Here is a 115,343-nt window from a genome sequence, read left to right on the forward strand (position 1 = left end):
TTTTTCATTAAAATTTCTCCTTCCGTAACCCTGTAAGGTTTGATTCAGCTAACAAAAGAATCATATAGAGGGCATTATAAAGCAAAAATTCTCAAAAAGATACCTTAAAGGCATAAATGCAGAATTTGTAATGGGAATGTAATCTAGTTTCCAAGCTGCTAACTTTATAGTTTATGGATGAAATATAGGTATTGACTTTTATGAGAGAAAGAAGTATATTTTATATTGTCCCCAATATAGGGGAATGTTATAACGATTCCGTAGCTCAGCTGGGAGAGCGCTACCTTGACAGGGTAGAGGTCGCTGGTTCGAACCCAGTCGGAATCATACTTAAAGTGTCTGGCCGCTGATAGCCAGGCACTTTTTTGTTTACAGGGATTTTATCTTTTGAACTGGGAACTCCTGCAATGTTTTAACGAAACAGTGATGGGGAATCGTTAAAATATAAAAATTCACAAAATAATTTTTATTAAAAATCTATGCTATAATTTCATTGTGAAATTACAAGAGTTAGGGGATATTTCTATGTTGAAAGATCTGTTTATCGGCCTTTCCCAAAACGAATTTCTGAATAGCGCTGCAAAGAAATATGGGTTGAAATTGGGAGCGCAGAGTGTAGTTGCGGGAACAAATTTAGATGAAGCAATTCAAAGCATAAAAGAGCTTAATGCTCATGGCATCTCTTGTACTGTCGATAACCTCGGGGAATTTGTATATAAAAAGGAAGAGGCGGCAGAAGCGAAAAAACAAATAATTGAAGTGATAGAGGCCATTCATGTAAATCAGGTGGATGCACATATATCTTTAAAGCCTTCCCAATTAGGCCTGGATATCGACTATTCTTTCTGTCTTGAAAATGTTAGGGAGATAGTAGAGAGAGCAAGCCATTATGGTATTTTTGTGAATATGGATATGGAAGACTCTAAGCGTCTGCAGCCTTCCTTTGATTTACTGGATGAATTATCTAAAGAATATAATAACATAGGTTCAGTTATTCAAGCCTATTTTCTGGATGCTGAAGAAGATTTAATGAAATATAAGGATTTCCGCTTGCGAATTGTAAAAGGGGCTTATAAGGAGCCTGAAGAAATTGCTTTTCAGGAAAAAAGTGACATCGATGCTAACTTTATAAAATTAATAGAATGGCATTTGCTGAATGGCAAATTTACATCCATTGCAACACATGACCATAAAGTAATTAATCATGTAAAAGATTTTGTAAGGGCTAACAATATCCCTAAAGAGAAATTTGAATTTCAAATGCTTTATGGCTTCCGCAAGGATATGCAGCTGAAGCTTGCTGGTGAAGGCTATAATTTCTGTACGTATGTACCTTTTGGAAATGACTGGTACGGCTACTTCATGAGGCGCCTGGCTGAAAGGCCGCAGAATTTAAACCTTGTTGCCAAGCAGGTATTTAATAAGAAAACCAATACAGTGATTGGTGTGGCCGCAGGAGCTTTCCTATTAGGCAGATTGACAAAGAAGCAGAAAAAATAATACTGCAAAGTCTCCCTGTTTTATTAAGCAGGGAGGCTTTTTTTATGTTATCTTAAAAGGAATTTTTTGGGGTAATTGCGAATTAAATTTGAGAATGATTAGAGGGGAGATATGGAATGGACATGGACTTGCAGCTGAAACAAGTAACAGAGAAAAATTTTTTTGATCTCATTAATCTGAAATCAGAGGAAGATCAGGAAAAGAAGTTTCAAATTTTCGAAAGATTTGTCGGTTCCAATGCTTTTTTCATTGCACTGGCATCTGTAAATGGCTGGACATGCAAAGCCATATATGACAGGGAAACATTAATTGGCTTTGCAACTCATGGATTGGACAGGGATCATGACCGCTATGAACTTGTTAGCCTGATGCTCGGTCATCAATTTCAGAGGAAAGGGTACGGTATACCGGCTATTAAACTTGTGATAGAGGAAATGAAAGAGATGTATGCTTGTGATGAAATCTACCTATCAGTCATCAAGGAGAATGAGCCGGCTATTCTTTATGAGAAAGTTGGCTTTGAACCAACAGGTGAGATTTTTCAGGCCTTCCATCCTGAACCCATCTACAGGCTAAAAGTGTAAAAAGAAGTCCCTGACTGAATTGTCAGGGACTTTTGCCTATATTTCAATTTCCACACCATAATGATCTGAAATGATGGGCTTGTGTGTGCCGTTAAAGATAACCCGTGAATATTTCGGATGGATAGGCTGAGCCGAAAGAATTAAATCAATCCGCATATCATGGTTATTGTCATCCCAGCCGGCAATCTTTCCTTTAACAGTAACACCCGAATCCTTCCTGGAAGCTAATTCATAAGTGTCGTAGAGCCCATTGCCTGTCAGAAAGTCATAACCTTCATTGCGGACATAAGCCGAGCTGTTGAAATCTCCCATTAAAATGGCGGATTCATCCTTTGGTACTTGTGCAAGAAGAGATTCAACCTGGAATTTATAGGATTCTTCTTCATCGTGCCACCAGCCGAGATGACAAGAATAGAAGGAGATGGGCCTATCTTGATGAACTAATTTAATACCAACTATTTTTCGTGTCTTCCAGTGTTTCTGGTCTTGGTTTTTTGTAATGAAAAATGAATGATTTTCTTCTATTTCATACCTGGTCATGATTGCAAGACCCTCTTCATATATATCATAGCCAATATGTGAGAAATCCCATTTAAATACGTAATCTTCCACACCTATTTTTCTCAATTCTTCAATTAACAGCAATGCATAATTATCTTCTCTGATATGGCCGTCTATCAAAGGGGCATTGATATGCTGGCTGACTTCCTGCAGAGCGATGACATCATAGCGGTTCTCTTTAATAGCCTCAGCAAGAATTTTAATTTTTTCCAGCTGCTGATCTTCCTGCCATGAGTGGCAGTTGAGAGTTAATAATTTCATTTTAAGCTCCCAGCAGGTCTTGTATATCAGATTTAAGGACATCTGCTTTTGGTCCATAAATTGCCTGAACGCCTTTGTCCTTAACGATAAGACCTAAAGCTCCATTCTTCTTCCAGTCCTGTTCACCAGCAACTGATGAAGTGTCCTTTACTGTGACACGCAAGCGGGTCATGCAGGCATCTACATCTTCAATATTTTCTTTTCCGCCTAATAATTCAATTAACACAGGGGCTAGTGAATTTTTCTTGACTGAAGTATCTGAAGATGAAGCAGTATTTTCTTCTTCAATATAGTTTCCATTACGTCCTGGTGTAGGGAAGTTGAATTTTCTGATCATAAAATTGGCAACACCAAAGTTTAATCCGAAGAATATAAGACAGGCAATTAAAAAGTTTACAAGGTCCAGCCATAAGCCAGCTTTTAAAATCATTGGTGTTCTTGTAATCAATTCAATGATGCCAAAAGAATGGACACGGATATTAATGATATCAACTATTGCAAATGCCAGACCTGTCATAACTGCATACACGATATAAAGAAGTGGAGCAGCAAACATGAACATAAATTCGATTGGTTCAGTTACTCCAGTTAAGAATACTGCCAAACCAGCAGAAAAGAACATCGATTTGTATTTCTTCTTTTTCTCAGGATCTACATTGCGGTACATTGCAAGCGCAATTCCCAATAAGGCAGCAGCGGACAGAATCATTTGGCCTACTTTAAAGCGGGCAGGGGTAACGTCATTCAGCAACTGCTTATAGCTTTCTGTATCTCCTGCAGCCAAAAAGTTATTCAGGTCGGCAATCCATGCAAGCCATAGCGGATCTTGTCCAGCGACCGTTGAACCTGCATTTGAGCCTGTCAGGATTTTGTAAGTTCCGCCAAGCTCTGTATAATTAATTGGGACCGTCAGCATATGATGCAGTCCAAATGGAAGAAGCAATCGTTCCAGTGCGCCAAAAACAAATGGAGCAATAACTGGTGCTGTATTTCGTGATGTAGCAATCCATTGTCCGAAATCATTTAATAATCCTTGAATAAATGGCCAAACAATCGATAAGACAAACGCTGCTGCAACAGAGCCGCCAATTACAGTGAAGGGCACAAAGCGCTTTCCATTGAAAAAGGAAAGTGAATTTGGCAATTTATCATAGTTATAATACTTGTTAAATAAATTGGCGCCAAGAAAACCTGAGATAATCCCGACGAATACTCCCATATTCAATGCTGGTGCGCCTAAAACAGAAGTGAAATAGTCCGGGACAATGAGATCTTGTCCAAACAGGGATTTTACCGTGGCCTCAGGGTTACCTAACATGTCGGACTTTACTCCGAATATGGCGCCTGTAATTCTATTAATCAGAATGAAAGCAATAAGAGCTGCAAACGCTCCGCCTGCACGTTCCTTAGCCCAGGAACCGCCAATTGCTACTGCGAATAAGATATGAAGATTTGTAATAATGGCCCATCCGATATCCTCCAGCACTCGTGCAATCGCTTGCACAAATGCTATGTCAGTACCCGTCATGCCAACAAGCTTGCCAAGTGAAATCATAATACCCGCAGCTGGCATTACGGCCACTACAACAAGTAATGCTTTCCCAAACTTTTGCCAGAAATCAAAAGAAAATAATTTTTTCATCGTTCTTCTCTCCCTTATTGTATGGGCTTTCATTAAATGGACTAAAGAAGCATTCCCATAATTTCACGAAAAAAACTTCGATGTATGCATGGATATTTTCTATGAAAATGCTATTTAGCTTTATTATTATCTTAAAATAACACGGGTAAGAAAATGATGCAACCGTTTGCGTACAAATATTCATCCGGAGGTTTAGAAGGTGATAATAGGGAAGATTCTTAAAACAATCGTTCCTTAAATATTATTTCCAAAGTGGAATTGGGGAGAAGGATTATTAAAATGTAGAAAACGGACATTTATATGCCCGTTTTCCAGAGTTATTAAAATGGATAGTGTCTGTCTTTAGTTTGTACCGATACCCATTTGGTGACGGTAAATTCCTCAACAACCCATGGATTTCCAAACCTTCCTAATCCGCTTGCCTTATTTCCTCCAAATGGAATATGGGGTGCGTCATTTACAGTTTGATCATTCACATGAGTCATTCCACTATCAATTTTTAGAGCTAATTCTTCTCCTCGAGCAAGATCGCTTGTAAAGATAGAAGAGCTTAAACCATATTCTGTATCATTGGCCATTTCAATAGCATGTTCGTCTGAATCAGCTTTAATAATGGTGGCAATAGGGGCAAATAATTCAGTCTGTGCCAGTTTGCTGGAATTATCCACATCAGTAAAAACAAAAGGTGTAATAACATTGCCGATCCTCTGGCCTTCTAAAGCTAGTGTCGCGCCTTCTTGCTTTGCTGTTTCAATATACTGAATAGCCTTTTCCAATTGGCGTTCGTTAATAAGAGGACCTATCACAGTATTAGGGTCGCTTGGATCTCCATATGGCAGTGACTTCGCTCGGTCAATAAATTTTTCTGTAAAATCATTGTATATGTCTTTATGGACGATGATCCGGTTTACAATCATACATATTTGGCCCTGGTGGATGAACTTGCCGAATATTGCAGCATTCACTGCCTGATCGACATTTGCGTCGGAAAGGACAATCAGCGGGCTGTTGCCTCCCAGCTCCAAAGCGACTCTTTTCAAATTTCGCCCAGCAATAGCTCCGATATGACGGCCTACAGCAGAGGATCCAGTAAAACTTATTAGTTTTGAATGCGGATTAGTCAGCATACTGTCTCCGATTTCATTAATATCAGTTAAGACGATGTTAAGAACACCTTTTGGCAGCCCCGCGTGTTCAAAAGCTTTGGCTATAATCGAACCGCCAGAAAGGGCAACTTGAACATCAGGCTTATGAACAACACTATTGCCTAGAGCGATGGCAGGTGCAATAGTTCTCATTGAGAGATTCAATGGAAAGTTAAACGGGGAAATTGAGGCAATGACCCCTAATGGTAAGCGATGGATGTGGTTAAGCTTTTCATCTGATCCTGCTACTTCTCTTCCCTTATTAACTTCATCAGCGTATTTAATAGATTCTTCAAGGAACTCGATGGCAAGATGCAATTCAATATGGCTCTTAAGTATAGTACTGCCAGTTTCTCTTTGAATAATTGCCGTAATTTCTTCTCGGTTTTCTTTTAAATAGGCCGCCGCCTTTGAAAGGACCTCTCTTCTTTCCTCAACAGTAGAGGCAGCCCATTTCTTTTGGGCACTGCTGGCAATTTCGAAAGTTTCAGCCAGCTGACCTTTTGTCGCCAGCTTCACGGTGGTGACGACACTGCAGTCATAAGGATTCAAAATTTCATAGATTCTCCCGCTTTTTCCTTCAGTCCATACTCCGTTAATAAAGCTTTTGCTAATCTCTTCACTGATGAGGTTGTTTGCAATACTTTGTGATTGCTGCATTTCATTACCCCCTCCTTAATAATGGTAACGCTTACACGTTTCCTTGCAGTTTAGTATAACAGCATGGATTTTTTGTAAGAATAGCAAAGTTGCGCTATATGAAAATTATTAAAAAATTATTAACCGGGTTAAATGGAACTTGTGATAGGTTCCAGTAAAGATGACGCCCCTTTGGTGTTCTTATAAATTGGAGGGTTTTCACATAAGTCAAAAGGGTAATCTGATCCAGGAACAACTCTATTCTCTCCAACTGTTTTTACCAAGAAATCCAATCCTGCAGGGTTCCACAAAACTGTATCAAACCAAAATCGTTTTATATATTGGGATGGAGGCGCATTCAAGTTTGAGGATACCTGATCCCATTGTTCATAGCCTTTATCAAGCCGTCCAATCTGGTAAGGAAGGAAGCCTCCGCCATGAGCAAACAAAATCTTTATATCAGGATATTTATCAATCATTCCGCTCAGTAAAATATCCGTTGCACAAACGGTTGTTTCCCAAGGAACTCCAATTAAATTTGGCATCATTTTTGTTTTTAGGCGAGGATCTTCACTTAATAGCGGGTGAATAAAGAGAATGGCTTTTTTCCTGTTTGCTGTTTCAAAAAAAGGTTTGAAAAATTCATCTGAAAGCATTCTCCCTGAAAGCCCAGGTCCTATAATTGCACCTTTTAGCCCCAGGTTTATTGCTCTTTCCAATTCATCAGCTGCCATCTCAGGGTTGTTCAGTGGCACTGTTGCAAGAGCAGATGTTTTTTCTGGTGCTGAGGATGCCAAAGTAGCTAATGTTTGATTATATACCTTAGAAATCTCTGCTGTAATTTCTTGAGGAAAGTCATACATAAATAACTGGGGGATGGGGGAAATCATAGAGTGAGTTACACCGGCATTAAATTGATTTTTGCTATATAAATCATAGTGATAAAAAGCGGGCTTTAATTCAAAGCCCCATTTATTATTGACTATTAAAAATTCATCTTTATCAGGTGATTTTTTAACCCACTCTGCTTTTACTGCAGTTTGATTGTCTTTTACCCAGTCAAGCACCTCCTGTGGAATAAAGTGTGTATGAAAATCGTACATATAAATTTCTCCTCTCTTTTTATTAATCTATTATTTCCAATATCCCATTCTGCTCGATATTTCATTGGCAGCATTGATGACCCTTTTTGAATAACTCTTTATCTTGCTCTGCTGAATTCTTTGTTTTGGGCCTACAATCGCTAAAGCCGCAATGACTCTGCCCTTATAATCATAGATTGGTGCTGCTATAGAATTTACTCCTTCAAGATACTCTTCGTTGCTCCAGGAATAACCTTGTTCTCTAATTTGCTTTAAGTGAGATTTAAGCATTTCAGATTCAGTAATGGTAGTTTTAGTATGCTGTTCGAGCCCTTTTTCAAGGACTGCATTGAAAACATCCTCTTTAGCATGGGCAAGCAGTGCCTTCCCTGAGCTTGTGCAATAGAGGGGATTTCTTCTGCCGACATGTGTCAGAAATCTGACTGGGTGATTGCATTCAACCTTTTGCAAATAAATGACTTCATTGTTGTCTAAAACCGAAATATGGGCGGTCTCGCCCAACTCCTGTACGATTTTATTTAAAACAGGCTGGGACTCCCTATAGATATCCATTTGGCTGTTTACGATGCCTCCAAGGGAGAGTATGGAAAGCCCCAAACGGTACCTTTTGCTTTCAGGATCTTTAAAAACGAATCCTTCACTGGCCAATGTAGCCATCGTTCGGCTGACCGTGCTTTTATTTAAGCCAAGTGATGCTGAAATGTCGCTGATTTTTTTTTCTGGTTCGTCCATAGAAAAGCATCTCAATATACGTAATGCATTTTTTACAGACGAAAGATGACTTTCCTCATTTGTCTTTAAAGCCATTTCAAAACCTCCTTTATGTTGCTATATGTTAAACATGGTTGCTTTATAGTGGAAAATATATCAGAGAAATTTATAAAAGAAAAGAGAATGTTTTAAAAATTTTGAAATTTATAAAGCTAGGCAATTGTCATGCCAGGGTTTTAGAGGTTTTTAAAAAGTTTCAAAAATTTACCCCTTGTTGCATATAGAGCAATTACTGTGTTGTGAAGCCTGAAAGTAAGCGTTAACATAAAATTGCGAAAATAAAAAAAGTTATTTAGGAGGCTAACATTTTGCAAACAGAAGCGAAAATTAAAGCTATTAATTGTCAGCATTTTATTAATGGACAGTTTGTCGATTCTAAAAATCAAAAAACATTTGAAAATATTAACCCTGCAACGGAAGAAGTTCTGGGTACAGTCGCAGAAGGCGGTAAGGAAGAAGTGGATTATGCTGTAGCAGCAGCAAGAAGAGCATTAAAAGGCCCTTGGAAAAATACGACTCTGCAAGAGCGTTCAAAAATCCTTCGCCGAATTGGAGATCTGATTCTTGAAAGGCAGGAGGAGCTGGCACATTTGGAATCCCTGGATACGGGAAAACCTTTTTCCCTTGCAAATAGCATTGATATACCAAGGGCAGCTTACAATTTCCATTTTTATGCTGATTATATTACCTCTATCGGAACGGAAGCTTATCAGCAGGATCAGCAGGCACTGCATTATGCGTACCGCCGTCCAGTAGGTGTTGTTGGAATTATTAAGCCATGGAATCTGCCATTATTATTGCTTACCTGGAAATTGGCCCCATGCTTAGGCATGGGAAATACAGCTGTCATAAAGCCTGCAGAGTGGACACCTATGACAGCTACAGTATTAATGGAGATTTGTAAAGAAGCGGGTGTTCCTGATGGAGTGGTTAATCTTGTTCACGGGTTTGGACCTAATTCTGCAGGTGGCGCCATATCTGAACATCCTGATATTGATGCCATTTCTTTTATCGGAGAGCCTGGAACAGGTTCAGCTATTATGAAGTCGGCAGCTGATTCATTGAAAAAACTTTCATATGAGCTTGGCGGCAAAAATCCTAATATCATTTTTGCTGATGCAGACTTGGATGAAGTAATTGAAACGACCATTAAATCCAGCTTTGTTAATCAAGGGGAAGTTTGCCTTTGCGGATCACGTATATACGTAGAACGCCCAATCTATAGTGAATTTGTCAGCAGATTTGCTGAGAGGGTTAAAGCACTCAAAGTTGGCCACCCATTGGATGATGATACAAATGTTGGGGCACTGGTCAGCAAAGAACACTATGATCGTGTCATGGGATATGTTGAAATAGCAAAAAACGATGGGGGAACCATTGTAACAGGTGGTAAGCGTCCAGAAGGGCTTGAAAAAGGATACTATCTTGAGCCTACCATTATTACAGACTTAAGCCGCAATTCCCGCTGTATCCGTGAAGAAATCTTTGGGCCTGTTGTAACAGTCACCCCATTTGATATGGAGGAAGAAGTGGTTATGCAGGCAAATGATACACACTATGGGTTAAGCGCAACGATTTGGACCAGCAATTTAAAGCGTGCCCACCGTGTTTCCCATCAAATTGAAGCAGGAATTATCTGGGTGAACACTTGGTTCCTGCGTGATTTGAGAACCCCATTTGGAGGAATGAAAAATAGCGGTATTGGAAGAACAGGCGGCATGCACAGCATTGATTTCTACTCCGAATTATCCAATATAACCATTAAATTGTAGGAAGGAGAGCATGTTATGGGTGCAAATATAAAACAATATGCTGCTCAGCTTGCAGAGGCAGAGTTTTCCGGTACTGGGGTCTTGCCAATCACTTCCGATAACGCTGGGCTTACTATAGAAGAGGCTTATCAAATTCAACTCGAAAATATTAAGCGTAAAGTTGAGAGCGGCCAAAAAATTGTCGGCAAAAAAATTGGTTTGACTTCCCTTGCTATGCAGCGGCTGCTGGGTGTGGATGAACCCGACTACGGGCATTTGCTTGATAGCATGGTTGTTGAGAATGGTGGAGCAGTTTCAATCGAGAAGGTTCTTCAGCCTAAAGTGGAGGCGGAAATTGCATTTGTATTAAAAAAGGAATTAAAGGGACCAAATGTCACAGCTTTAGATGTAATCCAGGCAACAGATTACGTAGTTCCTGCATTAGAGATTGTTGATAGCAGAATCAAAGATTGGAAGATTAAACTTCCTGACACCATTGCAGATAATGCTTCTTCCGGTTTCTATGTTTTAGGAGGAAAGCCAGCGAGGCTTTCTGTGATAGACCTAAAATTAATCGGAATGGTATTGACGAAAAATGGGGAGGTTGCCAATACAGGTGTTGGTGCGGCGGCATTAGGCAATCCGATCAATTGCGTAGCATGGCTTGCAAATAGATTAGCAGATTTTGATATTTCCCTTAAAAAGGGTGAAGTAATTCTATCAGGTGCCCTTTCTGCAGCTGTTGAAGCTCAGGCAGGAGATTCCTTTACAGCACGGTTTGCTCATATTGGCCAAGTAAGTGTACATTTTTAAAAAATCAGTTATCCTCTTCCGGTAAACGCCCCCGGGAGAGGGCAGTTATGTTTAATTAGCCTGAAAACAATTTCTTTGATAAAGAAAGGGGAGCGTTATGGGAAAGGTTAAAGTTGCTGTATTGGGTTCCGGTAATATAGGGACAGATCTAATGTTAAAGCTCCATCGTTCTGAAGTGCTTGAACTCACGACAGTTATCGGAATTGACCCTGAGTCTGATGGGTTGAAAAAAGCAAGGGAGCTTGGGTATAAAACCATTGATAATGGAATAAAAGGATTCCTTGAAAGACCGGAATTAGCAGACATCGTATTTGATGCCACTTCTGCAAAAGCGCATATCAGACATGCAAAGCTATTAAGAGAAGCTGGGAAGCAGGTTCTGGATTTAACACCGGCGGCAGTCGGCCCATTTGTGGTACCTCCTGTAAACATTTCGGAGCATTTGGACGCAAATAATATCAATCTAATAACATGCGGAGGACAGGCGACAATTCCAATGGTTCATGCCATTAATAGAGTGCAGCCTGTAGAGTATGCAGAAATTGTTGCCACGATCTCTTCAAAAAGTGCAGGTCCCGGAACAAGGGCAAATATCGATGAATTTACACAGACTACTTCCAGAGGAATTGAAAAAATCGGCGGGGCAAAAAAGGGGAAAGCAATTATCATATTAAATCCTGCAGAACCTCCGATTTTAATGAGAGATACCGTTCATGTATTAGTTGATGGAGAAAAAGTTAAAGAAGAAGAGATTATTGCTTCAATTAAAGAAATGGAAAAGCAGGTTCAGTCATATGTTCCAGGTTATCGCTTGAGACAGGAGCCAATTTTTGACGGCAATAAGGTAACCGTTTTTCTGGAGGTGGAAGGCGCAGGGGATTATTTGCCGAAATATTCCGGAAACCTTGATATCATGACAGCTGCATCCGTAAAAGTGGCTGAAGAGTGGGCAAAGAATAAAATCAACAAGGTAACTGTCTAAGATAGGAGATGAGCCGGAAATGACTCTAAACAGAGATATTCTAATAACAGAGGTGGCATTGCGTGACGGGAGCCATGCAGTAGGACACCAATTTACAGTTGAACAAGTAACACAAGTAGCCCGTGGATTGGATGAAGCAAATGTCCCTTACATTGAAGTGACCCATGGCGACGGTTTAGGCGGTTCTTCTTTACAATATGGGTTATCGCTGACGAATGAAATGGAGTTAATTGAAGCGGCTGCAGCTTCGGTAACAAATTCTAAAATAGCTGTATTGCTATTGCCTGGTATTGGTACAATGCCGGAGTTAAAAGAAGCTGCCCGTTTAGGCGCAAAGATGGCCAGAATTGCCACCCATGTTACGGAAGCAGATGTTTCACCGCAGCATATTGCATTGGCAAAAGATTTGGGAATGGAAACGGTAGGATTTTTAATGATGTCCCACATGGCGCCAACAGAAAAGCTGGTTGAACAGGCAAAGCTGATGGAAAGCTATGGAGCAGATACAGTATATGTAGTGGATTCTGCAGGTGCCTTGCTGCCGCATCAAGTGACAGAAAGAATTTCTGCAATGAAAAACAGCCTATCGGTCAATATTGGATTTCACGGCCATAATAACCTGTCTTTAGCAATGGGAAATACTCTTGCTGCTATTGAAGCAGGGGCCACAAGGATAGACGGAAGCATTCGCTGTCTTGGCGCAGGGGCAGGAAATGCCCAGACTGAAGTGCTTGTTGCTGTATTAGACCGTCTTGGAATCAAAACTGGTGTGGATATTTATAAAATGATGGATATTGCAGAAAACTTGGTAGCTCAAATTTTACAAAAACCTCAAGAAATAACAAAGGATAGCCTGGTTCTTGGTTATGCAGGTGTCTATTCCAGCTTTCTGCTGCATGCACAGCGTGCCGCAGCAAGATTTGGAATCGATTCACGAGATATATTAATAGAACTTGGAAAAAGAAATGTTGTTGGTGGCCAGGAAGATATGATTATTGATGTGGCAGCAGAGATATCAAAGAAAAAAATTGGTGCCGGCGCCTGATAAGGAGGAAATTAAATGCCTAATCAAGAATATAAGGAAATTGCTGAATATTTAGTAGCAGCTGAAGTGGAAAAGCGTGAAGTAATTAAGGTTACAGCAGAAATCAAGCCGGATCTAACAGTTGAGGAAGGTTATTTAGTTCAACAGGAGCTGGTAGATATTAAGCTGGCTGAGGGCAGAAGGGTAATTGGCCCAAAAATGGGGCTAACCAGCCAGGCGAAGATGAAACAAATGAAGGTGGATGAGCCGATTTATGGCTATGTATTTGATTATATGCTCATTGAGGATGGAGGAAGTTTACCTTTCCATGAACTGATACATCCTAAAGTGGAAGCTGAGATCGCATTTGTGATTGGTGAAGATATTGAAGGTCCAGGAGTAACCGGTGCTCAAGTACTTGCAAAGACAGAGTATGTGCTGCCGGCTCTAGAAATTATTGATAGCCGTTACGAGAACTTTAATTTTACCCTCCCGGATGTAATTGCTGATAATGCCTCAACATCACGTGTCGTATTTGGTACATCATTAAAGAAACCTGATCAACTGGATCTTGATTTAGTAGGCGCTACACTATCAATCAACGGAGAAATGAAAGATTTGGGAGCAGGTGCAGCAGTTTTGGGGCATCCTGCTAATTCGATTGCCATGCTTGCAAATATGCTTTCAAGAAAAGGCGAAAAAGTGCGAAAAGGTGACGTGATTCTAACTGGAGCACTTACTGGGGCAAGTATGCTGGCAGTAGGTGATTTTGTCAGCGGTAAATTTGATGGTCTTGGCGAAGTGACATTCACAGTAAAAGAGTGAGGAATCCGTCTAACATATAATATAGAAAGTAGATGAGAAGATATGCCAATTATCAATGTTCAAATCATTGAAGGCAGACCGAAGGAAAAGGTTGCCGAAGTGATTCAGAATATTACAAATACAGTTTCAGAAACATTGGATGCCCCTAAAGAAACCGTAAGAGTGATTGTGACAGAAATCCCTAAAACGCACTGGGGAAAAGCAGGGAAGCCAATGTCAGAACAATGAAAGCTCATCGTTTAGTTGTCTTAGAGCGTGAAAAAACTTTTTAAAGGAGGATCAGATGAATGACAATTGAGCTAAGTGTGCTCGTACCCCATGTTCCAAGTATTTGCCATGAAGACCAGGTTCCAGACTTCCAGCAGCCAATGGTAAATGCAATGAAGGAAGTGGCCAAGGATATTGAACAAATTAAACCGGATGCGATTGTGCTTGTTTCATGTCACTGGCCGTCGACATTTTTTCACTATGTTGATGGTACACCAATACATAAAGGGATCTTAACAGCAATAGAAGCACCTGACTTAATTAAAGATGTACCCTACTCCTATCCAGGAGATGAAATGCTGGCGAATGAATTGGTGAGTGCTGGAAAAGATGCCGGCCTGCAAGTGCAATGCGTAAATGATCCATATTATGTATGGGATTATGGAAGTGTGGTACCTTTGAGATACCTTGTTCCAAAAGAGGATATACCTGTCATTAACCTTTCAGTTACATTAGCGGCAAGCATTGAGGAAACCTATCAATGGGGACAGGTTATTGCAAAGGTTCTGCGTGAAAGCCAAAAGCGGATTGTGTTTGTTTCGAGCGGTGCATTATCTCATAATCTGGTTAGGGGCAGGCATAATAAGCCTACTATCGCAGAACATGCCCTTGATAAGCAGTTTGTAGAGTTTGTCATGAATAATGACTACAAATCTGCTTACCAAATGCTTCCTGAATATGCGAGAATGGCGAAGGTTGAATCGGGTGGACGCCATTTGGCGATGCTTTTCAGCATGCTTGAAGATAATTGTACCCCATCCTATTTGGCGGATGGACAATCCTCAGGAAGCTGGAATGCTCTTATTACCTTTGAAAAAGCAAATGTATCATGTAATGGTGAGACCATAGAACGAGAATATGCAAACTAATAAAAAGATAAAGAAGCTGTGTAAATGTAGATTTACACAGCTTCTTAGATGCTTTAATTCAGCTTTAGAATTAGCTCCTTTTTATAATTTATTTTGGATATGATTGCTGTTCTTGTTAAATGTTTCTAGGAAACGTTTGGCTATCTGTGATAAATAGCCGTTTTTCAGCCAAATAGCATAAGTTCCTGTGGTAAGGTGGCAATCATTAATAGAAAGAACTTTAAGATTATCTCGGGAGTAGGATGTCGAAGCTGATGAAGGAAGAATAGCTGCACCGACCCCAGACTCAACTAGTGATAATAGGATGGTGGTATTTGGAGACTCTGCAACAATTTTTGGCTTTAATCCCCTTTTTGTGAATTCTTCAAGAAGCATTTCATAAATACCTTCTCCGTTTACCCGATGCAAAGCTACTAAAGGAAAAACAGAGAGTTCTTCCATAGTCACAGAATTCGTCTTGCTGCCAACTGGCCAGTCTTTAGGAAGTATACAAACAAAAGGTTCTTCTTCGATTGGGATATATGAGAAATTTTTCTTTTCGATGGGGGAACGAACGATTGCCAGCTCAATTTTTCGGTCAAGAATGTAATCAGATAAACGAAAAGGATCGCCTTCCCATATTTTAAAAGTGACGTGAGGATAATGTGCTTGAAAGTGGTGAATTCGTTCCGGAAGATAGCATATACACGAAATGGCTGTCCCGATATTGAGGGTTCCACGCAATCCTCCTCCTGCTTCTTTTACTTCATTGATAATATCATCGAAGTTATATAAATGCTTTTTCCCCTTTGTATATAAAATTTCCCCGGCTTCAGTTAATTCAAGTGATCGGCCATTACGAATAAGCAATTTTGTTCCAAGCTCTTTCTCTAAGTTTATTAACTGCTGGCTCAGGGGAGGCTGCGCCATATTCAACTTTTTCGCTGCAAGGGTAATTTGTCCTTCTTCTACAATGGTGACGAAGTATTTGAGCTGCCTTAAATCCATATAAACCTGCTCCTTGTCTGAGGTATACTTTTTAAGTATATAATTATTAGAAAATTAATATTTTTCATATATTTTACCATGTGATAGGATTTAATTAAACAGAGATGTAAGCGCTTAATAAAGGTTTAAGAAAAAAACGATTATGATAGGAGGAGATAATGTGAGTGTTCAGGAAGTGAACAAAGATTCAAGCAAAGCTTCAAACTATAAGGCAATATATACAACTGCGGACGCCATGCTGGAAACTTTACAGGAAATTGGGGTGAAATATATCTTTGCCAATTTGGGAAGTGACCATCCCGCCATTATTGAAAGCTTTGCCAAAGCTAAATTAGAAGATAAAGATACCCCTCAAGTTATTACTTGTCCTCATGAATTTGTGGCTATGAGTGCTGCACATGGATATGCCATGCTTACAGGAGAGCCGCAGGCTGTTATTGTCCATGTTGACTGTGGGACACAGAATCTAGGCGGGGCTATACATAATGCTGCAAAGGCGAGAATCCCAATTCTGATATTTGCTGGAACTTCACCTGCCACCCAGGAGGGGGAATTAAAGGGAAGCCGAAATGAGTATATTCATTGGCTTCAGGATTCGTTTGATCAGCGGGGAATCGTAAGAGGATATGCAAAATACGACAATGAAATACGAACTGGTAAAAATATCAAACAAATAGTATCACGGGCAATGCAAATTACTAAGAGTGATCCAAAAGGACCAGCATATTTAATGGCTGCACGTGAAGTAATGGAAGATGAAATAGAACCTTATGAAATTGCTCTAAAGAGATGGGGCTGCATATCTCCTGCTGCCATACCAGAAGATAGAATACTAGAAATAGCTGGCCGGTTGCTGAAAGCCGAAAAACCTTTAATTGTTACTTCTTATTTAGGGAGGAACCAGAAAAGTGTCCAGCAATTAGTTAAGTTATCTGAGAGATTGGCAATACCTGTACTTGAATCAGTGCCTAGCTATATGAATTTTCCATCTGATCATCCGATGCATATCGGTTATACATGGAATGAACCACATCAGAATGAACACTTGGAAGAAGCTGACTTTATTCTTGTAGTGGACAGTGATGTCCCATGGATACCGTTTAAAAATAAACCCTCTGAGAATTGCGAAATTATATTAATTGATATGGATCCATTAAAGGAAAATATTCCGCTTTGGTATATTCCAGCTGAAGGATTTTTTAAAGCGGATTCCTATACTGCCCTCTCGCAAATTAATTCCTACTTTAATAAACATCAAAGATTAATAGATGAATCATCCGTTTCAAAAAGATATAAAGCTATATCAAACATTCATAAGGCACAGAGACTGGAATGGAAGGAAATGGAGTATTCAGGAGAGGAATCAGTCATTACTCCTCAAATGCTGACAGGCTGCTTAAGGGAAGTTCTTAATGATGATGACATAGTCATTAGTGAAGCTATAACAAATTTTTCTACAGTTACCATGCACTTGCCAAGGAATAAGCCGGGTACTTACTTTAGCCCGGGAGCAAGTTCCTTGGGATGGAGCGGAGGGGCAGCTTTTGGTGCAAAGTTGGCCGAACCTGATAAGCTGGTTGTTGCTTTGACAGGTGATGGAAGTTTTATGTTCAGTAATCCAACTCCTTTGCACTGGATGTCAAGAAAATATGAAACGCCTTTCTTGACGATTATTTACAATAATGAGGGCTGGACAGCACCTAAATTTTCTACATTGGGAGTGCATCCAAATGGAATCGCCCAACAAACAGATGAATTTTTTGTTAAATTCAACCCAGCGTCTAGATATGCTGATATAGCTGAAGCGGCAGGCGGGGCGTTTGCTTGTATTGTTGGAAGGCCCGAAGAATTAAAAGATACCCTATTAAATGCTATTCATGCCGTCAAACATGAAGGCAAGTCAGCGGTAGTAGATGTCAGGCTGCCACAAGGCTAAATTCAAAGAAGATAGGGTATAAGCAGACTTCCGATAAGGCATCTAAAGAATAGCACGGTCAATCTCAATAGGTGAGACAGGCTTTAACAGGCCATTAAAAAGGGGTGGAATGCAGTGGGAAATAATCAGCAAATGATTAGACGGATTGGTATTTTTGGAGTTGCAAGTGTATTGACCTTTGCATTAACAGCTTGTGGCGGTTCTTCAGAAAAGACAGCAGGGGAAGAAGTAAAACCAGTTGATCTGGCTGTGTCCAGTTTTATGCCAGGCCAGCATCCCCAGCATTCGGATGTTATTGAGCCGTTTTTGAAAGAGGTTGAAAAAGCAACTGAGGGAAGAGTCAAAGGAACTATTTATTCTGGGAGTGCCCTGGGAAAAGCTAATGAACAATATGACTTAGCGGTTACAGGTACGGCAGCTATGTCAATGGCACTGCATGCTAATACTCCAGGGAAGTTCCCCTTAACAAGTGTTACAGAATTGCCGTTTATGGGGAAAAATGCGGAAGACGGTACCCGCATTTTCTGGTCATTGTATGAAAAATTCCCGGAAATAGCTGAAGAGCATGAAGAGACGAAAATCGCCTGGTTATTTAAGAATGATGCAGCCCAAATTTTCACTTCGAAAAAACCTATAATGAAAATGGAAGACTTAAAAGGATTGAAGATTCGAACCCCTTCTCCTGCTGGAACAGCCATTCTTGAGACGTTTGGAGCTACCCCTGTATCCATTCCTATGGATGGTGTATATGAAGCCATGCAGAAAGGAGTCGTTGATGGAGCTTTAGCTCCTGCATCGGTGATAACAAACTTCCAATTGTCTGATGTCACAAAGTATATAACCAAAGGGGATTTCTATACGAGCAGCTTATTCATGGTTATGAACGCCAAAACCTGGGAAAACATATCCCTTGAGGATCAAAAAACTATAGAGAATCTAATGGGGGAATCAGTGGCTATGAAAGCTGGTGCTATCTATGATGAAGACGGTGAGCTGGGCTGGAAGCAAGCGGAGGATGCCGGTATAGAAGTTTATGAGCTATCTGATAATGAAAAAGCAGAATGGGAAAAAGCCCTGCAGCCTGTTTATAGTAAGTGGATTGATGAAATGGAAGCAAAAGGGCTTCCTGGTAAGGAGATCTATGAAGAAGCTGTCCGTTTGAAAAATCAATGATCATATAATAAATGCGCCTGTCCCCAATGGGGCGGGCGCATTTATTGTTTAGTCAAATACATAAGTTGCGATTTTTTATTTTTTCAGAAAGTTCATTTGCAGCCCTCTTTACAATCTTCGCTAGCTCAGGAGCACTTCCTTGATTGATTCTGGAGGAGGGACCTGCAATGCTTATTGAATAAGAGGCTTTTCCTGGTTGAGAAAACACAGGAGAGGCAATAGATGATACACCATTATGCATTTCTTCTCTGCTAAAAGCATAGCCGTTTTTTTTAATCAGAGAAAGTAGGAATTTTAGTTTTTGTGGATTAGTGACCGTGTATGCAGTTAACTTTGGCAGTCCTTTTTCAATTACTCCCTTAATCACTTCCTCAGGCTGGAAAGCTAGTATCGCTTGTCCTGAACTTGTACAGTGGATGTAGTTTTGCTTGCCTGCATGTGAAAGAAGGTGTACATAGTTTACAGCATTAATTTTTTGCAAATAGATGACTCTATTATCTGTCAAGGTAGACAAATGTGCGGTTTCACCTGTCTCTTGGACTAATTTCCTCAGAATTTCAGGTGAATATTTACAGATATCATATTGGGACAGAATTGCCGTCCCTTTAGCTAAAATTGAGGATCCGAGCCGGAAGTTTTTAGACACAGGATCTCTCGCAAGGAAGCCTTCTTGCATTAGTGTAAATGTCAATCGATAAATGGTGCTGTTTCCAAGGCCTAATTTTCCGCTAAGTTCGCTTAAACTTAGTTCTGGCTCCTCCATTGTGAAGAGATTTAATAGCCTTAGTGCATTCCTCAGTGAGGAAACTCTCTCTGTTGGCAGCATCTCCATTTAGTCTCCCCCTTACTTTAAATATCTATAAAAACTGATTCAAGATACCCTAATCTTTTTGAAATAGCCTCTGCTGTTTTGGTGATTTCTAATACGAGTTCCATCATTTTGCTTTCCGAAATTCTTTGTCTTGGACCGGCTGCACTAACTGCAGCAATGACCTTACCGGTATAATCTCGGATAGGTGCAGCAATACTGACTACATCTATATGAAGTACATCAATACAAATGGCAAAACCTTTTTCTTTTATGTATTGAAGCTCTTGTAAAAGTTCTTCCTGGTTAGTAAAACTATTTGGCCCCATTTGCGGAAGCCCCTTGCTAATCACCTCAATAGTCTTTTCCATAGGCTGATGAGCTAACATAATCAGGCCTGAACTAGTGCACACAGCAGGATTGTCTTTACCTATATATGAAAGTAGCCTGACTGGGTGCTTACATTCAGTTTTTAGTAAATAGATGATCCTGTCATCTTCCAATATGGAGATGTGAGCTGTTTCTCCAATTCTATTCACCAGTAAGTTTAATGGCTCGACCGCTTCCCGATGAATTTCCAAATGAGTCGTAAGGACGCCAGCCAAGCATAAAAGGGATAATCCTAGGCGATATTGTCTGACGGATTTTTCCAGGTAACCCTCATCTACCAAATCTGCAACTATGCGGCTAACAGAACTTTTGGGTAAATTTAACTCACGGGAAATCTCTGTTATCCCCCACAAAGGCTTATCCTTTGTAAATAATTTAATAATGGTAAGTCCGTTCTGGACTGATTGCAATAACTTTTTCGATTTACTGGTAGCCAAATAAACCACTCCAAAAAAATTCATAGTTGTTCCATATAGAAGAAAAAGTTTCTTCTATTCAGAATATTCATATTATAACATGAGTATTGAAAGCGTTAACATATAAAATAAAAATAAAGGAGATTGGTAATTTGCGTACACAAGTAGGAATTATTGGAGCAGGACCTGCAGGACTAATGTTATCTCATTTACTCCATCTGCAGGGGATTGAAACGATTGTTATTGAGAAGAAGTCACGGGAAGAAATTGAAGGCACTATTCGTGCAGGTGTGTTGGAACAGGGAACAGTGGATTTGCTGAATGCATCCGGAGTAGGAGAAAGAATGATAAAAGAGGGGCATGTTCATCAGGGCATAGAGCTGCAATTCAATGGAAAAAGGCATCGGCTAAACATGCAAGAATTGACAGACGGCAAAAAGATTACTGTCTATGCCCAGCACGAGGTTATCAAGGATTTAGTTGCTGCAAGGGTGCAGGCTGGCGGGGAAATTATTTTTAATGCTGATCATGTGAGTTTACATGATATCGAAACAGAAGAGCCTAAGATTCGCTTTAAAAAGGAAGGAATGGAGCATGAGATTACATGTGATTTCATAGCTGGCTGTGATGGCTTTCATGGGCCAAGCCGTCAGGCCATTCCAAAGAATCTCCGTACAGAAAAGCAGAAAGTGTATCCTTTTGGATGGCTTGGTATTTTGGCTGAAACCCCGCCGGTAAATCCTGAACTAATTTACACAAACCACGAAAGAGGATTTGCCCTAATTAGTACACGTTCACCCGAAGTCCAGCGCCATTATCTTCAGGTAGATCCAAATGATGATATAAAGAATTGGTCAGACGACCGGATTTGGACGGAACTGCATGCTAGGGTTGATAGTGAAGATGGATTTAAAATGAAGGAAGGTCCAATCATACAAAAAAATATCGTATCGATGCGAAGTTTTGTTTGTGAAACGATGCAGTATGGACGTTTATTTATTGCCGGTGATGCAGCGCATATTGTACCGCCTACAGGGGCCAAGGGATTAAATCTTGCTATCTCGGATGTATATGTCCTGTCAAATGGCCTGCTGCAGTTCTATCAATCAGGCAAAAAAGAGATCCTTGACCAATATTTTGAAATATGCCTGCGCAGAATCTGGAAGGCACAAAGATTCTCTTATTGGATGACAACCATGCTGCATCGAGATGTCAACCATTCATCCTATGAATATCAAATCCAACTCGCAGAGCTGGATTATGTGACATCCTCAATTGCCGCATCGACTAGCCTGGCTGAGAATTATGTTGGTCTTCCATTTGAAATTCCTGGATATAATTTTAAAATAAATTCTGCCAGTTTGTCAGTTTAATTATTTCTTTGCAGCTCATAATGAGGCGCCTTTAGCACTCATTATGAGTCTTTTATTTTAAGGAAAAAAATAAAAAATTTTTGATATGTTGCACATAGAGCAACTGACCCCTTGTTGCTGAATAAACAATGAAATAACATAAAAATAAGAAAATATAAAAAATTTAATATATTCAAAACGGAAGGGGGTCTATGAAATAGTTCGCTGTTTATACATTTTTAATGATTAAAATGAAAGCGTTTTATTTATACAAATGCCAGAATTTTAATGAAAGATTTAATGGCAGAAAGGAAGAGAAAAGTGAAAAAAACAACAAAGTTTTCATTTGCGATTTTGATGATATTGATGCTGATGGTTTTCACTGCATGTTCAAGCAGTTCTGGCGGTGAGGCTGATGCTGATGGGAAAGCGCTCGAATTTAAAATGGGACATATGAATTCCCCAGATCATGTCCAAGACAAATTAGCTATGGCACCTTTTAGTGAAGAGGTTGCAAAGGTTACAGAAAATAGAGTGAAATTTAAAATATACCCTGGCGGAGCCTTAGGCGGCCCTAAAGATACTTATGACAATATAGTTACAGGGATCATGGATGCAGGTTGGGGACTTCAGGGATACAATGCAGGGAAATTCCCAGTTCATTCTGTTCTGCAGCTTCCCTTTCTTACTGGCGGCAACGGTGCTGAATTAAGTGTTGTAGCTCAAAAACTGTATGACACTTTCCCGGAAATTCAGAAAGAATATGACGATGTAAAGCTGCTTTGGGTACATGCTGCCGATCCTTATGCAATTATTACAAAAGGGAAAGCTGTAAGAAGTTTTGAAGATGCTAAGGGCTTGAAGTTAAGAACACCATCAGTAGAAGCTGGAAAAATGATCGAGTCCTGGGGAGCAACACCTGTTTCACTTCCTGCACCGGAGATTTATGATGCTATGCAAAAGGGAGTGATAGATGGAGGGGTTCTGCCAGTTGCAGCAATCAAAGACTTTAACTTATTTGATGTAGTGGATTATGTTACACTGGGGGATTTTAATACGAGCATTTATTATGTTGCAATGAATAAGAATAGCTGGGACAAGATCCCTAAAGAAGATCAAGAAATGATAAATGAACTAATCGGCGTTCCAATGGCAGAAAAAGCCGGTGCTGCATTCGATAAACAAAAAGAACTTGCAGAGAAAGAAGCAAAAGATGGAGGCACGGAGTTCATTACTTTATCAGATTCAGACTTACAGAAATTTAAAGATGCATCAAAAGGTGTAACGGAAAATTGGTTATCCGAAATGGAGAAAAATGATGTTGATGGCCAAAAAATCTATGATGAAACGGTTAAGTTAATAGAGAGCAAGTAGTAATACACTACGAGGTGATATAAATGGAACAAGAATTACAAAAAAATATATCGTTGGGCAAAGTAATTCCCAGCGAGCTTTCCTTTCTTCAAAAATTGACACTTTTTCTAGAAAAACTAACCCTAACAATAAACAATATCCTGCATAGAGTCTCCAGCATCTTGCTTTTCTTATTAATGTTTCTAACTACCGCAGATGTAATAGGGAGATACTTTTTCAATAATCCGATAACAGGAACATATGAATTAACAGGTCTGGCACTTGCATTGATGATTTTCTTTAGTCTTGGCTCAGGGCAAATCTTCAAAGACCATATTGAGATTGATTTTTTGACAAGTAAAATGCCTATTAAGGTTCAAGCAGTATTGAGTGGAGCGGCCTCTCTTATTTTATTCACTCTAATGTCCCTAACAACCTGGCAATTAATCGAATATACCAAGAGGACCTGGCAGGGAAATGAGTTAAGTGGAGATTTAGGATTACCGCTGTATATTTTTATAGGTTTGACAGTATTTGGTGCTTTTTCTTTTACCCTGACTTTTCTATTAGATGCTTTTCAGTCATTCATAAAGGCGGTGAATAAAAATGAGTCCTGAGGTAATTGGTGTTATTGGCATCTTGTTGTTGCTCACTCTGATCCTCTTAAGGGTATCCGTTGGTCTTTCACTATTCCTGGTTGGTTTTTTAGGTGTTTCATGGCTGTCTGATTGGAGTGTGGGTTTATCCCAATTAGGCTCTTCTGCATTTGGGTCTGCCAATAATTATGGTTTGAGTGTTATTCCCCTCTTTATTTTAATGGGAATGTTTATGTCAAATACAGGTTTAGGCAAAGATCTTTTTGTTGCTGTTGATAAGTGGATTGGCCATTTTCGAGGCGGATTGGCAATTGCAACAGTTGGTGCAGCTTCCATCTTTTCTGCAATTTCAGGCTCATCTAATGCCACAACAGCGACATTATCGAAAATATGCATTCCTGAAATGAATGAATATCAATATAAAAAAACCTTTTCTACTGCAGCAGTAGCAGCTGGCGGTACATTAGGAGTACTGATACCTCCGAGTGTCCTGCTGATAATTTATGGTGCACTTACTTCTGAACCCATTGGACCATTATTAATAGGAGGTCTTGTGCCTGGTATTCTAATGACACTCTTATTTATGCTGATGATTAATATACAAGTCCGATTGAATCCTGAAATCGCTCCAACAAAGCAGGTAGTTTCTACAACGAAAGAAAAATTCTCTTCTTTAAGAGGCATCTGGCCATTTCTGCTAATATTTGCAATAAGTATTGGCGGTATTTATTTTGGTGTATTTACTCCGAGTGAAGCTGGTGGTATTGGTGCAATTGGAGCATTTGTACTTACTGTACTAACTAAACGTTTGAAATTTAAAGGCTTACTATCATCTTTGGATGAGACTTTGAGATTAACAGTTATGTTATTTTTGATTTTAATTGGGGCGGCTTTATTTGGGAAGTTTTTAGCTTTAAGCCAAATTCCAATGTATTTGACTACGCTGGTAGGAGGGCTTGATGTATCTCCATACGTAATATTGGCTTTAATCCTGGTTGTTTATTTCATATTAGGGATGTTTCTTGAAGGTATTGCCATAATGACACTAACACTTCCAATAGTATATCCGATTATTACTCAATTAGGCTTTGATGGTTTATGGTTTGGCATCATAATGATCATGCTTATCAATATTGGTGTATTAACTCCGCCTCTGGGATTAAGTGTTTATATTATTAGCGGGGTAGTGAAAGATGTTCCGATTGAAAAAATCTTTAGAGGAGTAATTCCAGCAATTTGTACAATGGCGGTGTTAACTATCATACTCATTATTTTCCCAGAAATAGTAACATTTCTGCCGAGCATGATTAAGTAAGGCGAGAAAAGGTTATGAATGAATTTTAATATACTCGGAGGGGATCCTGAGACATGATAAAAAAAACATTGGATGAAAAGGCATTTCAGTTATTGAAGGAAAAAATGGAGCAGGGCTTGTTTCCGCAATGGGTGCTTACAGATCCAGATATTTATGAACTGGAAATTGATAAGATATTTGGGCACACTTGGCAGTTTCTTGCTCATGAAACAGAGCTTAAAGATTCAGGCAGTTATGTTACCAGATGGATGGTTAATGACCCGGTCCTTCTTGTGAAGAATAGGAAAGGTGAAATTAAAGGTTATTTAAACTCCTGCACCCATCGGGGGACACAGTTATGCACGGCTGATCATGGAAATAAAAAAAACTTCACTTGCCCTTATCATGGCTGGAGCTATAACTTAGACGGTGAATTGATTGGAATTGTAGCAGGCAATAAGGTTTATGGAGAAGAAATGGATAAATCAGAGTGGGGTTTAAGAGAAATTCCTCAAGTCGCAAGTTATCAGGGAATGATTTTTGGATGCCTGGACCCTGTAGCTATGCCATTGGAAGAATATTTAGGTGATATGAAATGGTATTTTGATATATTGCTTGGCAGGAGTGACGGCGGAATGGAAGTGAGAGGCCTTCCGCAGCGTTGGGTAGCAAAAGCGAATTGGAAGGCAACGGCAGAAAATTTTGCAGCAGATCCTTACCATGTCCAAACAACCCACAGGTCGACAGTCGAGCTTGGAATCAGTCCGGAAGATCCCCTATATGCCGGATATGGGCACCAGATAGTTACCGAAAATGGACATGGCATAAATGTTATCACTTCTAAAACAGGTAAAGCCAGAGTTCCTTATCAAGGCACTCCTGAGTCCATGTGGCCGATGTTTAAGAAGAATCTGACACCGGAACAGGATGAAATCTTATCTGGAGTAACCGTTTTTGTTGGAGGAGTTTATCCTAATCTTTCATTTGTAAGTCCCATTCATGGGACTGAAGGGCATCTGCATAATTATTTGAATTTTAGGATGTGGAGGCCTATAGGACCTGAAAAAGTAGAGGTCTGGTGCTGGTTTCTTATAGACAAGGCAGCCCCGGAAGAGTATAAGGAAGCTGCTTATAGGGGATATTTAGGTTCCTTTGGCCCTACTGGCACTCTTGAACAGGATGATACAGAAACATGGGCAAGGATTGTTGAAGTCAGCAAAGGGCTAATGATGAGGGATAAAGAATTAAATTACAATAATGTCAGCAATTATTTAATGGGTTTTGATAGGGTTGAACCAGATGAATCCTTCCCTGGGCCGGGAATCGCCTATCCGACAACTTATTTAGATGCTATTTCGAGAAGTATGCATGAGAATTGGTTTAAGCTAATTTCAAAAGACCTCTTTGTAAAGGAGGCTGTAAAATGAGTTCATATTTGTCAATTCCAATTACAGCCCACTTGCAAATGGAGATAACTAATCTTCTTAACATGGAGGCTTACTATTTGGATAATGGGAAATATAAAGAGTGGCTTGACCTATTGTCTGACGATCTCACATATAGAATGCCGCTTAGGGAAACACTTGAAGGAGTAGGAGCCAATAATGTATCCAAAGATGCTTCATTCTTTGAGGAAACAAAGAAGTCGTTAACCACACGGGTAAATCGTCTATATACAAAGTCTGCATGGGTAGAGAATCCGGCCACCAGGCAGCGTCACTTTATCTCAAACATCATGGTTGAGAGCACGAAAAATCCGGAAGAATTTAAAGTGAGAAGTTATTTTTTATTCAAAAGAAGCAGAGGATCAACCCATGATATAGAGGAGATGTTTGGCGAGAGAAATGATATCGTAAGGAAAGAGAGTAATCAGTGGAAGATTGCATCAAGAACAATACTCCCAGATCAATCTGTCATTACGACAATGAATATGAGCATGTTTTTATAACACTAAAACCACTAAAGGCTCTCTTTAGTGGTTTTTTCGATTCTATTCAATTTCAGGTGATCACTCCAAATTTCCGGCAGTTTTTAAGGTTTATAGTGCATAAAAATAAATTTATTTTATTAAAAATACATTTTTATCTTGCTAAAGAAGTATTTCATCCTTTAAAATTCTCTTAAAGAAGGATTCCCTTCACGAAAAAAATAGATTTCTAGATAAATATAAATAAAAATAATTTTGAATAGTAGAAAATCTTCTTGTTTGAGAAGCATTTCATGCTTTATACTTTGCATAAGAAGTTTTTCCTTCACTATTCATGAGGAGCCGGCATGGATAAGAAAAGAATGAGCCAGATGATTAAAGAAAGCTATTCCTCACTCTCGCCAGGACAGAGGAAAGCAGCTGAATTTATTATGGAGCATGCTGATGAAGCGGTGTTATTAACAGCATTTCAAGTGGGAAGAAATGCAGGAGTCAGTGAGACAACGGTCATTCGGCTTGCATATGCACTTGGATTCAGCGGTTATTCTCAAATGCAGGATCGAATCAGAAAAGACTGGCTTGCCGGGAAGCAGCAGGATGCCATTGAAAATGATTCTTCCATAGAAAATGCAGCGAAAGAGAACCTGTTTAGGAGAGTCATTGATCAAGAGAGGAAAATACTTCTGCAATTGCTTGAACAGGTTGATGAAAGGGAAATTTGGAAAGCGATTGATGCATTAATCCGCGCAGACAGGGTTTATGTCGGGGGTTTTGGCAGCTCTTTTGCCGCAGCATACTGGTTTTATTACACACTTAAACAAATAAGGGGAAATGTTTATATCTCAAGCCCTAACGGTTTTCTTCCTGAGGATGTGTGTGATTTAACAGAGCAATCGGCCGTTGTCATTTTTTCTTTTCCTCGTTATCGGAAAGAAGCGTTAAGGCTTGCTTCTTTTGCTGAAAGGCAAGATTCCCGGATTATTGCCATAACAGACCGCCAGCTGTCGCCTATCGGGCAGATGGCAGAAGTTACACTTACTACAGATGAGCTAATGGATTCTGGACATCATTCGGTAGCTTCCGTAATTAGTTTACTGGAGGTATTGATTGCAGGTATCGATGAACGGGACCAAGAAAGAATTGCAAAAAGACAGCAGGAACTGGAAGTTTTGTATGCTGAACAAGAGCTGTTTTTTGAATAAGTCTGAACAGCGGGGAGTTAACCAGAAAAATAAAGGGGGCAAAATGAATGAGCAGTCTATCAAAGAAGATGATTCAGCAGGAGGAAAGGGAATCCTACACAGCCGGGGACTATTTAAAATTTCTAATTCCTTCTCTGGTCGGGGTTTTACTATTTATGGTACCGATTCAAGGAGAAGATGGGATTACTATCCCGGTTGCTTATTTAGCAAATCAAATTAATGGATTACTGGGAGATTCCATACCTTCAATTACTGTTTTTATCATGGCTCTTTCAGTAATTGGCTCGCTGATAGCAGTAATTTTTAAGCCGGGCTTTATCTTGAACAGCCCATATCTGAACAAATTACTGAATGTCAGTAAATTTTGGGTGGCAGCCCGTTTGCTTGGAACAGTTTTTGCTATTATTACATTATTTGAGTTTGGTCTGGAACCGGTATATTCAGAGAATACGGGCGCGCTCTTAATCTATGATCTAATTCCTATACTATTTACTACATTTCTCCTGGCGGGTTTATTGCTGCCGCTTCTATTGAATTTCGGTCTACTCGAATTTTTTGGTGCATTATTGATTAAAGTTATGAGGCCTGTTTTTAAGCTGCCGGGACGTTCTTCGCTTGATTGTCTGGCGTCATGGGTAGGTGACGGGACAATTGGCGTTCTGTTAACGACAAAACAATACGAAGAAGGATATTATACAAAGCGGGAGGCAGCGGTTGTAGCAACAACCTTCTCAGTTGTTTCCATTACTTTTACGATTGTAATTATTCAATATTTAAACTTAGAGCAATATTTCGTTCATTACTATTTAACGATTATCCTGGCTGGTCTGGTGGCAGCTATAGTAATGCCTCGAATTCCGCCTTTATCAAGGAAAGCCGATACGGCTTATGAAGGGACAGAGCTCAAGGCGGAAACGAATATCCCTTCTCATACTACACCTATAAAATGGGGATTAAATAATGCCATAAAGAAGGCGCGTACAAATAATAGTGCTGCAGCAGTTGTAAAAGAAGGTTTTGAAAACGTTTTGGACATGTGGATGGGAGTTCTGCCAATTGTTATGGCGATTGGAACGGTTGCACTGGTAATTGCTGAATTCACCCCTGCTTTTACCATTCTTGGCAAGCCGTTTGAACCGGTCCTGGCTTTAATGCAAATACCGGAGGCTGCAGAAGCGGCCCAGACAATGGTGGTTGGATTTGCAGATATGTTCCTTCCAGCTGTCATCGGCAGCGGCATTGAAAGTGAAATGACAAGATTTATTATTGCTTGTGTCTCTGTAACACAGCTGGTATATATGTCTGAAATGGGCGGCCTGCTATTAGGTTCAAATCTGCCTGTCAGCATTAAGGACTTAATTCTTATTTTCCTTCTGCGTACTATTATAACGCTGCCAATTGTAGCAGCTGTGGCTCATATTATATTTTAGAAACTTTATAGCATTCGTAAAAAAGGCAGCATATAGGCCGGCATATATTTTGGTTATCCAGGAAAGGGGAAGGTTATGAAGCAAGAAGCGTTAACATCATTGGTAATTAAAAACCTTCATACAGTTAAGGACCTTGAAGCTGTATACGAACTTGAAACTCGAATATGGAGTGTGGAAGAAGCTGTGCCGGTTAATCATACAGTGGCAACGGTTAAAAATGGCGGGTTTGTGTTAGGAGCGTTCCTGGAAGAGGAACTGATCGGCTTTCAATACAGCTTTCCCGGCTTTAACGGCACAAAGGTATATCTTTGCTCTCACAGCCTTGGCATTCACACAAAGTACCGGGCATTCGGGATTGGGGAAAAGCTGAAAAATGCTCAAAAAAAGACAGCGCTTGAGAAAGGCTATGATCTCATTTCGTGGACATATGACCCTCTTGAAACGGTTAATGCCAATCTCAATCTGCATAAACTCGGGGCAGTATGCACTCAATATATTGAAAATGCTTATGGTGAAATGTCAGACCATATGAATGCAGGCATACCATCTGACCGATTTTTAGTGGAGTGGCGAATTAAAGAGGAATGTCCTGAACGTCAATGGTCTGAAGATGTTCTGCCGCTGGCATTAGAAACAGGTATGACGGATGGTTTTTATGTTCCTGAAAATACAAAGTTGTCCCATGATAATGAAAAAATTCTTATACCGGTTCCTGGGAATTTTCAGGATATTAAAAAGCGGGATTTTGAATTGGCTTTGAAGTGGAGAGAGAGCACGAAAGAAGTATTCGTTCATTATCTCAGTAAAGGCTGGATTGTAACGGATCTGAAAAAGGACGTAACCGCGGAAAACCAATACTTATATCTCTTGGAAAAGGAAAAGGGATACTGCTAGGAGAATGGGAAGATGGAAATTAAAAGCATCGTTTTAAGGCACGTCAAAATGGAGCTGCTGAATCCATTTACTACAAGTGTCGGAACAGAAGTGGATAAGGACTTTATTCTGGTAGAAGTAAAATCAAAAAGCGGAGAGTCAGGCTGGGCTGAATCGGTTTCCATTATAGAGCCAATATACAATGAAGAAACAGTTAAAACAAATTGGCATATAATGAGTGATCATTTAATACCGATCCTTTTTGCATCAGAAATTCGGCACCCTGATGATGTTTCAGAGGCTTTCAGGCCAATCAGGGGGAATTTCAATGCCAAAGCAGCGATCGAGGGTGCTGTCTGGGACCTGTATGCCCGGGAGAAAGGGGTATCTCTGGCAAAAGCTTTAGGCGGAGTAAAGGAAAAAATAGAAGTGGGCGTAAGTGTGGGTATCCAGGAGTCAGAAGTAAAGATGCTCAAGCAAATTGAAGGTTATGTAAATGAAGGATACCGACGGATCAAGGTAAAAATCAAGCCTGGCTGGGATGTGCATATTTTAAAATCCATCCGTGCCCAATTTCCTGAAATACAGCTTATGGCTGATGCCAATTGCGCCTATACACTTAATGATATTGATCACCTTCAAAGGGTGGAGGAGTTTAATCTAATGATGATTGAACAGCCTTTAGATCATGATGATATTATCGACCATGCCAAGCTTCAAAGTCATCTGAAAACGCCAATTTGCCTTGATGAAAGTATACATACCTTTGAGGATGCCAGAAAAGCGATTGAGCTTGGAAGCTGCAGAATCATAAATCTTAAAATCGGCCGGGTTGGCGGACTGACAGAGTCCAGAAAAATTCACGACCTTTGCAAAGATCATAACATTCCAATGTGGTGTGGCGGAATGCTTGAAGCTGGAATAGGCCGTGCGCACAATATTGCCATTACTTCACTGTCCAATTTTACGCTTCCTGGCGATACAGCGCCATCCTCCCACTACTGGAAGGAAGATATCATCGATCCTGAAGTCACTATGGAAGATGGATTTATATTTGTGCCTCAAAGTCCTGGAATAGGCTATGAACCTAATCGTTCCAAAATAGAGGATGTCACTCTTTATAGCCGGACCTTCTCTAAATAATAAGATTTTCTTTATTATCTAAAAAAGTCGGTGCAGTTCACCATTGCGGTGAACTGTTTTTGTTTTTAGAGCTGTCTATAGGCATATTCCAATCCGTGTAGAAACAAGATAATAGCAAGGTAAGCATAAAGGGAGGGTTAATCGTGAAGGAACAAGATAAACAAGACATTGAAGGATTAAATCAGATATTTGAAATTATAAATGCCAAAGGTGATAAGGGAGAAATTAATGAAATTTTGAAAAGGCAAATCAGTAAAATGTGTGAATCAGAAAATGAAAAGTAAAGGATATAGTTTAATTTAAGATCACAAAAAAAGGCAGTCAAGTGACGTGCCTTTTTTTGTGTATGACAGTTTATTTTTTCAGATCTTTTTTTGTAATTTCGCTTCTGATATCTCCCTCTCTTGAGAACTCCGTATCCTGTTTTTTGTTATTAGGATATTTGTTTTTTCTTTCGCGGTTGTCATTTTTGTTGGTCATGGGTATGCCTCCGTTCGGTAAGTCTGCTGTTGAGTGAAACCATTTTTTTAATAACCGGCCCATGGACAGGGCCGGCTAAGTCCAGCAAATAAAACATACTCTAATGATTTTGCTGGTTTTTAAGCTGTTGTTCTGCCATTGCGACAAGGCGCTTTGTCATCTCCCCGCCGACAGAACCGTTTGCTCGTGCGGTCGTATCAGCACCAAGCTGAACTCCAAACTCATTGGCGATTTCCTGTTTCATTTGATCCAATACATTTCCTGCACCGGGTACCAAAAGTTTGTTTCTTGCCATGATACATCACTCCCGACGATTATTTGAGCAAATTAATGCTCGTTGTTAACTTAACCGATTAATGAAAGACAGATGCAACTATAAAATTGCCAATCATTTTAATCCAATTATAAAATTCATGTCAGATTATATAACATAAAAATTATAAATTTTCTAAAAACAGATTGACTTCTATAAAAAATGGAGTAAAATAAGGATTAAATTAAATGATGTTAGATAATATAACATTAAATTTATATTAATTCTTACATCAAAACAATAACAGGGAGGAATTACAATTGGATGCCACTTTTTTAATGAACAGTCTGTGGGTTATGCTGGGAGCAATTTTAGTCATTTTTATGCTTGGCGGTTTTATTATGCTGGAAGCCGGTTCTACCAGGATGAAAAATGCTGGGCATATTGCAGGAAAAACGATCTTTACCTTTGGTTTATCATCATTAGTGTTTTGGGCAGTGGGCTTTGGTTTCATATTTGGCGGTAATGCAAATATCCTCGTTGGGCTTACAAATTTCTTTTACTCAGGTGCTGAACTTGAGGGGATGGGCTTATCTTCTTCGGTATTCTTCGTATTTCAGCTGGCATTTGCCGGTATTGCCATCACGATTGCACTAGGCGGATTTGCTGAACGTGCAAAACTATCCGTTTACCTCATTTTCACCGTATTATTTTCCGCAATTGTTTATCCTGTCGTTGCACATTGGATTTGGGGAGGAGGCTGGCTTGCAGAACACGGCAAGCAGGACTTTGCTGGTTCAACAGTTGTTCACTTAACAGGAGCTATGGCAGCCTTGGCCGCTACTATACTACTTAAGCCCCGAATTGGAAAATTTAACAAAGACGGTTCAGCTAACAATATCTATGGCCATAACCAAGTATATACAGCCCTGGGTGTGCTGATTCTGTGGGTTGGCTGGTTCGGTTTTAACGCTGGGAGTACATTGACTGTGGAAGATGGGTTCTTTGGGTTTGTAGCTCTTAACACCAATCTTGCTGCCGGAGCAGGTGCGGTAGCAGCACTGATTATTTCCTGGGTGGTTATGGGGAAATCCGATGTGCCGACAATGCTTAATGGTGCTCTGGCAGGCCTGGTCGCTATTACAGCTTCCTGTGCATTTGTGGATACATGGGCGGCTGTTGTCATAGGGTTTGTAGCAGGAATCCTTGTATTCTACAGTGTGCGTTTCTTTGAAAAGAGAAAAATCGATGATCCCATCTTTGCACTATCTGTTCACGGTGCAGCTGGGGTTTGGGGAACATTATCCACTGGTTTCTTTGCAACACCTGAATTGGCAGTTGTCGGAAAGCCTGGATTGTTTTATGGGGGAGGTTTTGAACAGCTGGGAGTCCAGTTCATGGGTGTAGCTGTCTCCGGTCTTTATGCTTTTGCTGTATCCTTCATTATTTTGGCAGCTGCCAAGAAAGTATTGGGAGGACTTCGGGTAACAGAAGAAGAAGAAATTATGGGATTAGATTTAAGTGAACATGGAAGCTACGGATATCCGGAAGTCTTCATGGCTGATGAAAACAAAAGTTTAAGCTCGTAACAAAGATTCGAGCTTTCCTTAAAGGAAGTGCCTGGATGGAATTATCATTTAATTCTTATCAATCCCTGAAAAAGTGGAAAGAGGAACAGATAATAAAATATCGTTATGATGCCAGTGCTTTGAATGAATTTCACGACCTTATCATGAAAGCTGTTATTAGCATAGCTTTGGAGCGATTGAAAATAGTAAGATCACCTTCATGGAAGTTTGCCTGGTTTACAATGGGAAGCGGCGGGAGAAAGGAACAGGGCTTTCTGAGTGACCAGGATCATGGATTGGTGTTTGAAGAGGGAGCGGCTGAAGCAGAAGCGTATTTTTTGCAGCTGGGGGAGGAAATTTCAAAAGGTCTGCATGCAGTGGGATATCCATATTGCGAAGGGAATGTGATGTGTTCAAATCCGCTGTGGTGCAAGTCGCTTTCTAAATGGAAAAGGCAGATCCAAACATGGATGCAGGAGGAGAGTCTGCAGACGATAAGAAATCTCCACATTTTCTATGACAGCAGAGTTCTTGCAGGCCAGGAGGATTATATAGCCGAATTGAAGTCCTTAATCCACATGAACATTCAAAGAAGCCCCCATTTGCTGACCAGGATGATGGAGACCAGCATGCATATAAAAAAATCAGTTGGTCCATTTGGCCAGATTCTGACAGAGGAAAAGGGGAGCCATCAAGGAGAGCTGGATCTAAAATATTCCGCATTTATACCTTATGTAAATGCGGTTAGAATTCTTGCTGTCAAAGAAGGGTTATTGGAGACATCCACTATTGCCCGAATGAGTAAGCTCAAAGAAATGAATGGCTATGAGGAGGAAATGGGTAAATATAAAAGTAATTTTGCTGCTTTGTTAAAATGGAGACTTCAGTCATACAGGCAAACAGATACCTATGATGATACCCACTACATTCAGCTGAAATCCTTATCAAAATCTGAAAGAAATGAATTGAAGAATATTTTAAAGGATGGCAAAAAGCTTCATCAGTTTGTGATTCGGGCCATTGAAAAGGGTGCAGGTTAATGGGATTCCATCCTTTTGTCCAATTTGTCAGAGGTATTCAAGGAAAACTTCAAACTAATATGTTCGGTGGGATGAATGGTCAAAATCCGCAGCATATGGCTTTTATAAGGCAAATGCAGAGGGAACTGGAGAATACCGATTCAATGGCTATTCCATTCGGAAATTTGAATGTGGCTGTCTTTGATATTGAAACAACTGGATTTTATCCCGATAAAGGGGATCAGATTATATCGATTGGTGCGGTTAAAATTATTAAAGGGAAAGTCAGTGAAGACAGTTTTTATTCACTTGTCCGATTTGAAAAGCCTCTTTCAAACCAAATAAAGGAGCTGACAGGTTTATCTGAGGGTGATTTAGAAAAAGCTCCTCCCCTCTCGGAGGTATTGATTAGCTTCCTTGAATTTGTGAGGGATATGCCGCTTGTGGCCCATCATGCGAACCACGAGAAAAGCTTTATGCAGCACAGCTGCTGGAAGCTTTTCCGCACGCCATTCAAGTATAGAATATTAGATACCTCCTTCCTTTACAGGATAGCTGATCCTAATAAATCATTCTGGAGATTAGAAGACCTTTGTGAATTTTATAGCATCCCTGTTTATAACCGCCATCACGCCCTGGGGGATGCAAAGCTTACAGCTCTCTTATGGTGCCGCTTGATCGAAGAAGTTCATAAATTAGGATGCTCCAACTTAAAAGATGTTTACGAGCGCCTAGCAAGGTTTAGCTAAAAAAAAATGGCCAAACACTGTCCAGACAGAAATTACAAAGTTTGCGTATAAATCAAAAGATAAATTAAAGCCCCAATCACTATGAGATTGGGGCAAATTTGTTATTCCTAAGGCTCGCAGCACAAAGCACAAACTTCTCGCTTAGAATTCCCCGTCAAATGGAGTAAAAGGGATGTTGAGTCTATTCTCAACTGCTCTTAGCCTTTGGTTCAGCCGATTAAGCCTTCGTGTATGGCGGTCGACGGTCTGGTTCAGCATTCTAACCTGGTCAGTCAAATTTACCAGCTGTCTGTTAAGCCGGGTAATCTCTCTGGATTGCTCCTGATTTTGCCTTTCCAAAGCAGTAACCCTTCTTTCGAGCTGCTGGGGCTGTCTGTCAGAATCATATTGTTCGTACTGCTGATAATCATATTCAGGGGTGAAGTGGGCTGCTGGCTGAGGAAGATAACCTTGATAATAGCCATATGGGTACATTGGGCACTCTCCTTTTATGCAAAAATCCTATAACTCCTTATAATTTATGCATAAATGGGCTGAGAGGCACGGCAAATGCCTATTTTAATTGCCGGCTGCTAATTTGTGATCGGTATCATCTTAGAAGGGAAGGTCTTTAGACAGCCGCATCTGTCTTTACATGAAAGGGGGGACACCTTTGCTGATTTCTGAAACAAGGGAAGTGAGTGATTGCATCTGCTGGTCATCGAGGTCAAAAGCAATTTTAATCTTGTTTTCAAGATCAGCTGTTACTCTTCTCTTGCCTACCTCAACCAGAGCTATTAGAGAGAAGCTGCAGCTGACAACTCTTGCGAAATCACGCTGTGTCATGTTATAGCTTTTTCTGATTAGCTTAATAATTTCTTTGTTCATTCATATTCATCCTTTAAAAATTTACCCTATTTTATCAGGGTAAGATTTTTTAGTCTTATAGCTATTAAATTAGCATTGTGCTATAGGTTTGTCAAAGTAATTTAATTACAATGGAAAAGCAGTTTAATAGATTGGCTGCAGGTATAATTACTAAAATAAGGGGATAAAAAGGAATTAGAAGGGAGCATTGCCTGTTGAATATACTTTGGGATTTTGACGGCACTTTGTTTAATACATACCCAGCCTATACAGCGATTGTCAGGGAAGTAATGGGAGATGAAAAGATTTCAGACGAAGAGATCTTTTGGCAGTTAAAGGTTTCATTCAGCGATGCATTTGAACATTTCGGCTTGAATGACGAACAAATTAAAGCAATCAGGATGATGGCGAGACAGCTGCGGCCTAAAGATTTAACGCCTTTTCCTGAGGTTGAGCATGTATTAAAGCAGGCTGATAAGAATGTTATCATGACTCACAAGGAAAGAGATGATGTTCTATCTATATTAACCTTCCATAAATTGGATGGATACTTTACCGATATGGTAGCAGGAGACGACGGCTATCCCCGCAAGCCTCACACTGCTTCTTATGAATTTCTGCATGGGAAGCATAAGGTTGATTTAGCAATAGGAGACAGGGAAATAGACATTCTGCCGGCAAGGGAACTTGGCATAAGGACCTGCCTCTTTCAGAATAATACTCCAGGAGCAGATTACTATTTGAGTCACTACAAGGATTTTAATAAGATAATTAAATAAATCCTTCATAGAAAATACGCTGCTGGCTAAGATTATGAGAGCATAAAATAAAAGACGCCTGACACTTTATTCGTTGCCAGGCGTCTTGGTTTATAAATCAAGTGTTCTTGGTGAATTTTCCTTTGTATTCATCAGCGTTATTTTATCCGGCTTAATTTCAAGAACAATTAAATTGGAATCGTTCGGACCATCGAACCAAGGTTCCATATTCTTATTCCATAGTTTTTCTTTTAAATCAACCGAATCATTAATAGAAGCTGTTCCTTCAATTTCTACATAGGGATCACCAAACCCTTCACCTTCATATCCTACTAAAACATGTTGGGTTGGCTTTAATTTCATCTGCTTTATCTGTCTGAATGCTGGTGGGTGTAAACAAAGTAAGATTATCGTTAAAGAATGTCATGTAGCGGGAATAGGGTTTGTTGTTTCTTATGGTAGAAAGGGTGCCTATTTTGCTGTTTTTCAGTACATTTATGATTTTTTCCTTTAGGTTATTTTGACTCATTGTATCCTGCTTTTCTTATGTCCTTGTTCCATCGTCATATTTATCGCCAAACAGCTTCTTCTTTTTTATCGTTTCAAAGTCCACTTTGTACTTTTCCTCTGTAGAAGAACTGCTCTTTATCTTTGAGCCGTTTTTTTCTTCTTTTTTTTCTTGTTTTAAGTCTTCCACTGGAATAGGATCTACATTCTTCTCACTTTCATACTTGTCAAATAAACTTTCTTTTTCGGTTTTATATTGCTCGGGGTTATCCATCTTTCCGTTCTGAATGTTTTTGTCAGCCATTTTTAGACATCCTCCTTAATTCCGCTTCTCTTCCTGAGGTTTTTCCGGCTCTCTTTGGGGCTCGATATCTTTGTTGTTTTCTTTCTTTTTTTCTTGTTCTATAGAATTATTTTTGTCTGATTTGTATTTATCTGACATTGTAAAAAACCTCCTTTAACCGTTAGTGTTCATTACCCGCTTCATGAAAAGTAAAACGTAACCGGACAGATATCCAGAGCGCAGGGCAACCGAATAGAAAGACAGACAACAACTAAATCTAAAATAGGGGATTGTGGCCTGAATGATATCAGCCAATAAAAAAATGCACCTTCACTTTGTGAGCGAGGTGCATTTTTACAGTTAAGCCGCTGTTAAGCTGGTACTATTTTTGCCTAGCTGTCTATGTTTTATTATCTGGTAAACATACCACACTGCAATAGCAAGCGTAATGACTGAACCGATGATCATCGATAATTGATAATCCATCCGAAAGCCTTCAGGCGCATAAAAAATATACGTAGATACTACACCTGTCATAAACAATGCAGGCACACCGCAAATCCAGTGAAATTTCTTATTTTTCAAGAGATACATCGTGGCGGTCCAAAGCATGACTGCAGCCGTAACCTGATTTGTCCACCCGACATATCTCCATAAGAAAGAGTAGTCGATTGTAGCAAGGTATAAAGTTGGAAGAGCCACTGGCAAAGTGGTGATGACAACCTTCCATCTGCCATTCATTTTCATAAAAGATGACAGTGATTCAGCCAGCATCATTCTTGAAGAGCGAAGAGCTGTATCACCGGTTGTAATCGGGAGAATAATAACTCCTAAAATAGCAAGTATCCCTCCGAATGTACCAAGGAGGCTGCTCGAAATTTCATTAACGACTCCAGCTGGGCCTCCAGCTGCTAATGCTTCCTGAAGACCTCCTGTTCCGCCGAAAAAGGTCATGCCCGCTGCAGCCCAGATTAAAGCGATTATCCCTTCTCCAATCATTGCTCCATAGAAAACCTTTCTTCCATCGCTTTCCTTTTTCAATGTGCGTGAGACAATCGGACTTTGTGTTGAATGAAAACCAGAAATGGCACCGCAGGAAATGGTGACCATCAGTAAAGGCCAGATAGGAAGGTCTCCGGGATGAAAGTTAGAAAGCGTTACATTCGGTATGGATTTTTCGCTGAAAAGCAAAGCGACTGCAATGGATACAGCCATAAAAATTAAAATAGCTCCAAGAAAAGGATAAATTTTTCCGATAATCCGGTTTACAGGCAACACAGCTGCCAGGATAAAGTAAGCAAAAATAATGATCAATGAAGCCATAAAACTTAATGGTGTGATGCTGGAAATAAGCTGTGCCGGGCCAGCTGTAAATGCAGCGGCAACCAGTACCATTAAGAGGATAGAAAAAATATTAATGGCCGTTTTGGCTGGTTTTCCTAAATATCTGCCAACAATACTGGGAAATTGTTCGCCTTTATGCCTCAGAGAGAGCATCCCTGAAAAATAATCATGAACGGCGCCGGCAAAAATTGAACCGGCCACTATCCAGATAAAAGCAACTGGTCCATATAAAGCCCCCATGATAGCACCGAAAATCGGACCCAGTCCTGCAATATTTAATAATTGGATCAAGCTGCCTTTCCACCAGCTCATTGGAACATAGTCCATTCCGTCATTTTCTGTGTAAGCCGGTGTTGGACTGCTGTCATTTATACCAAAGATTCGCTCTACTACTTTGGAATAAATGGCGTATCCTGCCACCAGCAAAACAATCGATCCTAAAAAAGTCACCATGTAACAAGCCTCCTGTTGCGAATGAATTATTTGATAAAGTCTGAAACTTATGAATATGTGGAATATTGTACAAGCAAAATGGAAGGAAAAGCAAGACTATTTCAGAAAAAAAGATATTTTCCGATAATAAATAACGCTTACATTTTTTAGAGAGTAAAAAAGAGAAGAAAAATTATGAAGGAACCCTCCTGCAAAACAAACCATAAGCTACTATAAGTTCATTTGAAGGGGGGAAGACAATGATTATCCTTTCGAATAATCAAAATAAGCCTGGGGCTTCCAGCTTTTTTGGTGTTCAGCGTGAAATTTATCAGGCCCTGGAGAGCAGTCCGGAGAAGCATCAATATGATTCAATGCATGAACTGCTGTTTGATATCCTTCTAAGGGAGAATATCATCAAAGCAGCCAGGCAGCTTTATGCGAGCCGAGTTGAATTTGCACCCTTTAACACATCACGTTTCAATCCGCGCATATGGAGAAGGACAAGATATGGGTACCTGCTCGATCCATCCGTTTTACCGTCAGATGCGATTATGGATGTGTTTACGAACAGCTGGGAATATGCTTTTGAATGTACAACAGCCATTGTGCTGATTTTTTATAAAGCTGTCTTGGACTCCATCTCTGTCAGCCGCTTCAATACACTATTTCAGGGGCTTCTTGTATGGGACTGGAATTATGATTATGATCTATCGATTGTTACAAAACGAGGCAGGAATTTCATACCTGGTGATGTGGTGTATTTTTATAATCCTGATTATGATCATCCAGTTTGGACAGGTGAGAATTCCGTTTATTTGGGCGGGGGTATGTTCTTTGGGCATGGGGTTGGCATGGAAAGCGAAGCAGGGATGATAAGAGCCCTTAATACGTTAAGAAAACCAGGTGCTACAAGGGATGCTTATCTTATTTCACAGCACAGCCGGTTGAATGTGAAGTATTTATCCCAGTTTGCAAAGCGGCCATTGTCTATAGCCTAAAACGCAAGTAAGCTGGCATTTCAATAGGGTGAATCGCTTATTTTTCAGAAGCCATTCACCCAAATTTATCCTCAATTCTAGTATATTAAGACGATTTTCCCGATCCCCTGTTATTTGTGTCCTTTAGAGGGCATATTTCCTGAAAATGTGGGAAAACAAAAGATAATGAATATAGACATATACACCAAATTACTTGATGTTTAAACATTAAAGGAGACAGAAATATGAAATTATCCCAGGTTATTAATTGCCTAAAGGATAGCGGGGAGATGGATGTATTTACAAACGATCCTGAAATTACAGGGGTTGAAATGGATTCACGCAAAGTGGGGAAAGGAAGCCTTTTTGTTGCGATTAAAGGCTTTCAGGCAGATGGCCATCATTTTATAGGACAAGCTGTTGAAAATGGGGCGGCTGCCGTGGTGGGTGAAGAATCCCTTGAATTGAATGTGCCTTATATAAAAGTAACGGACAGCAGAACCAGTTTGGGGAAACTGGCAAGCTGTTTTTATGATCGTCCATCAAGGAAACATAAAATAATTGGCATAACAGGAACTAATGGGAAAACGACCACTGCCTATATATTAAAGCATATTTTGGAGACTGCAGGCAGGACATGCTCCCTCATGGGAACTGTATCCAACATTATTAATAACAAGGAATATAAGACCAGCAACACTACACCAGATGCTTTACAGATCCAAAAAATGCTGAGTAAAAGCCTTGATGAGTTTGTCGTTATGGAAATTTCTTCTCATGCGCTGGAACAATCCAGAACAGAAGGTCTGGAATTAGACTACGGACTATTTACTAATCTGGCTCATGACCATCTTGATTATCATGAAAATATGGATCAGTATTTTTATGATAAAAAGAAAATCTTCACCTTATTAAAAGACGGCGGTAAAGGAGTCGTAAATCTCTATAATTCATGGGGTGAAAAAATGGCAGAGGATCTGCAAAAAGAAAATCTTCCTTTGATTATGCTTGGTGATGAAAAGTGCTGTTCTATAAAAGACGTTGCTATTAATGGGAGAACAGTATTTATTTTGGAGATGAAAGGTCAGTCTTTTGAAATTGAATTTCCTCTTCCTGGACACCATAATGTTTATAATGCAGCAATGGCTTTTTTGACAGGCGTTGATCTGGGGATAGACCCTGCAGATATAATTAAGTCCCTGGCTGCATTCCCGGGCATACCGGGCCGTTTTGAAACTATTCTCCATCCTGCAGGAGCTAAATTCGTTGTGGATTATGCCCATACAGTGGATGCGTTTGAATATTGTCTGGAAGCAGCGAGAGAACAGGGAGCGGAAAGAATCTTTCAAATCTATGGATTTCGCGGCGGAAGAGATCAATCTAAACGTATGGACATGATTAAGGCATCAGCAAAATACTGCCATAAATTTTATTTGACAGCTGATGATTTAAACGATGAATCTGAGGATGAGATGATTAGCCAATTGCATAGGCTGAATAAAGAATTTGGATGCGGAAAGGGTGAAGTGATTCCCGACCGTACTTTGGCTATCAAGAAAGCATGGCGGGAAGCCGGGGAGAATGACTGGATTTTTATTACCGGGAAGGGGCCTGAAGCTTATCAAAAGCCATTTGCTCTTCCGGCTGAAAGTGATTCGGAAACCCTAAAGCTGCTGCTGGAATCTGGAAGAAAACAGGCGGTGCTATAACAAAAAGGATGCAGACCATTATTGGTCTGCATCCTTTTTGTTATTCAATAAGATCTAAATAATCGGCAACAATCCCATCCAGCGGATAATGCTTCAATTTTTCTGCTTCTTTCCTGGAACGTACAGTCCAGGCTATTGCTTTCATGCCATTCGAATGAATCAGATCGATCACGAGTTTATTAACCACAGTCCATTTAGGGTTCAGGTAACTGGCATATTCGGCAATATTTTTAATCTCAATTTTGTCAGGCGGATAGTTAATTAAGATGGCGACAGGGATTTCCGGCAGCAGTTCATGGAATCTTTTCATTGATTCGGTTTCGAATGACTGAACAATAATATGGTCGTCCCCTTTTGTGTGAAAATTTCTTTTCTTTAGTTCCTCTGCGATCATCTTTTCAATGCCAGGGTATAGGGCTGGTTTTTTTAATTCAATTAAAAGCCCGACACGATCTGCATATTTGTCTAAAACCTCTTCAAATGAAGGGATGCAGGCACCGCGGAATTTTTGGGAAAACCAGCTTCCGGCATCCATCTTTCTAAGCTCATCAAAGGTAAAATCGGACACCTTGCCTTTATGGTCAGTTGTGCGGTCGACAAGTGAATCGTGAATCACGACAATCTTTCCATCCTTGCTTAATTGGACATCAATTTCCAGATAATCTGCTCCCATTTCGATCGCACGGTCATAGGAAGGGAATGTATTTTCAGGACAGTATCCGGCTGCTCCCCGATGTCCGATTCTTTTCATTTTGTGAGTGGTGCTTGTCATTTTTTTTATGCCGAAAAATGAAATAACTGTAGCTAAAGCTGTAAAAAAAACATTTTTCATTACCTTCAAAGTCATTTCTCCTCGCCATTTTTTGCTCATCTTAAAGGATTTGAAAACATTTTGTCAACTGCAGAGGACTTCTTCAAAATAAATATAACTCTGCCCCCGGGATGAGGAGCAGAGTTATTTTATCTCTGTTTATTCCCATTCTTCATAAACAATAGTACCGCCAGTCAAATCCAGAGTATTCCTTTCTCCCTTATAAAAAAGTTTTCCTTCTTCCTTAACAACCAGGTTCTCGTATGTAAATACACTCTTTCCGGAAGGAAGCTGGATAATAATTTTCTCACCTAGTTCTTTTTTGGGGGCTTCTATAGTAATGAGGCTTTGTGAATAAAAATATAATGCTGTAAAGACAGCAGCAAAACAGCCCAATAGGACAATTGACATCAGCATAAATTTGCTCTTTGGCTTCTCCATGTGCAATTCAGATCTTGTCATGTTTCCTATCCCTCCGCTAACTAGATATATTCGTCTATTCCACCAATTTTCGGCATTTAATCCCCATTGGCGATTTTTAATCCCAAAATAAGGTATGCAGAAATAGTGATAAAAATGACAAAAATGGGCTGAAAGTTAGACAAGCTGAACAGATAGAAGTATTAATTTGGAAAAAAGCTGCGAAAAATGAAACAATTATAGGTTTTTGTCCGTATATAAATTAATCCGTTAAGAGAAAAAGGAAAGGAGGCACGGGATACAACAGCTGGACAATAAAAAATGGATAGGGTGCATGTTATGGAACTATTTGGTTTTCCTATTCAGACAATTTATCTCAGCACACTTATTTTTTCGGGCATCTTAATTATTTTGTATATGTTTTTTGGAGATATTGCTGACGGAATTGGGGAGGGAAGCTTTCTAAATCCTGTACTGATTCTTGCATTTATCACTTTTCTTTCCGCTGCAGGCTATATCTTTGAAATGACAACCTCTCTTAATAGCGTGGTTATTCTCTTGATAGGAGCTGGAATTGCAGCACTGCTGGATATACTGCTGAATATCTTTGTTCTTATACCATTATCATCTGCTGAAGAATCTCTCGTTTACACTGATGACTCCCTAAGGGGAAGAGTAGGTACTGTATTAATTCCTATACCGGAGAATGGTTTCGGTGAGGTTTTGATTGAAAATATAAGCGGGAGAATTTCCAAGCCTGCTCTAAGCTATGAAAATACGTTCATAGCAGAAGGCTGCAATGTGCTGATCGTTGAAGTCGAAAATGGAGTTATTGAAGTTATCGATTATAAAGAATTATAGACAGGGGGACATAAAATGCTAATGATTTGGGTGGTAATTGGAATTGCCGCATTTTTGCTGATTGCGCTTCTTGGTGTGTTCGTTACAAAATATCGGACTGCTGGGCCGGATGAAGCCTTAATCGTAACAGGCAGTTATTTGGGCAATAAAAATGTCCATGTAGATGAATCAGGAAATAAGATAAAAATAATCAGAGGCGGAGGAACATTCGTACTGCCGGTCTTTCAGCAGGCAGAGCCATTGAGTCTTCTTTCAAGCAAACTGGAGGTTACCACTCCGGAAGTATATACAGAACAGGGAGTTCCTGTCATGGCAGACGGTACTGCAATCATAAAAATCGGCGGGAGTATTGGAGAAATTGCTACTGCTGCAGAACAATTCCTTGGAAAGTCAAAGGAAGATCGTGAAAATGAAGCGAAAGAAGTTCTTGAGGGGCATTTACGATCAATTCTGGGTTCTATGACGGTCGAAGAAATATACAAAAATAGGGATAAATTCTCTCAGGAGGTTCAAAGGGTTGCTTCACAGGATCTGGCTAAGATGGGCCTGATCATCGTTTCTTTTACAATCAAAGATGTCCGCGACAAAAATGGCTATCTGGATTCACTGGGAAGGCCAAGAATTGCCCAGGTTAAACGGGATGCGGATATTGCCACAGCTGAAGCTGAGAAGGAAACCCGGATTAAACGGGCGGAAGCAGCCAAGGATGCCCAAAAGGCAGAACTTGAAAGAGCGACTGAAATAGCAGAAGCTGAGAAAGAAAATCAAATGAAAATGGCTGACTACAGAAGGGAACAGGATATAGCCAAAGCCCGGGCTGACCAGGCATATGACCTCGAGACAGCCAGAGCAAAGCAAGAAGTTACGGAGCATGAAATGCAGATCAGGATCATTGAACGCCAAAAGCAAATTGAGCTTGAAGAAAAAGAAATCTTAAGAAGAGAACGCCAATATGATTCTGAAGTGAAAAAGAAAGCTGATGCAGACAGGTACGCTGTTGAGCAGGCAGCAGAGGCTGAAAAGAAAAAGCAAATTGCCGAAGCGGATGCAAACCAATATCGGATTGAATCACAGGCACGTGCAGAAGCTGAAAGAGTAAGGGCAGATGGGATGGCGAAGGCTGATTCACAGCGCGCTCAAGGTGAATCTGAAGCCGAAATCATCCGCCTCAAAGGTCTGGCGGAAGCGGAGGCAAAGAGGAAAATTGCCGAGGCGTTTGAACAGTATGGCCAGGCGGCCATGATGGATATGGTCATTAATATGCTTCCAGAATATGCGAAACAGCTTGCAAGCCCATTATCGAATATTGATAAGATTACAGTGGTTGATACAGGAAGTGACAGCAATAATGGCGGGGCCAATAAAGTAACCGGGTATGCCACCAACCTGATGTCTACGATGCAGGAAAGCCTGAAAGCTTCGTCTGGCATAGACGTGAAGGAGCTTCTCCAAAATTTTTCAGGCAAAGGAAACGTCCGGCAAAGCCTGGAACAGCTTACCGAGGAAATTAAAGAAAAAGAACCCGTCCAATCCTCTATAGGAATCCAATCCGCTCAAGCTCATAAAAAATAATGAATTTGCCTATTTTTCTCTAGGAATATTGCCTGGAATCCTGTTATATCAACAAAAATCAGAAGCCTTCACACGGAAGGCTTCTTTTTTGCGATGAAAACTGTGTATTCGTCTATCGCACAAATTGGGTGAATTGAATAGGATATATTGAATCAAACAAAGGAGGTAATTGACTATGTCAGACGGATTCGGACACGGCGGCGGTTTCGCCCTTTTAGTTGTATTGTTTATTTTACTGATTATTATCGGTGCTTCTTGGGGTTACGGTGGATTCTACTAATAAAACATGGAGACAGAGTTTATTAGTAAGGGAGGGGATTCTATAATGTACGGCTACGGATATGGCGGCTGTGGATACGGTGGAGCCGGATACGGCGGCGGTTTTGCGCTAATCGTTGTTCTGTTCATCCTGTTGATCATCGTAGGTGCTTCTTGCTTTAAGTGGTAATATATTAAAAGAAAAGCAGGGGCAACCTGCTTTTCTTTTGTATGCATACATACATTTGGATGTGAGTGCCTAAAACCCCGGTCCATTCCGCGCAGAACAGAAGAACATCCGCGCGTAAAGAATCTGTCTCCGCGTAGAAAGGCGAGAAAAATACGCACAAAATGACGAATACCGCGTACTCAGGCACGTTACGCGCGAAAAGGAATAATATCCACGCGAAAAGAGTCTGTTTCCGCACAAAAATACAAAAAAGCGCGCGCAAAAGGATATACACCGCGCAAAACAGACAAATATCCGCGCCTAAAAATCCGCCTTCGCGCACAAGACCAGAAATCAGCACGCAAACTCGTGTTTCCTAATAAGCCAAATGGGGAAAAGAAGCAGCATAAACGAAATTGGGAGGTTTGCAAAATGGATGAACTTAAAACACAGGATCGGGAAAATACGATGAGGGAAATTTACTCCATATTGGAGGGCGGACTTCAGCGGGAAATGCATAAAGGCGAGTACAAGCTTGTTTCAGAATGGGTAAGCGGTTTTAATTTGGAGGAAAGAGCTACGATATTAAATATGCTTAAGGAGCTTACCAACAAGCATATCCGAATTGATTAATGAAAAGCAGGCAGATGCCTGCATTCAAGCTGCCGAACATTAGCCTATTGACAATTAAAGCCAGAAGCTTATATACTACAATCAAATAGTTTGAAAGGATGATTAAGGGGCATGAAGTTATAATCTTATTTTTTCTGGTATCTTTTTTATATTTAAAAAGTTTAACCCGGAGAACATAGGATTTAGTGTGCCTTTTTTAAATCATCCCTTATCGGAACTGACATCTTTTATATTTGTCTGTAAGCGGATCAAATTTTATTTAGGCGCGCGTTTTTTATGTATTTGCACTATTTCTAATGATGAGTGCACATCCTCTCCGGGTATGGGGAGGTTTTTTTATGTGTGCAAATAAACGTATACTCAACAATCAGAACAATAATAAACTGCCGATTCTCAAGGCCAGGGATCTTCAAAAGTCATTCGGTGATAAAGCGGTGTTTTCTAATTTGGACTTCGATATTTATCAGCAGGACAGCATCGGCCTTGTTGGCTTAAATGGCACAGGTAAAACTACATTGGCCAGTATTTTGTTCGGCAGTATTCAAGCGGATAAAGGCACTATCGAGCGGATGAAGGTGCCATGCAGAATTGGCTATCTGCATCAATCAGCAGATTATTCTGTCAGTGAAATTCATAATTTTAACCAATCTCCCGATGAAGAGATTCTTCAGCGGGCAAGCAAACTAGGCCTTTCAAAACTCCATGAATGGAAGCCGGATAGACTTGATTCTTTGAGCGGCGGCGAAAGACTGAAGCTTGCTTTAGCTAAGGTCTGGTCATCAAAACCGGATATGCTGATTTTGGATGAACCTACTAATCATTTGGACTTACAGGGCATCGAATGGCTTATTAGCGAAATCAGCAATTTCAGCGGCCCGGTCCTGATTATTTCCCATGACCGTCATTTCCTTGATCAGGCTGTCAGAAAAATTTTTGAACTGCAGGAAGGCATCCTCACCATTTATCAGGGGAATTACACAGCCTACCGGGAGCAAAAACAGAAAAACTTTGATGATCAGCTTCATCAATTTAATGTTCAGCAGAAAGAGATCGAACGCATTGAAAATCAGATGTCTAATTTAAAAAAATGGTCTGAAAAAGCTCACAGGGAATCAACTAAAGGCGGAAGTCCTTCTGAGAATAGGCAGATGGGCTTCAAAGAATATCACAGAGTGAAAGCCAAAAAGATGGATCAGCAGATTAAGTCAAAAATGAAAAGGCTTCAGCAGGAGCTGGATAAAAATAAAGTTGAGAAGCCGGAAGAAGAGGCGAAAGTACATTTTCAATTTGATTCGTCAGGCAAAAGAGGGAAGAGAATCATTGAAGCTAAAAACCTCTCAAAAAGCTTTGGCGATCGGACTCTTTTCGAGGGTAGCCAATTTTATATCAAGCATGGTGAAAAAATAGGGATTCTTGGAGCAAACGGGGCAGGCAAGTCTACTTTTATCCGTATGCTTTTGGATGAAGTACCACCTACTGATGGAGAACTTTGGGTCAGCAGTACTTTAAAGATTGCTTATTTAAACCAGGATGTCAATGATTTGCCCTTAACAAAAAATGCCGTAGAGGCACTTGATCTCACCGATCGGGAGCTGATTTTCAAGGCAAGGACCCTGTTAGCGAATTTGGGGATGAAGGAACAGAAGTTAAATCAGCCGATTGAACAGCTTAGCATGGGGGAGCGAATTAGGGTCAAACTTACAGACATGCTTTTAAAGGAATATGACGTGCTTATACTAGATGAACCGACGAATCATTTGGATTTGCCGAGCAGGGAACAATTTGAAAAAACGCTCAATGAATTTTCAGGGACGCTCATCATTATTTCTCATGATTTATACTTTTTGGAGAAGTTAAGCTCAAGATTACTTGTATTTGAAGAAAATAAAATTACCAGATTTGAAATGGACCTGAAGGAATATCAGATGAAATCCAGAACTTCCAAGCAGGAAAAAGATCATGACTCCACGAAAGAGCAAATTATGGTTATTGATAACCGCATCAGTGCGATACTGGGAGAACTCAGTCTGCTTGTTCCGGGTGACGGCAAATATGCGGAATTGGATAAAGAGTTTAATGGCTTAATATCTAAAAAAAGAAATTTATTAAATCAATAAGTGCAAAAAGGCGGGCCCTAATAATAATGGGCCTGCCTTTTCATCTGATTTTTACTACTTTTTAGTGCTGTTATTCTTCTTTTTCGCGTTAATCCACAGTTTGCCTTCTGCTGTCTTGCGAGTTTCATTGCCGTAGTCATCCGTTACCTTCACTTCAATTTCGGCACCAGGTGCCTTTACATTTGAAGTGGCAGTATAGTAGCCGACATAATGGCCCGGGGAAGTTTCCATCATTGGAAGCTCAGTAGCGTTATTCAGCTGTCCGCCGGCATTTGTTAAAGGCATTCTAATGGCAAACGTAGCTTTTAACCCTGGTTCGCTATCAAATTCGATTTTTACCGATTCGCCTTTTTTAAGTTCTTTATCTTCTGCAGGAAGAAGATTTTCTATGGCAGGAGCGGTGTATTTTGCATCGACCGTTATTGTTTTTTCTTCGGTGTTCTTCGCTTTATCCTGTGCTGTTACCGTAATGGTGTTTTCACCTTCATCCAGCAGGATGCGAAGAGAGTATTCACCATCTGTAACCTTTGCTGCCTGGCCGTTTACTTTAACCCAATCAAGGTTATCGTCTGAAACGGTTCCTTTAACAGTGACTGTTTCTTTGTTTGTTTTAGATTTATCTGCAGGACTTGTTATTGCCAATTCCGGCTTAGTTTTGTCATATATTACTTTTACAGGTTCAGAGGCATCAGTAGATCCTGACTCTGTAGCTGCCTTCGCAGTAAGAGTATTTTCCCCTTCGGAAAGTGAAACTTCACTTGAGAATGTACCTTCTTCAGTTGTTTCTGCTGATGCGACTTCCTCTCCATTATTAAATACTTTTACAGTAGTTGTAGGAGCGGAAGTACCTTCAACTGTAACTTTACCTTGGTTTGTGAAGGTTCCGTCAGCTGGAGAAGTGATGACAGGTGCAGTTACTTCATAGTTCACTGTCGCACGGATCATATAGTTTCCTTCATCCTCAGGAGAAGGAGACCATGCTCCGCCAACAAGCTGCCAGCTGCGTCCTGCATTTTCTCCATCCTCATCTGTTCCAAGACCAGGAGCATTTGGATTCGGTGCTGATTGGATATATACCAGATAGAAGTCACCATTAGTAACGATTCCTTCATCACTTAGGTCTATATGTGTCCATTCACCGTTTCTTAAAGCTGTTGCTTCAAATGGTCCAGCCAGCTTTTTACCAGGTGCTCCATCTGGTCCGCTTGCATCGTATACTTCTACTTTGAAGTCTGTTCCGCCAGGAGTCGGCCAGCTGGTATCCCAGAAGCGGAATAAGCCGCCAGTCACCATTGCACTGTCATGGCCGGATGCAAGGGACATTTTAACTGCCCAGCCATTGCCGGCATCGTAGAATGCACGTGCGTTTTCAGCTGTACCATCATCATATCCGATTTCACCCGGGTATCCGATAAATGGCTTTAGCTCAATATTTTGATCTAGTGAAGAGCCGCCTTCGATCGTAATGCTCTGCTCCTTGCTGTAGTAGGAAGGTGCCATAGCTTTTAAAGTGTATGTGCCTTCGTAGGCTGTGATTGTATATTCACCGTTTTCATTAGTTGTTACTGGCTGTACTGCCGCATCTTCTATTAAAAGAAGCGTAGTATTCGCAACAGGCTCTCCAGTTGCTTCATTTGTCACAACACCTGTGACTGTCCCTTTTGGTATTTCCTCAAGGACGAAATTTGCGGTTGCTTCTCCATCCTGCGGGATATTTACGCTTTGCGTTTGAGAACGGTAACCGTAAGCTTCTGCCATTACCGTAAACTCGCCTGAAGCATGTGTCATTTCATAAGAACCATTCTGCGGATTTGTAAATATGGATCTGCCTGATTCCAGCACACTTACTTCGGCAGTAAGCGGAAGCAGCACAGGCGCAGGCTGCTGCTGTTTATCATCATCTTTTGCAGGAGCATTCTTTTTAGGTACAATGCTATCCGGATTTACCTTTTCTTTCTTTAGTTCTGCAGAAGGTTTATCTTTGCTGATGCCCGGCTGAGCTTTACCTGCAGGTTCAACTGGAGTATCAGATAATTGGACATCATCGATATACCAGCCTTGCTTCTGAACAGATCCATCGGTAGTCATATTGAATGCTACATAAATTCTCTGTCCTGCATACGCACTTAAATCCACTTCTGCATTTACCCAGTCTGTTGTATTACCGTTTACGCGAAGAACCTGTTCCCAGTTTTCCATGTCAGTTGAAACGAATACATGGCCGTAATCATAACGGTTTTCAAGCTCGTGCCATTGCTTGAACTGAAGGTAGGCATTGCCTTCCGGCAGGTCAATAGGAGGCATCTGCAGATTCATGTTTGCTCTATTGGCATAGGTGCCGTCCAGATTTGTAGCATATACTTTCTCTCCCGAAGCAGCACTGCCAGGACCTGTTGTTGGGACACCCCACTCCCAGCTGTTTTCCGGTCCATATGAAGTCCAGCCGACAGGCTGTGATTCAAAGTCCTGAGAATAGCCGATGCTGATTCCAGGTCTTACTGCAACTTCATAGGAGTCAGTTTCAGTTAAATTTCCGCCAAAATCATTTACCTTCCATTTATAAGTTACGGAAGGTTCGGCGATGTCTTCTCCAGGAATAACTGCCTGGTAAGTACCATCTTTATAGTTTCCAGCTGTTATTTCGGCCTCAATGACTGCCCAGCTGCCGTCAGCTTTTAAGTATTCAAGATCAACTCTTGTGACGCTTACATTATCTGATGCCGTCAATTCAAGTGCCAGATTCATTCCTGCATATGTTTCCTGAGGTGCTTCGTGATTGGCTGCAGGAGCTTCTGAGTCGTCTCCTTCTTTTGCAACCTGGCCTTTAATTTTTCCAAGACCGGTAAGTACGGAAGAAACCGCATCGAAGGCGTTGACGAGCCCATATCCAAAACCATTATTTGGTGTCTCAGGATAAGTACCATTTGTCAGTGGAGTAGAGGTAGTCAGTAAAATTTCCTCCATCTCTTCAACAGTCAGACTTGAGTCAACCTGGCGGAGCAGCGCGGCAACCGCGGAAACATGCGGGCCAGCCATGGAAGTTCCATTCCAGCCGCCTTCATATCCGCTTCCAGGTACTGAGGAACGAATGTTAACACCGGGTGCAGATACATCAGGCTTAATTTCATCGTATGGTGATGGTCCCAGCAATGAGAAGCTGCCTAAACCATTATTAATATCTGTCGCACCAGTTGCGAATGATTCCGGGTAGTTAGCCGGTGTAGCAACAGAACCGGGTCCGCCAGGATTAAACAAAGTTGTGTTTCCGGCAGAGAACTCTGGGAAAATTTCAGCTGCCCGCCATGCCTGAACCATTGGGCGATACCACTCATCCAGCCCAGGTCCGCCGCCCCATGAATTGTTGACAACATCCGGAGCTTTTTCAGGATGCGGGTTTCCTTCAGCATCCTTTGGAGCTAGAATCCATTCACCGGCTTCAAGCAGATCTACGTCAGTTCCTCCGCTTGCAGTGAAGGCTTTTACTGCAATCCACTTCGCACCAGGTGCAACACCAATCTGATTGGCTCCATTTGGCTCGGATCCAACCATTGTTCCAGTTACGTGGGTCCCATGTCCCTGATCATCATATGGTGCTGTCTGGCCTGCTGTGGCATCAAACCAGCTGAATTCATGTGTTGGAGAATCGGGTTGTGCAGGGTTATAGCCCCGGTATTTTTCTTTTAACGCCGGGTGGTTCCACTGAACACCTGTATCAATGGATGCAACGACAGTACCAGATCCGTCGATTCCCATTTCCCATACAGCAGGAGCGCCGACACGGTCAATATTCCACTCGATTGAACTGGTTTCTGCTTGTGTTTTGAGAGCTTTTTCGGCTTCCTTTACTGGCTTATGAAGCTGTCTAGTTTCGTTTGGAAGGATTTTTTCTACTTCAGGAAACACCGCGATTTGTTCCATAACGTCCTTTGTAGCTGTTACTGCAATGGCATTGACGATGTAGAAGGATTGAACATCTTTTGCCTTGCCGTCTTTTTCCTGCTTTTTAAGGAAATCTGTGACATGGCCTTGAGTTTCAATAGCTGTAGATCTTAGTGAGGATAGGACTGCAGAGCGTTTCATGTACTTGGATTTAGAGGCTGTCAGTTTTTGGGATGCAGCCGCTTTTTCAGCTTTCTTGGCTGCTGCTGAAGTATCAGCTTGTTCTTTAAACTTTATCAGGAATGTTACTTTATCTTCTTTATCAAATTGTTTCAGCAATGAGCTGTTTATTTTGCTTTTTGCTGTCTGAGGTGCAGCTTTCTTAACTGAGGTATGCGGAGAGCTCTTACTTTCGGCTGATCCCATGCCTGGGAACATCAGCGGCAAAATCAGAAAAGCTGTCAGCATCACATAAAGAATGCGATTCAATGATTTTCTTTTTCTTTTCAAAAAATTCCCTCCTTGTTTTGTTTAATTCCTTAAAAAGCGTTTTCTGGCAGAAAGAACTCAATCACCTCCTAAGGGTATTTTCCAAAAATGGAAAACCCTTCCGTTAACAAAAACTTTAGCTGAAGATTCAGTTGGAGATTGTCGAAAAATGAAGTTTGCTGCTGTGGAAAGAATAAAATAGCTAGAAGGTTTTAGAGCATTCATAAGGTTACAGTCTTAAAGATTCAACTTAACCTGGTTATATCTAGATGAAAAGAATCATTTTTACACAGAAAGATTGGAATAGTAATAATTTTTGGAAAAAATAAGAAAAAGGAGGGAGGCAGTATTTTCCCAGAATGATAAAATGAATAAAAAGAGGGGGAGCTTAAAAGATCGCCTTTCATCAATACAATAGGAAAATAGGAAATAAATTATCTGAAAATGGGTATTTTGAAGTGTAACTTTCTCTGTATTTACTTGTTAATTGCAGCTGGAAGAATGGTTACAGTGAAAATAACTCTTTCTTCGGAAATTTTCTAAATTAGTACGATGGAATCAGAACATCTGGCAAAAATAGGATAAATGAACAGGATTTGGATTTTGGTTTACCTGAAAGTTGATTTGAATATTTTACATAAATATTGGAAAAGTGTTTCTTTTCTATTTTTCATTCGTCTAATAATACGCGAGGGGGCGCCACAATGGAGAGAATATCGGCAGAAGCTTTTGAAGATATATACAGCGAATACAGCGATCGAATTTATGGATACATATTTCTTCTCGTGAATGATAAGGAAGTCGCCGAAGATCTGACACAGGACACCTTTATAAAAGCTTATAAATATATGAGCCAATTTAATGGGGAGTCCCAGATCTTTACTTGGCTGGTCCGTATATCAAGAAATGTAGCCATTGATTATTTGCGCAAAAAAAACAGATTCAAATTTTTCTCAATTGAAAAATTCCAGCTCCAATCAGATGAAGATACTCCAACAGAGATTATGATTAAGGGTGAAAAAGTTACACTCTTATATGAAGCAATCCGCCATTTGAAATTAAGCTATCAAGAAGTGCTCATTTTGAGAAAAATAAAGGAGTTTTCCATCAAGGAAACGGCCGAAATCTTGAATTGGAATGAAAACAAAGTAAAAATCACCACTTCCAGGGCACTCGCAGCACTAAAAAAAGAATTGCAGAAAAGGGGGGAAATCCATGAAGAACTCATTCGGATTCGATAATTCTTTTCGTGAATTGGACCGTATTCCGCGATCGCAAAAGCAAAAGCAGGATAGCCTGCAAAAAATATTGAGTGGTATAGAGGATAGGCCTAAAAGAAAGAAAAATATTTTTCCGCGATTTTTATCTGCTGCCGCTGTAATGGCTGCTTGTATCATGTTCGCTTTCATTATTTTTTCTGAGGATTCAATGACAAGGGGCAGCAGCAGTGCAGATATGCTTGGGAATAGTTTTATCAGTCAAACAGCTATTGCTCTATCAGAAACTGAGAATTCCTTCTCTGCTGAAGGAACGTATTCTGCTGAAACTGCGACTGTAAAAGATGAAAAGTGGGAAAAGGCTGCAAGAACTGCCATTAATTCGGCAATGCCTGCAGAGGCCGCAATCGACTCCAAACCACTATATGATATCCAATTTATTATTAAAGGCAAAGACCCACTTAAGGTGAAAGTCTGGAACGAGCATGGTGAGGTATATTTCAAGTCAATGGACAGTGAGATCATGTATGCAGTTCCTTCTGAAGAGGGTGCCATATTCATTGAGTATTTGGAAGCCATTGCGAAAAGCATTCAAAAAAATCTTTAATTCAGACTCCTTTTTAGGGGTCTTTTTTTATTAGGCGAAAAGGCCTGAAAATTTACATATTCCGAGAATTTTTTCAAAATAATGTTTTATCCCCAAATAACAGGGTAGTTCTATCTTAGTTGATAATTAATTTATTTGCTGGCCAGATTTTCCTTTGCGCAGAGGATAGGCATAAGCTTTAAGCTGAAGATTAAATATTATTTAGGGGGAGCATCATGAAAAAAGGATTAATCTTTATCATTTCCGCCATCCTGCTTATTGGCACCTTGGCAGGCTGTTCGGGTGAGGAAAGTGTTCAGGCAGAAAAAACGAAGGATGGAAAAGTCATTGTTGATTTCTGGAGCTTCTGGGGTTCAGAAACGAGGCGTCCAATCATAGAAAAAATCATAGAGGATTTTAACAATTCACAGGATGAGATTTTGGTAAAGCATACATATTTGCCCTGGGGAGATATTTGGACAAAGAACCTGGCATCCGTTGCAGCGGGAAACCCGGCGGATGTTATTATAAACGATATTAATTCAGTCGCCCAGCGCGCTGAAAATGCACAATCCGAAGATTTGAGCAAGTATATCGATGAATCCTTTAAAGATCAATTTTATCCTCATTTATGGGAAACTGTAATGTACGAGGACAAACCTTATGCAGTTCCATTCAATACAGATACAAGATTGCTATTTTACAATAAAGATGCTTTTAAAGAAGCTGGACTTGATCCGGAAAAGCCGCCAGCAACATGGGCGGAGCTGGAGGAGTACGCCGCAAAGCTTGATATAAAGGATGGAGACCGCTATGAGAGAGTTGGCTTTTATCCACTATGGGGAAGCATTGGTGCCGCTAGCTGGATGACAAGCGCTGACGGCGGAAAAGGATTCATTCAAGATGGAGAACTTTATATTAATACACCTAAAAAGCAGGAAGCGCTTCAATGGCTGCTGGGATGGAAAGAGCGTCTTGGTGAGAAGACAGTTCAATCTTTTGAAGCTGAATTTGGCAGTGAGCAGTCAAATCCATTTATTGCAGGCAAAGTGGCAATGTGGGTTGATATCGGCACGTTTTACACACAAATTCGTGACTACGGAGAGAATATGAACTTTGGGGTGGCCCCAATTCCTGCATATGAAAAAGGTTCGGGGAATTGGAGCGATGGCGGCGGTTTCGTAGCTGAAATACCGAAAGGAGCCAAACATCCTGAGGAAGCTATGAAATTTATTAAGTATTTAACTGGCCCCGAGGCACAAAAATACTGGGCAATGAAAAACTATGATAATGTCGCAAATAAAGAAGCTGCAGAAGCAGTTGTTAAAGAGCTAAAGGGCGATGATAAATACGTATATGAAGCTTCGGTGAAGAACCTGGATCAAACGCAATTGTTTCCGGTTCCAGTAAAGTATCCTGATTACCAGAACCGCATCAATCCGCATATAGACAATGTGCTGCTGGGAAAAACAAAGCCAGAAAAAGCGCTGGCAAAAGCAGAGAAAGATGTTGAAAAACTAAAGAGAAAATAGAACAAAGAGAGAAGGATACATCCTTCTCTCTTTATAAATAACTAAAAGAAGGTGTATGGGTTGAAATCATATGATACAACGATTGCGCGCCGGGGAGCGGATCTTGCGGGCAAGAAAGTAAAGACATCACGCAGACGGATGTCCCGCCAAACAAGAGAAAATATCTTTGGCTATCTATTTATCAGCCCGTGGATAATCGGATTTCTGGGATTGACACTTGGTCCTCTTTTATTTTCCCTATTTGCAAGTTTTACAGATTATAATATTACTTCAAGAATGAATTTTATCGGCCTTGATAATTTTAAACGCATGTTTACAATCGATGATCTTTTTAAAACGTCTTTATGGAATACTCTTTATTACGTTTTATTCTCTGTCCCGCTGACTACTGCAGGGGCGATTTTTCTGTCGGTTCTTTTAAATCAGAAAGTAAGAGGCATGAAATTTTTCCGCACACTTTATTATCTGCCTGCTATCCTTTCAGGTGTTGCGGTTTATTTTTTGTGGATGCAGCTGCTAAGTCCTTCAACAGGACTGGTTAATACGTTCCTAGCATGGGTTGGGATTGAAGGGCCAGCATGGCTGTTTGACCCTGAATGGACGAAACCAGCTTTGCTTTTAATGAAAATGTGGAGTGTCGGCGGAGGGATGCTGCTTTACCTTGCAAGTCTGCAGGGAGTTTCAGCTTCTCTGTATGAAGCAGCGGATCTGGATGGGGCAGGTGTTATGCAGAAATTCTTTTATATCACCCTGCCAATGATTTCACCAATCATTTTCTTCGATGTGCTGACCAGTACCATAGGTTCCTTTCAGATCTTTCAAGAAGCATATGTCATGACAGAAAACGGAAGCGGAGGACCAGGAAACTCACTCCTATTCTACAATCTGCATATGTGGAATAATGCGTTTGAAGTGTTTGACATGGGTTATGCATCTGCAATGGCCTGGCTGCTGTTCATTGTCGTAATGATACTGACAATCATTAATATGAAACTCGGCAAAAAATGGGTTCATTATGAGGGGGGAGATAATAAATGAGGACTGCCGCAGCACCGAAGTTTTATGAGACAAAAAAATTCAAAGATAAAGTAAAGCAGACGATTATTTTTATCGTTTTATTAGCAGGAAGTGTACTGGTATTATCTCCTCTGTGGTGGATGGTTTCGACATCATTGAAATCCCCCTCTGAGATTGCCCAATATCCGCCTACCTTTGTGCCAAAAGAATTCCATTTTTCCAATTATGTTGAAGCCTGGAAAACAGCGCCGTTTACACGCTGGGCAATGAATACGTTTTTTATTGCCTTTTGCGGAATGGCTGGAAATGTTCTTGTCAATTCGCTCGTTGCTTATGCATTTGCGAAAATCCGTTTTAAAGGAAGAAATGCTTTGTTTATAGTTGTGTTATCAACCATGCTGATTCCAGGGTTTGTTACGATGGTGCCTCAGTACATTTTATTTTCGAAGCTTGGCTGGGTAAATACGTATCTGCCGCTGATTGTTCCAGCTTTTTTGGGGAGTGCCTTTTTTATCTTCCTTTTGCGCCAGTTTATGATGACCATTCCTAATGAACTGATAGAGGCAGCAGTACTTGATGGTGCGAATCATCTGCAGATCTGGTGGCATATCATGCTGCCGCTGACGAAGCCGGCTCTTATTACAGTGGCCATTTTTTCATTTAATGGGGCATGGAATGATCTTCTCGGACCATTATTGTATATAAATGATGAAAGTCTGTACACACTGCAAATCGGGCTTCAGACCTTCAAGGGAACATTGCAGACACAATGGCATTACCTGATGGCGATGTCAGTCATGGTTCTCCTGCCTGTTGTCCTGCTATTCTTCTTCTTCCAGAAGCACTTTATAGAAGGTTCAAATATCGCATCAGGCACGAAGGGATAACAAAACCGGCTAAGCATCTGCTTAGCCGGTTTTGTTCATTGTATAGGGCAATAGGTTCTCCATTCCCCATCGACACAAACCTTATGGCGGGGAACATAACAGTCAATGACCACTGAATCAGGATTCAGCCCGCTTTCTTCAAGCTGGGATGAAACCGAAACCTCTGATTCAGTGATTGCTGATTTGCAAGGATAACCCCCGCGCCATTCATATTTTGTACAGTAGTAGCATAACTCGCCTGATGCCGTGATTTTATCGGAAGAAACAGCCTTGCTTTTGGTTGCTTCTTTAATCAGCTGCGTTTTCTTCATTTCTACCTCTGTCAAATAATCAGTAAAGGTGCTGTCTTTCGAGATATCTATTGTGGTTTCTTCATCTGACTTCAGGTCTTTTACATAAAAAGCCTGGTCCTCAATAAGCCTGCTGTAATCGACGAGCCGGACTTTTAATCCTTTTCCGTCGGACTCATATGAAAATGAAAGAAGTGACGAGAAATTAACGAGGGCTTTTTTATCTAAGAAAACATTTTTTTCTTTGTATTCAATTTCATATTGAACTGTCCAGCCATATTGTTTTCCTTTTTCATTAACAAGAGCTCTTGGCTTGGCGGCTGCATCTTTTAAAATGGAGGATTTAAATTCCTTAAACTCATCAGCCTTCAATACGGCTTTCATGAAATCTTTCTCAGTCAAATCAGCAGAACGGCTTTTGGGCTCTGCAGACACATTGCCTGAAAAGACTAGTAAAATAGTCAATAACAAGAAAATATATCGTTTCATCACATACCTCCTAAAAGTATTGTCCTATATAAGATTAACCCATATTTCCAAAATTAGGAATGGTGCGAAATGATTATATTTATCTGGTATATTTTATCTAATCTGAATAAAAAAACAGCCTTATGGAAAAAGACCGTAAGGCTGTTTAATCAATCAATATTATAGAAGCTTTTTGTATTATCATATAGCTGCTTAAGAGCGCTGCTGAAAGCTATTTCTTTTAGTTCAGCCAGGGTGCTGATGGAATGGGCCATCATAGCTGGATGGGTAGGCTTGTTTTTAAAAGGGCCTTCGAATTCCCATGGACCATCTGTTTCTGCCATCAATTTATCCAGCGGGTAATCTCGTACAAGGTCCTGTATTTCTTTTTCGTATACGATATCTGGTGTAAAGGAGATATAATAACCATTGGCAATCAGCCTGCTAACAGCTGAGGTGTCGCCTTTAAACCAGTGAAAATGAGCTTTTTTAATCGAATGCTTTTCCAATAAATTGCACACAATCGGTGCGTCATCATAAATAGCATGGAGGGCGATGGGCATATCCCACTTTTTAGCAAGCTTAATGAATTCTTCGAGAAGTTCAATATATCCGCCAAGCTGCTTGCTCCCATCAGACTTTAAATAGTATGGAAGGCCAACTTCTCCAACTGCAGCCATCTGCTCTTTGTAAATCTCTATCCAGCTGAAAAGCTCTGAAATATCATGATCACCAGGCAAATCCTGTTCAGGGTGAAAACCAAAGGCTGGTTTAACAAAGGGATAATTCTCTGCAAGAGCAAGATTTCTTTTGCAGGATGACAAATCGCTTGAAACTGTAATAAGTGAAAGCTGAAACGGCAACTCAAGAAACATTTTCTCTAATTCATTATTGCTGTACTTATCAAGATGAATATGGGCATCAATATACTTATCCACTGCTGTTGCCTCCTATTGATTTTTCAGCGTATGATGGATGCTCCTTTTGCAGGCAAGGAAATTTTCATCGAGAAAAAGTTCCTCCATCCTTGGCCTGTAAAAGGGTACCTTAAATTCTTGAATTACTTCAGCAGGCTTGCTGCTCAATACTAAAATTCGATCAGAGAGGTAAATGGCTTCTTCGATATTGTGTGTTACAAACAGAATTGTCGGCTTATGCACATTCCAAATATCAAGAAGCCATTTTTGCATATCATGGCGGGTAAGCTCATCTAAAGCTGAAAAAGGTTCATCCAGCAATATGATTGGCTGCGGGCTTAATAGTGCCCGGATAAAGGCAGCCCTTTGCTTCATCCCCCCTGATAATTCATGGGGATATGCATTTTCATAGTCGCCGAGACCAGCTTTTTGAAGCATTTTTCTGGCCGTTTCGGAATCGGTTTTTCCCATAATCTCCTGGCCAAGCAGAACGTTTTGGAGAATGGTTCTCCATGGCATCAGGGAAGGTGTCTGAGGCATATAGCTTATTGAACCGCGTTTGCCGTTGATCTTCACATTCCCAAGCGTTATGGAGCCTTCGTCAGGCAGGAGCATCCCGCCAATCAGGTTGAAAATGGTGCTCTTTCCGCTCCCTGATGGACCTAGAATCGAAACAAACTCCCCTTCATTTACATGAAAACTCAAATTGTCTAAAACCTGATTTGAATCAAAACTTTTGGTTAAATGATTAACTGTTAATTGTATCATTTCCTGCCACTCTCCCGTGACTTCCATTTAATAAGCAAACGTTCAGCCAGTAATATTCCTCCAAAAAACAACAAGCTTAACAGCATAATCGCAAAAATGGCAACAAAAACACGGTCTGTCCGAAATGAAGAAGAGGCCAAAGTCATATAAACACCTATTCCTGCTTTAGCTCCGAGCCATTCGGATATTACAGCACCCATCACACTATAGGTTGCGGAGATTTTTAGCCCTGAAAATAAAGAGGGAAGGGAATAGGGAAGCTCCAGCTTCCAAAACAGCTGTCCTTTGCTGGCCCCTGCCATCAGCATATAATGCCTAAGTTCTCCGGGGGTTTGGCGAAAGCCGTCCAATGCAGCAACAGTAATGGGGAAGAAGCAAACCAGCGTGATGACAATCAGCTTTGGAAGTATCCCGAAACCAAACCAAATAACCATCAAAGGAGCCAGAACAATTATAGGCACATTCTGTGAAAGTATGAGGAGAGGGTAAACCGACTCCCTTATAAAAGGCAATAAGTGCAGGATAACAGCTGTGAGTAATCCTATGACGGTGCCAATGAAAAATCCCAATAGGGAAAGAATGACTGTCGATTGAAGATGAAGGCGGAAGCCCTCCCAGCCCGAAATCGCTTCATGAACGATATCTGTCGGCGGAGGCAGGAGCCATGCAGGAACTTCTGCCAGGTTCACTGCCAATTCCCAAAGAATGAATAAAAGGAGGAGAACCGCAGCCGGCCTCCATCCTTTTCTGAACACATTTATCATGGACGGTATTTCTCCGTTAAATCACTCATTTCAATTCCGTCCGGCTGATATAGAATCTTAACCTGTGAGATAACATTGCTGCTTCCTTTTTCAATCATTTTTCTGTTCATATCAGCTATGATTTTCAATAAATGTTCTAAATCGCCTTCCATCGTTGTTTCGAGGGGATGCACTTCGTACTTAACACCGGATTGCTGAATGACACTAATTGCTTCATCGACATAAGGTATAACATTTTCCCCATCTTTTGTTTTCGGTATGATCTGAATACTTACAAGTGTGTTTGCCATATTATGAACTCTCCTTATTCCGGCAGGAAGTCATTTGTAAATGCTTTGCCGGCATTTAATTCTTTATCTAAAAGACCATTTTCATGCATCCAGTCTGCATAGTTTTCCCAGACCGCAAGCTTTTGTTCACCCCATCTTGAAGCATCATCCTGATAGCGGGGGGATAGCCATTCCTGGCTCTTTTTGACCAATTCGCTGTCCAGGTCCGGAGCATTCTTTAACAAAATATCTGCTGCTTCGCCAGGCTGCTCGATTGCAAATTCATAACCTCTGGCTGCTGCTTTTACAAATGCTTTGACAGTATCCGGATCATCTGCAATCATTTTTTCGCTGGTTGCGAGAACGGGCGTGTAGTAATCCAGTTTTTCTGAGTAATCGGTAAGGTAGACCATACTAATCTTTTCCCCCCGAAGTTCTGCTTCTACACCTGTCCATCCGTAATAAATCCATGCGAAGTCAATATCTCTTTTAACAGCTGTAAAAAAGTCCGCATCCCCCATGTTAACAATTGAGACCTTATCTACATTGGCGTCTTCCTCCTTCATTAGGGAGTCTATTACCGATTTTTCTACAGGAGCTCCCCAGCCGCCATAAGTTTTACCTTCGAAATCTTTCGGCGATTTAATGTTTTTTTCAGCAGGGGATGCAAAACCGGACGTATTATGCTGTATAACAGCTGCTATCGATACAAGGGGAACACCCTGTACACGTGCTTCCGTGATGCTTTCCTGATAGCTGACACCGAAATCAGCCTTGCCTGATGCAGTCAATTGATCTGCGCCTGCTTCACCTGGCATCATAATTTCGACATCGAGTCCTTCTTCTTTAAAATATCCTTTGTCCTTTGCGGCATATAAGCCGGTATGATTGGTATTGGGAGTCCAATCTAGTACAACAGTAACTTTTTTCAAATCTTGTTTGCTGTCTGCATCTACGCTTCCAGTCTGATTATCCGCTCCATTACCGGCACAGCCTGAAAGAAGCAGCAGTGTACAGATAGCTGCAATCCACTTTTTCATAAATAATCCTCCTAAAAACCTTTATGTAATAAGGAAAGTTAATGATAGTCTGCCCTGAAAAATAAAAACGCCCCGGTATAAACCAGGGCGCATATAAAAACATTTAGTATGTTTAAGAATATGTTCCCTACGCTGGTATGAGCCAGATCAGGTTCAAAGGGTCAGCATCTTTAATGATGAAGTCTCAACCGGCATACCGGTTCCCCTACATTTCTTGCTATTTAATTTTGACAGGCATAAATACTTTCCATCATTATTATAGCAAATAATATCAAAATGGACAGAAAATAATTATTTCATCTCAATGGTCCTGCTCTCTTTCCAGATTTTGAATTTTTCAAGTTCACCTGTAATTTGGCTAACGGCAAAACCAAGGACTGCTGCATCATCTAAGACTCCCATTCCTATTAAAAAGTCAGGAACAAGGTCTATAGGGGAAACAAAGTATAGTATGGAAGCAATAATAAAGATAATCGACTTTTTTGAAATATGCCGGTAATCACCTTTAGACCATGCCTTAACTAAATCGATCAGAAGCTGAAACTTTTCCCATATATCACTTAATGAAGATTTGTTTTTATCTGCTTTAAGTGTAGCCTTTTTTAGCAGTCCTTTTGTTTTTTCAGGATCGTCCGCATAACGTTTGGCCCTGGAAGAAAATTTTTTATAGCCGTCCTTATAATCTTTCGTTTCTATTTCAGGCATAGCTATCACTCCTATATTTGATAATTCGCATAAACAGTTATAATCTAGTATTTACCGCATACATGACATGACATAAACATTTCACTGGGAGAAATAAATGGAAATCAAATCTAACCTGTGACAAAACTTTATTGGGAGCTGATATCTATGCTTGAGAAATGGCTGAAAGAATCAAATTATACAGTAATATTGACAGGAGCAGGAATGTCGACGGAAAGCGGACTGCCTGATTTCAGATCTGCCAATAATGGATTATGGAATGGGAAAGATCCTGGAAAAATAGCCAGTACAGACGCATTAAATGAAAATGTGAACGAGTTTATAGAGTTTTATCGGCACAGGGTAATCGGGCTTAAGGAGTGCAATCCCCATCAAGGGCACTATATTCTTGCAGATTGGGAAAAGAGAGATATTATTAAGAGCATTATCACCCAGAATGTGGATGGATTTCATGGACTGGCGGGAAGTAAAAAAATATCGAAGCTCCATGGGAATTTGCAGACACTCCATTGCCAGAAATGTAAAAAAGAGTTCCCGAGCGAGGAGTATTTGCATGGACAATTCCAATGTAATTGCGGGGGTGTGCTCCGTCCTTCAGTAGTTCTGTTTGGGGAAATGCTTCCTGAGGAGGCTTTAGATTTCGCAGCAGATGAAACAGAAAAGGCAGAACTTTTTATTGTTCTGGGATCATCCTTGACTGTAACACCTGCAAATCAGTTTCCGCTGATAGCCAAACAAAACGGAGCAAAACTGGTGATTATTAATATGGAACCTGCGGATTTCGACATTTATGCTGATGAAGTGATCCATGAACGCAAAATTGGTGAAGTGCTAGATGAACTTGATAGAGCCTTAAATAGTCAAAAAACGTGAATTCATGAAAATAGCTCTCATGCTATGATTTTTTTAATCAATCCACTATAATGGACAATGAACATGATTACTACTGCCTCAAGCGATATGATATATAAGGAGTGTTCAGCATGTTATCAAACATCGGTATTCCAGGTTTAATTCTCATCCTGGTTCTGGCTCTGATTATTTTTGGCCCTAAGAAACTTCCTGAAATAGGGAGAGCGTTCGGGGAGACATTAAAAGAATTTAAGAAATCTACCCGTGAACTCACAAAAGATGATGACGATGATAAAAGGAAATAACCTATTCAATAGGTTTAGAACCGGCTTTGCAGACAAATTAGTCTCGAAGCCGGTTTTTTTATTTTCTGGCATCCGAAGCGATTGAATGGGTATAGAAAAGAGGGAAAAGAAAAAATGGTTGACTAACATGTATATACAAGATAGAATGAAAGCGTAAACAGTTCATGTATATACAAGTTGGATTGTGTGAATTGGATAGATTTGTAAAGGTCGAGAACAATAAATAAGAACCTTATAACTGTTTTTTTCTTTAATATGAAAACGGTAACAGGAGGAGAGCGAAGAATGGCTACAAATAAAGAGTCAGCAGAGAAAATTGTAGAAGCTATCGGGGGCAAGGATAATATCGCAGCGGCTACTCATTGTGTTACACGGCTGCGTTTTGCGTTAAAAGATGAAGGGAAAGTCAATAAAGAAAAACTCGAAAATATAGATATCGTGAAAGGTTCTTTTTCCACAAATGGACAATTCCAGGTAGTTATTGGACAAGGCCTCGTTGATAAAGTGTATAAAGAAATGACAGAAGCAACAGGAGTTGGCGAATCGTCAAAAGAAGAAACAAAAAATGCTGCTGCTGAAAACTTAAATCCATTGCAGCGCGGCATTAAAACACTTGCAGATATTTTTATTCCAATCCTCCCAGCTATCGTAACAGCTGGTTTGCTGATGGGGATCAATAACATTATGACCGCACCAGATATTTTCTTTGATGATAAATCGTTTGTTGAAGTTTATACCAACTGGGCTGATCTGGCTGGCATCATTAACCTGATTGCCAATACTGCTTTCGTATTCCTTCCCGGTTTGATTGGATGGAGTGCTGTAAACCGGTTTGGCGGAAGTCCTCTTCTTGGTATTGTGCTAGGTTTGATGCTAGTGCACCCGGATCTATTAAATGCATGGGGCTATGGTTCAGCAGAAGAAGTTCCGAAGTGGAATTTATTCGGTCTTGAAATTGAAAAGGTAGGTTACCAGGGGCAAGTATTGCCTGTATTATTTGCTTCATACGTATTGGCTAAGATAGAAGTATTTCTGCGAAAAAGAATTCCTGATGCTTTTCAGCTTCTGACTGTCGCACCGATCGCTTTACTGATCACTGGATTTCTTTCTTTTATTGCCATTGGACCAATTACATTTACGATCGGCAGCTGGATTACAAATGGGGTTGTCGGAATTTTTGAGGCTGTTCCAGCACTTGGAGGCTTGATTTATGGAGGATTATATGCACCTCTCGTTATCACTGGTATGCATCATACTTTCCTGGCAGTTGATCTGCAGTTAATCGGCAGCATTGGCGGCACGTTTTTATGGCCGATGGTTGCACTGTCTAATATTGCACAGGGTTCCGCCGCTTTTGCCATGATGCTGTTAAGCAAAGGGAACGAAAAGCTGAAAGGGCTTGCGCTTACTTCGTCAGTATCAGCGTGGCTTGGCGTAACCGAGCCGGCTATGTTTGGGGTGAATCTTCGCTTTAAGTACCCGTTCTTTGCAGCGATTATTGGGTCAGCAATTGCAGGAATCTTCATCACTATTAATGGAGTTAAGGCACCGTCGATAGGTGTAGGAGGCTTGCCGGCATTCTTCTCCATCTTTGCGGAAAATTGGGGTGCTTTCTTTATCGGAATGGGTATTGCACTTGTCGTACCGTTTGTATTGACTTTAGCTTTCTCGAAATTTAAAAAAGCAGAGCAGAAGGATTGATGCCATGGGGTTCTATGATTCCATGGTATCGCCATTTTATAAGGCTTGCACAAAAATGTAAATATCGGAGGTCGCCGTATGAAGAAGCAATGGTGGAAAGAAAGTGTAGTTTACCAAATATACCCGCGGAGCTTCATGGATAGCAATGGAGATGGTATAGGAGATTTGCAGGGAATCATCTCCAGGCTGGATTATTTGAAAGAGCTTGGGATTGATGTGGTCTGGCTTTCACCGGTTTATAAATCGCCAAATGATGATAATGGCTATGATATCAGCGATTATCAGGATATTATGAGTGAGTTTGGAACAATGAAAGATTGGGAAGAACTTCTCGGAGAGATGCATAAGAGAGAGATTAAACTCATTATGGACCTGGTGGTGAACCATAGTTCAGACGAACATATCTGGTTTGCAGAGTCCAGGAAATCCAAAGACAATCCATTCAGGGATTATTATATATGGCGTGAAGGAAGGAACGGAAAAGAGCCGAATAACTGGAGAAGCAATTTCGGCGGATCAGCCTGGGAGCTTGATGATAAAACAGGAGAATATTATTTGCATCTGTTTTCAAGGAAACAGCCAGATTTAAATTGGGATAATCCGGAACTAAGAAATGAAATATACGACATGATGACTTGGTGGCTCGAAAAAGGCATTGATGGATTCAGAATGGATGTGGTCAACTTTATCTCCAAAGTGGAGGGACTTCCTGATGATGAACCGAAGCCTGGGAAGAAATATGCTTCTGGAAGCAAGTATTATCGAAACGGCCCAAGAATTCATGAATACCTGCGGGAGATGAATGAAAAGGTCTTATCGAAGTATGATGTTATGACTGTTGGCGAAATGCCCGGTGTAACTCCTGGGTGGGCCAGGCAATATACAGGGGAATCACGCAATGAATTAAATATGGTCTTCCAATTTGAACATGTTAGCCTGGATAACGGGCCAAATGGCAAATGGGATCTTAAACCCCTCGATTTGTATGACTTACAAACAAATCTGACAAAATGGCAAAATGAGCTGGATGAAGTTGGCTGGAACAGTCTTTACTTTAATAATCATGACCAGCCGCGCTCTGTTTCAAGATTCGGGAATGAAGGAGAGCATAGGGAAAAGTCAGCTAAGATGCTTGCAACATTGCTTCATATGATGAAGGGAACTCCTTATGTTTATCAGGGCGAAGAAATTGGAATGACGAATGTCCGTTTCTCAAGCATTGAAGAATACAGAGATATAGAAACACTTAATTTTTATAAAGAAGCTCTTAACGATGGCTGGACAGAGGAAATGGCCCTCGAAAGCATCTATGCAAAAGGGCGTGACAACGCCCGGACACCGATGCAATGGGATCCATCAGAACACGGAGGATTTACAGATGGAACCCCATGGATAAAAGTAAATCCTAACTATAATGACATTAATGTGGAAAAGGCCTTGAAAGACCCTGACTCTGTTTTTCATTACTATAAAAAGCTTATTGAACTTAGGAAGGAAAATGAAATTATTGTTTACGGCAGGTATAACCTGATACTTGATCATCATCCCGAAGTGTACGCCTATACAAGAACATTGGGCAATCAGATTCTTCTGGTCTTGTGCAACTTCTATGGAGGAAACCCTGAAGTCGAACTCCCTGCATACATCCAGGAAAAGAAATTTGAGGCGCTGATTGGGAATTATAAAGATATACAAATTAACGGAACCATTAAGCTGCGCCCCTATGAAGCTCAGGTCCTTCTCTTTAACAGCTAAAAAAACTCAATTTCTAAAAAACTAAAACAGGTGTGATTCTAATGAAACAACCATGGTGGAAAAATTCAGTAGTATATCAAATTTATCCGAAAAGCTTTAACGATACGACAGGAAATGGGGTTGGAGACATTCCTGGAATTATTGCCAAGCTTGATTATTTAAAAGAATTAGGTGTGGACGTCGTCTGGCTGACACCAATCTATAAATCTCCGCAGCGCGACAACGGATATGACATTAGTGACTATTTCAGCATTCACGAAGAATACGGAACTTTAGCTGACTTTGAAAAGCTTCTTGAAGAGGCTCATAGCCGGGACATAAAAATCATTATGGATATTGTAGTAAACCATACTTCCACTGAACATCAATGGTTCCAGGAAGCAAAAAAGTCAAAAGACAATCCATACCGTGATTTTTATATCTGGAAAGATCCTAAGGACGATGGAAGCGAACCGACAAACTGGGAATCTAAATTCGGCGGGAATGCATGGCAATATGATGAGGCAACTGGCCAATACTATCTCCATCTTTTTGATGTCACACAGGCGGATCTAAATTGGGAAAATGAAGAGCTTCGCCGAAAAGTATATGACATGATGGAATTCTGGTTTGAAAAAGGTGTAGATGGCTTCAGACTTGATGTAATCAATCTGATTTCTAAAGACCAGCAGTTTCCCGATGATGACGGGTCTGTGCCTCCGGGCGACGGCAGAAAATTCTATACAGACGGACCTCGTGTACACGAATTTTTGCATGAAATGAATGAAAATGTATTTTCAAAATACGATAGTATGACAGTTGGCGAAATGTCCTCCACTTCCATTGATCATTGTATAAATTATTCCAATCCTGAGAGGGAAGAGTTGAGCATGACTTTCAACTTTCATCACTTGAAAGTGGATTACCCTAATGGGGAGAAATGGGCACTCGCTGAATTTGATTTTGGAGCGTTAAAGCAGATTTTATCCAGTTGGCAGACTGAAATGCACAAAGGCGGGGGCTGGAATGCTTTATTCTGGTGCAATCATGATCAGCCCCGTGTTGTTTCAAGATATGGTGATGACAGAAAATATCATCGCGAATCTGCTAAAATGCTGGCGACAGTCATTCATATGATGCAGGGGACCCCTTATATTTATCAGGGTGAAGAGTTTGGCATGACAAACCCGGGCTTTGAAAGCATTGAAGACTACAGAGATGTAGAATCACTGAACGTTTATAAGATCCTTAAGGAAAAGGGAATGACTGAAGAAGAAATCATAAATATTCTCAAAAGCAAATCACGCGACAATTCCCGGACGCCAGTTCAGTGGGATGGTTCTGAAAATGCGGGTTTCACAGATGGAACGCCTTGGATTAATGTAGCATCAAATTACAGTGAAATAAATGCCGAAAGAGCATTGAAGGACGGTAATTCTATTTTTTATCATTATAAAAAGCTGATCCAGCTTCGCAAGCAGTATGATATTATCACATATGGAGACTATGAACTGATTTCTGAGGATCATCCTGATGTGTTTGCTTATGTTCGAAATGGTGATAATGAAAAGCTTCTCGTTGTTAATAATTTCTATGGGAAAGAAACATCATTTATCATTCCTGAACATATTCAAGCAGATGAATATAAAGATGAGATCTTAATATCCAATTACAATCAGTCACCTTCGGCAGCACAGACCATTAATTTAAGGCCATATGAATCCGTTATCTACTATTTAAAGAAATAAAAGTGAAAAATCCTCCCGCTGTTAACGGGAGGATTTTTCAAGTGATTTTTTTAAAACAGCATTCCAGCTATGGCAGCACTTAACATAGATGCTAGGGCACCCGCTGCAACTGCCTTCAGGCCAAGCCGTGCAATGTCCTGCCTGCGGTTTGGTGCCAATCCCCCAAGTCCTCCAAGCAGAATGCCCAATGAAGAAATATTGGCAAATCCGCAAAGGGCGAAGCTGACGATTGCGACCGTTTTATCAGATAAATTTGGAATATCCGGTGCAAAAGCAGAATAAGCAACAAATTCATTCAAAATTAACTTCTGGCCAATATAATTTCCGGCCTGCACAGCTTCTGACCATGGAACGCCAATTGCAAATGCAAGCGGCGAGAAAACATAACCCAGAATGATTTCGAGCGTTAATCCTTCGAGGCCAAATAATCCTCCAACCCATCCAAGAAGACCGTTAATCAATGCAACCAGAGCAATAAAGGCAAGAAGCATCGCTCCGATATTCAAAGCCAGTTCCAGCCCGACACTTGCTCCTTTTGCTGCCGCATCAATGACATTGGCAGAGTCGCTATCCACTTCCATATCAAATTCTTTAGGCTCTTCTTTATCCTCCGTTTCAGGAAGCATGACTTTGGCAAGTATCAAACCTGCGGGTGCAGCCATAAAGCTTGCAGCCAAGAGATATTCGAGAGGCACCCCCAAAAGGGAATATCCGATTAAAACAGATCCTGCCACAGAAGCAAGGCCGCCGGTCATAACCGCAAATAACTCAGATTTTGTCATATTGGCAATATAAGGGCGGACAACAAGCGGAGCCTCTGTTTGGCCCACGAAAATATTTGCTGCTGCCGACATGGACTCAGCTTTTCTGGTTCCGAGAAGCTTTGACAGCCCTCCGCCAAGGATCTTAATGAAAAACTGCATAATCCTTAAATAATAGAGGACAGAAATCAATGATGAAAAAAAGATTACTACAGGCAGAACCTGAAGTGCGAAAACGAAGGTGATTCCCGATTCATCTGTAAAAAGGCCGCCAAATAAAAAATTTATTCCCTGATTGGCGTAATTGATAATATCGTTTACCTTCATTGTGAGCCATTCTAATCCTTTTCTGCCGCCTTCCCACTTTAGAACGAGAAAGGCGAAAATCAGCTGAATGGCAAGCCCTCCCGCAACAGTTCTTAAACTAATTGCCCTTCTATTGCTTGAGAGCAGGAAAGCTATTCCTAAAACGACAATGATACCGAATATTCCCCATATAAAATTCATATTTACACCTCTTAACTATGTAATTTTCCCTTGAAGAAAGCTCGAGGGAGGGTTCTGGCAGTACTCCTATTCCCTAATGAAACTGCTTGTAAAGCTCAATAGTTGTATTATGTGCAAAAGGAATAAATTAATGAAAAATTTCTATACATGCAGGAGGAATGGTGAAAATAGAAAAAGATGAGCAAGATGCTCATCTCAGTTTGTAGACAAAAGGGGTTCGGAATAGTCTCATTCCGAACCCCTTTTTTGATTTTTTATTGGATTTGAAGGGATTTTAGAGAATTCTAGACCTCTCCGAGGTCATCATTTAGGCCATTTCTGGACTTTGCCAAGTCCAGTTGGCCATCTTCTTCAAATTCATGGCAGTGAAAGTAAGCATCGCCTGCATCGACAATTTTTTAAGTCCCCTTAGGGTTGTCCAACGCATGCCATGCTTTTCTTTTGCATCTGCGAATACACGTTCAATTGTTTCTTTGCGTTTCTCATAGATCGGTTTGACGTCTTGATGGTGACGAAGGTGATCTGCTTCTTCCACGTGTTCCTCCCACACATGTCGTTGAATCAGTTTTTGATGTGCTTGACTCTGTGTGCATTGAGACAAGAAAGGGCATCCAGCACAAATTCGCGGATCTGATTTATATTGACGATACCCTTCCTTTGTAGTCGTTGTATATTTTAATATCTCACCAGCTGGGCAAATGTAACAGTCAAAATGCTCTTCATAAACATACTCATGTTTTCTGAAGTAACCCTCTTTGTGCGAGGTCGTGTGTAAGGTAAAGCAGGTGTGATATCGTTTTTCAATAAGTAGCTCGTGATGGCAGGTGTTTTATAAGCGCTCTGCAACAGCTTCTGGTTTACTAACTTTCTCGATGACTTGTTCAACCAATGGCTCTAAAATATGACTATCATGCGTGTTACCCGGGGTTACAATTGTGCCTAGCACGAAGCCGTTGCGGTCTGCGGCCGCATGGAAAGAATAGGCGAACTGTTTTGTACGCTCATCTTTTACATAGTAGCCACTCTCTGGGTCCGTTGTACTCTCCTTAATTTCTTTGTATTCTTCCTTATCAAACTTATCTGGTGGAAACGGCTTTTTTCCATGATCCTCACGGTCTTGGTTAATCTCCTCTTGAAGGCGTTCTTGATAGGCACGTGTTTCTTTTCGAACAACTTTCTTTTCAAATTTGCGCTTATTTGCACTCGCTTTTACATGCGTAGAATCTACAAAAACGTGTTCAGCACTAATTAAATTCTTTTCAGTTGCAGTTTTTAAGATTCGGTAAAATATCTGTTCAAAGAGATCGGTGTTTTTAAATCGGCGCTCATAGTTTTTACCGAAAGTTGAGAAGTGAGGAACTTTATCGTGGAAACCATAGCCTAAAAACCATCGATAAGCCATATTCGTTTTCAATTCTTCAATTGTTTGACGCATGGAGCGAATACCGAAGGTATATTGAATAAATGAGAGTTTAATTAATATTACAGGGTCAATACTTGGGCGCCCTACCTCTGAATACATATCTTTTACCAAGTCATAGATGAATGAGAAATCAATCGCAGCCTCAATTTTGCGAACCAAATGGTCCGCTGGTACAAGTTCGTCTAAAGCAATCATTTCAATTTGATCCCGTTGAATTGGATTATGTTTTGAAAGCATTTTACTCACCTCAAGCATTGTATTACTTCTATTTTAAAATAAAAAAGACTGAAGACAAGCACGATTTTCATCGAGTTTGTCGACAGTCTGAGATGAGCAAGATGCTCATCTTTCTGTATTTTTCTCAATATATTCAAACAAAAAAGACTGACCGTTTCTGTAAAAGCGAGGGTCATAGAGGCCAAGCCTTTCATCATCATCAACCAGAACGACAAATGGGGACCATTCATAAAGGGTTTTAGCTTCAGGACGCTGAGAAAACAATTTATCCAAATCAGCAGTTTCTCTGGATTGAAGCACATATTGGGTTTCCTCTTTCTTAAAAAGGTTATCATTAAAGATGGTTATTTCATCATCTTTTTTGGCAATGACAGAAAAGGTCCATGGAATAAAGTCTGCCGACAGGGCAACTTGATCATATTGATCATTATACTGCTTATAAATAATAAATCCCTGTGTGCTTTGGATCATAACATGAAGAAGCAAAAAGGCCAATGCCATTTTAAAGTAATAAGGGGATTTCAGCTTGTTTCTTCTTGAAAAAATGTAAGCAATTCCCATGATGGTCCAAAACACTAAATCAACAATAGGAATCGTGCCAAAGGTAATCCTCATATTTGAAAATGGCTCCAAATAACCCGTGCCCCATGCATTGAATAAATCGCTTGTATTATGTATGAAAACTGCAAGCCATCCCAGCAGAAAAAGCTTCTTATCCTTTACTTTGAAGAGCAGGAAGGACAGCAGAAAAAACAGCAGAGCCCAGACCGGAGTAAGGAAAACTGAATGGGTAATGCCTCTGTGCCACATCTGATAAAGTCCTTCTGTATCCCATAAGCGGGAGACGACATCAATATCCGGAATTTGGCTAGCACCGACAGCGGTAAGCAAATACGCCCTCTTGGAATTCTTATCCATATCTCGTTTATCGACTGTACCGTAAAGGCTCAAGCCGAATAATGTATGAGTAATTGTGTCCATCATTAACATCCTTTTTTATATTTAGTTTCACTATTATAAGCCTGAAAAAGAATTATAAAAAGAAATATGCAATCTTAAAATGCGTTGCAAACTTTACTTGGGAGCGATAAAATTGAAGGTATTGCAATAATTAAGTGACACATTGATTGCTTGATAAAGTGAAACTTCAATCAGTGGGGGTTCATCCCCCGCTGATTGTAAGTTGAGGCCCGCAGGATGTGGGTCACAAAGACGTTGCCACAGGACAAGGAAAGCTACGGCAGCGATACATCGCACGACCGAAAGCGGTAGCTTTTGGGAGGACGTGGCGTTCTTAGTCTTTGTTCTTCTTTCGGGCCTTTACGGGCAGTTTGACTCCCGCTTACCCTTTTCGGATTGCTATGAGTATTGAAAATGGGAATCTTACTGCCCGTTAGACTGCGATAAACAAATTTTCATATAAGTAAGTGAGGAACGAATATGTCCAAAAATTTTAAAGAAGAAGTTTTATCCCGCCGCACCTTTGCAATCATTTCCCACCCGGATGCCGGTAAAACGACGCTGACTGAAAAACTCCTGTTATTCGGGGGTGCCATTCGTGACGCGGGTACAGTTAAAGGGAAGAAAACAGGCAAGTATGCGACAAGCGACTGGATGGAAATTGAAAAGCAGCGCGGAATTTCTGTTACCTCCAGTGTGATGCAGTTTGAATATGATGGTGCGCGCGTTAATATTCTAGATACTCCTGGTCACCAGGATTTCAGTGAAGACACGTATCGTACGCTGACAGCCGTTGATAGTGCTGTTATGATTATTGACTCAGCGAAAGGCATCGAGGAGCAGACACTTAAATTATTCAAGGTCTGCCGCATGAGAGGAATTCCGATTTTTACTTTTATGAATAAGCTTGATCGCCAGGGGAAGGCACCGCTTGAGCTCCTTGCAGAATTAGAAGAGGTCATGGGAATTGAATCATATCCAATGAACTGGCCAATCGGGATGGGAAAAGAATTCCTCGGAATTTATGATCGGTTTAATAATCGAATTGAGCAATTCAGAGTAGAAGAAGAGGACCGCTTTATTTCCCTGAATGAGGAGGGCGAAATAGAGGGAAACCACTCCATTAAGGATACTGGGCTATATGATCAGACTCTTGAAGAAATTATGCTGTTAAATGAAGCGGGCAATGAGTTTTCAAGAGAGAGAATTGCAAAGGGTGATTTGACTCCTGTGTTTTTTGGAAGCGCGCTGACCAACTTTGGCGTACAGACATTTCTCGAGTCATATCTCCAATTTGCACCGCCGCCGCAGCCGAGGAATTCTACAGCAGGGGAAATTGATCCGCTGTCAGAAGAATTTTCTGGCTTCATATTTAAAATCCAGGCAAATATGAATCCTGCTCATCGCGACCGGATAGCATTTTTAAGAATTTGTTCTGGCCAATTTGAACGTGGCATGGCTGTGAATATACCAAGAATCGGCAAGTCCATCAAGCTTGCGCAGTCCACACAATTCATGGCTGATGACAGAAGTACAGTCGATTCTGCAGTAAGCGGGGATATCATCGGAATTTATGACCCGGGAACTTACCAGATTGGCGATACGTTAACCGCTGGTAAAAATAATTTCCAATATGAACGTCTTCCTCAATTTACACCTGAGCTATTTGTAAAAGTAACTGCCAAAAATGTCATGAAGCAAAAACATTTTCATAAGGGCATCCAGCAGCTGGTGCAGGAAGGAGCCATTCAGCTGTTTAAAACTGTAAAAATGGAAGAATACCTTCTCGGTGCGGTAGGACAGCTGCAATTTGAAGTTTTTGAACACCGCATGAAAAATGAATATAACACAGAAGTTTATATGGAAAGACAAGGCTCAAAAATCGCCCGCTGGGTAGAAGGCGATGAGGTCAACGAAAATCTTTCCAGTGGAAGAAGTCTCCTGGTTAAAGACCGTTACGACAAAAACGTTTTTCTATTTGAAAATGACTTTGCACTCCGATGGTTCCAGGAAAAAAATCCGGATGTAAAACTATATAATCCGATGGACTCAGAATAATCATGCGGCCTCTTTAGGGGCCGTTTTTGCCGTTGGCCCCCGTAAATGACAGAGCCTCTCTTCTCCTGCCTTAATTCCTGTATATTCCTCTGTCAATCCTATTGACATATCCATCAATAGATAATATAGTATTAACACACATACTTTAGTGCTAAAAAGCGTTTAAGTTAAAAAGCAGGAAGTTCAATCTCGATTTAAATATAGACTTTGTCCGCAGAAGAAAGTAGAGCAGTTGCCGGCAGCAGATAGAAACTGGATGGGTGATGAAAATCCAGGCAGCAATTGGTCGAAATACAACTGCATCTCAACAGGACATTCTCTTTAAGCGGGTAAGCAGAAATGGCTTATCAATTAGGGTGGTACCGCGGAGCTCCTTCGTCCCTATAGGCGAGAGGGCTCTTTTTGTTTGCTTCCGAATTTCTGGTATTTTTTAGGAGGAATACATTATGCAACAGGAACATGCAGCATTGAATTTGAAGCCGCTGGAGGCGCTTATTGTAACTTTAATAATCCTTGGCGGGATTAGTTATTCTATTATTTTCGCAGGGGCAGTGCCTCATATTCCCGTTGTTTTCGCGATAATGGGGTTAATTGCTTATGGCTTAATAAAAAAAGTATCCATTGCACAGCTGGAAAAGGGGCTGATTGAAGGTGCGCAGTCCGGATTAGGGGCGATTTTCATTTTCTTTTTAATCGGCATGCTGATAAGCAGCTGGATGGCAAGCGGAACCATTCCTACATTTATTTATATGGCTTTGGAAGCTGTTAATGGAAAGTTCTTTTATGCCATTGTGTTTGTGGTAGCATCTGTGATTGGCATGAGCATTGGAAGCTCGCTTACGACGGCTGCTACATTAGGAGTGGCCTTTATGGGTGTCAGCTCTGCTTTGGGTCTTTCTGATGCGATTACTGCAGGTGCAGTTATATCCGGCGCATTTTTTGGAGATAAAATGTCTCCGTTGTCCGATACAACTAACCTGGCATCATCGACAGTTAAGGTGGATTTATTTGAGCATATTAAGACTATGGCATGGACAACGATTCCTTCGTTTATCATTTCTTTGGCAATCTTTGCTGTGCTGTCACCAGGCGAGGCAGCCTCTGATTTTTCAAAGATTGCCCAGCTGAAAAAAACTCTTCTGGATGAGGGGCTGGTACATTGGTACTCCCTAATTCCATTTGTCATTTTGACTATTATGGCCATTAAAAAAGTATCAGCAATCATCACGCTGTCTGCCGGAATTTTATCGGCATTAATCTTAGCCATTTTTGTCCAAAACAGCTTCGGTTTCGAAAAAGTGATGTCATTGCTGTATTCGGGATATGCCTCAAAAAGTGGTTCAGAGGAAATTGACGCACTATTATCAAGAGGCGGCATGGAAAGCATGATGTTTTCTATTTCTTTGGTATTGCTTGCACTTTCTATGGGTGGTTTATTCTTAAAGCTTGGCATTCTTCCAGCTTTGCTTGAAGGCATCAAAGGAGTATTGAATCGTGTGTCCGCTCTGGTGGCGGCAGCAGCAGGAACAGCAATCGGGATTAACTTCCTGCTTGGTGAACAGTATCTGTCGATTCTCTTAACTGGGAATGCTTTCAGGGAGCCTTTTGAAAAAGCCGGACTGCACCCGAAGAATCTTTCCAGGATTCTTGAGGATGCCGGCACTGTGGTAAATCCGTTAGTCCCGTGGAGTGTTTGCGGAGTTTTTCTAACAGGTGTACTAGGGGTGGAAACAGCAGCTTACCTGCCGTTTGCGTTCTTCTGTATACTAAGTCCGGTTATTACTCTTATCTATGGATTCACTGGTTTAAAAATCGAAAAAATTGAGAAAAAAGCAGCTGTGTAATGCTGCTTTTTTCTGTGGGCAAAGATCCATATTATATCGAATTTTGAATGATAGAACCTCTTTAAAGTCAAATATAATGTTCTTTTTCCCCATTTAACAGCACATTGATTTCTTGCATAGTGATTGCTGCTTTAATATAGTTAAAATGTATTTTAACCAATCATTGCAGCCGTCATATAATTACTGACTTTGAAAGGAGCAGAATGTGTGAGAATAAGTGATTTTTCAATCAAAAGACCAATCTTTACATTGGTTACGATGTTCTTAGTGCTTATTTTAGGGGTTGTCTCCCTCTTGAATATTCCATTAAAACTCATACCCGATCTAAATCCTCCTGTAGGAGTAGTAGTAACTTCATATCCAGGAGCAAGTCCCGATGAAGTTGTGGAAAAAGTAACAAAGCCGCTCGAGGAAAATCTGGCAACATTGCCGGGGATTAAAACCCTAACCTCTACCTCACAAGAGAGCGCAAACTTCATTCTGATGCAATTTTCCTGGACTACAGATATAGATGAAATACAAAGTGAAGTTATTCAAAGGCTGGACCAGACACAGCTTCCTGATGAAGCTGATAAACCTCGCTTTATGAAGTTTGATCCTGCCCAGTTTCCTATCATACAATTATCCCTCAGTGCAGATGAGGAGCCAGAAGCATTAAGAAGGCTTGCAGAACAACTGAATCTGGAGCTGACCAAAGTTGAAGGAGTAGCAAGCGTAAATCTCTCCGGAACAGCCATTAAGGAAGTAAGGGTGGAACTTGATCAGGATAAACTAAGTGATTTCAAACTAAGCCAGGCTGATGTTGTGGATGTAATTGAATCCAATAATATTTCAATGCCAGGTGATCCGGTTTTGACTGAGGGAAAAGAGCTGACAACCAGGATCATTAGTTCCATTGATTCCCTTGATACGCTGAAAAAACTTACCGTAACAGTTGACCCCGCAACTGGCGATAAAGTAAGCCTTGAAGAGATCTCAGAGGTTCAGCTGGCCAGCCAGGATGATCGCACCATCACGCGCACAAACCAATCTCCATCTGTCTTACTGAGTGTCCTGCAGCAATCAGACGCTAATACGGCAGAAGTTTCAAATCAGTTCATACAAAAATTGGATGATCTTCTTGAGAAAGAACAGTTTGAAAATATTGAATCAGAAATTCTTTTTGACCAGGGGGATTACATAAACCTTGCAATAGGGAATATCTCCAATTCACTGATTCTTGGCGGTGCTTTTGCTATGATTGTGCTATTTTTCTTTTTGAAAAATGTTAAAAGCCCGCTTATTATTGGCATCTCTATTCCTTATTCTGTTATTTTTACCTTTGTTTTAATGTATTTTTCAGATTTCACCTTAAATATTATGACACTTGGCGGATTGGCGCTTGGAATTGGGATGCTGGTGGATAATTCCATCGTAGTTATTGAAAATATTTACCGCCATTTATCAATGGGGAAAGATTCTAAAACGGCTGCCAGCGATGGAGCTAAAGAAGTAGGAGGTGCGATTACTGCTTCAACACTGACGACTGTCGCTGTATTCCTCCCTGTAGTATTTATAACTGGAATCATCGGTGAATTGTTTAAGGAGTTTGCCCTGACCATTTCCTTTAGCCTATTTGCATCTCTAGTTGTTGCACTGACAGTTGTGCCAATGCTGGCGAGCAGGCTGCTGAAGTCTCCAAAAACAAACATTGAGACAAAACGGCAGGAATCAGGCTTAATGCGTTCACTTGAAAAATCGATTAAATGGTCTTTGCGGAATCGCGCAGTGGTAATAGCGATTACCATGCTGTTATTGGCAGCGGGCAGCTTTGGAATGACCACAGTAGGCACGCAATTTCTTCCGAATGCAGATGAAGGCTTCTTTACGGTGCGAATGGAGCTTGAAAACGGCACTGCACTTTCAGAAACGGAAAAGGTTATATCTGCTCTAGAGGAAGAATTAAAGGATGAAGAAGAGGTAGATACATATGTAAGCCTCATTGGAACTACACAGGAAGGATCCTTCCGGGGCTCGAAGAATGCCAATATCGCTGAATTGTATATCAAAATGAAAGGGCTTGATCAGCGGGAAAGATCAACATTTGAATTTGCCGATGATGTCAAAAAGGATCTGGAAAATGCTGCATCAAAGGTTAATGAAACTGCCGAACTCTCATTTAACATGCAATCTTCATCCGGTACAGCTCCGAATACACTGACTTTCAGTGTAAGGGATACAGATCCAAACCGCTTAACGGATAATGTAGATAAAATCTATAATGCATTGAAGGACTTGAATGATGTAACAGAATTATCGACTGACCTTATGGATACCGTTGAAGAAATTCAAATTACTGTGGACCGTGAAAAGGCACTTGAGCAAGGCCTGGCTCCAGCCCAGGTAGCCATGGCAGTAAATGATGTAACACGGGGCAATCGGGCAACACAAATGATAGATGAAGAATCGAATATATATGGTGTTTTTGTTGAGTACGATCGGGAAGTCACACAGGATATAGATAATCTAAAAGAATTGCTTATAAAAAAGCCTGATGGAAATTATGCTGCTCTCAGTGACGTAACTAATATAGAACGCGGAGAAGGACCGGTCAATATTCAGCGCATCAATCAGCAGGATGCTGTCCAATTTACTTTAAAGTACAAGTCTTCAACAAACATGGGTGCCATGTCAAAAGAAGTGGATAAAGAAATTGCCGACCTTGATTTACCGGATGGAACGGAGATCGTTTTTAGCGGTGACAGGGAATTGCTGGAATCATCTATCGATGACCTGATTCTGGCCTTTGTTCTGGCAATCATCTTTATTTATCTTGTCATGGCAGCCCAATTTGAGTCGCTGAAGTATCCGCTAGTTATTATGTTTACTGTGCCTCTCATGGTGATAGGTGTTGCAATTGCTCTCACGGCAACCCAAACACCGATTAGCTTAACTGCAATAATCGGGATTATTGTGCTTGCAGGAATTGTAGTTAATAATGCAATAGTCATTGTCGATTATATTAATCAAAAGAAAGGAAATGGCCTTAAGACCTACGATGCCATAATTATTTCAGTTAAGGACCGTGCAAGGCCAATACTTATGACGGCTTTAACAACCATTCTTGGATTAGTTCCTCTTGCACTAGGTATAGGAGAAGGGACAGAAATTAACCAGCCTATGGGAATTGCACTGATAGGCGGGCTGATCAGCAGTACGTTCCTGACACTATTTGTGATACCTGTTGTATATAGTTTCTTTGACAGGGATACAAGGCGGTTAAATAAAATGTATGCAACACCGGATGGCCATTTAGTGCCAGCTTACCTGCTTGAAGAAAGAGTGGATAAAGACTGGAATCACAATAAAGGTGCAGAAGACAAAAAACAGCTTCAAACCTCTGAAGCCAGATCATACAGCAGAGATGATATGGCAGCCATGCTGGAAGAGTTGTTGAAAATTGTAAAAGAAGATAGCAAGGAGAAAAAAGAACGCAACAGGGATGAAAATACCTAATCGTATGCAGGCTCCTTCTATAAGAAGGGGCCTTTTGGCATACTGTTGTCAAAATTGAATTAATTTTTTTAATGGAGTTTCAGGAAAATATCTGGAAAATTCTTTTGATAATTGGCCTATAAACAGAGCACAATAAAAGTATCGACTTGTAGCTGGTGGTAATGAAATGAAAAAACTCAGTAAACTAGAAGCAGTTTTTTGGAGTATTGCATTGCCTGGTTTTAGCCAATTATTAATGGGGCAGCTGTGGAAGGGAACTTTATTTGTCGCGCTTGAATTTATCATTAATGTATACAGCCATTTTAATTCAGCCATCATGCTCAGTTTTATGGGAGAAATTGATAAAGCGGTTCATGTCCTTAATTATCAGTGGCTCATGTTTTACCCCTGTCTTTACATGTTTGCAATGTGGGATGCATATCGTACTGCTATGCCGGAAAATGAAGAATTATCTTTCCTTCCCTTTGTGTTTAGTGCCTATTTTGTGACAGTAGGACTTATGTACTCAACTAAGCTGAAATTATTTGGAATCTTTTTTGGGCCGGTCTTTCTTCCCATGCTCTTTGTTATTCCGGGTGTATTAACCGGTCTTTTGATCAGATGGATCATTTTGAAATGGAGAAGGCACCCGGTGCAAAGTTAAGATGGCACTTGATATCATTAATGAAAAAAGCTTTGGCACACTAATCAATTTAGTGATTGTTAAAGCTTTTTATCTTTCTTAAAAATAAATTCTTTAATTACCCCCAAAAATCCCTTTCATGATTCCGTACAGTTGTAATGAACAAGCGGCCGCTTTAATTAAATTTTGAGGTGAAATCATTGAAATTTTTATCCAGCATAGAAATGAATAAAATGGCAAAGAGCACACTAGCGCTGGTGATTGCAGGAACATTCACATTTTCAGCCGCAACAGCCTTTGCGAGTGAAAACAAGGAAGATGCAGATTTTGAAACAGTTGAAATAAAAAATGACCTGTCAGCGGAAGCAACAGCTGAATCAAATAAAGATGCAGCAGAATCCATTGAAAATGCTAAAGAAAAGCTTGATGAAATTGAATCAGAAACCCCATCTCTATTGCCTGGAAGCTTCTTCTACTTTGCAAAGCTTGCATTGGAAAAAGTGAAGCTTGCTCTAACTTTTGATGACATAAAAGATGCAAAATTGCTTGCCGGTTACGCTGCAGAGCGTATGGCTGAAGCAGAAGCACTTTTTGCTGAAGGAAAGGAAGAAGAAGCTATTGAAGCAATAGAAAAAGCATTGGAACAGATGGAAAACGCTGAAACCATCGTTGATGAAGCTAATGAAGACACAGAAGAATCTAAATCAGATGATGAGTACAACGGTAATCTAATCAGCGAAGACGAATCAGCTGAAGATGAGGCATCTGAAGAGGATGCTCCTGCTGAAGACTCTGCAGACGGTGAAGATTCTTCAGATAATGACACGGCAGACAAGGAAACTGAAGAAGAAGTAAAGGAAATCCTTGCACAGAATATCATTGCCCTCCAGGCAAATCTGGCTAAGTTTTCAGAAAGATTCGATGAAGATCATCCTGCCGTTTTAGCGATGCAAAAAAACATTGCTAAGTTCTCTGAAAAATGGTCTGAACAAGTGATAGATGAAAAAGAATATACTGGAAATGACCAGGCTGGGCAAGCTGCAGAAATGGCGCCTGCACCGATTAAATCTGAAGATGCTTCTTCAGGAACTGAAACAGCAGAAGATCCGGCGAAAGAGATTGATAAATCAGCTCCTGAAGAGAAAACTGTGTTACCTGAAGTTCCCGTGAAGGTATCTAAAGAAGCAAAAGATGCAGCTAAAGCTGAGAAGAAAAAAGCTCATGAAGAGGCAAAAGTTATAGAGGCCCAAAAGAGAGCGGAAGCAAAGGCCGCACGCGAAGCAGCTAAACAAGCTGAAAAAGAAGCACGTGAGGAAGCTATGAAAGCAGCAAAAGAACAGCAGGCAAAGAAAGTTCAAGAAAAGCAGGCAGAGGCAAAGAGCCATGCCGGCAAAGGTAAAGAGAAAGCTGAAGAAGCAAAAGGTCAAGGCAAAGAGAATAAAGGCAACTAATTTTAGCTGGAAAGGAAAGCACTTCGAGGCTTTCTTTTCCTTAGTCAATAAAACCACCCTAAAAAAAATAATCTGGACACCGTATGTTATAATGTGTTTTGAAAAGAGGTGGGGCTATTGCTAAGTTTATTGTTTATGGCGAAGAAGCGTAAAAGAACGCTCGAAGAAACGGTAGAGTTAATACAGCAGGGAGATACAGCATTAAATAATGAGCTAATAGAGTCATATAAGCCGTTTATTGCTAAAACAGTATCATCAGTCTGCAAGAGATACATACATGAATCAGATGATGAATTCAGCATTGGTCTCATCGCTTTTAATGAAGCCATTCAAAAGTACAGTCCTGATAAAGGGAGTTCATTGATCAGTTTTTCGGAAGTGCTGATTAAAAGGCGGGTTATTGACTATATCCGCAAGCAATCCAAATTTCAGAATCTTAGTTTTAATGGAGGCTCTAATCTGGAAGATGATGATACGGGTTCGGCGATTGAAGACGAATTGTCCATTGAAGACTTCAGGAAAAAAACGGATGAAGAACTGAGAAAAGAAGAAATTCTCCAGTTTACACAGATTCTGCAGGAATTCGACCTTACCTTCAGCGATCTGATCGAGCAGTCTCCAAAGCATGCAGATGCACGAAAAAATGCGATGACTGTAGCCAAGATTCTGGTTGAAAATGATGAACTCAAAAACATACTTTATGATAAAAAAAAGCTGCCTATAAAGCAGCTGGAGAGCTATGTTTCCTTAAGCAGAAAAACAATAGAGAGAAATAGGAAATATATAATTGCCATATCACTGATATTAACTGGTGATTATATCTTTCTAAAGGATTATATCAAAGGGGTGTTGGAAACGTGAAGACAGGAATTATCATGGAAATAAATGAACGTTTTTTAACACTATTAACCCCGGAAGGAGAATTTCTGCGGGCCCGAAAACAAGATGGGGCATATGCACTTGGCCAGGAAATTGAATTCTTCCCAATAGAACTGAAAAACGGAAAAAAGTCGTCGCCTTTAACTATTTTTAATCTATTTAGAGGAAAAGGATTAATGGCTGCAGCTTTTGCACTAATGCTCGCAATCGTTTCTTTACTGCCGTTCCTGCAAAACGACGAAGTGTATGCATATATGTCAATAGACGTTAATCCGAGTATTGAATTAGGGGTCAATCAAAAATATCAGGTAGTAGAACTCGTTCCTTATAATGAAGAAGGAGAACTAATTATCCAAAACATCAAGAACTGGAAAAAGAACAGCATTCATGAGGTAGCAGACAAAATTCTTCTTCAGATAAAGAAACAAGGCTATTTTAAGGAAAATAAAGAGGTAGTGATTGCTGCCGTATATACAGAACAGAATAAAGAAGCGGATGAGCGAATTCAGGAGGAGTTGGCAGATATAAAACAGGCTGCACAAAAAGAGCAGCTTGAAGTAACTTTACTGGAAGCTAGTGAAGAGGAAAGAGAAGCTGCTATTGAAAAAGGGCTCTCACCTGGATTATATAAAGAAAATAAATTAAAAGCTGACGCTGACAAGAAAGAAAAACCTGAACCTGCAATTCCGGATAAAGAGACAGATAAAGAATCTCATGCTCCGCAAAAACCGGCAGAAAATACGCAAAGCCAATTAAAAAAGCAGCAGCAAATAGAAGTGAATAAAGAAAAACCTGCTGTTCCAGGGCAAATAAAGAAATCTGAGAAACAGCAAAAACAGCAAAATAACAGCGGTAAAAACAATGGGAATAATTATGAAAAAAGGCACAATAATATAGAAAAGAAAGACCAAGGAAATAATGTAAAAGCCCAAAATCATCCAAGTGAAAAAAAAAATAATAAGGCTAATGAAAACAGAAATAACACCGAGAGAAATCCTAAAGAAATAGAAAATGGGAAAAACAGAAGCGAAAATGGTCCTGAGAGAAACCAAGACAGGGACAATCGCAATAATTCCAGCGGAAATAAGCAAGGTAAACACGATGAAAGAGGAAATCGATAAAAATGAAGTCCGGAGCTCGCTCCGGACTTTTTCCATTTATATGAAGTTGTTATTGATTATTCTGGCCGGACATTTGTGCCTGGGCTTGCTGCACTAATCGCTTAGTAATTTCTCCGCCGACGGATCCGTTAGCCCGGGATACAGTATCAGAGCCTAATTGAACACCAAATTCCTGGGCAATTTCATATTTAACCTGGTCCATGTATTGTTCAATCCCAGGAACTAAAAGCTTATTGCTGCTTCTTGCCATTGTATTCAACTCCTTTTTATTGGTCTTACAGAGTTTATCTTCCCTCTGTATTTGTAGTATGAATTAAAAAGGGGGTTTCATAAGTGGTAATATTTCGGCATAAGCAGTTTCTTTACTTTTCTTTATCAACAGCAGCTTCCAGAAGAATATCTGCAATATGAACGGCCTTTGCGTTTCCGGATAAACCTTCCCGTTCTATCCCCAGCTTCATCTGCAGAAGACAGCCCGGATTCGAGGTCACAATTACTGCTGCATCTGCCGACTTGGCCTGAATCATTTTATGATCAAGTATTTGCATAGACATTTCAGATTCAACAATATTATAAATACCGGCAGAGCCGCAGCATCTGTCTGCATCCTTCATTTCCCTAAATTCGATGCCTTTAATTGAATTCAGAAGGGTACGCGGTGCTGTTGAGGTTTTCATGACATTGCGCAAATGACAGGAATCCTGATAGGTTATGATCTGCCCTGGCAGCTCAAGATTAACTTTTTTGTGAAATTCAAGTTCGTATAGAATTTCGCTGATATCTTTGAGCTTTTGCGAAAACTTTACAGCTCTTTCATGCCATTCCCGGTCATCTTTAAGAAGATGGTCATAGTCAATAAGGAATGCTCCGCATCCACCTGCATTTGTAATGATATAGTCTGCGTCCAGTTTCTCAAAAGCCTCTATGTTCCGCTTTGCCAAGTTTTTGGCCGCTTGTTTTTCACCGCTATGGCCATGAAGAGCGCCGCAGCAGGCTTGATTTTGAGGAATATGGATTTCACATCCTGCAAGCTGCAGAAGTTTTATTGTCGCATTATTGGTTTCCAGGAACATCGTATCCATTAAGCACCCAGTAAAAAAAGCGGCTTTTTTTATAGGTTTATCTGCTGAGAGATAGGATGGCCTATTTTTCATTTCTTTTAATTTTGGTACTTGAGGAAGTACCTTTTCCATGGCCGTGAGGTTTTTTGGAAGCCAATTCAGCATTCCTGTTTTCCTGGCGGCCGATTGCAGACCTGAACGCTGATAAAAGCCTAATAGGCCGGCAGCTGCCCTCATTCTGTTCTGGTGGGGGAAAAGCCCATTAAAGACCAAACTGCGAACAGCTTTGACCGGAAGCGAGTGTTTCTTATTCTGATTAATAATATCTCTCGCTTCTTCCAGCAAGTGTCCATATTTTACTCCTGAAGGACATACAGGCTCGCATGCCCGGCAGCCCAGGCAAAGATCAAGAGATCTCTCTACGTCTTCATCCGGTTCAATCAATCCGTCAGCAACAGCTTTCATTAACGCGATCCTGCCCCTTGGAGAGTGTGTTTCTTTAAAGCCTGACTCGACATAAGTAGGGCAGGAAGGGAGGCAAAAGCCGCAGCGCATGCAATTCAGGAGCTCATCTTCATTCATTCGGTTCTTAAATTCTTCCTGAATGATTGTTTGTTCTTTTAATGTTGTCATTGTGCAACCACCACTCGTTTTCTGTTATCCTTGGCAAAAATTTTGCCGGGATTAAGAATGTTATTGGGGTCTAAAGCAGTCTTAACAGCTTTCATTGCATCAATCCCAGCCTTCCCCAGTTTCAGTTCTAGATAGGGAGCTTTCATGATCCCTACTCCATGTTCGCCTGTTATAGTCCCTCCAAGTTCAATCGCCTTGACAAAAATCTCTTCAAAAGCTTTTTCAACCCGTTCCATTTCATCTTTATCCCGGGCATCTGCGGGGCAGGTCGGATGCAGGTTTCCATCACCGGCATGGCCAAATGTACAAATGAAAAGTCCGTATTTTTTGGAAATTTCATTTATTGCTTTTACCATGTTGGCAATTTCAGATCTTGGCACTGTAGCATCTTCAAGAATGGTCGTCGGCTTTAGGCGTGCGAGAGCCGATAATGCGGCACGCCTAGCAGTCCGCAAGGCTTCTGCTTCCATTTCAGAATTTGCGAGCTGTACAGATACAGCCCCTTGTTTCTTGCAGATTTCAGCCATTTTCTGCATATCCTTTTCCACGACCTCAAGCGGACCATCCTGTTCAATAAGAAGTACAGCTTGGACATCGGTTGGCAATCCAATTTGGGCGAAATCCTCAACTGCTTTTAATGTAGGCTGATCTAAAAATTCAAGGGTGGCGGGTATGATTTTGTCTGCGATGATTTTTGAGACTGATTTTGCAGCTTGTTCAAGATCCTGATATAGAGCGAGCATTGTCTTTTTTGACTCAGGAAGCGGGATTAATTTTAATGTTGCTTCCGTAATAATCCCCAAAGTTCCTTCAGATCCAACCAGCAGTCTGGTAAAATCATATCCTGCCACGTCCTTCGCAAGCTTGCCGCCCGTTCTGATAATGTCTCCGCCCGCAAGTACAGCTTCCAGCCCCATCACATAGTCCCTTGTAACTCCATATTTCAATCCACGCAGTCCGCCTGAATTTTCATTGATGTTTCCTCCGATTGTGCTTATTTTCATCGAACTTGGATCAGGAGGATAAAAAAGCCCTCTTGCTTCAACCTGGTTAATCATGTCAAGCGTGATGACACCGGGCTGTACTGTAACCGTAAGATTTTCTTCATCGATTTCAATGACTTTATTCATATGCTTAAACAGGAGTACAATCCCGCCTTCTGTAGGACAGGTGCCTGCACATAAATTGGTGCCTGATCCCCTTGGTACGATGGGAATTGCTGAGCTGCTGCAAATCTTGAGGATGCTGGAAACTTCCTGAGCATTTCGCGGACTGATCACTGCATCGGGCATCGATTGGAAATTTGGTGTCGCGTCATATGAATAGACGAGGCGCCCTGCTTTGGAGTCATCATAATTATCAGCGCCGACAACGGCAATTAATTCTTCTTTTATTTGAACATCAACCAAATGGATCCTCTCCTTTAATGTAAACTGGCAATATCTATTTCTTTAAGTATAAAAAAAGCAGGGAACACCCTGCTATGGTTAACTATACAAATATTGATGTCTATTTTAATTGTTTTTTGTGCCTTCCTCTAAAAGTTTTACCGCTATAAATAATTTCATTAAATCATTCAAATTAGATGTATATAGCCCGGAAAGATCCGATATTTTTTTGAGTCTGTAATGAAGGGTGTTAATATGTATATGCAAGGCCTCAGCAGTATTTTTCAAGGAATGATTTTGCCTGAACAGTTCCTGAAGAGTTACCATAAGATCCTGTTCATTCATGAATGTGCCGATGGTTCTTTCTATAAAGTCCTTTTTAGTTTCTGGAGATAGATCATCAAATATCATTTCAATGGTCAAATCCTGATCAAATATGATGGTGCCTCGGTCTTTTGCGATTTTTAACGCTCGCTCTGCCTGCATAAATGAGTCGGAAAGGCTGAAGGGAGGCAATGGTTTACCGGTACCAATGCTTACTTCAGCAGCTAGAAGGTTTTCAAGAAAACGATGGAAGCGGGTGACCTTTTCCCCTATACTATTTTCTTTTTTTGCTGAAGAAACCCCGGCTAAAAGCACAATTCGATTGTTGCCCCAGCGAATCAGAATATCATGCGGACCTGCTTCTTTCCAAGATAAAATTCTATTCCAAAGATCCCGATGAAGCAATTGGCTATTTTGCCTGAACTCTGCTATAGAAACCTGTCTGTCAACAGCCAGATTTATTTTCAGCAGATGAGCCCGTTCTTTGAATGCAGGATCCCATTCTTTTTTCTCCAGCCAGTCAAACATAAAACCTTCCAGTGCACGAGCCTGCCAATCGAGCTGCTCTGCAAAGTAACTTTCACTGATAAATAACTCTGTTAGTTTGCGGATGATTTCTGCGAATGGGGAAATTTTATTGGGATTTCCGGTTATGCCAATAACGCCAACTGTTTCCCCTTTAAAAAAGATCGGCAGGTTAATACCCGCTTTTACACCCTGAAGGCGTGACTGATCCTCCCTGGTAATAATCAGCTTTTCCTTATTTTTCATGCTAAGAAGTGCTCCTTCATGAAAACTGCCTATTCTGCCTGCATCTGTACTTGCAATGATCACCCCGCAGGTATTGGCAACTATGATATCTTCCTGAAGAAACTGACGCACTTCAGCTATAATTTTTTCAGCCAGGTCAGGCAACAACATGTCATATCTCCCTTTGATTTTTTGACTTTATTATATATAAATAAAAAACTTCCTGCGAATTTTCTAATATCCCTTTTAAAAACCGGGTATATTCATTATGATAAGGGTTAGAAAAATTTCGAAGGGGACAGGTATGATATGTGGAAAGACGTAAGAAGTTGGCTGGATAAACTAACACCTGCCCAAGTAATATCCGGATATTATTTATTGGCAGTATCTGTATCGGTACTTTTATTAAGAATACCGGCTGTACATAAACCAGGAGTGGCGGTTGCATTTATTGATACGGTTTTCACTGCTGTAAGTGCAGTCAGTGTGACTGGTCTGTCTGTGGTTGATATATCAGAAACATACAGTGTTTTTGGTTATTTTGTCATCATGTTCATCCTTCAGTTTGGCGGAATAGGGATCATGGCGCTGGGCACATTCTTTTGGCTTCTGCTGGGCCGCAAGATTGGATTAAGAGGGCGCCGCCTCATAATGGTCGATCATAATCAATATGCTTTGTCAGGCCTGGTCAATTTAGTAAAAGAAATCATTAAAATTATATTAGTGATTGAAACGCTTGGTGCACTAATATTGGGTTTTCATTTTCTTAAATATTATCCGGCATGGGATGACGCATTCCTGCATGCGCTGTTCGCATCTGTCAGTGCAACAACCAACGGAGGCATGGATATTACAGGAGCCTCTCTTAAACCATATGCCGGCGATTATTTCGTGCAGCTGATCAATATTATTCTGATTACTTTAGGAGCTATAGGTTTTCCTGTTCTTATCGAATTAAAGCAATATTTATTTCGGAATAAATGGGATCAGGAACCATCTTTTCGCTTTTCCTTATTTGCAAAATTGACGACTGTTACGTATGCCGCCCTTCTTGTGTTTGGTACGGTTATATTGCTCATCATGGAATTCAATCAATATTTTAAAGACATGAACTGGCATGAAAGCTTCTTTTATGCATTCTTCCAATCCGCAACCACCCGGAGCGGCGGTTTATCAACCATGGATGTAAATGAGTTTACAATGCCTACTCTCATCATAATGAGTATTTTAATGTTCATCGGGGCATCACCGAGTTCTGTCGGCGGGGGCATCAGGACGACTACCTTTGCTGTGAATATCCTTTTTATATATCACTTTGCCAAAGGAAATCGGGATATAAAAATATTTAAAAGAGAAATTCATGAAGATGATATTCTGAAGTCCCTTGCTATCACATTGCTTGCAATTGGAATGTGTTTTCTCTCTGTTGTCATTCTAAGTATTACAGAAAAGCAGATGGAGCTTATTGAAATAATTTTCGAGGTCTGTTCAGCTTTTGGTACTACAGGTCTATCGTTAGGAATCACACCTGAATTATCAATGATCGGGAAATGTATCATAATGGCCTTAATGTTTATTGGAAGAATTGGATTAACTTCTTTCTTATTTATTATAGGCGGCAAAGAAAAACAGCCGAATTTTCATTATCCTAAAGAGCGAGTTATTATTGGATAAAAAGCAGCCCGGAAGTTAATTCCGGACTGCTTTTTTTGTCTATACCCATCGCCTATGCGCTTGGGCTTTTCTTATTAATCCGTCCCGCGGCTGACATCCTTGGTAGGATGCATGAATGGGTAGCCTTGAGGCGGCTTTTTGCTTTCAAGGAGTTCTTTGTTTTCCGATGTATTCCAGCCGATATCATTTGTCGGATGAATCCATTCCTCACCTGCCATCACTGCAGGATCTGTTTCATCGCTCCAGTTTTCCAGCGGTGAACTGTCCGAAGAATAATAACTGTCCCCAATGGTTACGCCAAAAGAATTCTTGAAAGGCGGCTGAAGTTTCATGCCTGTGTCTTTAAAGCTCGGTGCTTCTATTTGATGTGGAAGTGTCTCATCAATGCCAATGTTTTTGTTATCTTTATTATTTTTATTAGTCATAGCGCTCATTCCTTTTTACTCTATTTTTTGCACCGCAGTAAAATTTATGATTGTAAAATAAGGAAGACTCAGATAGGAATGAAACCGTGTTTTTTACTAAAAATAAAGCTGTGTTAAACCTGAAAATGGATTTAGCACTATGAAATATATTTCAGGAGGAGATTGGGATGGCCAAACGAAAAGCTGAGTATAATGCCGTTGAAAAATACAGCAAAACGCCTAAGAAGAACCTTCAGGAATCAGAGTTTTCAGCAGAATTCAGCCAGGGAGAGAATCCCATGAAAATGGCTAACCGCAATTCCAAGCATGGGAGAGAGGGAAGAGCCTAGTGGATCATAATAAACCACGAAAAAAAGGCCGGCAAAATGGCTCGGCCAATGTAGAATTCGGTATGGAGTTTGGTGATATAAATGCCGGAAAACTTTATGAGCTGCCATTTATGAACCGTGATAAAGATAAAAAAAAAGATCGGGATAAATGCTAAAAAACCGGCAGATTCCTGCCGGTTTTATCATTCATGTATATGGCCAGTAAAGATGGAAACTGTTTCTGTGCTTGAGTCGAAATAGGCAAGCAGAACAGAGTCACTCTTTTCAATTATTCCATCCTTAATATATTGTTCAATATCAAAAGATAATCTTTCACTTAAGGTATGTTTGTATATTTCTTTTTCATTCAGCTGAAGGCTTAAGAAGCTTTCTCCCAGCTGGATTGGATTTTCAAGCAGAGACTGGTAAAGCTTTGATCTTTCGGATTTTTCAAAGCTTGGCTGCCACCAGGGTTTTCTAGGCTTGTATTTTTGTTTTGAAATATAGTCAAACTTCATAAGGCCTTCTGCTATATCCAAATCAGCAATTTCTTTTGATTGCAGGAATTCAAAAAGGCGTTTGAAAAGATCCTCAAGCTGATGGCCAATTCTGGACCATCCTTTTTTCTCCCAATAACTTCCAAATTCCTGGAAGAAATCGAATGGAGTCGGAAATACTTTTGTAACCAAATATTCAACGGTCGCATCCATTCTATGATCATTCCAATATTTCTCTAAAACATCTTCAACTTGTTTAATGCGAATGATGTCATCAAAGGATAAAACATTATTTCCAAGTATTTCATATGGTGAATGGTCCATATAAATATATTGATGATCTTCTGCTCTCAAGCGAAGCCCGGTGCCTCTCAGCATTTTTAAGAAGCCGAGCTGGAGCTCTTCGGGCCGCATTGCAAAAACATCATTGAATGTTCTTTTGAATGAATCATAATCTTCCTCCGGCAGTCCGGCAATTAAGTCAAGATGCTGGTCGATTTTTCCTCCATCCTTTACCATTGTGACCGTGCGGCAAAGTTTGTCAAAGTTCTGCTTCCTCATGACCAATTCATTGGTATAGTCATTAGTCGATTGTACACCAATTTCAAATCGGAATAATCCTGCCGGAGCTTCCTTGTTTAGAAATTCAATTACTTCCGGTCTCATGATATCTGCAGTGATCTCAAATTGAAATACAGTTCCCGGCAGATGTTCATCGATTAAAAATTGGAACATTTCCAAAGCATAACTGCGGCTTATGTTGAAAGTGCGGTCCACAAATTTAAGGGTTTTGGCACCATTCTTCATTAAATATCGGATGTCATCCTTAATTTTTTCCCTGTCAAAGTAGCGCACACCTACTTCAATAGAGGAAAGGCAAAACTGGCAGCTGAAAGGGCATCCCCGGCTGGTTTCTATATAAGTGACCCGTTTAGAAAGGTGGGGAATATCTTCTTCAAAGCGGAATGGTGAGGGCAGCTCGCGCAAATCCAGCTTATTCCGCTGCGGATTAATACGAACCTGGCCATTTTCCCTGAAAGCAAGTCCATGCACATTTTCCATATTCATGGTGCCATTCAGCTCTGTCAGCAGCTGTTTGAATGTTTCCTCACCTTCCCCGATAACAATGTAATCAAATTCTTTTATATTGTTCATCCAATCCGCAACATCATATGTCACTTCAGGTCCTCCGACTGCAATATGAATGGAGGGGTCAATCTTTTTTATCATTTTAATGACCTTAATGGTCTCTTCGATATTCCATATATAACAGCTGAATCCGATCACATCAGGTTTTTTGCGGACCAGATCTGTAACGATATTCATTACCGGATCTTTAATTGTATATTCGGCTAATTCCACATTGAATTCAGGCTGAGCGTATGCCTTTAGATAGCGGATCGCTATATTTGTATGAATGTATTTGGCATTAAGCGTACTGGCGATAACTTTCATTTATTTTTGAACTCCCTTTTTAGCAACTTAAACATCATATAATTGTATCATATTTTTGAATGAAAAAAAGGAAGTAAAACATTGACATATGATAAGGAAAATAAACTATACTAATTATTATAATATTTATAAAAATTCAACAATTTGCATTGAAACTATAGTAAGATAGTTGAAAAATATAATATTTAGCTGGGAGAGGGAATGAATGAAGGTAAGTCTTTTTGCAACATGTCTGGTAGATATGTTTCAGGGAAATGCAGGCAAAGCAGCTGTTGAATTGCTTGAGCGCCTGGGATGTGAAATAGATTTTCCGGAATCACAGGTCTGCTGCGGCCAGCCTGCCTACAACAGCGGCTATGTGAAAGAATCAAAGGAAGCCATGAAAAGGATGATCACAGCATTTGAGCATGCAGAATATGTTGTTTCCCCTTCTGGATCTTGCGCCTATATGTTTCATGAGTATCCGCATGTTTTTAAAGGTGACTCTGTGTGGGAACTCAGAGCAAAAAAGCTTGCAGAAAAAACATACGAACTTACTCAATTTATCGTTGAAGTTCTAAACGTGGACGATGTCGGGGCAAAGTTAAAAGGAAAAGCCACTTATCATACATCCTGCCATATGACCAGGCTTCTTGGTGTAAAAGAAGCACCTGTGAAATTATTAAAAAATGTGAAGGGCCTGGAATTCGAAGAGCTTCCCGGCAAGGAGCAATGCTGCGGTTTTGGCGGTACCTTCTCCGTGAAAATGGCTCAAATATCTGAACAAATGGTAGATGAAAAAGTTGGGCATATAGAGGAGACTGAAGCAGAAATCCTCATTGGAGCTGACGCAGGGTGCCTGATGAATATTGGAGGCAGGATCGGAAGGCAGGGAAAACCAATAAGGGTTATGCATATTGCTGAAGTGTTAAATTGCCGTTAAGCAATTAATGGACATGCTTTCTTGCAAAGCAGGAGAGACAGTTTTGAACGTTGATAATTGTCTAGCGTAAGCAGCCTGCCCCCTTGGGTGTCAGGGGTGGGTTAGGCGCTTGCGCTCTTCTTGAGGGGGAATAAAAATGGCTATGAAAATAGGAACAAACGACTTTAAGGATCGTGTAGATTCCGGAATAAGCAATTCCTTTATGAGAGGCGCAGTTTCAGGTGCTCAGGAAAGGCTTCAGACAAGAAGGCTTGATGCTGCAGCAGAACTTGGAAATTGGGAAGAATGGCGGTCGCTTTCAGAAGAAATTCGCCAGCATGTACTTGAAAATCTTGATTTTTACTTATACCAGCTCAGCGAAAATGTAGCTAAAAGGGGCGGGCACGTTTATTTTGCTGAAACTGCAGAAGAAGCCTCTGCCTATATACGGGAAGTAATTGAAAAGAAGAATGCAAGAAAAGTAGTTAAATCAAAATCGATGGTAACCGAAGAGATTCATTTAAATGCCTCACTGGAAGAGGCTGGATGCCAGGTCATTGAAACTGATTTGGGGGAATACATCCTTCAGGTGGACGACCATGATCCCCCTTCACATATAGTGGCGCCTGCACTTCATAAGAATAAAGAGCAGATTCGGGATGTGTTTGCAGAAAAACTGAACTATCAGAACACAGAAAAGCCGGAAGAACTTGCATGGCATGCGAGAGAAATGCTGCGCCACGAATACTTAACCGCAGATGTTGGCATTACGGGCTGCAACTTCGCTGTTGCTGAAACCGGTTCAATCACCTTAGTGACTAATGAAGGCAATGCAGATCTAGTCACTGCCTTGCCTAAAACGCAAATTACGGTAATGGGCATGGAAAGGCTGGTCCCGACTTACGAGGAAATGGAAGTGCTTGTCAGCATGCTGACAAGGAGCGCTGTTGGACAAAAGCTTACGAGTTATATTACTGTTCTGACTGGTCCAAAAGAAGAACTCGATGTCGATGGTCCTGAAGAATTCCACCTGGTTATAGTGGACAATGGCCGCTCTTCGATTTTAGGAGGGGAGTTTCACTCCATACTCCAATGTATCCGCTGTGCTGCATGTGTAAATGTTTGTCCCGTATATAGGCATGTTGGCGGTCATTCCTACGGATCCATTTATTCAGGCCCGATTGGAGCGGTCCTGTCACCCCTTTTAGGCGGCTATGATGATTATAAGGAATTGCCTTATGCTTCAACACTTTGCGGAGCATGTACGGAAGCCTGTCCAGTCAAAATCCCTCTTCATGAACTTCTTCATAAACACCGGCAGGTAATTGTCGAAAAAGAAGGAAGGGCTCCCGTATCGGAAAAGATGACCATGAAGGCTTTTGGGCTGGGGGCAGCTTCACCGTCCCTTTATAAGCTGGGGTCAAAGCTGGCACCGGCAGCCATGAATCCATTTACCGCAGGCGACAAAATTACAAAGGGACCAGGCCCATTAAAGGCCTGGACAGAAATCAGGGATTTTCCAGCTCCTAATAAAGAAAGATTTCGCGATTGGTTCAAAAACCGGCAAAAAGGAGGCGGAAAGCAGTGAATGGAACAATTCAGAATCGAGATGCTTTTTTAAATAAAATTGCAGGCAGATTGGGCAGGAAAAGAAGAGTTACTGGAGTGGAAAGACCGGAATGGAGCTTTAACCCGCAGGATGCAGTCTTGAAAGAAGCAGATGCTGATGAGCTTCTTGAAGCTTTAAAGACTCAGTGTACGAAAATCCACACTGACCTTGTTGTAACCAGTGCTGCCAATTTGACTGAAACGCTAAAAGAAATTGTAGCCCAATATGGCGGGGGGCCAGTTGTGACCTGGAAGGATGATCGCTATAGACAGTTTGGGCTTACACCTCTATTTAAGGAAATTTGGCCAAAAGCGAAAGTGGAAGTATATGAATGGGATTATTCTGAAAAAGGAAGAAATATTGAATACGCAGAACATGCAAACATCGGCATCACGGTCAGTGAAATAACTCTGGCTGAATCAGGCACAGCAGTCTTGTTCAGCAGCAAGGATCACGGGCGGTCAGTCAGCTTTCTCCCTGCTGCTTCTATCATCCTTATTCCGAAAAGCACCCTGGTCCCGCGCATGACACAGGCAGCAAGGATCATTAGGGAAAGGGTAAACTCAGGGCAGCAGGCACCATCCTGCATTAATTTCATTACTGGACCAAGCAACTCTGCTGATATTGAGATGAACCTCGTTGTTGGTGTACATGGGCCTGTTAAGGCTGCGTATATTGTTATTGAAGATTTATAATGCGTGAGGCACCTGGCATCCGGTTTTTATAAGGACGAGAAAAAACGCCAAACTTTTGTTGGCGTTTTTTCTGAAAGCGTCCCAGGCGAGATTCGAACTCACGACCTACAGCTTAGGAGGCTGTCGCTCTATCCAGCTGAGCTACTGGGACAAAATAATATAACACAGTTACTTATTATAATCCCATAATCAAAAATGGTCAATAGTTCTGCCTAAAGTAAAAACCGGCCAGTAATATATGACCGGTTTCTGTACTAACTTGTAAGTTTTTTACGATAAAATCTGGCATATGCCCTTGATCTATCTTTTAGCTTCTTTAGCTGTGATGTTTTCAGTTCTATAATAGGCTGTGCAAATGAAGTAATCAGTTTGCTTGAGAGAAGCAAAGTCAGCAGCAGCGATATTCCGGCAAGCAGCAGGAAGTTTTCCGGTTTGCTGAAAAAGCCCTGTACATCACTTTCCCTGAATACCCGTACAAAGAATCCGTGAAGCAGATAGACATAAAGTGTATTTTTTCCTAAATCAGTAAAGAAATATTGTTTGCGGGGCACAAAAGCAAAGAAGCTAAATACCATAATTAAACTTAGGACATAAAAGCCCAATCTCGTAAAGACTGCCCCAATCGAAGCTGTCCCCATTTCAGTATATGGCTTTGAACCAAGCAGCCACTTATAATCCACTTCAGGATAGAGATAAAAGCCTATAAAGACTACAGCAAAAATAGCTAATGCACTAATTCTGAACTTTGGCTGGAATAGCGCATAAAAATGCTCTTTTTTTAAATAATACCCCATTAGGAATAAAGGAAAGAACACAAATGTTCTGGATAAACTTAAATAATTTGAAATCCAATCGGCATATCCGACAGCAAGCCCAATGATAAAAGCAGCTGCCAGGGAATAAACAGCTTTATACTTTGCAAAGAATAGAAGCATGATATTCCAGCAGAACATGCTGATCAGGAACCATAAAGACCAATGAGGATTAAAAGGATCCAATTCAAAGGTGCCTTTATTATATAAAAAATAATAGAAAATCGAATAAATAACCTGAAAAATAATATATGGCAGTATGAGCTTTTTTGCAATTTTCTTTATATAGCCTTTTTTATAAAAGCCTTTTGCAAAAAAACCGGATACCAGTATAAATGCTGGCATATGGAACGTGTAGATTACCTTATATAAAGTATAGATTGTTTCATTATCTTCAATAAAAGAGCGGAGTAAATGTCCGAATACGACAAAGAAGATTAAGATAAACTTCGTGTTGTCGAAGTAAAAGTCACGTTGTTTCATAAGTCCTCCTCTATTAAAGACCCCCATAAATACTCTTTCTTTCTTTACCCACTTTAACATGAAGCAAACTTCTTTTCTCGTGTAAATAGAAGGTTTAATTTACAGAAAAAGTAAAAAGTTCGAACTCTGAAATTGCTGTCATACTACTTAGAACTTCCTGTTATACAAAAAATATTTGCTTATTAGCTCATATATTATATGGCTTGAATGGTGTAATGTAAATCTGTTTCAAATTTTATTTGTAGAAATTCATTTTGTCGCAGATAAAAGGGAGTAGTTCGATTAGTATGTCATAGCTGATGATTACGTGAAGCAATCAGGTTTATTAAGAGAAGATTTTAAAGGAAAAAGTACAGGAATGGCTGTATTAAAATGAAAAATTGGAAAAATAATCTTCAAATGTCTTTTTGTTCTATTATAATGAATTGAAAGAATAGTAAAAAAGAATTAGATATATACTAGTTCAATTGTTCGCATCTGGTTAAATCACAAAGGGGGAAGTAATGTTGAAAGGAGTAAGAAAATTTATACCGGGCAAGAAGGAAAGAAAAGAATCGTCGAAGTCAAAAAAGCTTAGCATAGCCAAGTATTTAAATAAAATGGCCAGTACGAAATGGTGGAAGAACCTGAAGCTTGGCCAGAAATACGGGGTTGCGCTTTTTGTGACCATTGGACTATTCACGGTTTCCACCGTTCTAACTTTCTTCTTGCTGACAATTGCCAATTCAAAACTGGAGATTGTTAAGGATTCTGGGGAAAAGGCCATTAAGATTACTGAATCAGCGGCCACTTTTCATCATAAAGGGAGCACGATTGGAAACTTTATCATTGACTCCAATCCCAAACATTTAAAAACATTTGATGAGCTGACAGAGGATTTTAATAAATTGAAAGAGGAAATTTCTCCAGAACTGAGCGATTCAAATTTAAAAGCCCTTTTTAGGCAAATCGATGAAAATGATCAAAAAATCACCAGTTTATTTCATGATGTCATCGAGCCAGAAGTGAAACTGCAGCATGCAAGAGAATATAGGCTGGGAAAATTGCAGGCAGATAATATTATTTCTGAAACGGTTGATAAATTAAATACCCTCAGCAGCATGATGAAAGAGGATCAGCAAAAGGCTGTGACTTCTGCTAAATCTGGTCTTATCCTTACTTTAATAGTACTTGGCATTTCAATCATCATTTCTGCTATCCTGGGAATCGCAAGTATCCTTTTTATAGGACGTATTATTTCTAAAAAACTAACTGCCATTGTCCAATTCTCAAATGATATTGCAGGAGGAAACCTCAATGCAGATTCAGTGGAATATGAGGGTGATGATGAAGTAGCACAGCTTAGCAGAGCCATGAATTCCATGAAAGTAAAACTGCAGACCATGATTCAGGAAATTAATGCGGTTTCTGGGTATGTGACAGAAAGAAGCGGAGAACTGAATATTGCTGCAAATGAAGTGAAAGCAGCCAGTCAGCAGGTTGCTTCAACCATGCAGGAACTATCCGGAGGAGCTGAGGATCAGGCGGGCTCTGCAACACGTTTATCTTTAATGATGGACGAGTACCTGGAAAAAGTGAAAGAAGCTTCATACAGCGGTAATGAAATAAAGAGTGCTTCCACAGAAGTGCTATTGCTTACTGAGAATGGAAACAAGCTAATGAAGGAATCCCAGGAACAAATGGGATTAATTAACCAAATAATGAAGTCATCTGTGGACAAGGTAAATGGACTCGATGATCAGACAAAACAAATCTCCAGATTAGTTAAGGTAATAAAGGAAATTGCAGACCAGACCAACCTCCTGGCATTAAATGCAGCAATTGAAGCAGCCAGAGCCGGTGAGCATGGAAGAGGTTTTGCAGTAGTGGCAGATGAGGTTAGGAAACTGGCTGAGCAGGTATCATACTCGGTTTCAGATATCACTAAGATTGTCGGGGGCATTCAAGCAGAGTCAAACAGTGTGGCCACGGCACTTCAAACAGGCTATGTTCAAGTTGAAAAGGGAACTGAGCAAATTCAATTGACGGGACAAACATTCCAGAAAATTTACGAGGCAGTTAACTCAATGTCAACTAATGTCAGTGACATATCCCGCAGCCTCGAGCAGGTTTCCATAAATTCTTCCCATATGAACCAGTCCATTGGCAGTATTGCCGCAGTGTCCGAGGAATCTGCTGCAGGCATCGAACAAACGAGTGCATCAATGGCTCAGACTAACCATTCAATGGAGGAAATCTCAGACAATGCACAGTCCTTGTCGGAATTGGCAGAACAATTAAATGAGATGATTGCAAAATTCAAATTGTAAAATCAAGGCATACTCTTGACAGGGTATGCCTTTTCTTTTCCCCCAGAACCCTTTGATATGAAAAATTAATAGGACAGTTTTCTCAGAGATTTAAAGGTTTTAGTCTGATTTTGTAGAAATATTTAATTAATTGCATATCCCAATAGGAGGAAATAGAGTGGTCATTATGAATCAGGAAATCAGGAGACTCTATGCCAGGATTGAGACTTTGGAAAAGGAAAATAATATTTTGTCCAATGATAATTCACCTAAATATAATATATTCTCACGCTCAAAAGATGGAATTTTAATTTTTGATAGCCAGGAGAGAATTGTTGATGTCAATCCATCGTTTGCTGAAAGCTTAATGATGGATAAACAGCACCTTATTGGCAGGAACCTGTCTGACATCGTGCCGAAAAATAGGCATTTCAAGCTTGAAAAGCAAAGGGAACTGTTGAAGAGGAAGGAAAGTGTCAGGGGCATTCTGCCAATATATAACGGCAGAACGATAATAGAGTTTGATTTTACTACCAGCATCCTTAATGATGGCGGTCTTTATATGTGCATATTAAGAGATGTAACAAGTAAGCGGCTCCTCGAACGGAAAGTGAAAAAGAATGAAGATCTGTATGCTGACCTATTTATCGAAGCCCTGGATGGAATCATTTTTTGGGGCGGGAATGGAGAAATCATCGATGCGAATGAAGCTGCTTGCCGAATTTTTGAATGTACTCATGATGAGCTTCTCAAGAAAAAGATAAAAGATTTTGTATATGAAAAATCGGAAAGATACAGAAGCATTGTTAAAGAGATGTTCGTTAAGGGAAGCATACGAGATGAGCTTGTTTTTCTTATGCCAAATGGCCAGTTCAAATCTTTGGAGTTTACTGTGAAATTGAACTCCGTTGAAGGCTACCATATGACTATCTTCAGAAATGTCAGTGAGCGTCACGCTATGGAAAAAAGCTTGAGGGAAAGCGAACAAAAATTCCGCATGATATTTGAAGGTGCCCTTGAAGGTATTCTTCTCTGGAACGATCAGTTTGAAATAGTCGATATTAATCAATCAGGTCAGAGAATGCTTCAGATGACAAAAGAGGAGCTTATCGGTTTATCTCTGTATAGTATTTTGAATGACTGTAATATAAGCGATGATGAATTAAAGGAACAGATAAAAAACATACACTCTGCTGGGCAATCAGACGGTAACCTTTCCATTACTCTGAAATCAGGCAGAAAGAAATTTTTTGAGTTTTCCAACAAGCTGAATATTTTTTCTAATATCAGTATGACAACATTTAAAGACATTACTGAGAAGCTGGAAATGGAAGAACAGCTTCGGAAATCAGACACTTTGAATGTCATTGGAGAATTGGCAGCAGGAATTGCCCACGAGATCAGAAACCCGATGACAGCTCTTAAAGGCTTTATACAGCTGCTTGAGGGCAGTGTGAAGGAAGATCATACTATGTATTTCAATGTGATTACCACGGAGCTTAGCAGGATTGATTCAATTATTAATGAATTTCTCATACTCGCTAAGCCTCAAGCTGTCAAATTTGTGGAAAAAGACATATCTCAAATCATGAAGGAAACAGTCGATCTCCTTACTGCTCAGGCTGTGCTGCATAATGTTCAATTCAGGACTTATTATGCAAAGAATTTGCCAAATGTTTTCTGTGAATCCAATCAAATGAAAAAGGTTTTTATCAATATTATAAAAAATGCGATTGAAGTCATGCCTAAGGGTGGATATATTACTGTATCCATTCAGAAAGGGTTTGATCAAAAAGTTCACATATCCATTAGGGACGAAGGAACAGGAATTCCCGCGCATAAAATAAAAAAGCTTGGTGAACCTTTCTATACTACAAAGGAAAGAGGCACTGGACTTGGCTTAATGGTTACATATAAAATTATTGAAGAACATAAGGGAACAATTGAAGCGGAAAGCAAATTGGGGGAAGGAACTGTATTCCATATCTATTTGCCCTATATTTTAAAGGCGGGAATGAAATGACAGTCAGAGTTTATTCTAAAAAAAACACACCGGCAGGAGACATTTACATTGTCATTGAAAATGGGATCCTTTCGGCTTTATACATGGGGGAAGAAGATTTTCTCGAAGGGGAAGAAGTTTTATCATTGCAATTTGATCCCTCCGACTCTTTAATCAAAAAGTGTACAATCCAGCTTGAGGAATACTTTGACGGGCAAAGGAAAGAGTTCGACATCCCTATAGAACCTCATGGCACTGAATTTCAAAAAGCAGTCTGGAAAGAGCTTTGCCTAATCCCATTTGGTGAGACAAGAAGTTATCAGGACATTGCTGTCAAAATAGGAAAAGAAAAAGCAGTGCGGGCCATTGGACAGGCAAACAAGGCCAATCGCCTTCCGATCATTATTCCGTGCCATCGGGTTATCGGAAAAAATAACTCGTTAACCGGGTATGCAGGAACCCGAACTGAAATTAAAGAAGTACTGCTATCCCTCGAGGGGGCTAATTATATTAAATAGCTCTATCTTAAATCACCTCTAAGGTGATTTTTTTATGGGGATATTATATATGTGGTTGACTGGATGATTATAATTCGATTATCATCTAATTAGATGATAATCGAAATGAGGTCGCTGCAATTATGCAATTAAATCGTTTAGTAGCTTTTTATAAGACAATGGGAGACCCAACCAGAATCAGGATTGTTTTTCTTCTTGCCAAAGGGCCTTTGCACGGTCAGGCGATAGCGGGGAAGCTTGGCTTAACCCCGCCAACTATTACCCATCATTTAAATAAACTAAGGGAAATAAACCTCGTTTATCAGAGAAGAGATAAAAATACTGTTTATTTCTATTTAAATGAATCCGTACTGAAACATCAGTCAGGTGTTCTTGCGAAATTGGCAGATAAAGAGGAGGTTAAGAAAATGGAAGAACAAAATATAGAAAGCCAGAAGGTTATTGAAAATTTCTTCACCAGAGATGGAAAGCTTAAGAATATACCTGCACAGAGAAAGAAGAAACTCATGGTTTTTGAGCATCTAATCAAAGGGTTGAAAATGGGAAAAAAATATGAAGAAAAAGAGCTCAACGAATATATTAAACAGTATCATGAAGACTATGCTACGATACGCAGAGAATTTATTATTAATCATTATATGTACAGGGAAAATGGCATTTATGAATTAAATCCTCCAGAAATGTGGGCGAAAATAGAAGGGTAAAGAAGACAGGGCCCTAGTCAGGGCCCTGTATGCTATTAGCGGTAAAAATCCGGTTTGCGGTCAGTAAAAATCGGAATCATGCTGCGGACTTCTTTCACTATATCCAGGTCTATCTCAGCATGCAGGATTTCTTCAGTTTCAGAACCTTCAGCAAGTACTTCTCCCCAGGGATCTATAATCATCGAATGGCCTGCAAAGACATTGTCAGGATCTGAGCCAGAGCGGTTGCATGCAATTACATAGCACTGGTTTTCAATGGCACGTGCAATTAAAAGCGCCCGCCAATGTGCCAGCCGGGCCAATGGCCATTCTGCTACTACAAATAAAGCTTCTGCACCTTCCGCTGTATGGGTCCGCACCCACTCAGGAAAACGGATATCATAACAAATCATCCCTGCAAACTTCCTGTTTTCCAGAGAAAATACTCCCTTGGCTGTCCCTCCTTTCAGATAGAGATGTTCATTCATAAGCTTGAATAAGTGCAGCTTGCTGTATTCATGTATGAAGTCACCATTGTTATCTACAATCAGCAAAGTATTGTAAATGCCTTCGGGTGTTTTCTTTGCAACAGATCCGCCAATCAGATGAACCCGGTTGTTCTGTGCGGCCTCTTTTAAAAAAACTAGTGCTGACCCGGCAGCCTGGTCTGCAATTTCACCCAATCTGGTCAAATCATAGCCTGTAGTCCAAAGTTCCGGCAGTACAATAACATCCGGAGTAGCATTAAGCGCCTTTTTAATCATGGTTTCGGCTGTTTTAAAATTCTCCTCAGGTTTCCCAAATGCAATATCCATTTGCAAACAGGCAATCTTTAATTTCATAAAACTCCCCCGCAATCATCTTATCCTTATGGTAAAATTAGTCCGATAGATGGAAATTTTCAAAATTTTACTTTACAACTTACCATTTACGTTATATCATTTGTGACTATATTTTCAATCTTTTTTTTAAGCAGGTGAACAATTTGGTAAATTATCCGCAATCAGATCTTTTAAAAAGTCTGCCTAAACAGTTTTTTGCATCTTTGACAGCCAAAGTGGGAAAAAAACTCGAACAAGGTTATGATGTCATCAATCTTGGACAGGGAAATCCTGATCTGCCTACCCCAGAGCATATTGTCAAGAGTCTTCAAAGTGCGGCCGTAAATCCGCAAAACCATAAATATTCTCCTTTCCAGGGCTTCCCGTTTTTAAAAAAGGCTGCTGCAGACTTTTATAAAAGGGAATTTGATGTTGAATTGGATCCCGGAACCGAAATAGCCATCCTTTTTGGTGGTAAATCCGGCCTGGTTGAAATCCCTCAATGCCTTTTAAACCCTGGGGACAGCATATTGGTTCCGGACCCGGGATATCCTGATTATTGGTCAGGTGTTGCACTTGCCAAAGCAAAAATGGTGACAATGCCTCTAAGAGAAGAAAATAATTTCTTGCCAGTTTACAGTGAATTGTCAGCAGACCAGCTAAATACAGCCAAACTGATGTTCCTTAATTACCCAAATAATCCGACTGGAGCAGTGGCAAACAAGGATTTTTTTCAGGAAACAGTTGATTTGAGCCGAAGTCATGGCATTTGCATCGTCCATGATTTTGCATATGGCGGTATTGGTTTTGACGGCAAAAAGCCTGAAAGTTTTCTTCAGGCAGAAGGGGCAAAAGAGGTCGGAATTGAAATTTATACTCTTTCAAAAACCTTTAATATGGCAGGCTGGAGAGTTGGATTTGCAGCTGGAAATGCAAGTGTCATCTCAGCACTGAATCTTATGCAGGATCATCTATACGTCAGCTTGTTTGGTGCTGTTCAGGAAGCTGCAGCAGCTGCTCTGTCAGGACCCCAGGATTGTGTTAATGAATTGAATTCCATATACCAATCCAGACGGAATACATTCATCTCTGGCCTGAGGGAAATTGGCTGGGATGTACAAGCTCCTAAAGGCTCCTTTTTTGCATGGCTCAAGGTCCCTGAACAATTTACATCGGAAGAGTTTGCTGACTATCTCTTGGACAAAGCGCATATTGCGGTTGCACCTGGCATCGGATTTGGTGATTTTGGAGAAGGGTATGTGAGAGCTGGTTTGCTGACATCTGAGGATAGACTTAAAGAAGCGGTGGCCCGAATACAAAAATTAGATTTATTTTAATTTTTTTCATAATTCAATTGACAAAAACACGAAGCACTGTCATAATTCTAATTAAATTTTAATTCTAAATTAACTGAATACTCATTTCGTTTTCTTATCAAGAGCAGGCGGAGGGACTAGCCCTATGAAGCCCGGCAACCGACTTATACCTGAGCACGGTGCTAAATCTTGCAGCTTATAGCTGAAAGATAAGAAGATGTTAGATTGCTATGCTAACCTCTTCTTATTTGAAGAGGTTTTTTATTGTTCTCATTCTTTGATTTTTGAAAGGAAGAATATACATGAGTGAAATTATTGCAACGTATCTGATTCATGATGAAAAACATAACCCGGAGAAAAAGGCCGGGGAGATCGCTTTAGGCTTAACGGTCGGGTCATGGACCCATTTGCCCGAACTTGAAAAACAGCAGCTGGAAAAGCATAAAGGCAGGGTCGTTTCTGTTGAAGACCTTATTAAAGATGAAGAAAGAAAGGAAACAGCCGCAGTCATTAAGATTGCCTATCCCACTGTTAATTTCAGTCCGGATTTACCGGCAATATTAACAACAGTCTTTGGAAAACTGTCATTGGACGGAAAGATTAAATTGTTAGATTTACAGTTTTCCAATGAACTTAAAAGCTTTTTCCCCGGGCCTCGATTCGGGATTGACGGACTGAGGGAAAAACTGAATGTATATGACAGACCCCTTCTGATGAGCATCTTCAAAGGGGTGCTCGGCAAAGACATGGATTTTTTAACTTCGCAGCTGAGGGAACAGGCCCTAGGGGGCATCGACCTTGTAAAAGATGATGAAATTCTATTTGAAAACCGCCTTACACCTTTTGAAGCCCGGATAACCGAAGGCAAAGAAGTGCTAAGGCAGGTTTATGAGGAAACAGGCCACCGTACCCTATATGCTGTAAATTTAACAGGCAGGTCTTTTGAATTAAAAGATAAGGCAAGGAAGGCATCCAGACTTGGTGCAGATCTTCTTCTGTTCAATGTATTCTCTTATGGGCTCGATGTTTTGCAGTCATTAAGAGAAGATGATGAGATTGGGCTGCCTATCATGGCACATCCTGCAGTTAGTGGAGCTCTTTCTGCTTCAAGTGTTTATGGGATTTCCTATCCTTTGCTTTTAGGCAAACTCCTCAGGTATGCAGGTGCAGACTTGTCTCTATTCCCTTCCCCTTATGGATCGGTTGCCCTTGAAAAAACTCAGGCATTATCAATTGGGGATGCTCTGACTAAGAATGATTTCTGCAAAAGAACCTTTCCGGTTCCATCAGCCGGCATCCATCCGGGTCTTGTGCCTCTGCTTTTCGAAGACTTCGGAATAGACAGTGTAATCAATGCCGGAGGCGGCGTACATGGGCATCCGGATGGGGCAAGAGGAGGCGGTTTGGCATTCCGCCAGGCAATTGATTTAATTTTAAAGGGGGCTTCTTTGACAGATGCTCCATCAAACTTCCCTGAATTAAAAAAAGCGATTGATCTGTGGGGGTACAAAGAGGTGGCTGTAAAGAATGGCTAAAATAGCGGTTTTTTGTGATTTTGATGGAACTATTACCGAAAATGATAACATCATTCATATCATGAAGCACTTTGCTCCTTCCCAATGGGAAGGGATAAAAAATCAAGTTCTGGGACAGGAAATTTCCATTCAAGAAGGAGTAGGAAAGATGTTTTCCCTTCTCCCAAGCAGTCTGAAAGATGATATCACCGATTTCATCTTGGAAAATGCGAGAGTAAGAGAGGGATTTCAGCCATTTATCGATTATCTGGCAAAAGAAAATATACCGCTTTATATAGTCAGCGGAGGAATAGATTTTTTTGTGGCTCCTGTACTGGATAAGTATGGACCCTTTGAAGAGGTGTTCTGCAATAGTTCTGATTTTAGCGGTGATACAATTAAAATCTTATGGCCCCATAGCTGCGATGAAAATTGCAATAATAATTGCGGCTGCTGCAAGCCTTCCATTATGAGGAAACTAGAAGGTGAGGACACCTTTAAAGTGGTGGTCGGAGATTCAGTAACTGATCTGGAGGCTGCAAAACAGGCAGACTTTGTCATAGCAAGAGACCTGCTCCTGGAGAAAAGCAAAGAGATGAACCTTAATCATTGTGCCTTTGAATCGTTCTATGATTGCATTGAGCTTTTAAAAAGATTAAATGAGGTGAGGGTATGAGCAGACTTGAGGAAAAATGGAATGAGCTTGCAGATATTAAGGATGAGCTCGCAGAAAGGGACTGGTTTATGGGAACGAGCGGAAATCTGGCCATTAAGGTCAGCGGACGTCCCCTTCAATTCCTCGTAACAGCAAGCGGAAAGGATAAAAGGAAACGCACTGATGAAGACTTTCTCCTTGTTGATGAATTCGGACACCCGGCAGGGGAAACACAACTAAAGCCATCCGCTGAAACACTTCTGCATACTGAGATATATAGAAGAACAAAAGCTGAATGCAGTCTTCATGTACATACAGTAGATAATAATGTCATCTCAGAAATTTATGGTGATCAGGAGGCAGTAACATTTAAAGGGCAAGAGCTGATTAAAGCATTTGATAAATGGGAGGAAGATGCTGTTCTTGAGATTCCGATTATTCCGAATCATGCACATATTCCCACGCTGGCTAAGTGTTTTTCTTCCCATATACATGAAGATGCAGGTGCTGTTTTAATAAGAAATCATGGAATTACGGTATGGGGCAAAACCTCCTTTGAGGCTAAAAAGATCCTTGAGGCTTCAGAGTTTCTGTTCCGCTATCAGCTAAGGCTTCTGGAATATAAGCGCAATCAGCTATTTAAAGTAGTCTAATATATTAGCTGCTGTTATTAAACAATGCGGGAGAAAGATTTTAATAGAAAGGAATGATTAGTTTGGCATATATCGTACTGAAAAATTCAAAAAAAGAAATCAGGAATCAGGAAGAGGTTGCAGCTTTTCTGGAAAAGCAGGAGGTTATCTATGAGCAATGGGCAATTGGCAAATTGCCTGAAATTCTGAAGGAAAAATATTTACTTTCCGATGATGAAAAACAAGAAATTCTGGCTGCATTTGCTGAAGAAATTAAGGATATTTCAGAAAGAAGAGGATATAAGGCACAGGATGTAATTTCCCTTTCAGAGAATACGCCAAATTTGGAGCAGCTTCTTCAGAATTTCCAGCAGGAACATCATCATACTGATGATGAGGTGAGATTTATTGTCAGCGGCCATGGAGTTTTTATTATACAAGGAAAAGATGGGGGATTCTTTGAAGTATTCCTGAATCCTGGCGATTTAATATCCGTACCTGAAAACATCCGTCATTATTTTACCCTCCAGGATGATCGAAAAGTAGTAGCCATCCGGATTTTTGTTACCACAGAAGGATGGGTGCCAATTTATGAAAAAAAGGAAGTCCATCAATAATTCGATGACCCATTGCCCCGGCATTGGGTTTTTATTTTCTCACTATAACGATTGGATATTTTTTACATGTTTTAGTCTTGCAAATTTTTTATCAAATCCCGTTGATGCCGCATGTTTAATTTAGCAGAATGTGTCGAAACCCCATGAGGGCGAATTGAAATTGATGTCGATAAAAATAAATTTGGAAAAAGATTGTCTAATATTGCGAATCTATTTACATTTATAGAAATTCTTGTAATAATGCTTCAAGTAGACACATTTATATCGGATAAAGGGATAGGAGTAGGAGGAAGAACGTTGCGCTATAAAAGAATACAGCTGCTGACTGAAATTCAGCAAAAAAGGGAAAAAATGATAGAAACGGCCAAGAAAAATGGAATGGCGAGCCAGGAAACTGTGCGCTGCAGCCAGGAACTTGATCAATTAATTTTTAAATATCAATGCGTCATTAAAAGAGAGAAGGAACAAAAGAAAAGAATGAGGATTTCCTTCCGGGAAATGATTCTCTCATGGAAGAAAGCAGTTGTATAACATTAAAAAGCCGAGCATATATATTGAGCTTATAATAAGGAAGCAAAAAAAGGATCCTTTATGGGTCCTTTTTTTGCAATTGGGAAGCCTGCTTCCTCTTTTCATGATATTGAGCTGCACATTTCTTATTAATTCCTTATTGCAGTACTATGCCTGTATCGAGAATCATATATCGTAATACAAAGCTTTTTTTTATATCTCTTAAAACGAACAATACTTATACAAGCTTTAAGTTAAGAGGAGGGAAAGTAAAAAATGCACATAGTTGTGTGTGTCAAGCAAGTCCCAGATACAAAAATTATTAAAATCAATCCCAAAACCAATACTCTTGACAGGCGCAGTGCTCCTGCCATTTTAAATCCCTATGACGCCCATGCAGTGCAGGAAGCTGTGAAAATAACAAAGTCCATAGGAAAAGGCACCATTTCGGTCTTATCCATGGGACCTCCACAGGCTGTTGCTGTGATTAAGAAAAGTATCGAAATTGGAGCAGACCGCGGTTTTTTAATCTCTGACCGTGCATTTGCCGGCGCAGATACATTGGCAACAAGCTATGCCCTGTCTAAGGCATTAGAACGTATTTCAAAAGATATGCCTGTGGATTTAATCATATGCGGAAAACATGCCATTGATGGAGATACCGGCCAGGTGGGACCAGGAATAGCAAGAAGGCTGGATATTCCGCCTGTTACAAATGTTATAGAGGTATCCGAACTTAATGAAAGTGAAAAAACGATCCTGATCAAAAGGAAAATTACGGACGGATATGAATTAATACAAGCTCAAGTCCCTTGCCTGCTGACCGTTGAAAAGGAGATTAATAGCATAGAATACTCCCCTATGCCTAACATGATAAAAGCTGCCAGGTATGAGCCGGTTATCTGGTCTGTAAATGATCTCGAGGAAGTGGATCGTACACAGCTCGGATTGAAAGGGTCTCCTACGATAGTGGGAAAAATGTTTACCCCTCCCAAGCCGGAAGGCGGAAAGAGGCTTGAAGGGAATGCGGACGAACAGGTTAAGCAGCTGATGGAGCTTCTTAATGATAAGAAAGAGCTGTTTGTAAGCCGATAACAGAAATAATTAGGGGGGATTTACATGATGGATGAGAACCGGGGAGTGTGGGTATTCATAGAACAAAATGATGGGAAAATCGAAGGGGTTTCCCTTGAATTGCTCGGTGCAGGCAGAAAGCTGGCAGATAAGCTGGATGTGCCTCTTTCCGGTGTGCTGCTTGGGTATGAAATAATGTCTTTAAGCCAGGAGGTAATCGCTTATGGAGCTGATCAGGTATATGTAATAGATCATGAAGTAATGAAAGATTACCGCACAGAATCATATATGAAGGCAGTTATAAATCTTGCAGAAAAATATAAACCTGAAATATTTCTCTATGGGGCCACTTCCAATGGTAAAGATTTGGCCAGTGCTGTTGCTACAGATCTTAGCACTGGATTGACTGCGGATACAACCATGCTGGATGTCGAAGTGGATAAGAGGCTTCTTGAAGCAAGCCGCCCGGCGTTTGGGGGAAATATAATGGCAACCATCCTTTGTAAAAAGCACCGGCCGCAGATGGCTACTGTCCGTCCTAAGGTTATGAAAGCCCTGGAGCCAGATCATGATAGGCAGGGAGAGGTTATAGAAGAAGCGATTACCCTAAGCGAAGATGACATGCGCACTAAGGTGATTAAAATTGTGAAAGATGTCACAAAAAAAGTGAATTTAGCAGATGCTCATGTTGTCGTTGCAGGCGGAAAAGGGATGGGTGATTTTCAAAATTTTCAGCTGATCCATGAGCTGGCTGACGCAATTGGAGCAACCGTAGGCGGTACAAGGGATGTAGTGGAGGCAGGATGGCTGCCGCATGAACAGCAGGTAGGGCAGACCGGGGAAACCATTACACCAAAGGTCTATTTTGCTATTGGGATTTCAGGTGCAATTCAGCATGTCGTAGGCATGAAGAATTCAGAGTTCATTATTGCGATTAACAAAGATCCGGACGCACCTATATTTGATGTAGCAACTTACGGAATCGTGGGTGATGCACTTGAAATTGTGCCGAAGCTAATTAAAGAGTTAAAGGAAGCAAGGGAAAGAGGGGGTGAAATGAGTTATGTCTGAAAAGTTTGATGTCATCGTGGTGGGTGCAGGGCCTGCAGGAACTTCCTGTGCTTACACATGCGCCAAAAACGGTCTAAAAGTCCTGCAAATTGAAAGAGGAGAATATCCCGGCAGCAAAAATGTAATGGGCGGAGTATTATACCGTAAGCAAATGGAGGAAATCATTCCGGAGTTTTGGAAAGAAGCACCGCTGGAGCGGCCTGTCATAGAGCAGCGGTTTTGGATGATGGATAAAGAATCAACAGTGAGTTTTGGCTATAAAGGTCTTGAGTGGGGGAAGGAACCATATAATAATTTTACAGTACTCCGGGCGCCATTTGACCAATGGTTTGCAAAAAAAGGGATTGAACAGGGAGTACTTTTAATAAATGAAACAGTCGTGCTTGAGTGTCTGACTGAAAATGGAAAGGTGGTTGGTGTAAGAACTGACCGGCCGGATGGAGAGGTATATGCAGATGTAGTGGTTTTGGCAGATGGTGTAAATTCACTGCTGGCAAAACAGCTGGGCTACCATAAAGAATTTCGCCCTGATGAAGTGGCACTGACTGTAATGGAAGTCATTAATCTTTCAAAAGACAAAATTAATGACCGCTTTAACCTGGAAGACAACCAGGGCTGTACGATTGAAATATTCGGGGACTCCACGAAAGGCAATCTGGGAACTGCCTTTATTTACACTAATAAAGAGAGTATTAATATTGGTGTGGGAACCACGCTGTCAAGCATGATTAAGGCTAAGCTTAAGCCTTATGACCTGCTGGATTATTTAAAAACACACCCTATGGTAAGACCTTTAATAGAAGGGGGAGAATCTGCTGAGTATCTGGCTCACTTGATTCCTGAAGGAGGCTACCATTCAGTGCCTAAAGTGGCCGGGGATGGTGTCCTTCTTGCAGGTGATGCTGCACAGCTGGTTAATGCCATACATCGCGAAGGCTCCAATATGGCAATGGCTTCCGGAACGATGGCTGCAGAAACCATCATTGATGCCAAAAAACGGGGTGATTTTAGCGAAACAAGCTTGAATCAGTACAGGGAAACACTGTATCAAAGCTTTATTATTAAAGACCTGGAAAAATATAAAGATGCAACTCACACGTTTGAACACTACCCGCAGTATTTTAAGGAATATGTTCCAATGCTGAACAGGGCAGCGAGCAAATTCTTTACAGTTGATGGAACTCCTAAGAAAGATAAGCAAAAGGAAATTATGAAGAGCTTCACCAGTGAGCGCGGGACCATTCGTGTGCTTCAAGACATGTACAGGGCATGGAAGGCGGTGAAATAATGTCAACGAAAACGATCGAAGAAAAGCAATATTTAGTTCGTTTTAAGGCAGACACAAAATCACATCTTACCGTATTGGATCATGATATCTGCATGACAAAATGCCCCGATAAAATATGCACTATTTTCTGTCCGGCTGAGGTGTACAAGTGGGAAGGGTTGAGAATGCAGGTGGGTTACGAAGGATGCCATGAGTGCGGCAGCTGCAGGATTGGATGCCCATATCAGAATATTAAATGGGAATACCCTAAAGGCGGTCATGGAATAGTATTCAGGCTTGCATAGGTTAACCCTTCAGGATCTGCAGCTTCCCTATTTCATACAAAAACCGGCCACATTTGGCCGGTTTGAAAAGGGGGGTAATGAAAAAGGTTTTATCTTTCGGTACATTTATATTATAGGTAAGAAATATTAACAAACTGTTAACAATCTATATCAAAACTATTAATCCTGAAGCATACATGTTATTCTGATTTTATTATAAATTACCGCGTTAAAGCTTTTAAGTAATAGTACTTTAGTATCTTAATTTTTTAGGCAGGATTTGTTAAACTAAATGTGGTCGGACTATTATAGTTGACCCCCTATAATCTGGAGAGCTTAGAGAATTCTAGGCTCTTTTTTTATTATGAATTAATAATTCAATTTTTGGGGGATTTTGATTAAAAGTAGAAATTACCTATATGTATGTTATTTCACATTCGAGGGTAAAAAAAGAGTAACGCATAGGGGAATAAATTTTGAGGTTAGCTGATTCTCTCTTGTCTCTTTAAAAAATTGAACTGGGAGTCTTTTACATTGGCTTCAAGCTCTTTAGCATGTTCAAAAGCTTTATGGATGCATTCGTACAGAGTTGAAGAATAAAGCGCCTCATTCCATGAAAAACTTCCTTCTGAATTGGATGGATATAGGGTTACTTTCCAGACGTAAAATTCTTTTTCCTGTTCTTTAAGCTGTCCTTCCAGAGCGATTAGCCAATGGGTTTGCCCAGCCGTAAGGAATGGCTCAGCTGCATTTGCTGGAATAAGGCATTTTTGATAAAAATCAAAGTAGTTTGGCAGGTGCATATTTAATCCCTCCTAACATTTTACAGGGTATTTAGCTGCGCCAAAGAGAGCTAATATCTTACCTTTATTATATGGCAAAAAAGGAGAAGATTGCACACAATTGTTAAAATTTTTAGAAAACTTTTTAAAAAAGAATCTAAATTCCTTTTTAAGAAGGAGGGTTGACCCCTCCTTTTTACCTATTTATTCCATTTTGAAACAGTTTCATCCGGCGGGAGCAATAATGTCAGCAACCCCAGTACGGGAAGAAAGCCGGTTAATATAATCATATTTACCAGACCAACAGTGTCGGCTATATAGCCCAGAGCAATTGAGCCTATTGCCCCCATACCAAAAGCCAGCCCCACTGTAAGTCCCGCCA

The 115,343-nt window shown here is 40.5% G+C and carries 109 protein-coding genes, 2 tRNA genes, 2 pseudogenes and 2 riboswitches (2 of these 115 only partly in view); of the genes and pseudogenes, 72 read left to right on the forward strand and 41 right to left on the reverse strand.

Annotated elements, in window-relative coordinates; genetic code table 11:
- Positions 1-8, reverse strand: the beginning of a protein-coding gene (locus tag IRB79_RS08880) for a SurA N-terminal domain-containing protein (protein WP_243508133.1). 757 nt of this gene lie to the left of the window's left edge; the window shows 8 of its 765 coding nt (coding positions 1-8); the start codon lies at positions 6-8; the stop codon falls past the left edge of the window.
- Between the two features lie 246 nt (positions 9-254).
- Between IRB79_RS08880 and IRB79_RS08885 the strand changes: the two genes are divergently transcribed.
- The 3 genes from IRB79_RS08885 to IRB79_RS08895 all read left to right on the forward strand — a co-directional run bounded on the left by IRB79_RS08885 (position 255) and on the right by IRB79_RS08895 (position 2,084).
- Positions 255-327, forward strand: a tRNA-Val gene (locus IRB79_RS08885).
- A 198-nt stretch (positions 328-525) separates the two neighbouring features.
- Positions 526-1,500, forward strand: coding sequence for a proline dehydrogenase family protein (locus tag IRB79_RS08890; RefSeq protein WP_243508134.1), 975 nt, complete (start codon positions 526-528; stop codon positions 1,498-1,500).
- Between the two features lie 116 nt (positions 1,501-1,616).
- Complete coding sequence (locus IRB79_RS08895) at positions 1,617-2,084, forward strand: GNAT family N-acetyltransferase (protein ID WP_243508135.1); 468 nt, start codon at positions 1,617-1,619, stop codon at positions 2,082-2,084.
- Between the two features lie 36 nt (positions 2,085-2,120).
- Here the strand turns inward: IRB79_RS08895 and IRB79_RS08900 are convergent, their stop codons facing one another.
- The 5 genes from IRB79_RS08900 to IRB79_RS08920 all read right to left on the reverse strand — a co-directional run bounded on the left by IRB79_RS08900 (position 2,121) and on the right by IRB79_RS08920 (position 8,242).
- Complete coding sequence (locus IRB79_RS08900; RefSeq protein ID WP_243508136.1) at positions 2,121-2,906, reverse strand: endonuclease/exonuclease/phosphatase family protein; 786 nt, start codon at positions 2,904-2,906, stop codon at positions 2,121-2,123.
- 1 nt (position 2,907) lies between these two features.
- On the reverse strand, positions 2,908-4,548 hold the full coding sequence (locus IRB79_RS08905) for a PTS transporter subunit IIBC (protein WP_243508137.1): 1,641 nt from the start codon (positions 4,546-4,548) through the stop codon (positions 2,908-2,910).
- Positions 4,549-4,868: 320 nt separating this feature from the next.
- Positions 4,869-6,353, reverse strand: a complete 1,485-nt coding sequence (locus IRB79_RS08910) for an aldehyde dehydrogenase family protein (RefSeq protein ID WP_243508138.1) — start codon at positions 6,351-6,353, stop codon at positions 4,869-4,871.
- A 128-nt stretch (positions 6,354-6,481) separates the two neighbouring features.
- The gene (locus IRB79_RS08915; protein ID WP_243508139.1) at positions 6,482-7,435 is read right to left on the reverse strand and encodes an amidohydrolase family protein; all 954 of its coding nucleotides are present in this window, start codon (positions 7,433-7,435) and stop codon (positions 6,482-6,484) included.
- 30 nt (positions 7,436-7,465) lie between these two features.
- A complete protein-coding gene (locus tag IRB79_RS08920) occupies positions 7,466-8,242 on the reverse strand; it encodes an IclR family transcriptional regulator (RefSeq protein ID WP_243508140.1) in 777 nt (258 codons plus the stop codon).
- 272 nt (positions 8,243-8,514) lie between these two features.
- Here IRB79_RS08920 and IRB79_RS08925 point away from each other — a divergent pair, with 272 nt between their 5' ends.
- From IRB79_RS08925 to IRB79_RS08955, 7 genes are all read left to right on the forward strand, one after another.
- Positions 8,515-9,978 carry an aldehyde dehydrogenase gene (locus IRB79_RS08925; RefSeq protein ID WP_243508141.1) on the forward strand — a complete coding sequence of 488 codons (1,464 nt, stop codon included), beginning with the start codon at positions 8,515-8,517 and terminating at the stop codon, positions 9,976-9,978.
- Between the two features lie 15 nt (positions 9,979-9,993).
- Positions 9,994-10,770: a 2-keto-4-pentenoate hydratase gene (locus IRB79_RS08930; protein ID WP_243508142.1), complete on the forward strand. Its 777-nt coding sequence runs from the start codon at positions 9,994-9,996 to the stop codon at positions 10,768-10,770.
- A gap of 97 nt (positions 10,771-10,867) precedes the next feature.
- Positions 10,868-11,752, forward strand: coding sequence for an acetaldehyde dehydrogenase (acetylating) (locus IRB79_RS08935; protein ID WP_243508143.1), 885 nt, complete (start codon positions 10,868-10,870; stop codon positions 11,750-11,752).
- A gap of 19 nt (positions 11,753-11,771) precedes the next feature.
- Positions 11,772-12,797, forward strand: coding sequence for a 4-hydroxy-2-oxovalerate aldolase (gene dmpG / locus IRB79_RS08940; RefSeq protein WP_243508144.1), 1,026 nt, complete (start codon positions 11,772-11,774; stop codon positions 12,795-12,797).
- A gap of 15 nt (positions 12,798-12,812) precedes the next feature.
- Positions 12,813-13,601 carry a 2-keto-4-pentenoate hydratase gene (locus IRB79_RS08945; protein ID WP_243508145.1) on the forward strand — a complete coding sequence of 263 codons (789 nt, stop codon included), beginning with the start codon at positions 12,813-12,815 and terminating at the stop codon, positions 13,599-13,601.
- 42 nt (positions 13,602-13,643) lie between these two features.
- The gene (locus IRB79_RS08950) at positions 13,644-13,829 is read left to right on the forward strand and encodes a 4-oxalocrotonate tautomerase (protein WP_159344624.1); all 186 of its coding nucleotides are present in this window, start codon (positions 13,644-13,646) and stop codon (positions 13,827-13,829) included.
- 59 nt (positions 13,830-13,888) lie between these two features.
- Positions 13,889-14,737, forward strand: coding sequence for a DODA-type extradiol aromatic ring-opening family dioxygenase (locus tag IRB79_RS08955; protein ID WP_243508146.1), 849 nt, complete (start codon positions 13,889-13,891; stop codon positions 14,735-14,737).
- An 81-nt stretch (positions 14,738-14,818) separates the two neighbouring features.
- Here IRB79_RS08955 and IRB79_RS08960 read toward each other — a convergent pair whose 3' ends face one another.
- Positions 14,819-15,724, reverse strand: a complete 906-nt coding sequence (locus tag IRB79_RS08960; RefSeq protein ID WP_243508147.1) for a LysR family transcriptional regulator — start codon at positions 15,722-15,724, stop codon at positions 14,819-14,821.
- 160 nt (positions 15,725-15,884) lie between these two features.
- On the opposite strand from IRB79_RS08960, the gene IRB79_RS08965 reads away from it, so the two are divergent.
- Together IRB79_RS08965 and IRB79_RS08970 are read left to right on the forward strand one after the other, a co-directional pair.
- Positions 15,885-17,660: a thiamine pyrophosphate-requiring protein gene (locus IRB79_RS08965; protein WP_243508148.1), complete on the forward strand. Its 1,776-nt coding sequence runs from the start codon at positions 15,885-15,887 to the stop codon at positions 17,658-17,660.
- 114 nt (positions 17,661-17,774) lie between these two features.
- On the forward strand, positions 17,775-18,833 hold the full coding sequence (locus tag IRB79_RS08970) for a TRAP transporter substrate-binding protein (protein ID WP_243508149.1): 1,059 nt from the start codon (positions 17,775-17,777) through the stop codon (positions 18,831-18,833).
- 52 nt (positions 18,834-18,885) lie between these two features.
- On the opposite strand, the gene IRB79_RS08975 is transcribed toward IRB79_RS08970, so the two are convergent.
- Positions 18,886-19,665: an IclR family transcriptional regulator gene (locus IRB79_RS08975; protein ID WP_243508150.1), complete on the reverse strand. Its 780-nt coding sequence runs from the start codon at positions 19,663-19,665 to the stop codon at positions 18,886-18,888.
- A 17-nt stretch (positions 19,666-19,682) separates the two neighbouring features.
- On the reverse strand, positions 19,683-20,468 hold the full coding sequence (locus IRB79_RS08980; protein ID WP_243508151.1) for an IclR family transcriptional regulator: 786 nt from the start codon (positions 20,466-20,468) through the stop codon (positions 19,683-19,685).
- Between the two features lie 131 nt (positions 20,469-20,599).
- On the opposite strand from IRB79_RS08980, the gene pobA reads away from it, so the two are divergent.
- The 11 genes from pobA to IRB79_RS09035 all read left to right on the forward strand — a co-directional run bounded on the left by pobA (position 20,600) and on the right by IRB79_RS09035 (position 31,901).
- Complete coding sequence (gene pobA, locus IRB79_RS08985; RefSeq protein WP_243508152.1) at positions 20,600-21,820, forward strand: 4-hydroxybenzoate 3-monooxygenase; 1,221 nt, start codon at positions 20,600-20,602, stop codon at positions 21,818-21,820.
- 300 nt (positions 21,821-22,120) lie between these two features.
- Entirely contained in the window at positions 22,121-23,173 is a 1,053-nt protein-coding gene (locus IRB79_RS08990) for a TRAP transporter substrate-binding protein (RefSeq protein ID WP_243508153.1), read from the forward strand.
- 23 nt (positions 23,174-23,196) lie between these two features.
- The gene (locus IRB79_RS08995) at positions 23,197-23,769 is read left to right on the forward strand and encodes a TRAP transporter small permease (RefSeq protein ID WP_243508154.1); all 573 of its coding nucleotides are present in this window, start codon (positions 23,197-23,199) and stop codon (positions 23,767-23,769) included.
- Entirely contained in the window at positions 23,759-25,063 is a 1,305-nt protein-coding gene (locus IRB79_RS09000) for a TRAP transporter large permease (RefSeq protein WP_243508155.1), read from the forward strand. Before IRB79_RS08995 ends, IRB79_RS09000 begins: the two co-directional genes overlap by 11 nt.
- Before the next feature lie 53 nt (positions 25,064-25,116).
- Complete coding sequence (locus tag IRB79_RS09005) at positions 25,117-26,469, forward strand: aromatic ring-hydroxylating oxygenase subunit alpha (protein WP_243508156.1); 1,353 nt, start codon at positions 25,117-25,119, stop codon at positions 26,467-26,469.
- Complete coding sequence (locus tag IRB79_RS09010) at positions 26,466-26,990, forward strand: 3-phenylpropionate/cinnamic acid dioxygenase subunit beta (RefSeq protein ID WP_243508157.1); 525 nt, start codon at positions 26,466-26,468, stop codon at positions 26,988-26,990. Before IRB79_RS09005 ends, IRB79_RS09010 begins: the two co-directional genes overlap by 4 nt.
- 326 nt (positions 26,991-27,316) lie before the next feature.
- Complete coding sequence (locus IRB79_RS09015) at positions 27,317-28,171, forward strand: MurR/RpiR family transcriptional regulator (protein ID WP_243508158.1); 855 nt, start codon at positions 27,317-27,319, stop codon at positions 28,169-28,171.
- A 47-nt stretch (positions 28,172-28,218) separates the two neighbouring features.
- Positions 28,219-29,601, forward strand: coding sequence for a YjiH family protein (locus tag IRB79_RS09020; RefSeq protein ID WP_243508159.1), 1,383 nt, complete (start codon positions 28,219-28,221; stop codon positions 29,599-29,601).
- Between the two features lie 75 nt (positions 29,602-29,676).
- On the forward strand, positions 29,677-30,495 hold the full coding sequence (locus IRB79_RS09025) for a GNAT family N-acetyltransferase (protein WP_243508160.1): 819 nt from the start codon (positions 29,677-29,679) through the stop codon (positions 30,493-30,495).
- A 12-nt stretch (positions 30,496-30,507) separates the two neighbouring features.
- The gene (gene menC, locus IRB79_RS09030; protein WP_243508161.1) at positions 30,508-31,617 is read left to right on the forward strand and encodes an o-succinylbenzoate synthase; all 1,110 of its coding nucleotides are present in this window, start codon (positions 30,508-30,510) and stop codon (positions 31,615-31,617) included.
- A 143-nt stretch (positions 31,618-31,760) separates the two neighbouring features.
- Positions 31,761-31,901: a hypothetical protein gene (locus IRB79_RS09035; RefSeq protein ID WP_243508162.1), complete on the forward strand. Its 141-nt coding sequence runs from the start codon at positions 31,761-31,763 to the stop codon at positions 31,899-31,901.
- A 70-nt stretch (positions 31,902-31,971) separates the two neighbouring features.
- Here the strand turns inward: IRB79_RS09035 and IRB79_RS28020 are convergent, their stop codons facing one another.
- Together IRB79_RS28020 and IRB79_RS09040 are read right to left on the reverse strand one after the other, a co-directional pair.
- Positions 31,972-32,097 carry a hypothetical protein gene (locus IRB79_RS28020; RefSeq protein ID WP_275723147.1) on the reverse strand — a complete coding sequence of 42 codons (126 nt, stop codon included), beginning with the start codon at positions 32,095-32,097 and terminating at the stop codon, positions 31,972-31,974.
- Between the two features lie 100 nt (positions 32,098-32,197).
- On the reverse strand, positions 32,198-32,392 hold the full coding sequence (locus IRB79_RS09040) for an alpha/beta-type small acid-soluble spore protein (RefSeq protein WP_243508163.1): 195 nt from the start codon (positions 32,390-32,392) through the stop codon (positions 32,198-32,200).
- Positions 32,393-32,670: 278 nt separating this feature from the next.
- Between IRB79_RS09040 and IRB79_RS09045 the strand changes: the two genes are divergently transcribed.
- The 3 genes from IRB79_RS09045 to IRB79_RS09055 are packed head-to-tail and all read left to right on the forward strand — an operon-like array spanning position 32,671 to position 35,686.
- Positions 32,671-33,939, forward strand: coding sequence for an ammonium transporter (locus IRB79_RS09045; RefSeq protein ID WP_243508164.1), 1,269 nt, complete (start codon positions 32,671-32,673; stop codon positions 33,937-33,939).
- A 35-nt stretch (positions 33,940-33,974) separates the two neighbouring features.
- Complete coding sequence (locus IRB79_RS09050) at positions 33,975-34,958, forward strand: DUF294 nucleotidyltransferase-like domain-containing protein (RefSeq protein ID WP_243508165.1); 984 nt, start codon at positions 33,975-33,977, stop codon at positions 34,956-34,958.
- Positions 34,958-35,686: an exonuclease domain-containing protein gene (locus tag IRB79_RS09055; RefSeq protein WP_243508166.1), complete on the forward strand. Its 729-nt coding sequence runs from the start codon at positions 34,958-34,960 to the stop codon at positions 35,684-35,686. The genes IRB79_RS09050 and IRB79_RS09055 overlap by 1 nt, the downstream gene beginning before the upstream one ends.
- Before the next feature lie 141 nt (positions 35,687-35,827).
- On the opposite strand, the gene IRB79_RS09060 is transcribed toward IRB79_RS09055, so the two are convergent.
- Both IRB79_RS09060 and IRB79_RS09065 read right to left on the reverse strand, forming a co-directional pair.
- Complete coding sequence (locus IRB79_RS09060; RefSeq protein WP_221877494.1) at positions 35,828-36,160, reverse strand: hypothetical protein; 333 nt, start codon at positions 36,158-36,160, stop codon at positions 35,828-35,830.
- 156 nt (positions 36,161-36,316) lie between these two features.
- The gene (locus tag IRB79_RS09065) at positions 36,317-36,553 is read right to left on the reverse strand and encodes a helix-turn-helix domain-containing protein (RefSeq protein WP_009331127.1); all 237 of its coding nucleotides are present in this window, start codon (positions 36,551-36,553) and stop codon (positions 36,317-36,319) included.
- A gap of 194 nt (positions 36,554-36,747) precedes the next feature.
- On the opposite strand from IRB79_RS09065, the gene IRB79_RS09070 reads away from it, so the two are divergent.
- The gene (locus IRB79_RS09070) at positions 36,748-37,311 is read left to right on the forward strand and encodes an HAD hydrolase-like protein (RefSeq protein WP_243508167.1); all 564 of its coding nucleotides are present in this window, start codon (positions 36,748-36,750) and stop codon (positions 37,309-37,311) included.
- Between the two features lie 90 nt (positions 37,312-37,401).
- Here IRB79_RS09070 and IRB79_RS09075 read toward each other — a convergent pair.
- The 4 genes and pseudogenes from IRB79_RS09075 to IRB79_RS09090 form a co-directional block, all read right to left on the reverse strand.
- Positions 37,402-37,819 (reverse strand): annotated as a pseudogene (locus IRB79_RS09075) (pyridoxamine 5'-phosphate oxidase family protein).
- A 15-nt stretch (positions 37,820-37,834) separates the two neighbouring features.
- The gene (locus tag IRB79_RS09080; RefSeq protein WP_243508168.1) at positions 37,835-38,101 is read right to left on the reverse strand and encodes a hypothetical protein; all 267 of its coding nucleotides are present in this window, start codon (positions 38,099-38,101) and stop codon (positions 37,835-37,837) included.
- A gap of 15 nt (positions 38,102-38,116) precedes the next feature.
- Positions 38,117-38,239 carry a 3-methyladenine DNA glycosylase gene (locus IRB79_RS09085; protein WP_221877508.1) on the reverse strand — a complete coding sequence of 41 codons (123 nt, stop codon included), beginning with the start codon at positions 38,237-38,239 and terminating at the stop codon, positions 38,117-38,119.
- 201 nt (positions 38,240-38,440) lie between these two features.
- The gene (locus IRB79_RS09090) at positions 38,441-39,877 is read right to left on the reverse strand and encodes a carbon starvation CstA family protein (RefSeq protein WP_243508169.1); all 1,437 of its coding nucleotides are present in this window, start codon (positions 39,875-39,877) and stop codon (positions 38,441-38,443) included.
- Between the two features lie 239 nt (positions 39,878-40,116).
- Between IRB79_RS09090 and IRB79_RS09095 the strand changes: the two genes are divergently transcribed.
- Entirely contained in the window at positions 40,117-40,857 is a 741-nt protein-coding gene (locus tag IRB79_RS09095) for a protein-glutamine gamma-glutamyltransferase (RefSeq protein WP_243508170.1), read from the forward strand.
- A gap of 224 nt (positions 40,858-41,081) precedes the next feature.
- The gene (locus IRB79_RS09100; protein ID WP_243508171.1) at positions 41,082-42,545 is read left to right on the forward strand and encodes a UDP-N-acetylmuramoyl-L-alanyl-D-glutamate--2,6-diaminopimelate ligase; all 1,464 of its coding nucleotides are present in this window, start codon (positions 41,082-41,084) and stop codon (positions 42,543-42,545) included.
- A gap of 40 nt (positions 42,546-42,585) precedes the next feature.
- On the opposite strand, the gene IRB79_RS09105 is transcribed toward IRB79_RS09100, so the two are convergent.
- Together IRB79_RS09105 and IRB79_RS09110 are read right to left on the reverse strand one after the other, a co-directional pair.
- Positions 42,586-43,392: a glycerophosphodiester phosphodiesterase gene (locus IRB79_RS09105; protein ID WP_243508172.1), complete on the reverse strand. Its 807-nt coding sequence runs from the start codon at positions 43,390-43,392 to the stop codon at positions 42,586-42,588.
- A 123-nt stretch (positions 43,393-43,515) separates the two neighbouring features.
- Positions 43,516-43,818 carry a hypothetical protein gene (locus tag IRB79_RS09110; protein WP_243508173.1) on the reverse strand — a complete coding sequence of 101 codons (303 nt, stop codon included), beginning with the start codon at positions 43,816-43,818 and terminating at the stop codon, positions 43,516-43,518.
- A 297-nt stretch (positions 43,819-44,115) separates the two neighbouring features.
- On the opposite strand from IRB79_RS09110, the gene IRB79_RS09115 reads away from it, so the two are divergent.
- The 6 genes from IRB79_RS09115 (at position 44,116) to abc-f (ending at position 49,386) form a co-directional block, all read left to right on the forward strand.
- Entirely contained in the window at positions 44,116-44,637 is a 522-nt protein-coding gene (locus tag IRB79_RS09115) for an NfeD family membrane protein (RefSeq protein ID WP_243508174.1), read from the forward strand.
- Between the two features lie 15 nt (positions 44,638-44,652).
- Entirely contained in the window at positions 44,653-46,209 is a 1,557-nt protein-coding gene (locus tag IRB79_RS09120) for a flotillin lipid rafts scaffold protein FloT (protein WP_243508175.1), read from the forward strand.
- Between the two features lie 175 nt (positions 46,210-46,384).
- Entirely contained in the window at positions 46,385-46,489 is a 105-nt protein-coding gene (locus IRB79_RS09125; RefSeq protein ID WP_163142711.1) for a YjcZ family sporulation protein, read from the forward strand.
- A 45-nt stretch (positions 46,490-46,534) separates the two neighbouring features.
- The gene (locus IRB79_RS09130; RefSeq protein ID WP_076256871.1) at positions 46,535-46,657 is read left to right on the forward strand and encodes a YjcZ family sporulation protein; all 123 of its coding nucleotides are present in this window, start codon (positions 46,535-46,537) and stop codon (positions 46,655-46,657) included.
- 411 nt (positions 46,658-47,068) lie between these two features.
- Positions 47,069-47,269 (forward strand): hypothetical protein, encoded by a 201-nt coding sequence (locus IRB79_RS09135; protein WP_048009110.1) that lies wholly within the window; start codon positions 47,069-47,071, stop codon positions 47,267-47,269.
- A 338-nt stretch (positions 47,270-47,607) separates the two neighbouring features.
- Positions 47,608-49,386: a ribosomal protection-like ABC-F family protein gene (abc-f, locus tag IRB79_RS09140; protein ID WP_243508176.1), complete on the forward strand. Its 1,779-nt coding sequence runs from the start codon at positions 47,608-47,610 to the stop codon at positions 49,384-49,386.
- A 54-nt stretch (positions 49,387-49,440) separates the two neighbouring features.
- Here abc-f and IRB79_RS09145 read toward each other — a convergent pair whose 3' ends face one another.
- Positions 49,441-53,733, reverse strand: a complete 4,293-nt coding sequence (locus IRB79_RS09145; RefSeq protein WP_243509319.1) for a S8 family peptidase — start codon at positions 53,731-53,733, stop codon at positions 49,441-49,443.
- A gap of 725 nt (positions 53,734-54,458) precedes the next feature.
- Here IRB79_RS09145 and IRB79_RS09150 point away from each other — a divergent pair.
- The 5 genes from IRB79_RS09150 to IRB79_RS09170 all read left to right on the forward strand — a co-directional run bounded on the left by IRB79_RS09150 (position 54,459) and on the right by IRB79_RS09170 (position 58,993).
- Entirely contained in the window at positions 54,459-54,995 is a 537-nt protein-coding gene (locus IRB79_RS09150) for an RNA polymerase sigma factor (RefSeq protein WP_243508177.1), read from the forward strand.
- Positions 54,970-55,578 carry a hypothetical protein gene (locus tag IRB79_RS09155; RefSeq protein ID WP_243508178.1) on the forward strand — a complete coding sequence of 203 codons (609 nt, stop codon included), beginning with the start codon at positions 54,970-54,972 and terminating at the stop codon, positions 55,576-55,578. The genes IRB79_RS09150 and IRB79_RS09155 overlap by 26 nt, the downstream gene beginning before the upstream one ends.
- A gap of 215 nt (positions 55,579-55,793) precedes the next feature.
- Positions 55,794-57,089, forward strand: coding sequence for an ABC transporter substrate-binding protein (locus IRB79_RS09160; RefSeq protein ID WP_243508179.1), 1,296 nt, complete (start codon positions 55,794-55,796; stop codon positions 57,087-57,089).
- Positions 57,090-57,149: 60 nt separating this feature from the next.
- On the forward strand, positions 57,150-58,127 hold the full coding sequence (locus tag IRB79_RS09165; protein ID WP_345798930.1) for a carbohydrate ABC transporter permease: 978 nt from the start codon (positions 57,150-57,152) through the stop codon (positions 58,125-58,127).
- Entirely contained in the window at positions 58,124-58,993 is an 870-nt protein-coding gene (locus IRB79_RS09170; protein WP_243508180.1) for a carbohydrate ABC transporter permease, read from the forward strand. Before IRB79_RS09165 ends, IRB79_RS09170 begins: the two co-directional genes overlap by 4 nt.
- Positions 58,994-59,028: 35 nt before the next feature.
- Here IRB79_RS09170 and IRB79_RS09175 read toward each other — a convergent pair whose 3' ends face one another.
- The 7 genes from IRB79_RS09175 to IRB79_RS09205 form a co-directional block, all read right to left on the reverse strand.
- Positions 59,029-59,772: a hypothetical protein gene (locus IRB79_RS09175; protein WP_243508181.1), complete on the reverse strand. Its 744-nt coding sequence runs from the start codon at positions 59,770-59,772 to the stop codon at positions 59,029-59,031.
- A gap of 149 nt (positions 59,773-59,921) precedes the next feature.
- The gene (locus tag IRB79_RS09180; protein WP_243508182.1) at positions 59,922-60,689 is read right to left on the reverse strand and encodes a TatD family hydrolase; all 768 of its coding nucleotides are present in this window, start codon (positions 60,687-60,689) and stop codon (positions 59,922-59,924) included.
- Positions 60,690-60,701: 12 nt separating this feature from the next.
- Positions 60,702-61,436, reverse strand: a complete 735-nt coding sequence (locus tag IRB79_RS09185) for an ABC transporter ATP-binding protein (RefSeq protein WP_243508183.1) — start codon at positions 61,434-61,436, stop codon at positions 60,702-60,704.
- Complete coding sequence (locus IRB79_RS09190) at positions 61,433-62,200, reverse strand: ABC transporter permease (RefSeq protein WP_243508184.1); 768 nt, start codon at positions 62,198-62,200, stop codon at positions 61,433-61,435. The genes IRB79_RS09185 and IRB79_RS09190 overlap by 4 nt, the downstream gene beginning before the upstream one ends.
- Entirely contained in the window at positions 62,197-62,490 is a 294-nt protein-coding gene (locus IRB79_RS09195) for a thiamine-binding protein (protein ID WP_035327424.1), read from the reverse strand. Before IRB79_RS09195 ends, IRB79_RS09190 begins: the two co-directional genes overlap by 4 nt.
- 14 nt (positions 62,491-62,504) lie before the next feature.
- Positions 62,505-63,509: an ABC transporter substrate-binding protein gene (locus IRB79_RS09200; RefSeq protein ID WP_243508185.1), complete on the reverse strand. Its 1,005-nt coding sequence runs from the start codon at positions 63,507-63,509 to the stop codon at positions 62,505-62,507.
- A gap of 107 nt (positions 63,510-63,616) precedes the next feature.
- Positions 63,617-63,726, reverse strand: a riboswitch (TPP riboswitch).
- A 74-nt stretch (positions 63,727-63,800) separates the two neighbouring features.
- Positions 63,801-64,214, reverse strand: coding sequence for a YkvA family protein (locus IRB79_RS09205; RefSeq protein WP_243508186.1), 414 nt, complete (start codon positions 64,212-64,214; stop codon positions 63,801-63,803).
- Positions 64,215-64,361: 147 nt separating this feature from the next.
- On the opposite strand from IRB79_RS09205, the gene IRB79_RS09210 reads away from it, so the two are divergent.
- The 5 genes from IRB79_RS09210 (at position 64,362) to treC (ending at position 70,554) form a co-directional block, all read left to right on the forward strand.
- Complete coding sequence (locus IRB79_RS09210; protein WP_243508187.1) at positions 64,362-65,087, forward strand: NAD-dependent deacylase; 726 nt, start codon at positions 64,362-64,364, stop codon at positions 65,085-65,087.
- Positions 65,088-65,197: 110 nt separating this feature from the next.
- The gene (gene tatA / locus IRB79_RS09215; RefSeq protein ID WP_113883262.1) at positions 65,198-65,371 is read left to right on the forward strand and encodes a twin-arginine translocase TatA/TatE family subunit; all 174 of its coding nucleotides are present in this window, start codon (positions 65,198-65,200) and stop codon (positions 65,369-65,371) included.
- A 285-nt stretch (positions 65,372-65,656) separates the two neighbouring features.
- On the forward strand, positions 65,657-67,072 hold the full coding sequence (gene treP / locus IRB79_RS09220; protein WP_243508188.1) for a PTS system trehalose-specific EIIBC component: 1,416 nt from the start codon (positions 65,657-65,659) through the stop codon (positions 67,070-67,072).
- A 78-nt stretch (positions 67,073-67,150) separates the two neighbouring features.
- Positions 67,151-68,827: a glycoside hydrolase family 13 protein gene (locus IRB79_RS09225; RefSeq protein ID WP_243508189.1), complete on the forward strand. Its 1,677-nt coding sequence runs from the start codon at positions 67,151-67,153 to the stop codon at positions 68,825-68,827.
- Positions 68,828-68,868: 41 nt separating this feature from the next.
- Positions 68,869-70,554: an alpha,alpha-phosphotrehalase gene (gene treC / locus IRB79_RS09230; RefSeq protein ID WP_243508190.1), complete on the forward strand. Its 1,686-nt coding sequence runs from the start codon at positions 68,869-68,871 to the stop codon at positions 70,552-70,554.
- 50 nt (positions 70,555-70,604) lie between these two features.
- On the opposite strand, the gene IRB79_RS09235 is transcribed toward treC, so the two are convergent.
- The 3 genes and pseudogenes from IRB79_RS09235 to IRB79_RS09245 form a co-directional block, all read right to left on the reverse strand.
- Positions 70,605-71,822: a NupC/NupG family nucleoside CNT transporter gene (locus tag IRB79_RS09235; RefSeq protein ID WP_243508191.1), complete on the reverse strand. Its 1,218-nt coding sequence runs from the start codon at positions 71,820-71,822 to the stop codon at positions 70,605-70,607.
- Positions 71,823-72,129: 307 nt separating this feature from the next.
- Positions 72,130-73,482, reverse strand: a pseudogene (locus IRB79_RS09240) (IS1182 family transposase).
- Positions 73,483-73,587: 105 nt separating this feature from the next.
- Positions 73,588-74,463 carry a metal-dependent hydrolase gene (locus IRB79_RS09245; protein WP_243509324.1) on the reverse strand — a complete coding sequence of 292 codons (876 nt, stop codon included), beginning with the start codon at positions 74,461-74,463 and terminating at the stop codon, positions 73,588-73,590.
- Positions 74,464-74,922: 459 nt separating this feature from the next.
- On the opposite strand from IRB79_RS09245, the gene IRB79_RS09250 reads away from it, so the two are divergent.
- The 7 genes from IRB79_RS09250 (at position 74,923) to IRB79_RS09280 (ending at position 85,912) form a co-directional block, all read left to right on the forward strand.
- Positions 74,923-76,500: a peptide chain release factor 3 gene (locus tag IRB79_RS09250; RefSeq protein ID WP_243508192.1), complete on the forward strand. Its 1,578-nt coding sequence runs from the start codon at positions 74,923-74,925 to the stop codon at positions 76,498-76,500.
- A gap of 446 nt (positions 76,501-76,946) precedes the next feature.
- The gene (nhaC, locus tag IRB79_RS09255; RefSeq protein WP_243508193.1) at positions 76,947-78,344 is read left to right on the forward strand and encodes a Na+/H+ antiporter NhaC; all 1,398 of its coding nucleotides are present in this window, start codon (positions 76,947-76,949) and stop codon (positions 78,342-78,344) included.
- A 207-nt stretch (positions 78,345-78,551) separates the two neighbouring features.
- Positions 78,552-81,839: an efflux RND transporter permease subunit gene (locus tag IRB79_RS09260; RefSeq protein WP_243508194.1), complete on the forward strand. Its 3,288-nt coding sequence runs from the start codon at positions 78,552-78,554 to the stop codon at positions 81,837-81,839.
- Positions 81,840-82,005: 166 nt separating this feature from the next.
- Positions 82,006-82,482: a hypothetical protein gene (locus IRB79_RS09265; RefSeq protein ID WP_243508195.1), complete on the forward strand. Its 477-nt coding sequence runs from the start codon at positions 82,006-82,008 to the stop codon at positions 82,480-82,482.
- A 170-nt stretch (positions 82,483-82,652) separates the two neighbouring features.
- Entirely contained in the window at positions 82,653-83,912 is a 1,260-nt protein-coding gene (locus IRB79_RS09270; protein ID WP_243508196.1) for a DUF5667 domain-containing protein, read from the forward strand.
- Positions 83,913-84,029: 117 nt separating this feature from the next.
- Positions 84,030-84,773 carry an RNA polymerase sigma factor SigI gene (gene sigI / locus IRB79_RS09275; protein WP_243508197.1) on the forward strand — a complete coding sequence of 248 codons (744 nt, stop codon included), beginning with the start codon at positions 84,030-84,032 and terminating at the stop codon, positions 84,771-84,773.
- Positions 84,770-85,912 carry an anti-sigma factor domain-containing protein gene (locus IRB79_RS09280; RefSeq protein ID WP_243508198.1) on the forward strand — a complete coding sequence of 381 codons (1,143 nt, stop codon included), beginning with the start codon at positions 84,770-84,772 and terminating at the stop codon, positions 85,910-85,912. Before sigI ends, IRB79_RS09280 begins: the two co-directional genes overlap by 4 nt.
- Before the next feature lie 49 nt (positions 85,913-85,961).
- On the opposite strand, the gene IRB79_RS09285 is transcribed toward IRB79_RS09280, so the two are convergent.
- The 4 genes from IRB79_RS09285 to IRB79_RS09300 form a co-directional block, all read right to left on the reverse strand.
- Positions 85,962-86,162 carry an alpha/beta-type small acid-soluble spore protein gene (locus IRB79_RS09285; RefSeq protein WP_009331086.1) on the reverse strand — a complete coding sequence of 67 codons (201 nt, stop codon included), beginning with the start codon at positions 86,160-86,162 and terminating at the stop codon, positions 85,962-85,964.
- Positions 86,163-86,274: 112 nt separating this feature from the next.
- Entirely contained in the window at positions 86,275-87,606 is a 1,332-nt protein-coding gene (locus tag IRB79_RS09290; protein ID WP_243508199.1) for a (Fe-S)-binding protein, read from the reverse strand.
- Positions 87,603-89,015, reverse strand: coding sequence for a glycolate oxidase subunit GlcD (gene glcD, locus IRB79_RS09295; RefSeq protein WP_243508200.1), 1,413 nt, complete (start codon positions 89,013-89,015; stop codon positions 87,603-87,605). Before glcD ends, IRB79_RS09290 begins: the two co-directional genes overlap by 4 nt.
- Before the next feature lie 105 nt (positions 89,016-89,120).
- Complete coding sequence (locus IRB79_RS09300) at positions 89,121-90,239, reverse strand: CdaR family transcriptional regulator (RefSeq protein WP_243508201.1); 1,119 nt, start codon at positions 90,237-90,239, stop codon at positions 89,121-89,123.
- 138 nt (positions 90,240-90,377) lie between these two features.
- Here IRB79_RS09300 and IRB79_RS09305 point away from each other — a divergent pair, with 138 nt between their 5' ends.
- A complete protein-coding gene (locus IRB79_RS09305; RefSeq protein WP_243508202.1) occupies positions 90,378-91,742 on the forward strand; it encodes a TrkH family potassium uptake protein in 1,365 nt (454 codons plus the stop codon).
- Positions 91,743-91,816: 74 nt separating this feature from the next.
- Here the strand turns inward: IRB79_RS09305 and IRB79_RS09310 are convergent, their stop codons facing one another.
- On the reverse strand, positions 91,817-92,167 hold the full coding sequence (locus IRB79_RS09310; RefSeq protein WP_243508203.1) for a DUF3905 domain-containing protein: 351 nt from the start codon (positions 92,165-92,167) through the stop codon (positions 91,817-91,819).
- Between the two features lie 167 nt (positions 92,168-92,334).
- On the opposite strand from IRB79_RS09310, the gene IRB79_RS09315 reads away from it, so the two are divergent.
- Together IRB79_RS09315 and IRB79_RS09320 are read left to right on the forward strand one after the other, a co-directional pair.
- Positions 92,335-92,496 (forward strand): hypothetical protein, encoded by a 162-nt coding sequence (locus IRB79_RS09315; RefSeq protein ID WP_166672519.1) that lies wholly within the window; start codon positions 92,335-92,337, stop codon positions 92,494-92,496.
- On the forward strand, positions 92,496-92,651 hold the full coding sequence (locus tag IRB79_RS09320; protein WP_243508204.1) for a hypothetical protein: 156 nt from the start codon (positions 92,496-92,498) through the stop codon (positions 92,649-92,651). The genes IRB79_RS09315 and IRB79_RS09320 overlap by 1 nt, the downstream gene beginning before the upstream one ends.
- 27 nt (positions 92,652-92,678) lie before the next feature.
- Here IRB79_RS09320 and IRB79_RS09325 read toward each other — a convergent pair whose 3' ends face one another.
- Positions 92,679-94,427 carry a B12-binding domain-containing radical SAM protein gene (locus IRB79_RS09325; protein WP_243508205.1) on the reverse strand — a complete coding sequence of 583 codons (1,749 nt, stop codon included), beginning with the start codon at positions 94,425-94,427 and terminating at the stop codon, positions 92,679-92,681.
- Between the two features lie 205 nt (positions 94,428-94,632).
- Between IRB79_RS09325 and IRB79_RS09330 the strand changes: the two genes are divergently transcribed.
- The 3 genes from IRB79_RS09330 (at position 94,633) to IRB79_RS09340 (ending at position 97,632) form a co-directional block, all read left to right on the forward strand.
- Complete coding sequence (locus IRB79_RS09330) at positions 94,633-95,349, forward strand: (Fe-S)-binding protein (RefSeq protein ID WP_243508206.1); 717 nt, start codon at positions 94,633-94,635, stop codon at positions 95,347-95,349.
- Between the two features lie 136 nt (positions 95,350-95,485).
- Positions 95,486-96,916, forward strand: coding sequence for a LutB/LldF family L-lactate oxidation iron-sulfur protein (locus IRB79_RS09335; RefSeq protein WP_243508207.1), 1,431 nt, complete (start codon positions 95,486-95,488; stop codon positions 96,914-96,916).
- Positions 96,913-97,632 (forward strand): LutC/YkgG family protein, encoded by a 720-nt coding sequence (locus IRB79_RS09340; RefSeq protein WP_243508208.1) that lies wholly within the window; start codon positions 96,913-96,915, stop codon positions 97,630-97,632. The genes IRB79_RS09335 and IRB79_RS09340 overlap by 4 nt, the downstream gene beginning before the upstream one ends.
- Positions 97,633-97,709: 77 nt before the next feature.
- Here IRB79_RS09340 and IRB79_RS09345 read toward each other — a convergent pair.
- A tRNA-Arg gene (locus IRB79_RS09345) sits at positions 97,710-97,783 on the reverse strand.
- Positions 97,784-97,886: 103 nt separating this feature from the next.
- Entirely contained in the window at positions 97,887-98,927 is a 1,041-nt protein-coding gene (locus tag IRB79_RS09350) for an acyltransferase family protein (protein WP_243508209.1), read from the reverse strand.
- A gap of 503 nt (positions 98,928-99,430) precedes the next feature.
- Between IRB79_RS09350 and IRB79_RS09355 the strand changes: the two genes are divergently transcribed.
- From IRB79_RS09355 to IRB79_RS09370, 4 genes are all read left to right on the forward strand, one after another.
- Entirely contained in the window at positions 99,431-101,236 is a 1,806-nt protein-coding gene (locus tag IRB79_RS09355; RefSeq protein ID WP_243508210.1) for a methyl-accepting chemotaxis protein, read from the forward strand.
- A 166-nt stretch (positions 101,237-101,402) separates the two neighbouring features.
- Positions 101,403-103,238: a PAS domain-containing sensor histidine kinase gene (locus tag IRB79_RS09360; protein ID WP_243509327.1), complete on the forward strand. Its 1,836-nt coding sequence runs from the start codon at positions 101,403-101,405 to the stop codon at positions 103,236-103,238.
- On the forward strand, positions 103,235-103,735 hold the full coding sequence (locus IRB79_RS09365) for a methylated-DNA--[protein]-cysteine S-methyltransferase (RefSeq protein ID WP_243508211.1): 501 nt from the start codon (positions 103,235-103,237) through the stop codon (positions 103,733-103,735). The genes IRB79_RS09360 and IRB79_RS09365 overlap by 4 nt, the downstream gene beginning before the upstream one ends.
- A 122-nt stretch (positions 103,736-103,857) precedes the next feature.
- Positions 103,858-104,439: a DUF2087 domain-containing protein gene (locus tag IRB79_RS09370; protein WP_243508212.1), complete on the forward strand. Its 582-nt coding sequence runs from the start codon at positions 103,858-103,860 to the stop codon at positions 104,437-104,439.
- 35 nt (positions 104,440-104,474) lie between these two features.
- Here IRB79_RS09370 and IRB79_RS09375 read toward each other — a convergent pair whose 3' ends face one another.
- Positions 104,475-105,260: a carbon-nitrogen family hydrolase gene (locus IRB79_RS09375; protein ID WP_243508213.1), complete on the reverse strand. Its 786-nt coding sequence runs from the start codon at positions 105,258-105,260 to the stop codon at positions 104,475-104,477.
- A gap of 143 nt (positions 105,261-105,403) precedes the next feature.
- Here IRB79_RS09375 and IRB79_RS09380 point away from each other — a divergent pair, with 143 nt between their 5' ends.
- The 10 genes from IRB79_RS09380 (at position 105,404) to IRB79_RS09425 (ending at position 114,200) form a co-directional block, all read left to right on the forward strand.
- Positions 105,404-106,576 carry a pyridoxal phosphate-dependent aminotransferase gene (locus tag IRB79_RS09380; protein WP_243508214.1) on the forward strand — a complete coding sequence of 391 codons (1,173 nt, stop codon included), beginning with the start codon at positions 105,404-105,406 and terminating at the stop codon, positions 106,574-106,576.
- Between the two features lie 91 nt (positions 106,577-106,667).
- A riboswitch (SAM riboswitch) is annotated at positions 106,668-106,771 on the forward strand.
- Positions 106,772-106,857: 86 nt separating this feature from the next.
- On the forward strand, positions 106,858-108,090 hold the full coding sequence (locus IRB79_RS09385; RefSeq protein WP_243508215.1) for a 2,3-diketo-5-methylthiopentyl-1-phosphate enolase: 1,233 nt from the start codon (positions 106,858-106,860) through the stop codon (positions 108,088-108,090).
- Positions 108,083-108,745, forward strand: coding sequence for a 2-hydroxy-3-keto-5-methylthiopentenyl-1-phosphate phosphatase (locus IRB79_RS09390; RefSeq protein WP_243508216.1), 663 nt, complete (start codon positions 108,083-108,085; stop codon positions 108,743-108,745). The genes IRB79_RS09385 and IRB79_RS09390 overlap by 8 nt, the downstream gene beginning before the upstream one ends.
- Positions 108,742-109,377: a methylthioribulose 1-phosphate dehydratase gene (locus tag IRB79_RS09395; protein WP_243508217.1), complete on the forward strand. Its 636-nt coding sequence runs from the start codon at positions 108,742-108,744 to the stop codon at positions 109,375-109,377. Before IRB79_RS09390 ends, IRB79_RS09395 begins: the two co-directional genes overlap by 4 nt.
- A gap of 53 nt (positions 109,378-109,430) precedes the next feature.
- Entirely contained in the window at positions 109,431-109,973 is a 543-nt protein-coding gene (locus tag IRB79_RS09400) for a 1,2-dihydroxy-3-keto-5-methylthiopentene dioxygenase (RefSeq protein ID WP_243508218.1), read from the forward strand.
- 297 nt (positions 109,974-110,270) lie between these two features.
- Positions 110,271-110,504 carry an aspartyl-phosphate phosphatase Spo0E family protein gene (locus IRB79_RS09405; RefSeq protein WP_243508219.1) on the forward strand — a complete coding sequence of 78 codons (234 nt, stop codon included), beginning with the start codon at positions 110,271-110,273 and terminating at the stop codon, positions 110,502-110,504.
- Positions 110,505-110,759: 255 nt separating this feature from the next.
- Positions 110,760-111,578: an electron transfer flavoprotein subunit beta/FixA family protein gene (locus tag IRB79_RS09410; protein ID WP_221877608.1), complete on the forward strand. Its 819-nt coding sequence runs from the start codon at positions 110,760-110,762 to the stop codon at positions 111,576-111,578.
- 24 nt (positions 111,579-111,602) lie between these two features.
- Positions 111,603-112,628 carry an electron transfer flavoprotein subunit alpha/FixB family protein gene (locus IRB79_RS09415; protein ID WP_243508220.1) on the forward strand — a complete coding sequence of 342 codons (1,026 nt, stop codon included), beginning with the start codon at positions 111,603-111,605 and terminating at the stop codon, positions 112,626-112,628.
- On the forward strand, positions 112,621-113,916 hold the full coding sequence (locus IRB79_RS09420) for an FAD-dependent oxidoreductase (protein WP_243508221.1): 1,296 nt from the start codon (positions 112,621-112,623) through the stop codon (positions 113,914-113,916). The genes IRB79_RS09415 and IRB79_RS09420 overlap by 8 nt, the downstream gene beginning before the upstream one ends.
- On the forward strand, positions 113,916-114,200 hold the full coding sequence (locus IRB79_RS09425) for a ferredoxin family protein (protein WP_019381639.1): 285 nt from the start codon (positions 113,916-113,918) through the stop codon (positions 114,198-114,200). Before IRB79_RS09420 ends, IRB79_RS09425 begins: the two co-directional genes overlap by 1 nt.
- 461 nt (positions 114,201-114,661) lie before the next feature.
- On the opposite strand, the gene IRB79_RS09430 is transcribed toward IRB79_RS09425, so the two are convergent.
- Complete coding sequence (locus IRB79_RS09430) at positions 114,662-114,982, reverse strand: hypothetical protein (RefSeq protein WP_243508222.1); 321 nt, start codon at positions 114,980-114,982, stop codon at positions 114,662-114,664.
- Between the two features lie 179 nt (positions 114,983-115,161).
- Positions 115,162-115,343, reverse strand: the 3' end of a protein-coding gene (locus IRB79_RS09435) for an MFS transporter (RefSeq protein ID WP_243508223.1). Its footprint extends 1,054 nt past the window's final position; the window shows 182 of its 1,236 coding nt (coding positions 1,055-1,236); the start codon falls outside the window, past its right edge — the gene reads right to left on this strand; its stop codon occupies positions 115,162-115,164.

Origin of the sequence: Cytobacillus oceanisediminis (assembly GCF_022811925.1) — a bacterium.
Classification (GTDB): domain Bacteria; phylum Bacillota; class Bacilli; order Bacillales; family Cytobacillaceae; genus Cytobacillus; species Cytobacillus oceanisediminis_D.

What these genes read in the sequence shown, in the direction of transcription:
- IRB79_RS09335 (WP_243508207.1), top strand. Translation starts at nt 95,486, where the DNA reads ATGGCTATGAAAATAGGAACAAACGACTTTAAGGATCGTGTAGATTCC.
- IRB79_RS09155 (WP_243508178.1), top strand. Translation starts at nt 54,970, where the DNA reads ATGAAGAACTCATTCGGATTCGATAATTCTTTTCGTGAATTGGACCGT.
- IRB79_RS09015 (WP_243508158.1), top strand. Translation starts at nt 27,317, where the DNA reads ATGGATAAGAAAAGAATGAGCCAGATGATTAAAGAAAGCTATTCCTCA.
- IRB79_RS09305 (WP_243508202.1), top strand. Translation starts at nt 90,378, where the DNA reads ATGTGGAAAGACGTAAGAAGTTGGCTGGATAAACTAACACCTGCCCAA.
- IRB79_RS09210 (WP_243508187.1), top strand. Translation starts at nt 64,362, where the DNA reads ATGCTTGAGAAATGGCTGAAAGAATCAAATTATACAGTAATATTGACA.
- IRB79_RS09020 (WP_243508159.1), top strand. Translation starts at nt 28,219, where the DNA reads ATGAGCAGTCTATCAAAGAAGATGATTCAGCAGGAGGAAAGGGAATCC.
- IRB79_RS09300 (WP_243508201.1), bottom strand. Translation starts at nt 90,239, where the DNA reads ATGTTGTTGCCTGACCTGGCTGAAAAAATTATAGCTGAAGTGCGTCAG.
- IRB79_RS09170 (WP_243508180.1), top strand. Translation starts at nt 58,124, where the DNA reads ATGAGGACTGCCGCAGCACCGAAGTTTTATGAGACAAAAAAATTCAAA.
- IRB79_RS09160 (WP_243508179.1), top strand. Translation starts at nt 55,794, where the DNA reads ATGAAAAAAGGATTAATCTTTATCATTTCCGCCATCCTGCTTATTGGC.
- IRB79_RS09365 (WP_243508211.1), top strand. Translation starts at nt 103,235, where the DNA reads ATGACAGTCAGAGTTTATTCTAAAAAAAACACACCGGCAGGAGACATT.
- IRB79_RS09175 (WP_243508181.1), bottom strand. Translation starts at nt 59,772, where the DNA reads ATGAAACGATATATTTTCTTGTTATTGACTATTTTACTAGTCTTTTCA.
- treC (WP_243508190.1), top strand. Translation starts at nt 68,869, where the DNA reads ATGAAACAACCATGGTGGAAAAATTCAGTAGTATATCAAATTTATCCG.
- IRB79_RS08945 (WP_243508145.1), top strand. Translation starts at nt 12,813, where the DNA reads ATGCCTAATCAAGAATATAAGGAAATTGCTGAATATTTAGTAGCAGCT.
- IRB79_RS09285 (WP_009331086.1), bottom strand. Translation starts at nt 86,162, where the DNA reads ATGGCAAGAAGCAGCAATAAGCTTTTAGTTCCTGGGATTGAACAATAC.
- IRB79_RS09370 (WP_243508212.1), top strand. Translation starts at nt 103,858, where the DNA reads ATGCAATTAAATCGTTTAGTAGCTTTTTATAAGACAATGGGAGACCCA.
- IRB79_RS08915 (WP_243508139.1), bottom strand. Translation starts at nt 7,435, where the DNA reads ATGTACGATTTTCATACACACTTTATTCCACAGGAGGTGCTTGACTGG.
- IRB79_RS08920 (WP_243508140.1), bottom strand. Translation starts at nt 8,242, where the DNA reads ATGGCTTTAAAGACAAATGAGGAAAGTCATCTTTCGTCTGTAAAAAAT.
- IRB79_RS09395 (WP_243508217.1), top strand. Translation starts at nt 108,742, where the DNA reads ATGAGCAGACTTGAGGAAAAATGGAATGAGCTTGCAGATATTAAGGAT.
- IRB79_RS09060 (WP_221877494.1), bottom strand. Translation starts at nt 36,160, where the DNA reads ATGTACCCATATGGCTATTATCAAGGTTATCTTCCTCAGCCAGCAGCC.
- IRB79_RS09235 (WP_243508191.1), bottom strand. Translation starts at nt 71,822, where the DNA reads ATGAATTTTATATGGGGAATATTCGGTATCATTGTCGTTTTAGGAATA.
- IRB79_RS08960 (WP_243508147.1), bottom strand. Translation starts at nt 15,724, where the DNA reads ATGGATTTAAGGCAGCTCAAATACTTCGTCACCATTGTAGAAGAAGGA.
- IRB79_RS09390 (WP_243508216.1), top strand. Translation starts at nt 108,083, where the DNA reads ATGGCTAAAATAGCGGTTTTTTGTGATTTTGATGGAACTATTACCGAA.
- IRB79_RS09095 (WP_243508170.1), top strand. Translation starts at nt 40,117, where the DNA reads ATGATTATCCTTTCGAATAATCAAAATAAGCCTGGGGCTTCCAGCTTT.
- menC (WP_243508161.1), top strand. Translation starts at nt 30,508, where the DNA reads ATGGAAATTAAAAGCATCGTTTTAAGGCACGTCAAAATGGAGCTGCTG.
- IRB79_RS09430 (WP_243508222.1), bottom strand. Translation starts at nt 114,982, where the DNA reads ATGCACCTGCCAAACTACTTTGATTTTTATCAAAAATGCCTTATTCCA.
- IRB79_RS09120 (WP_243508175.1), top strand. Translation starts at nt 44,653, where the DNA reads ATGCTAATGATTTGGGTGGTAATTGGAATTGCCGCATTTTTGCTGATT.
- IRB79_RS09375 (WP_243508213.1), bottom strand. Translation starts at nt 105,260, where the DNA reads ATGAAATTAAAGATTGCCTGTTTGCAAATGGATATTGCATTTGGGAAA.
- IRB79_RS09025 (WP_243508160.1), top strand. Translation starts at nt 29,677, where the DNA reads ATGAAGCAAGAAGCGTTAACATCATTGGTAATTAAAAACCTTCATACA.
- IRB79_RS08950 (WP_159344624.1), top strand. Translation starts at nt 13,644, where the DNA reads ATGCCAATTATCAATGTTCAAATCATTGAAGGCAGACCGAAGGAAAAG.
- IRB79_RS08905 (WP_243508137.1), bottom strand. Translation starts at nt 4,548, where the DNA reads ATGAAAAAATTATTTTCTTTTGATTTCTGGCAAAAGTTTGGGAAAGCA.
- IRB79_RS09190 (WP_243508184.1), bottom strand. Translation starts at nt 62,200, where the DNA reads ATGATAAATGTGTTCAGAAAAGGATGGAGGCCGGCTGCGGTTCTCCTC.
- IRB79_RS09425 (WP_019381639.1), top strand. Translation starts at nt 113,916, where the DNA reads ATGTCAACGAAAACGATCGAAGAAAAGCAATATTTAGTTCGTTTTAAG.
- IRB79_RS09050 (WP_243508165.1), top strand. Translation starts at nt 33,975, where the DNA reads ATGGAATTATCATTTAATTCTTATCAATCCCTGAAAAAGTGGAAAGAG.
- IRB79_RS09225 (WP_243508189.1), top strand. Translation starts at nt 67,151, where the DNA reads ATGAAGAAGCAATGGTGGAAAGAAAGTGTAGTTTACCAAATATACCCG.
- IRB79_RS09310 (WP_243508203.1), bottom strand. Translation starts at nt 92,167, where the DNA reads ATGACTAATAAAAATAATAAAGATAACAAAAACATTGGCATTGATGAG.
- IRB79_RS08930 (WP_243508142.1), top strand. Translation starts at nt 9,994, where the DNA reads ATGGGTGCAAATATAAAACAATATGCTGCTCAGCTTGCAGAGGCAGAG.
- IRB79_RS09315 (WP_166672519.1), top strand. Translation starts at nt 92,335, where the DNA reads ATGGCCAAACGAAAAGCTGAGTATAATGCCGTTGAAAAATACAGCAAA.
- IRB79_RS09245 (WP_243509324.1), bottom strand. Translation starts at nt 74,463, where the DNA reads ATGGACACAATTACTCATACATTATTCGGCTTGAGCCTTTACGGTACA.
- IRB79_RS09290 (WP_243508199.1), bottom strand. Translation starts at nt 87,606, where the DNA reads ATGACAACATTAAAAGAACAAACAATCATTCAGGAAGAATTTAAGAAC.
- IRB79_RS09265 (WP_243508195.1), top strand. Translation starts at nt 82,006, where the DNA reads ATGAAAAAACTCAGTAAACTAGAAGCAGTTTTTTGGAGTATTGCATTG.
- IRB79_RS09360 (WP_243509327.1), top strand. Translation starts at nt 101,403, where the DNA reads ATGAATCAGGAAATCAGGAGACTCTATGCCAGGATTGAGACTTTGGAA.
- IRB79_RS09040 (WP_243508163.1), bottom strand. Translation starts at nt 32,392, where the DNA reads ATGGCAAGAAACAAACTTTTGGTACCCGGTGCAGGAAATGTATTGGAT.
- IRB79_RS28020 (WP_275723147.1), bottom strand. Translation starts at nt 32,097, where the DNA reads ATGACCAACAAAAATGACAACCGCGAAAGAAAAAACAAATATCCTAAT.
- IRB79_RS09090 (WP_243508169.1), bottom strand. Translation starts at nt 39,877, where the DNA reads ATGGTGACTTTTTTAGGATCGATTGTTTTGCTGGTGGCAGGATACGCC.
- IRB79_RS09410 (WP_221877608.1), top strand. Translation starts at nt 110,760, where the DNA reads ATGCACATAGTTGTGTGTGTCAAGCAAGTCCCAGATACAAAAATTATT.
- IRB79_RS08935 (WP_243508143.1), top strand. Translation starts at nt 10,868, where the DNA reads ATGGGAAAGGTTAAAGTTGCTGTATTGGGTTCCGGTAATATAGGGACA.
- IRB79_RS09325 (WP_243508205.1), bottom strand. Translation starts at nt 94,427, where the DNA reads ATGAAAGTTATCGCCAGTACGCTTAATGCCAAATACATTCATACAAAT.
- IRB79_RS09130 (WP_076256871.1), top strand. Translation starts at nt 46,535, where the DNA reads ATGTACGGCTACGGATATGGCGGCTGTGGATACGGTGGAGCCGGATAC.
- IRB79_RS09185 (WP_243508183.1), bottom strand. Translation starts at nt 61,436, where the DNA reads ATGATACAATTAACAGTTAATCATTTAACCAAAAGTTTTGATTCAAAT.
- IRB79_RS09100 (WP_243508171.1), top strand. Translation starts at nt 41,082, where the DNA reads ATGAAATTATCCCAGGTTATTAATTGCCTAAAGGATAGCGGGGAGATG.
- IRB79_RS09415 (WP_243508220.1), top strand. Translation starts at nt 111,603, where the DNA reads ATGATGGATGAGAACCGGGGAGTGTGGGTATTCATAGAACAAAATGAT.
- IRB79_RS09005 (WP_243508156.1), top strand. Translation starts at nt 25,117, where the DNA reads ATGATAAAAAAAACATTGGATGAAAAGGCATTTCAGTTATTGAAGGAA.
- IRB79_RS09085 (WP_221877508.1), bottom strand. Translation starts at nt 38,239, where the DNA reads ATGTCAGATAAATACAAATCAGACAAAAATAATTCTATAGAACAAGAA.
- IRB79_RS08910 (WP_243508138.1), bottom strand. Translation starts at nt 6,353, where the DNA reads ATGCAGCAATCACAAAGTATTGCAAACAACCTCATCAGTGAAGAGATT.
- IRB79_RS08955 (WP_243508146.1), top strand. Translation starts at nt 13,889, where the DNA reads ATGACAATTGAGCTAAGTGTGCTCGTACCCCATGTTCCAAGTATTTGC.
- IRB79_RS09000 (WP_243508155.1), top strand. Translation starts at nt 23,759, where the DNA reads ATGAGTCCTGAGGTAATTGGTGTTATTGGCATCTTGTTGTTGCTCACT.
- IRB79_RS09115 (WP_243508174.1), top strand. Translation starts at nt 44,116, where the DNA reads ATGGAACTATTTGGTTTTCCTATTCAGACAATTTATCTCAGCACACTT.
- IRB79_RS09145 (WP_243509319.1), bottom strand. Translation starts at nt 53,733, where the DNA reads ATGCTGACAGCTTTTCTGATTTTGCCGCTGATGTTCCCAGGCATGGGA.
- IRB79_RS09055 (WP_243508166.1), top strand. Translation starts at nt 34,958, where the DNA reads ATGGGATTCCATCCTTTTGTCCAATTTGTCAGAGGTATTCAAGGAAAA.
- IRB79_RS09250 (WP_243508192.1), top strand. Translation starts at nt 74,923, where the DNA reads ATGTCCAAAAATTTTAAAGAAGAAGTTTTATCCCGCCGCACCTTTGCA.
- tatA (WP_113883262.1), top strand. Translation starts at nt 65,198, where the DNA reads ATGTTATCAAACATCGGTATTCCAGGTTTAATTCTCATCCTGGTTCTG.
- IRB79_RS09065 (WP_009331127.1), bottom strand. Translation starts at nt 36,553, where the DNA reads ATGAACAAAGAAATTATTAAGCTAATCAGAAAAAGCTATAACATGACA.
- IRB79_RS09350 (WP_243508209.1), bottom strand. Translation starts at nt 98,927, where the DNA reads ATGAAACAACGTGACTTTTACTTCGACAACACGAAGTTTATCTTAATC.
- IRB79_RS09385 (WP_243508215.1), top strand. Translation starts at nt 106,858, where the DNA reads ATGAGTGAAATTATTGCAACGTATCTGATTCATGATGAAAAACATAAC.
- nhaC (WP_243508193.1), top strand. Translation starts at nt 76,947, where the DNA reads ATGCAACAGGAACATGCAGCATTGAATTTGAAGCCGCTGGAGGCGCTT.
- IRB79_RS09200 (WP_243508185.1), bottom strand. Translation starts at nt 63,509, where the DNA reads ATGAAAAAGTGGATTGCAGCTATCTGTACACTGCTGCTTCTTTCAGGC.
- IRB79_RS09195 (WP_035327424.1), bottom strand. Translation starts at nt 62,490, where the DNA reads ATGGCAAACACACTTGTAAGTATTCAGATCATACCGAAAACAAAAGAT.
- IRB79_RS09125 (WP_163142711.1), top strand. Translation starts at nt 46,385, where the DNA reads ATGTCAGACGGATTCGGACACGGCGGCGGTTTCGCCCTTTTAGTTGTA.
- IRB79_RS09400 (WP_243508218.1), top strand. Translation starts at nt 109,431, where the DNA reads ATGATTAGTTTGGCATATATCGTACTGAAAAATTCAAAAAAAGAAATC.
- IRB79_RS09355 (WP_243508210.1), top strand. Translation starts at nt 99,431, where the DNA reads ATGTTGAAAGGAGTAAGAAAATTTATACCGGGCAAGAAGGAAAGAAAA.
- IRB79_RS08995 (WP_243508154.1), top strand. Translation starts at nt 23,197, where the DNA reads ATGGAACAAGAATTACAAAAAAATATATCGTTGGGCAAAGTAATTCCC.
- dmpG (WP_243508144.1), top strand. Translation starts at nt 11,772, where the DNA reads ATGACTCTAAACAGAGATATTCTAATAACAGAGGTGGCATTGCGTGAC.
- IRB79_RS09330 (WP_243508206.1), top strand. Translation starts at nt 94,633, where the DNA reads ATGAAGGTAAGTCTTTTTGCAACATGTCTGGTAGATATGTTTCAGGGA.
- IRB79_RS09080 (WP_243508168.1), bottom strand. Translation starts at nt 38,101, where the DNA reads ATGGCTGACAAAAACATTCAGAACGGAAAGATGGATAACCCCGAGCAA.
- IRB79_RS08890 (WP_243508134.1), top strand. Translation starts at nt 526, where the DNA reads ATGTTGAAAGATCTGTTTATCGGCCTTTCCCAAAACGAATTTCTGAAT.
- IRB79_RS09420 (WP_243508221.1), top strand. Translation starts at nt 112,621, where the DNA reads ATGTCTGAAAAGTTTGATGTCATCGTGGTGGGTGCAGGGCCTGCAGGA.
- IRB79_RS09205 (WP_243508186.1), bottom strand. Translation starts at nt 64,214, where the DNA reads ATGCCTGAAATAGAAACGAAAGATTATAAGGACGGCTATAAAAAATTT.
- IRB79_RS09010 (WP_243508157.1), top strand. Translation starts at nt 26,466, where the DNA reads ATGAGTTCATATTTGTCAATTCCAATTACAGCCCACTTGCAAATGGAG.
- IRB79_RS09150 (WP_243508177.1), top strand. Translation starts at nt 54,459, where the DNA reads ATGGAGAGAATATCGGCAGAAGCTTTTGAAGATATATACAGCGAATAC.
- treP (WP_243508188.1), top strand. Translation starts at nt 65,657, where the DNA reads ATGGCTACAAATAAAGAGTCAGCAGAGAAAATTGTAGAAGCTATCGGG.
- IRB79_RS09135 (WP_048009110.1), top strand. Translation starts at nt 47,069, where the DNA reads ATGGATGAACTTAAAACACAGGATCGGGAAAATACGATGAGGGAAATT.
- IRB79_RS08900 (WP_243508136.1), bottom strand. Translation starts at nt 2,906, where the DNA reads ATGAAATTATTAACTCTCAACTGCCACTCATGGCAGGAAGATCAGCAG.
- IRB79_RS08895 (WP_243508135.1), top strand. Translation starts at nt 1,617, where the DNA reads ATGGACATGGACTTGCAGCTGAAACAAGTAACAGAGAAAAATTTTTTT.
- IRB79_RS09110 (WP_243508173.1), bottom strand. Translation starts at nt 43,818, where the DNA reads ATGACAAGATCTGAATTGCACATGGAGAAGCCAAAGAGCAAATTTATG.
- IRB79_RS08975 (WP_243508150.1), bottom strand. Translation starts at nt 19,665, where the DNA reads ATGGAGATGCTGCCAACAGAGAGAGTTTCCTCACTGAGGAATGCACTA.
- IRB79_RS09105 (WP_243508172.1), bottom strand. Translation starts at nt 43,392, where the DNA reads ATGACTTTGAAGGTAATGAAAAATGTTTTTTTTACAGCTTTAGCTACA.
- abc-f (WP_243508176.1), top strand. Translation starts at nt 47,608, where the DNA reads ATGTGTGCAAATAAACGTATACTCAACAATCAGAACAATAATAAACTG.